Origin of the sequence: Priestia sp. GS2, from assembly GCF_036409025.1 — a bacterium.
Lineage (GTDB): Bacteria > Bacillota > Bacilli > Bacillales > Bacillaceae_H > Priestia > Priestia aryabhattai_A.
The window spans coordinates 3277501-3392843 of the sequence record NZ_JAZGJX010000001.1 but is presented as its reverse complement, the minus strand read 5'-3'; the positions used below and the strand labels follow the sequence as shown (position 1 = coordinate 3392843).

Annotated in this window: 126 protein-coding genes, 2 tRNA genes, 4 rRNA genes and 2 other annotated features (2 of these 134 only partly in view); of the genes, 127 read left to right on the top strand and 5 right to left on the bottom strand. The window is 38.2% G+C overall.

The window, feature by feature from the left end; all coding sequences use genetic code 11:
* The 9 genes in view from V2145_RS17295 to rsmI are tightly spaced (at most 50 nt apart) and all read left to right on the top strand, a layout consistent with a single transcriptional unit that may run on beyond the window.
* A protein-coding gene (locus V2145_RS17295; RefSeq protein ID WP_311859911.1) for an aminotransferase class I/II-fold pyridoxal phosphate-dependent enzyme crosses the window boundary here: on the top strand, positions 1–1091 show its 3' portion. The gene continues 340 nt to the left of window position 1, outside the view; the window shows 1091 of its 1431 coding nt (coding positions 341–1431); the start codon falls outside the window, past its left edge; its stop codon occupies positions 1089–1091.
* Between the two features lie 13 nt (positions 1092–1104).
* The gene (gene tmk, locus V2145_RS17290; protein ID WP_094913146.1) at positions 1105–1746 is read left to right on the top strand and encodes a dTMP kinase; all 642 of its coding nucleotides are present in this window, start codon (positions 1105–1107) and stop codon (positions 1744–1746) included.
* Positions 1747–1785: 39 nt separating this feature from the next.
* Positions 1786–2115 (top strand): cyclic-di-AMP receptor, encoded by a 330-nt coding sequence (locus V2145_RS17285; protein WP_311859910.1) that lies wholly within the window; start codon positions 1786–1788, stop codon positions 2113–2115.
* A 37-nt stretch (positions 2116–2152) separates the two neighbouring features.
* A complete protein-coding gene (holB, locus tag V2145_RS17280) occupies positions 2153–3145 on the top strand; it encodes a DNA polymerase III subunit delta' (protein ID WP_094913144.1) in 993 nt (330 codons plus the stop codon).
* A 4-nt stretch (positions 3146–3149) separates the two neighbouring features.
* Entirely contained in the window at positions 3150–3977 is an 828-nt protein-coding gene (locus V2145_RS17275) for a PSP1 domain-containing protein (protein WP_094913143.1), read from the top strand.
* 14 nt (positions 3978–3991) lie between these two features.
* A complete protein-coding gene (yabA, locus tag V2145_RS17270; protein WP_025909809.1) occupies positions 3992–4357 on the top strand; it encodes a DNA replication initiation control protein YabA in 366 nt (121 codons plus the stop codon).
* A 50-nt stretch (positions 4358–4407) separates the two neighbouring features.
* A complete protein-coding gene (locus V2145_RS17265) occupies positions 4408–5154 on the top strand; it encodes a tRNA1(Val) (adenine(37)-N6)-methyltransferase (protein ID WP_094913142.1) in 747 nt (248 codons plus the stop codon).
* Positions 5141–5428, top strand: a complete 288-nt coding sequence (locus tag V2145_RS17260; RefSeq protein ID WP_210611388.1) for a GIY-YIG nuclease family protein — start codon at positions 5141–5143, stop codon at positions 5426–5428. The genes V2145_RS17265 and V2145_RS17260 overlap by 14 nt, the downstream gene beginning before the upstream one ends.
* Positions 5406–6281 carry a 16S rRNA (cytidine(1402)-2'-O)-methyltransferase gene (gene rsmI / locus V2145_RS17255; RefSeq protein ID WP_094913140.1) on the top strand — a complete coding sequence of 292 codons (876 nt, stop codon included), beginning with the start codon at positions 5406–5408 and terminating at the stop codon, positions 6279–6281. Before V2145_RS17260 ends, rsmI begins: the two co-directional genes overlap by 23 nt.
* 26 nt (positions 6282–6307) lie before the next feature.
* Here rsmI and V2145_RS17250 read toward each other — a convergent pair whose 3' ends face one another.
* A complete protein-coding gene (locus V2145_RS17250; protein ID WP_025909813.1) occupies positions 6308–6592 on the bottom strand; it encodes an AbrB/MazE/SpoVT family DNA-binding domain-containing protein in 285 nt (94 codons plus the stop codon).
* Positions 6593–7128: 536 nt separating this feature from the next.
* Here V2145_RS17250 and metG point away from each other — a divergent pair.
* From metG to V2145_RS17125, 25 genes are all read left to right on the top strand, one after another.
* Positions 7129–9111, top strand: a complete 1983-nt coding sequence (gene metG, locus V2145_RS17245; RefSeq protein WP_094913139.1) for a methionine--tRNA ligase — start codon at positions 7129–7131, stop codon at positions 9109–9111.
* Positions 9112–9182: 71 nt separating this feature from the next.
* Positions 9183–9953 carry a TatD family hydrolase gene (locus tag V2145_RS17240; protein WP_094913138.1) on the top strand — a complete coding sequence of 257 codons (771 nt, stop codon included), beginning with the start codon at positions 9183–9185 and terminating at the stop codon, positions 9951–9953.
* A 166-nt stretch (positions 9954–10119) separates the two neighbouring features.
* A complete protein-coding gene (gene rnmV / locus V2145_RS17235) occupies positions 10120–10680 on the top strand; it encodes a ribonuclease M5 (RefSeq protein WP_094913137.1) in 561 nt (186 codons plus the stop codon).
* Positions 10677–11555, top strand: coding sequence for a 16S rRNA (adenine(1518)-N(6)/adenine(1519)-N(6))-dimethyltransferase RsmA (rsmA, locus tag V2145_RS17230; RefSeq protein ID WP_094913136.1), 879 nt, complete (start codon positions 10677–10679; stop codon positions 11553–11555). The genes rnmV and rsmA overlap by 4 nt, the downstream gene beginning before the upstream one ends.
* 85 nt (positions 11556–11640) lie before the next feature.
* Complete coding sequence (gene yabG, locus V2145_RS17225) at positions 11641–12507, top strand: sporulation peptidase YabG (protein ID WP_311859905.1); 867 nt, start codon at positions 11641–11643, stop codon at positions 12505–12507.
* A 285-nt stretch (positions 12508–12792) separates the two neighbouring features.
* Positions 12793–13026 carry a biofilm formation stimulator Veg gene (veg, locus tag V2145_RS17220; RefSeq protein ID WP_025909819.1) on the top strand — a complete coding sequence of 78 codons (234 nt, stop codon included), beginning with the start codon at positions 12793–12795 and terminating at the stop codon, positions 13024–13026.
* A gap of 147 nt (positions 13027–13173) precedes the next feature.
* Positions 13174–13347, top strand: coding sequence for a protein sspF (locus V2145_RS17215; RefSeq protein WP_094913134.1), 174 nt, complete (start codon positions 13174–13176; stop codon positions 13345–13347).
* 180 nt (positions 13348–13527) lie between these two features.
* Positions 13528–14397, top strand: coding sequence for a 4-(cytidine 5'-diphospho)-2-C-methyl-D-erythritol kinase (gene ispE / locus V2145_RS17210; protein ID WP_330988029.1), 870 nt, complete (start codon positions 13528–13530; stop codon positions 14395–14397).
* A 56-nt stretch (positions 14398–14453) separates the two neighbouring features.
* Positions 14454–15275: a pur operon repressor gene (gene purR / locus V2145_RS17205; protein WP_094913132.1), complete on the top strand. Its 822-nt coding sequence runs from the start codon at positions 14454–14456 to the stop codon at positions 15273–15275.
* Positions 15276–15294: 19 nt separating this feature from the next.
* Complete coding sequence (gene ridA / locus V2145_RS17200) at positions 15295–15672, top strand: 2-iminobutanoate/2-iminopropanoate deaminase (RefSeq protein ID WP_094913131.1); 378 nt, start codon at positions 15295–15297, stop codon at positions 15670–15672.
* 144 nt (positions 15673–15816) lie between these two features.
* Positions 15817–16107, top strand: coding sequence for a septation regulator SpoVG (gene spoVG, locus V2145_RS17195; RefSeq protein ID WP_094913130.1), 291 nt, complete (start codon positions 15817–15819; stop codon positions 16105–16107).
* 195 nt (positions 16108–16302) lie between these two features.
* A complete protein-coding gene (gene glmU, locus V2145_RS17190; RefSeq protein ID WP_094913129.1) occupies positions 16303–17682 on the top strand; it encodes a bifunctional UDP-N-acetylglucosamine diphosphorylase/glucosamine-1-phosphate N-acetyltransferase GlmU in 1380 nt (459 codons plus the stop codon).
* Positions 17683–17700: 18 nt separating this feature from the next.
* Positions 17701–18654: a ribose-phosphate diphosphokinase gene (locus V2145_RS17185; protein ID WP_131888596.1), complete on the top strand. Its 954-nt coding sequence runs from the start codon at positions 17701–17703 to the stop codon at positions 18652–18654.
* Positions 18655–18802: 148 nt separating this feature from the next.
* Positions 18803–19435: a 50S ribosomal protein L25/general stress protein Ctc gene (locus V2145_RS17180; protein WP_094913127.1), complete on the top strand. Its 633-nt coding sequence runs from the start codon at positions 18803–18805 to the stop codon at positions 19433–19435.
* Between the two features lie 89 nt (positions 19436–19524).
* A complete protein-coding gene (gene pth / locus V2145_RS17175) occupies positions 19525–20082 on the top strand; it encodes an aminoacyl-tRNA hydrolase (RefSeq protein WP_094913126.1) in 558 nt (185 codons plus the stop codon).
* Between the two features lie 61 nt (positions 20083–20143).
* On the top strand, positions 20144–20374 hold the full coding sequence (locus tag V2145_RS17170; RefSeq protein WP_094913125.1) for an anti-sigma-F factor Fin family protein: 231 nt from the start codon (positions 20144–20146) through the stop codon (positions 20372–20374).
* A 68-nt stretch (positions 20375–20442) separates the two neighbouring features.
* Complete coding sequence (gene mfd, locus V2145_RS17165; protein WP_094913124.1) at positions 20443–23973, top strand: transcription-repair coupling factor; 3531 nt, start codon at positions 20443–20445, stop codon at positions 23971–23973.
* A gap of 196 nt (positions 23974–24169) precedes the next feature.
* A complete protein-coding gene (spoVT, locus tag V2145_RS17160; RefSeq protein WP_094913123.1) occupies positions 24170–24706 on the top strand; it encodes a stage V sporulation protein T in 537 nt (178 codons plus the stop codon).
* 220 nt (positions 24707–24926) lie between these two features.
* Positions 24927–26519 (top strand): putative polysaccharide biosynthesis protein, encoded by a 1593-nt coding sequence (locus V2145_RS17155; protein WP_094913122.1) that lies wholly within the window; start codon positions 24927–24929, stop codon positions 26517–26519.
* 27 nt (positions 26520–26546) lie between these two features.
* Positions 26547–28001: a nucleoside triphosphate pyrophosphohydrolase gene (mazG, locus tag V2145_RS17150; protein WP_094913121.1), complete on the top strand. Its 1455-nt coding sequence runs from the start codon at positions 26547–26549 to the stop codon at positions 27999–28001.
* 20 nt (positions 28002–28021) lie between these two features.
* The gene (locus tag V2145_RS17145; RefSeq protein ID WP_094913120.1) at positions 28022–28285 is read left to right on the top strand and encodes an RNA-binding S4 domain-containing protein; all 264 of its coding nucleotides are present in this window, start codon (positions 28022–28024) and stop codon (positions 28283–28285) included.
* Positions 28286–28384: 99 nt separating this feature from the next.
* Positions 28385–28690, top strand: coding sequence for a sporulation protein YabP (gene yabP / locus V2145_RS17140; protein ID WP_025909835.1), 306 nt, complete (start codon positions 28385–28387; stop codon positions 28688–28690).
* A complete protein-coding gene (gene yabQ / locus V2145_RS17135) occupies positions 28687–29310 on the top strand; it encodes a spore cortex biosynthesis protein YabQ (protein WP_094913119.1) in 624 nt (207 codons plus the stop codon). The genes yabP and yabQ overlap by 4 nt, the downstream gene beginning before the upstream one ends.
* A 4-nt stretch (positions 29311–29314) precedes the next feature.
* Positions 29315–29686: an FtsB family cell division protein gene (locus V2145_RS17130; RefSeq protein ID WP_094913118.1), complete on the top strand. Its 372-nt coding sequence runs from the start codon at positions 29315–29317 to the stop codon at positions 29684–29686.
* Positions 29687–29775: 89 nt separating this feature from the next.
* The gene (locus tag V2145_RS17125) at positions 29776–30252 is read left to right on the top strand and encodes a S1 domain-containing RNA-binding protein (RefSeq protein WP_094913117.1); all 477 of its coding nucleotides are present in this window, start codon (positions 29776–29778) and stop codon (positions 30250–30252) included.
* Between the two features lie 105 nt (positions 30253–30357).
* Here V2145_RS17125 and V2145_RS17120 read toward each other — a convergent pair.
* Together V2145_RS17120 and V2145_RS17115 are read right to left on the bottom strand one after the other, a co-directional pair.
* Positions 30358–30429: transfer RNA gene (locus tag V2145_RS17120), tRNA-Glu, on the bottom strand.
* Between the two features lie 11 nt (positions 30430–30440).
* Positions 30441–30514, bottom strand: a tRNA-Met gene (locus tag V2145_RS17115).
* 326 nt (positions 30515–30840) lie between these two features.
* Here V2145_RS17115 and spoIIE point away from each other — a divergent pair.
* From spoIIE to V2145_RS16665, 90 genes are all read left to right on the top strand, one after another.
* A complete protein-coding gene (gene spoIIE / locus V2145_RS17110; RefSeq protein WP_131888601.1) occupies positions 30841–33318 on the top strand; it encodes a stage II sporulation protein E in 2478 nt (825 codons plus the stop codon).
* A 70-nt stretch (positions 33319–33388) separates the two neighbouring features.
* Positions 33389–34132 (top strand): vWA domain-containing protein, encoded by a 744-nt coding sequence (locus V2145_RS17105; RefSeq protein ID WP_094913115.1) that lies wholly within the window; start codon positions 33389–33391, stop codon positions 34130–34132.
* Entirely contained in the window at positions 34101–35063 is a 963-nt protein-coding gene (locus V2145_RS17100; RefSeq protein WP_094913114.1) for a serine/threonine protein kinase, read from the top strand. Before V2145_RS17105 ends, V2145_RS17100 begins: the two co-directional genes overlap by 32 nt.
* Positions 35064–35147: 84 nt before the next feature.
* Positions 35148–36527, top strand: coding sequence for a tRNA lysidine(34) synthetase TilS (gene tilS / locus V2145_RS17095; protein WP_094913113.1), 1380 nt, complete (start codon positions 35148–35150; stop codon positions 36525–36527).
* Positions 36528–36554: 27 nt separating this feature from the next.
* Positions 36555–37094 (top strand): hypoxanthine phosphoribosyltransferase, encoded by a 540-nt coding sequence (gene hpt, locus V2145_RS17090; protein WP_094913112.1) that lies wholly within the window; start codon positions 36555–36557, stop codon positions 37092–37094.
* A 93-nt stretch (positions 37095–37187) separates the two neighbouring features.
* The gene (gene ftsH, locus V2145_RS17085; protein ID WP_094913111.1) at positions 37188–39101 is read left to right on the top strand and encodes an ATP-dependent zinc metalloprotease FtsH; all 1914 of its coding nucleotides are present in this window, start codon (positions 37188–37190) and stop codon (positions 39099–39101) included.
* A 158-nt stretch (positions 39102–39259) separates the two neighbouring features.
* Positions 39260–40027: a type III pantothenate kinase gene (locus V2145_RS17080; RefSeq protein WP_094913110.1), complete on the top strand. Its 768-nt coding sequence runs from the start codon at positions 39260–39262 to the stop codon at positions 40025–40027.
* A gap of 17 nt (positions 40028–40044) precedes the next feature.
* Positions 40045–40923, top strand: a complete 879-nt coding sequence (gene hslO, locus V2145_RS17075; protein ID WP_094913109.1) for an Hsp33 family molecular chaperone HslO — start codon at positions 40045–40047, stop codon at positions 40921–40923.
* A gap of 199 nt (positions 40924–41122) precedes the next feature.
* Positions 41123–42067 carry a cysteine synthase A gene (gene cysK / locus V2145_RS17070; RefSeq protein WP_094913108.1) on the top strand — a complete coding sequence of 315 codons (945 nt, stop codon included), beginning with the start codon at positions 41123–41125 and terminating at the stop codon, positions 42065–42067.
* A gap of 147 nt (positions 42068–42214) precedes the next feature.
* A complete protein-coding gene (locus tag V2145_RS17065; protein WP_330988027.1) occupies positions 42215–43621 on the top strand; it encodes an anthranilate synthase component I family protein in 1407 nt (468 codons plus the stop codon).
* A 6-nt stretch (positions 43622–43627) separates the two neighbouring features.
* On the top strand, positions 43628–44209 hold the full coding sequence (gene pabA / locus V2145_RS17060; RefSeq protein ID WP_094913106.1) for an aminodeoxychorismate/anthranilate synthase component II: 582 nt from the start codon (positions 43628–43630) through the stop codon (positions 44207–44209).
* A 3-nt stretch (positions 44210–44212) separates the two neighbouring features.
* Positions 44213–45118, top strand: a complete 906-nt coding sequence (gene pabC, locus V2145_RS17055) for an aminodeoxychorismate lyase (protein WP_330988026.1) — start codon at positions 44213–44215, stop codon at positions 45116–45118.
* Positions 45084–45938, top strand: coding sequence for a dihydropteroate synthase (folP, locus tag V2145_RS17050; protein WP_330988025.1), 855 nt, complete (start codon positions 45084–45086; stop codon positions 45936–45938). The genes pabC and folP overlap by 35 nt, the downstream gene beginning before the upstream one ends.
* Positions 45931–46290, top strand: a complete 360-nt coding sequence (gene folB, locus V2145_RS17045; protein WP_131888605.1) for a dihydroneopterin aldolase — start codon at positions 45931–45933, stop codon at positions 46288–46290. Before folP ends, folB begins: the two co-directional genes overlap by 8 nt.
* Entirely contained in the window at positions 46290–46802 is a 513-nt protein-coding gene (gene folK, locus V2145_RS17040) for a 2-amino-4-hydroxy-6-hydroxymethyldihydropteridine diphosphokinase (RefSeq protein WP_330988024.1), read from the top strand. Before folB ends, folK begins: the two co-directional genes overlap by 1 nt.
* 329 nt (positions 46803–47131) lie before the next feature.
* Positions 47132–48616: a lysine--tRNA ligase gene (gene lysS, locus V2145_RS17035; RefSeq protein WP_210611403.1), complete on the top strand. Its 1485-nt coding sequence runs from the start codon at positions 47132–47134 to the stop codon at positions 48614–48616.
* Between the two features lie 155 nt (positions 48617–48771).
* The gene (gene pulA, locus V2145_RS17030; RefSeq protein ID WP_330988023.1) at positions 48772–51663 is read left to right on the top strand and encodes a type I pullulanase; all 2892 of its coding nucleotides are present in this window, start codon (positions 48772–48774) and stop codon (positions 51661–51663) included.
* Positions 51664–51982: 319 nt separating this feature from the next.
* Positions 51983–53535: ribosomal RNA gene (locus tag V2145_RS17025) — 16S ribosomal RNA — on the top strand.
* Positions 53536–53759: 224 nt separating this feature from the next.
* Positions 53760–56694 (top strand): 23S ribosomal RNA (locus V2145_RS17020).
* Between the two features lie 180 nt (positions 56695–56874).
* A 5S ribosomal RNA gene (rrf, locus tag V2145_RS17015) occupies positions 56875–56990 on the top strand.
* The 16S, 23S and 5S rRNA genes sit together here, the layout of an rRNA operon.
* A 201-nt stretch (positions 56991–57191) precedes the next feature.
* A complete protein-coding gene (locus tag V2145_RS17010; protein ID WP_094913098.1) occupies positions 57192–57653 on the top strand; it encodes a CtsR family transcriptional regulator in 462 nt (153 codons plus the stop codon).
* A 37-nt stretch (positions 57654–57690) separates the two neighbouring features.
* A complete protein-coding gene (locus tag V2145_RS17005) occupies positions 57691–58230 on the top strand; it encodes a UvrB/UvrC motif-containing protein (RefSeq protein WP_094913097.1) in 540 nt (179 codons plus the stop codon).
* 4 nt (positions 58231–58234) lie between these two features.
* Positions 58235–59302, top strand: a complete 1068-nt coding sequence (locus tag V2145_RS17000; protein ID WP_330988022.1) for a protein arginine kinase — start codon at positions 58235–58237, stop codon at positions 59300–59302.
* A gap of 20 nt (positions 59303–59322) precedes the next feature.
* Positions 59323–61764, top strand: coding sequence for an ATP-dependent protease ATP-binding subunit ClpC (gene clpC, locus V2145_RS16995; protein WP_330988021.1), 2442 nt, complete (start codon positions 59323–59325; stop codon positions 61762–61764).
* Between the two features lie 122 nt (positions 61765–61886).
* A complete protein-coding gene (gene radA, locus V2145_RS16990; protein ID WP_094913094.1) occupies positions 61887–63266 on the top strand; it encodes a DNA repair protein RadA in 1380 nt (459 codons plus the stop codon).
* A gap of 5 nt (positions 63267–63271) precedes the next feature.
* Complete coding sequence (gene disA, locus V2145_RS16985; protein WP_311859887.1) at positions 63272–64348, top strand: DNA integrity scanning diadenylate cyclase DisA; 1077 nt, start codon at positions 63272–63274, stop codon at positions 64346–64348.
* A 142-nt stretch (positions 64349–64490) separates the two neighbouring features.
* Positions 64491–65588, top strand: a complete 1098-nt coding sequence (locus tag V2145_RS16980) for a PIN/TRAM domain-containing protein (protein WP_330988020.1) — start codon at positions 64491–64493, stop codon at positions 65586–65588.
* A 25-nt stretch (positions 65589–65613) separates the two neighbouring features.
* Positions 65614–66303, top strand: a complete 690-nt coding sequence (ispD, locus tag V2145_RS16975; RefSeq protein WP_311859886.1) for a 2-C-methyl-D-erythritol 4-phosphate cytidylyltransferase — start codon at positions 65614–65616, stop codon at positions 66301–66303.
* 12 nt (positions 66304–66315) lie between these two features.
* Positions 66316–66795: a 2-C-methyl-D-erythritol 2,4-cyclodiphosphate synthase gene (ispF, locus tag V2145_RS16970; protein ID WP_094913090.1), complete on the top strand. Its 480-nt coding sequence runs from the start codon at positions 66316–66318 to the stop codon at positions 66793–66795.
* Between the two features lie 101 nt (positions 66796–66896).
* Positions 66897–68354, top strand: a complete 1458-nt coding sequence (gltX, locus tag V2145_RS16965; protein ID WP_330988019.1) for a glutamate--tRNA ligase — start codon at positions 66897–66899, stop codon at positions 68352–68354.
* A 34-nt stretch (positions 68355–68388) separates the two neighbouring features.
* Positions 68389–68612 (top strand) — a binding site (T-box leader).
* A gap of 47 nt (positions 68613–68659) precedes the next feature.
* On the top strand, positions 68660–69313 hold the full coding sequence (gene cysE / locus V2145_RS16960; RefSeq protein ID WP_094913088.1) for a serine O-acetyltransferase: 654 nt from the start codon (positions 68660–68662) through the stop codon (positions 69311–69313).
* Positions 69303–70700, top strand: a complete 1398-nt coding sequence (gene cysS / locus V2145_RS16955) for a cysteine--tRNA ligase (protein ID WP_311859884.1) — start codon at positions 69303–69305, stop codon at positions 70698–70700. The genes cysE and cysS overlap by 11 nt, the downstream gene beginning before the upstream one ends.
* Before the next feature lie 7 nt (positions 70701–70707).
* Positions 70708–71121, top strand: a complete 414-nt coding sequence (locus V2145_RS16950; RefSeq protein ID WP_094913086.1) for a Mini-ribonuclease 3 — start codon at positions 70708–70710, stop codon at positions 71119–71121.
* Position 71122: 1 nt separating this feature from the next.
* Complete coding sequence (gene rlmB, locus V2145_RS16945) at positions 71123–71869, top strand: 23S rRNA (guanosine(2251)-2'-O)-methyltransferase RlmB (protein ID WP_094913085.1); 747 nt, start codon at positions 71123–71125, stop codon at positions 71867–71869.
* 1 nt (position 71870) lies between these two features.
* Positions 71871–72380 carry an NYN domain-containing protein gene (locus tag V2145_RS16940; protein ID WP_094913084.1) on the top strand — a complete coding sequence of 170 codons (510 nt, stop codon included), beginning with the start codon at positions 71871–71873 and terminating at the stop codon, positions 72378–72380.
* A gap of 68 nt (positions 72381–72448) precedes the next feature.
* Positions 72449–73099, top strand: a complete 651-nt coding sequence (gene sigH, locus V2145_RS16935; protein ID WP_025909710.1) for an RNA polymerase sporulation sigma factor SigH — start codon at positions 72449–72451, stop codon at positions 73097–73099.
* A 73-nt stretch (positions 73100–73172) separates the two neighbouring features.
* Positions 73173–73322: a 50S ribosomal protein L33 gene (gene rpmG / locus V2145_RS16930; RefSeq protein WP_094913083.1), complete on the top strand. Its 150-nt coding sequence runs from the start codon at positions 73173–73175 to the stop codon at positions 73320–73322.
* A gap of 53 nt (positions 73323–73375) precedes the next feature.
* Entirely contained in the window at positions 73376–73555 is a 180-nt protein-coding gene (gene secE / locus V2145_RS16925) for a preprotein translocase subunit SecE (RefSeq protein WP_094913082.1), read from the top strand.
* A gap of 193 nt (positions 73556–73748) precedes the next feature.
* Positions 73749–74282, top strand: coding sequence for a transcription termination/antitermination protein NusG (nusG, locus tag V2145_RS16920; protein ID WP_094913081.1), 534 nt, complete (start codon positions 73749–73751; stop codon positions 74280–74282).
* Positions 74283–74446: 164 nt separating this feature from the next.
* Positions 74447–74872: a 50S ribosomal protein L11 gene (gene rplK / locus V2145_RS16915; protein WP_025909714.1), complete on the top strand. Its 426-nt coding sequence runs from the start codon at positions 74447–74449 to the stop codon at positions 74870–74872.
* Between the two features lie 109 nt (positions 74873–74981).
* A complete protein-coding gene (gene rplA, locus V2145_RS16910; protein ID WP_094913080.1) occupies positions 74982–75683 on the top strand; it encodes a 50S ribosomal protein L1 in 702 nt (233 codons plus the stop codon).
* Positions 75684–75745: 62 nt separating this feature from the next.
* Positions 75746–75889, top strand: a sequence feature (ribosomal protein L10 leader region).
* Positions 75890–75930: 41 nt separating this feature from the next.
* Positions 75931–76431 carry a 50S ribosomal protein L10 gene (gene rplJ, locus V2145_RS16905; RefSeq protein ID WP_094913079.1) on the top strand — a complete coding sequence of 167 codons (501 nt, stop codon included), beginning with the start codon at positions 75931–75933 and terminating at the stop codon, positions 76429–76431.
* Between the two features lie 44 nt (positions 76432–76475).
* On the top strand, positions 76476–76838 hold the full coding sequence (gene rplL / locus V2145_RS16900) for a 50S ribosomal protein L7/L12 (protein WP_013054917.1): 363 nt from the start codon (positions 76476–76478) through the stop codon (positions 76836–76838).
* A gap of 113 nt (positions 76839–76951) precedes the next feature.
* Entirely contained in the window at positions 76952–77554 is a 603-nt protein-coding gene (locus V2145_RS16895; protein ID WP_094913078.1) for a class I SAM-dependent methyltransferase, read from the top strand.
* 242 nt (positions 77555–77796) lie between these two features.
* Positions 77797–81363 carry a DNA-directed RNA polymerase subunit beta gene (gene rpoB, locus V2145_RS16890; protein ID WP_094913077.1) on the top strand — a complete coding sequence of 1189 codons (3567 nt, stop codon included), beginning with the start codon at positions 77797–77799 and terminating at the stop codon, positions 81361–81363.
* 73 nt (positions 81364–81436) lie between these two features.
* On the top strand, positions 81437–85030 hold the full coding sequence (gene rpoC / locus V2145_RS16885) for a DNA-directed RNA polymerase subunit beta' (protein WP_094913076.1): 3594 nt from the start codon (positions 81437–81439) through the stop codon (positions 85028–85030).
* Positions 85031–85160: 130 nt separating this feature from the next.
* A complete protein-coding gene (locus V2145_RS16880; protein ID WP_025909720.1) occupies positions 85161–85409 on the top strand; it encodes a 50S ribosomal protein L7ae-like protein in 249 nt (82 codons plus the stop codon).
* 96 nt (positions 85410–85505) lie between these two features.
* Complete coding sequence (gene rpsL, locus V2145_RS16875) at positions 85506–85928, top strand: 30S ribosomal protein S12 (RefSeq protein ID WP_094913074.1); 423 nt, start codon at positions 85506–85508, stop codon at positions 85926–85928.
* 49 nt (positions 85929–85977) lie between these two features.
* Positions 85978–86448, top strand: coding sequence for a 30S ribosomal protein S7 (rpsG, locus tag V2145_RS16870; RefSeq protein WP_013054923.1), 471 nt, complete (start codon positions 85978–85980; stop codon positions 86446–86448).
* A gap of 57 nt (positions 86449–86505) precedes the next feature.
* Positions 86506–88584, top strand: a complete 2079-nt coding sequence (gene fusA / locus V2145_RS16865) for an elongation factor G (RefSeq protein WP_094913073.1) — start codon at positions 86506–86508, stop codon at positions 88582–88584.
* Between the two features lie 114 nt (positions 88585–88698).
* The gene (gene tuf, locus V2145_RS16860; RefSeq protein WP_025909723.1) at positions 88699–89889 is read left to right on the top strand and encodes an elongation factor Tu; all 1191 of its coding nucleotides are present in this window, start codon (positions 88699–88701) and stop codon (positions 89887–89889) included.
* Positions 89890–90209: 320 nt separating this feature from the next.
* Positions 90210–90518 (top strand): 30S ribosomal protein S10, encoded by a 309-nt coding sequence (gene rpsJ, locus V2145_RS16855; protein ID WP_061784777.1) that lies wholly within the window; start codon positions 90210–90212, stop codon positions 90516–90518.
* 41 nt (positions 90519–90559) lie between these two features.
* Positions 90560–91189 carry a 50S ribosomal protein L3 gene (gene rplC, locus V2145_RS16850; RefSeq protein ID WP_025909725.1) on the top strand — a complete coding sequence of 210 codons (630 nt, stop codon included), beginning with the start codon at positions 90560–90562 and terminating at the stop codon, positions 91187–91189.
* 28 nt (positions 91190–91217) lie between these two features.
* Positions 91218–91841 (top strand): 50S ribosomal protein L4, encoded by a 624-nt coding sequence (rplD, locus tag V2145_RS16845; protein ID WP_094913072.1) that lies wholly within the window; start codon positions 91218–91220, stop codon positions 91839–91841.
* On the top strand, positions 91841–92128 hold the full coding sequence (rplW, locus tag V2145_RS16840; RefSeq protein ID WP_061784776.1) for a 50S ribosomal protein L23: 288 nt from the start codon (positions 91841–91843) through the stop codon (positions 92126–92128). The genes rplD and rplW overlap by 1 nt, the downstream gene beginning before the upstream one ends.
* Before the next feature lie 27 nt (positions 92129–92155).
* The gene (gene rplB, locus V2145_RS16835; protein WP_025909728.1) at positions 92156–92986 is read left to right on the top strand and encodes a 50S ribosomal protein L2; all 831 of its coding nucleotides are present in this window, start codon (positions 92156–92158) and stop codon (positions 92984–92986) included.
* 57 nt (positions 92987–93043) lie between these two features.
* Complete coding sequence (gene rpsS, locus V2145_RS16830) at positions 93044–93322, top strand: 30S ribosomal protein S19 (RefSeq protein WP_025909729.1); 279 nt, start codon at positions 93044–93046, stop codon at positions 93320–93322.
* Positions 93323–93341: 19 nt separating this feature from the next.
* Entirely contained in the window at positions 93342–93683 is a 342-nt protein-coding gene (gene rplV, locus V2145_RS16825; protein WP_025909730.1) for a 50S ribosomal protein L22, read from the top strand.
* Between the two features lie 3 nt (positions 93684–93686).
* The gene (gene rpsC / locus V2145_RS16820) at positions 93687–94343 is read left to right on the top strand and encodes a 30S ribosomal protein S3 (protein ID WP_094913071.1); all 657 of its coding nucleotides are present in this window, start codon (positions 93687–93689) and stop codon (positions 94341–94343) included.
* Positions 94344–94345: 2 nt separating this feature from the next.
* The gene (rplP, locus tag V2145_RS16815) at positions 94346–94780 is read left to right on the top strand and encodes a 50S ribosomal protein L16 (RefSeq protein ID WP_025909732.1); all 435 of its coding nucleotides are present in this window, start codon (positions 94346–94348) and stop codon (positions 94778–94780) included.
* The gene (gene rpmC / locus V2145_RS16810; protein WP_025909733.1) at positions 94770–94970 is read left to right on the top strand and encodes a 50S ribosomal protein L29; all 201 of its coding nucleotides are present in this window, start codon (positions 94770–94772) and stop codon (positions 94968–94970) included. The genes rplP and rpmC overlap by 11 nt, the downstream gene beginning before the upstream one ends.
* Positions 94971–94994: 24 nt before the next feature.
* Positions 94995–95258, top strand: coding sequence for a 30S ribosomal protein S17 (gene rpsQ, locus V2145_RS16805; protein WP_025909734.1), 264 nt, complete (start codon positions 94995–94997; stop codon positions 95256–95258).
* A gap of 52 nt (positions 95259–95310) precedes the next feature.
* Positions 95311–95679, top strand: coding sequence for a 50S ribosomal protein L14 (gene rplN / locus V2145_RS16800; protein WP_025909735.1), 369 nt, complete (start codon positions 95311–95313; stop codon positions 95677–95679).
* Between the two features lie 51 nt (positions 95680–95730).
* A complete protein-coding gene (gene rplX / locus V2145_RS16795; protein WP_025909736.1) occupies positions 95731–96042 on the top strand; it encodes a 50S ribosomal protein L24 in 312 nt (103 codons plus the stop codon).
* 31 nt (positions 96043–96073) lie between these two features.
* Positions 96074–96613, top strand: coding sequence for a 50S ribosomal protein L5 (rplE, locus tag V2145_RS16790; protein ID WP_061784775.1), 540 nt, complete (start codon positions 96074–96076; stop codon positions 96611–96613).
* Between the two features lie 33 nt (positions 96614–96646).
* Entirely contained in the window at positions 96647–96832 is a 186-nt protein-coding gene (locus V2145_RS16785; protein WP_025909738.1) for a type Z 30S ribosomal protein S14, read from the top strand.
* A 30-nt stretch (positions 96833–96862) separates the two neighbouring features.
* Positions 96863–97261 (top strand): 30S ribosomal protein S8, encoded by a 399-nt coding sequence (gene rpsH, locus V2145_RS16780; protein WP_025909739.1) that lies wholly within the window; start codon positions 96863–96865, stop codon positions 97259–97261.
* 31 nt (positions 97262–97292) lie between these two features.
* Positions 97293–97832: a 50S ribosomal protein L6 gene (gene rplF / locus V2145_RS16775; RefSeq protein WP_025909740.1), complete on the top strand. Its 540-nt coding sequence runs from the start codon at positions 97293–97295 to the stop codon at positions 97830–97832.
* 32 nt (positions 97833–97864) lie between these two features.
* Entirely contained in the window at positions 97865–98227 is a 363-nt protein-coding gene (rplR, locus tag V2145_RS16770) for a 50S ribosomal protein L18 (protein ID WP_094913070.1), read from the top strand.
* A 20-nt stretch (positions 98228–98247) separates the two neighbouring features.
* Complete coding sequence (rpsE, locus tag V2145_RS16765; RefSeq protein ID WP_025909742.1) at positions 98248–98748, top strand: 30S ribosomal protein S5; 501 nt, start codon at positions 98248–98250, stop codon at positions 98746–98748.
* A gap of 13 nt (positions 98749–98761) precedes the next feature.
* Positions 98762–98944: a 50S ribosomal protein L30 gene (gene rpmD / locus V2145_RS16760; protein WP_025909743.1), complete on the top strand. Its 183-nt coding sequence runs from the start codon at positions 98762–98764 to the stop codon at positions 98942–98944.
* Positions 98945–98977: 33 nt separating this feature from the next.
* On the top strand, positions 98978–99418 hold the full coding sequence (gene rplO / locus V2145_RS16755; protein ID WP_025909744.1) for a 50S ribosomal protein L15: 441 nt from the start codon (positions 98978–98980) through the stop codon (positions 99416–99418).
* Between the two features lie 2 nt (positions 99419–99420).
* Entirely contained in the window at positions 99421–100713 is a 1293-nt protein-coding gene (secY, locus tag V2145_RS16750; RefSeq protein ID WP_094913069.1) for a preprotein translocase subunit SecY, read from the top strand.
* 64 nt (positions 100714–100777) lie between these two features.
* Positions 100778–101431, top strand: coding sequence for an adenylate kinase (locus V2145_RS16745; RefSeq protein WP_094913068.1), 654 nt, complete (start codon positions 100778–100780; stop codon positions 101429–101431).
* Complete coding sequence (gene map, locus V2145_RS16740; RefSeq protein WP_094913067.1) at positions 101428–102174, top strand: type I methionyl aminopeptidase; 747 nt, start codon at positions 101428–101430, stop codon at positions 102172–102174. Before V2145_RS16745 ends, map begins: the two co-directional genes overlap by 4 nt.
* A 240-nt stretch (positions 102175–102414) precedes the next feature.
* Positions 102415–102633, top strand: coding sequence for a translation initiation factor IF-1 (gene infA / locus V2145_RS16735; RefSeq protein WP_025909748.1), 219 nt, complete (start codon positions 102415–102417; stop codon positions 102631–102633).
* Positions 102634–102670: 37 nt separating this feature from the next.
* Positions 102671–102784 carry a 50S ribosomal protein L36 gene (rpmJ, locus tag V2145_RS16730; RefSeq protein ID WP_003156543.1) on the top strand — a complete coding sequence of 38 codons (114 nt, stop codon included), beginning with the start codon at positions 102671–102673 and terminating at the stop codon, positions 102782–102784.
* 23 nt (positions 102785–102807) lie between these two features.
* Positions 102808–103173, top strand: a complete 366-nt coding sequence (rpsM, locus tag V2145_RS16725) for a 30S ribosomal protein S13 (RefSeq protein ID WP_013054950.1) — start codon at positions 102808–102810, stop codon at positions 103171–103173.
* 23 nt (positions 103174–103196) lie between these two features.
* Complete coding sequence (gene rpsK, locus V2145_RS16720; protein WP_025909750.1) at positions 103197–103586, top strand: 30S ribosomal protein S11; 390 nt, start codon at positions 103197–103199, stop codon at positions 103584–103586.
* A gap of 179 nt (positions 103587–103765) precedes the next feature.
* Complete coding sequence (locus V2145_RS16715) at positions 103766–104710, top strand: DNA-directed RNA polymerase subunit alpha (protein WP_013054952.1); 945 nt, start codon at positions 103766–103768, stop codon at positions 104708–104710.
* 46 nt (positions 104711–104756) lie between these two features.
* Positions 104757–105119, top strand: coding sequence for a 50S ribosomal protein L17 (gene rplQ, locus V2145_RS16710; RefSeq protein WP_094913066.1), 363 nt, complete (start codon positions 104757–104759; stop codon positions 105117–105119).
* Positions 105120–105235: 116 nt separating this feature from the next.
* Positions 105236–106075 (top strand): energy-coupling factor ABC transporter ATP-binding protein, encoded by an 840-nt coding sequence (locus V2145_RS16705; protein WP_330988018.1) that lies wholly within the window; start codon positions 105236–105238, stop codon positions 106073–106075.
* A complete protein-coding gene (locus V2145_RS16700) occupies positions 106051–106920 on the top strand; it encodes an energy-coupling factor ABC transporter ATP-binding protein (RefSeq protein ID WP_094913064.1) in 870 nt (289 codons plus the stop codon). The genes V2145_RS16705 and V2145_RS16700 overlap by 25 nt, the downstream gene beginning before the upstream one ends.
* Positions 106917–107714, top strand: a complete 798-nt coding sequence (locus V2145_RS16695; RefSeq protein ID WP_330988017.1) for an energy-coupling factor transporter transmembrane component T family protein — start codon at positions 106917–106919, stop codon at positions 107712–107714. Before V2145_RS16700 ends, V2145_RS16695 begins: the two co-directional genes overlap by 4 nt.
* Positions 107715–107732: 18 nt before the next feature.
* Entirely contained in the window at positions 107733–108473 is a 741-nt protein-coding gene (truA, locus tag V2145_RS16690) for a tRNA pseudouridine(38-40) synthase TruA (protein ID WP_094913062.1), read from the top strand.
* Between the two features lie 153 nt (positions 108474–108626).
* Positions 108627–109064, top strand: coding sequence for a 50S ribosomal protein L13 (rplM, locus tag V2145_RS16685; protein ID WP_025909756.1), 438 nt, complete (start codon positions 108627–108629; stop codon positions 109062–109064).
* 20 nt (positions 109065–109084) lie between these two features.
* A complete protein-coding gene (gene rpsI / locus V2145_RS16680) occupies positions 109085–109477 on the top strand; it encodes a 30S ribosomal protein S9 (protein WP_025909757.1) in 393 nt (130 codons plus the stop codon).
* 121 nt (positions 109478–109598) lie between these two features.
* Positions 109599–110030 carry a DUF2521 family protein gene (locus V2145_RS16675; RefSeq protein ID WP_094913061.1) on the top strand — a complete coding sequence of 144 codons (432 nt, stop codon included), beginning with the start codon at positions 109599–109601 and terminating at the stop codon, positions 110028–110030.
* A 70-nt stretch (positions 110031–110100) separates the two neighbouring features.
* On the top strand, positions 110101–110808 hold the full coding sequence (gene cwlD / locus V2145_RS16670) for an N-acetylmuramoyl-L-alanine amidase CwlD (protein ID WP_397428381.1): 708 nt from the start codon (positions 110101–110103) through the stop codon (positions 110806–110808).
* Positions 110809–110885: 77 nt separating this feature from the next.
* Positions 110886–111950 (top strand): Mrp/NBP35 family ATP-binding protein, encoded by a 1065-nt coding sequence (locus V2145_RS16665; protein ID WP_210611383.1) that lies wholly within the window; start codon positions 110886–110888, stop codon positions 111948–111950.
* A 43-nt stretch (positions 111951–111993) separates the two neighbouring features.
* Here V2145_RS16665 and gerD read toward each other — a convergent pair whose 3' ends face one another.
* Positions 111994–112635, bottom strand: a complete 642-nt coding sequence (gerD, locus tag V2145_RS16660; protein WP_094913059.1) for a spore germination lipoprotein GerD — start codon at positions 112633–112635, stop codon at positions 111994–111996.
* 148 nt (positions 112636–112783) lie between these two features.
* Here gerD and V2145_RS16655 point away from each other — a divergent pair, with 148 nt between their 5' ends.
* Positions 112784–113407, top strand: a complete 624-nt coding sequence (locus V2145_RS16655; protein ID WP_094913058.1) for a KinB-signaling pathway activation protein — start codon at positions 112784–112786, stop codon at positions 113405–113407.
* Positions 113408–113424: 17 nt separating this feature from the next.
* On the opposite strand, the gene pdaB is transcribed toward V2145_RS16655, so the two are convergent.
* Positions 113425–114189: a polysaccharide deacetylase family sporulation protein PdaB gene (pdaB, locus tag V2145_RS16650; protein WP_094913057.1), complete on the bottom strand. Its 765-nt coding sequence runs from the start codon at positions 114187–114189 to the stop codon at positions 113425–113427.
* A 143-nt stretch (positions 114190–114332) separates the two neighbouring features.
* Here pdaB and V2145_RS16645 point away from each other — a divergent pair, with 143 nt between their 5' ends.
* On the top strand, positions 114333–114506 hold the full coding sequence (locus tag V2145_RS16645; RefSeq protein WP_165932529.1) for a hypothetical protein: 174 nt from the start codon (positions 114333–114335) through the stop codon (positions 114504–114506).
* Positions 114507–114743: 237 nt separating this feature from the next.
* A 16S ribosomal RNA gene (locus V2145_RS16640) occupies positions 114744–115343 on the top strand; it runs 953 nt beyond the window's last position.

The window sequence follows — 115343 nt, the reverse complement described above, 5'->3', positions numbered from 1 at the left end:
ATTCACATAAATCAATTTTTAATGCAATTAACTTAGCAAAAGCTAATGCTATCTTTGTTTCTCCTGACGTTGATTTGACTTCGCAATTAACGATAGGTATAAATGTTGAAGATATCAAACAAGCCCTTAAAACCGCACCTAGTTCGGTAAAAGCAATTGTTTTAACAAACCCCACTTATTACGGTGTTTCAACTGACTTAGCTCCGATTGTTTCATTGGCACACAAACATTCTATTCCGGTTGTTGTCGATGAAGCTCACGGTGCTCATTTTATTTTAGGAGCTCCTTTTCCAAAGTCAGCTACAGAGTTTGGTGCAGATATTGTCATCCAATCCGCTCATAAGACACTACCAGCAATGACGATGGGCTCATATTTACATGTAAAGGGAAACCTTATTAATAAACCTAGATTATCTTATCTTTTAGGAGCTTTACAATCCAGTAGTCCTTCTTATCCTATTATGGTTTCTTTAGATATTGCACGCTATTATGTACAGTGCTTAAAAAATGAAGGTACGGAAAAAATTAAAGCTAATTTAAAAGGATTTTATGAGGAAGTCAATCTGCTTGATACTCTTTCTATTGTAAAGTTAAAGCAGGAGAATCTTAAAGTGGATTTATTAAAACTTACCTTATCATCTACACAATTAACTGGTTATGAGCTTCAGGAAGCTTTAGAAGCGGAAGGAGTATATACAGAGCTGGCAGATCCTTTGTATGTCTTATTAGTGCTACCTTTATCATCATCATTTGATTTTAGTGATACGTTATTTCGAATAAAAAAAGCAGTTGGATTAAAGGCACAAAGTGGGTTTGAAAAGGATAAGATTGATACTCTTTACTACCCTGAAAAAATTACACAAAAAATATATAATCATACAAATGAAACAGAGATAATTTCACTAGAAAATGCTTTAGGAAAGATATGTGCCGAAACCATTATACCTTACCCACCAGGTATTCCACTGTTGTTAGAAGGTGAAAAAATCTCAATGCATCATTTAAAGTATTTAAAGCAAATCTTATTTTTTAAAGGTAAAATACAAGGAAGTAAAAATATAAGACATGGATTCATTCGTGTGTTTACATAAAAGGGGAATTGAGATGCAAACAGGAATTTTTATTACATTTGAAGGGCCTGAAGGTGCTGGAAAAACAACGGTTATTCAAATGGTTGAAAGTATGTTAAAAGAAAAAGGAGTAGAGGTTGTTCTGACAAGAGAACCGGGTGGCATTTCAATTGCAGAGCAAATTCGTGAAGTTATTTTAAGTCCTAGAAATAAAGAAATGGACGGTAGAACAGAAGCCCTTTTATATGCGGCAGCTAGAAGACAACATTTAGTTGAAAAAGTTATCCCCATGTTAGAACAGGGTAAAGTAGTAATATGTGATCGATTTATTGATAGTTCTCTCGCATATCAAGGGTACGCAAGAGGATTAGGGATTGAAGAAGTATTGACAATTAATCAATTTGCTATTGATGATCTTATACCAGATTTAACTTTTTATTTAGACATAAGGCCTGAAATAGGATTGCAGCGAATAGAAAAAGGCCGTAGTCATGAAATTAATCGTTTAGACTTAGAGAAAATCGACTTCCATTATAAAGTAAGAGAAGGATATAAACTTTTATTAAATCAATTTCCAAATCGTATTAAGGAAATTAATGCTGAACAAAGCGTTGATGATGTATACAATGATATATGTGATGTGTTAAGAAGATTTTTGAAAGCTAATAATTCTTGATATAATAAAGTAAATAAGTTCATAATGAGGTGCATATTCATGAAATTAGTAATTGCAGTTATACAAGACTCGGATAGTACAAAGTTGTTAAATGCATTAGTTGAAAAAGGTTTTCGCTCAACGAAATTATCTAGTTCCGGTGGGTTTTTAAAATCTGGAAATACAACTATCATGATTGGAACAAAAGATGAAAAAGTTCAAACTGTTTTAGATATTATTAAAGGTGAATGTGAAAATCGTAATCAATTTATTTCCCCAGTCTCTCCAATGGGTGGTAATGCAGATTCATATATTCCTTATCCAGTTGAAGTAGAGGTTGGAGGCGCAACGGTATTTGTATTACCAATTGACCAATTTCATCAATTTTAAAAAACAGTCTTACAATTGAAGTAGAAAGTGTGATGAAATGAACAAAAAGTGGGGAGAGCTAGAAGGTGTCCAGCCAACTGCTCTTAGGATGTTAAAAAATAGTATTGTAAAAGATAGAGTAGCTCATGCTTACCTACTTGAAGGAAGTAAAGGAACTGGTAAAAAGGAGATTAGCTTTTTATTTGCAAAACGATTGTTTTGCTTAAACCCTCATGAACATGAACCATGCTATGAATGTATCAACTGTAAAAGAATTGATTCCGGCAATCATCCGGATGTACATTTTGTTGAACCAGATGGGTTATCTATTAAAAAAGAGCAAGTACAATATTTGCAAGCTGAATTCACAAAAACTGGTGTTGAATCCAATAAAAAGTTATATATTATTAATCATGTTGATAAGATGACAGTAAGTGCGTCTAATAGCTTATTAAAGTTTTTAGAAGAGCCAACGGATGGTACATATGCAATCTTATTAACGGAAACTATTCAGAAGCTGTTGGATACCATTATATCTAGATGTCAGGTTATTTCTCTGCGTTCTTTAACAGAAAAACAATTAGCTGAACAACTAATGAACCATAATCTTTCCAAAGCAGACGCAACGCTAATGCCATACTTAACGAATAGTATTACAGAAGCAATTGAATTAAGTGAAGATGAATGGTTTGGACTTGCAAGAAAGTTAGTGATACAATTATATGAAGTGTTAACAACTAGACCTCAACAAGCGCTTCTCTTTATTCATGAAAAATGGGTACCTCATTTTAAAGAAAAAGAACAAGCTCATATTGGGTTAAATTTACTAATGCTTCTGTATCGCGATGTTTTAACGTTGCAAGTAGAAGAAGAGCCAATGCTTATTTATTTTTATAAAGAAGACCAATTAAAATCTCATGCACTTCAAGCTACTCAACAAAGAATTATTGCAAAGATTGAAGTAATTTTAAGAGCTAAAAATAAATTAAATTCAAATATGAATATACAGTTATTAATGGAACAGCTGGTGTTGGATTTGCAGGAGGGATAAAAGCTTGTATGATGTAGTAGGTGTTCGCTTTAAAAAAGCGGGTAAAATATATTATTTTGATCCTGGTGATTTAACAATACCGGATGGGGAGTTTGTTATTGTTGAAACAATCCGTGGTGTTGAATTCGGTAGGGTTGTTATTAATAAAAAGCAAGTCAGTGAACATGATGTTGTTCTACCACTTAAAAAAGTCATTCGTATTGCAGAGCCTAAAGACAAGCTCATTGTTGAAGAAAACAAACAAGCTGCTAGCGAAGCATATGATGTATGCGTTCAAAAAATTCAGGCACATAATCTAGATATGAAGCTAGTAGATGTAGAATATACATTTGACCGTAATAAGGTAATCTTTTATTTTACAGCAGATGGACGTATCGACTTCAGAGAATTAGTAAAGGATTTAGCAGCCATCTTCCGTACACGTATTGAATTACGTCAGATTGGTGTTAGAGATGAAGCAAAACTCTTGGGTGGTATTGGCCCGTGTGGAAGAATGCTTTGTTGTTCAACTTTCTTAGGAGATTTTGAGCCAGTTTCAATTAAAATGGCAAAAGACCAAAACTTATCGTTAAATCCTACAAAAATTTCAGGGTTGTGTGGTCGTCTTATGTGCTGTCTTAAATACGAAAATGATGAATACGAAACAGCAAAAGAGCAGCTTCCGGATATTGGATCTACCATTAAAACTCCTGAAGGTTCGGGTCGTGTAATAGGTCTAAATATTTTAGAGCGTATTATACAGGTAGAATTATCAAATCGTGAGCAAATCTTAGAGTATACATTAGATGAAATTCTTAATGAAGGTGCTGTTTCGTTTCAAGCCACAGATTAACGAGGTGGGTAAAGGTGGATAAAAAAGAGATTTTTGATTCGGTTACAAATATGGAGGAACAAATTGGTCACTTATACAAACAATTAGGAGACTTAAAAGAGTATTTAGCTGAACTAATTGAAGAAAATCATCACTTACAGATTGAAAATGACCATTTGCGTCGCCGCCTTGACCAAACCAATTTGGAAACAAAGCCAAAAAGTCATAATCAAAAGGTAAGTAGTCAAACAAAAGTACAAAAGCAAATAGATATCGGTGAAGGTTACGATAATCTAGCTAGATTGTATCAAGAAGGCTTCCACATTTGTAACATTCATTATGGTAGCGTTCGTCAAGATGGGGATTGTTTGTTTTGCTTATCATTTTTAAATAAAAAATAACAAGGCCTCTCCACAAGGAGAGGCTGCTTTTATATAAGGAGAAATGGAACATGGTTCAATTATATGAAGATGAACGACTTGATTATCTGTTAGCGGATGAAAGTATGCGTATTATTCAAAGTCATTCTGTCTTTTCATTTTCATTAGATGCTGTTTTGCTATCAAACTTTGCTTATGTACCGATAAAGAAAGGTAATATTATTGATTTATGTACAGGGAACGGCGTTATACCTTTATTTTTATCAAAACGAACGAATGCTAAGATTACAGGTGTAGAAATTCAAGAGCGTTTATCTAGCATGGCTACTAGAAGTGTTGATTACAATAATTTAAGTAATCAAATTAACGTTGTTCTAGGCGATTTGAAAGACATGCCACAGAAATTAGGACATGGAAAATATGATGTAGTAACATGTAATCCACCCTATTTTCCTACGCCTAAAGTTGATGAACAAAATAAGAATGAGCACTATGCAATTGCTAGACATGAAATTCATTGTAATCTAGAAGATGTGATTCGTGTAAGTAGTCAATTAGTAAAGCAAGGAGGAAAGGTTTCACTTGTACATCGACCTGGTCGACTTGTTGATATTATTACGTTAATGAGGGCATACCGCTTAGAGCCAAAACGCTTACAGTTTATCTACCCAAAGAAAAACAAAGAGGCAAATACCATTTTAATTGAAGGGATTAAAGATGGTAATGCAGACTTGAAAATCCTTCCACCACTCGTTGTTTATAAGGAAGATAATGAATATACAAACGAGCTAAAGGAAATTTTGTATGGAACAAACTAAGCATTACTTTTACGTATTAGAATGTAAAGACCAAAGTTATTATGCAGGATACACAAATAATTTGAATAAGCGTTTAGCTGTTCATAACAGTGGCAAAGGCGCTAAATATACTAAAAGTCGTTTACCAGTTGTCCTTTTATGGCATGAAGAGTACAAGACAAAAACTGAAGCCATGAGAAAAGAATACTGGTTTAAACAGTTAAGTCGTAAGCAGAAAGAGCAATATATCCTAAAGGAGCAGAAGAAAAGTCATGAACTCACAAAAGAGCTATGAAGGAATTGAAGACAAAGGGGTATTATATCTAATTCCAACACCTATTGGTAATCTAGAAGATATGACATTTCGCGCAATTCGATTATTAAAGGAAGTAGATTATATTGCTGCAGAAGATACAAGACATACAAAAAAGCTGTGTAATCATTTTGAGATTGGGACACCAATTGTTAGCTATCATGACCATAATAAAGAGACGAAAACAGAAAAGCTGATTCAAGATTTAGAAAAAGGTCTTAAAATTGGTCTTGTGAGCGATGCTGGTATGCCATGTGTCTCTGATCCAGGATATGAATTAGTAAGAGAAGCGGCAAACAAAGGTTGTACTGTTATTCCTTTACCAGGTGCTAATGCTGCATTGACAGCTCTGATTGCTTCGGGACTACCTACTTATCAATTCTATTTTTACGGTTTTTTAAATCGAAATAAAAAACATAAAAAGGAAGAACTTCAGCTTTTATCTATGAAAAAAGAAACAATGATTTTTTATGAAGCACCTCACCGTTTAAAAGAGACGTTGAAGTTGATGTTTGAAGCATTTGGAAACCGAGAAATTGTATTATGTAGAGAGTTAACAAAGCGTTATGAAGAGTTTTTGAGAGGGAATATCGAAGAAGCAATAACTTGGGCTAACGAAACAGAGCTGAGAGGAGAGTTTTGTTTCATTGTGTCAGGAACAACTGAAGAAATTGTAGAAGAAACAGAGGCTTGGTGGACAGAGTTAACGATTATTGAACATGTGGACTATTATGTAAATGATCAGCAATTCAGTAATAAGGATGCTATCAAACAAGTAGCAAAAGATCGTAATCAATCAAAAAGAGAGATATATAGTGAATATCATATAAATTAAAAAAGCTGTCTAACGACAGCTTTTTTTTAGTTTGAAGATTGTAGATTATTTTCAAGCTCTTTCATAATTTGTTCTGCACCTTCACGGCTTAAAATTAGCTTACCACCAGCTAATTGAATATTTTCATCTGAAACTTCACCAGTTACTTGGCAAGTCATGTTTGGTTTATATTTCTTTAAAATGATACGCTCTTCATCAACATAAATTTCTAACGCATCTTTTTCAGCAATCCCTAATGTACGGCGTAATTCAATTGGAATTACTACACGTCCTAACTCATCAACTTTACGAACAATACCTGTAGATTTCATCTTGTTTTCCCCTCTCAACTCTTAGTTTTCTATGTCATTACTTTCGTCATTATTCGACAAATTCAACGTACTTTTATAATACCAACGTTTCCAAAAGTAGTCAATCATTTTGTATGTAAAAAAATGTAGATGGAAATAAAAAAATATAAAAACACTTATATAAAAGGGTTTATGAAAGATATAAGTAATATTTTTAGGTAGTATATTGAAAAAAATAACATAATATATTTGATGTAAAGATGATTGAATTCAAGCATTTTTAATCGAAAATTCATTCTTTCGACAAAAAAAGACAAAAAGCTACTTTCATTCAAGTTGATTCAAAAATTAATAGGGTATTTTATCTATGAAAGAGGCAAAAATGGTAGGAGTAAATAGCTTTTATTTAAATTTCTAATGTCTTTAGCTAGATGGTTTTCAAAACGTCCTAGAAAATAGTATTATAGAAGATAGAATAAATAGTTGATTTCATTTTTTCTTGAAATACATCACTCTGTATTTTGGAAGTGCTTAAACGGATTTTGGAGGTTATATAAATGGGAAATAACACGTTTTACATTACCACACCAATTTATTATCCAAGTGGTAAATTACATATAGGACATGCGTATACAACAGTTGCAGGAGATGCAATGGCTCGTTATAAACGGTTAAGAGGATTTGATGTTCGTTATTTAACGGGTACAGATGAGCATGGACAAAAAATTCAGCGCAAAGCAGAAGAAGATAATGTGACTCCTCAGCAGTATGTAGATAATATTGTAGCAGGGATTAAAGAGTTGTGGGAGAAAATGGATATATCCTATGATGATTTTATTCGTACAACAGAATCTAGACATAAAGAGGTTGTTGATAAAATCTTCAATCGTTTACTAGAACAAGGTGATATTTACCTAGATGAATATGAGGGCTGGTATTCAGTTCCTGACGAAACTTACTATACAGAACTTCAGTTAGTAGATCCGATTATTGAAGATGGAAAAGTAGTGGGCGGAAAAAGTCCAGACAGCGGTCATCCGGTAGAATTAGTAAGAGAAGAATCTTATTTCTTTAAAATGGGTAAATATGCAGATCGCTTATTAGCTTTTTATGAAGAAAATCCGACCTTTATTCAGCCAGAATCTCGTAAAAATGAGATGATTAATAACTTTATTAAGCCAGGGTTAGAAGACTTGGCTGTTTCACGTACAACTTTTGATTGGGGTATTAAAGTACCTGGAAATCCTAAGCACGTTATTTATGTATGGGTTGATGCATTATCAAACTATATTACAGCATTGGGGTACGGTACTGAAAATGACGAGTTATACAAAAAATACTGGCCGGCTAATGTTCATCTTGTAGGAAAAGAAATTGTTCGCTTCCATACAATTTATTGGCCAATTATTTTAATGGCATTAGATTTGCCTCTTCCAAAAAAAGTATTTGCACACGGATGGTTATTAATGAAAGATGGTAAAATGTCTAAGTCAAAAGGAAACGTTGTTGATCCAGTAACATTAATTGATCGCTATGGCTTGGATGCTTTACGCTATTATTTATTAAGAGAAGTCCCATTCGGTTCAGACGGAGTGTTCACCCCTGAAGCGTTTGTAGAGCGTATTAACTTTGATTTAGCCAACGACCTTGGGAATTTAGTTAACCGTACAGTAGCAATGATTAATAAATACTTTGACGGTGTCATTCCTATGTATGAAGGTAATGTAACAGAGTTTGATGGTCAGCTTGTACAAGCTCAAAAAGATATGGTGAAAAAGTACGAAGAATCCATGGAAAATATGGAGTTCTCTGTAGCTTTATCAGCGGTTTGGCAATATGTGAGTCGTACAAATAAATATATTGATGAAACTAAACCTTGGGCTCTTGCTAAGGACGAAGAGAACCGTAATGAGTTAGCTTCAGTAATGGTACACTTAGCCGAAGCTATTCGCCATACTGCTGTTCTGTTACAGCCATTCCTAACTAGAACACCAGAAAAAATCTTTGCACAAATTGGAGTAAAAGAAGATGTGTTAAAGAGTTGGGAAAGCATTGAAGCATTTAATATGCTTCGTGAAGGAACAAAAGTGGAAAAAGGTGAACCAATGTTCCCACGCCTTGATCGTGACGAAGAAATCACATTTATTAAAGAAAAAATGTTAAGTTCGTTACCAACACAGGAAGAGAAGAAAGAAGATGTTCAGCCAGAACAAAGCGAAGAAATTGGTTTAGATGACTTCTTAAAAGTAGATTTACGCGTAGCGGAAGTTATTCATGCTGAGCCTGTAAAGAAAGCGGATAAGTTATTAAAGATTCAGCTAGACTTAGGCTATGAAAAACGTCAAGTTGTATCAGGTATTGCGAAGTTCTACAAGCCTGAAGATCTCATCGGCCGTAAAGTTATCTGCATTGTAAATTTAAAGCCAGTCAAATTACGTGGTGAACTTTCACAGGGAATGATCTTAGCGGGTGAAGATGCGAATGGCTTATCACTTGCCGAGGTTGACCAATCTCTAAGTAACGGAACTAAAGTAAAATAATAAAAAAGGGGGCGTTTCACGTGGAACACGGGAAAGCCCTTTTTTATTTCGTAAATGGAAGGAGAAGTAATATGTTATTTGATACACATGTACACTTAAATGCAGAACAATTTAATAATGATTTAGAAGACGTTATTGCAAGAGCAAAAGAACGTAATGTAGAAAAAATGGTCGTGGTTGGATTTGATGAACCAACCATTAATCGAGCGATGGAACTTGTTGAAAAGTATGACTTTATGTATGCTAGTGTTGGTTGGCACCCTGTAGATGCTATTGATATGACAGATGAACATTTAGCTTGGATTGAAGAATTAGCAGGACATCCTAAAGTAGTAGCTATTGGAGAAATGGGATTAGATTATCATTGGGATAAGTCACCTAAAGATATACAGAAAGAAGTATTTCGTAGACAAATTCGTTTAGCAAGAAAAGTAAATCTTCCAATCATTATTCATAACCGTGATGCAACAGAAGACGTTGTAACTATTTTAAAAGAAGAGTCTGTTGAAGAAGTTGGTGGCATCATGCATTGCTTTACAGGGAGTATTGAAGTTGCCAAACAGTGTATGGATATGAATATGTATATCTCATTCGGCGGACCTGTCACGTTTAAAAATGCGAAGAAGCCGAAAGAAGTCGCAACTGAAATTCCTCTTGATAAATTATTAATAGAAACAGACTGTCCATATTTGACACCTCATCCTTATCGAGGAAAGAGAAATGAACCAGCATATGTCTCATATGTAGCAGAGCAGATTGCAGAATTAAAAGGTATTAGTTACGACGAACTAGCAAAGCATACTACTGAAAATGCGCTAAAATTATTCCGAATTCATGATTAAATGTTTAACATATCTATTGGCTTAAAACAATGTTAAAATAAAAAGTATTAAAATGTAGTAACACTTGCAGAGGGTCTTACAATCCTCTGCTTTTTTTCAGTTGATTTCATACTGACAGGTTAGATGCAAAATGAAGAAAAAGGCTTCATTTTTGAGGAGGTTCATAATGAAGATTAAGGAAATAATTGTGGTTGAAGGTAGGGATGATACTGTTACAATTCGTCGAGCAGTACAAGCTGATACAATCGAGACGAACGGTTCAGCCGTAAACGATGAAACCATTGAAAAGATAAAGCTAGCACAACAAACGAGAGGCGTTATTATTTTTACAGACCCTGATTATCCAGGTCAGCGTATTCGTAATATTGTTTCAGAGCAAGTTCCGGGATGTAAGCATGCATTTTTATCAAAAGAACAAGCAAAAGGTAAAAATGGAAAAGGTATAGGCGTTGAGCATGCGTCTATTGAAGATATTAGACAAGCTCTACAAGACGTAAAGCAAGAATGGCAGGGAATTGATGAGCAAATTACACAAGAGGATTTAATTGTTGCTCGCTTAGTAGGAGATAGCGAAGCAAAAATTAGACGTGAGAGAATAGGTAAATTCCTTAAAATTGGTTATGCGAACGGAAAGCAGCTACACAAAAGATTAAAAATGTTTCAAATTTCAAAAGATGAGTTTATCAAAGCTGTTCAGAAAATTAATCAGGAGGAACAAAAGTCGTGACAAAAGATATTGCAACCCCAACTCGTACGAAAGAAATTTTAAAGAAATATGGATTTACGTTTAAAAAGAGCCTAGGACAAAACTTTTTAATTGACACTAACATTTTAAATCGTATTGTTGATCATGCTGAGTTGACAGAAGAGACAGGAGCTATTGAGATTGGTCCTGGAATTGGGGCTTTAACTGAGCAATTGGCGAAGCGTGCAAAAAAAGTATTGGCTTTTGAAATTGACCAACGTTTGTTACCAATTTTGGCTGATACACTTTCACCGTACCCACACGCTAAAGTCATTCATCAGGATGTACTTAAAGCTAATTTGAAAGAAACCTTAGCACAAGAGTTTGAAGGTATTGAAGACTTAATGGTAGTAGCGAACTTGCCTTATTACGTTACAACCCCAATCTTAATGAAATTGTTAGAGGAACAGATTCCAGTTCGAGGAATTGTTGTTATGTTGCAAAAAGAAGTAGCTGACCGTATTGCAGCAAAGCCAGGAACAAAAGAATATGGTTCTCTTTCTATTGCTATTCAATATTATACAGAAGCTGAAACAGTTATGATTGTTCCAAAGACAGTGTTTAACCCTCAACCAAACGTTGATTCAGCTGTTATTCGTTTAATTCGACGTGATGAACCAGCCGTAAAGGTGAAAAATGAATCCTTTTTCTTTAAAGTTGTTAGAGCAAGCTTTGGTCAAAGACGTAAAACAATTTTAAATAATTTAGTAAATAATCTACCAAATGGAAAAGCAAATAAAGCTGCCATTGAACAAGCTCTTTCGGAAGCTTCAGTCGACCCAAAAAGAAGAGGAGAAACATTATCAATTGAAGAGTTTGGCAAGTTAAGCGATGAGCTAGGAAAATCGTTCGCATAGAATAATCACCTTTTTGCTTCGTGTTCATAGGCTATGAAGAGAGTTGAATATTTAGCTTTTAAGTAGTAAAGACGGAGTGAAGTTTATGAATATCAAAATTGGTGATATTGTAACACGTCCTTCTTATGATCGTGATTTGTTATTTCGCGTAATTGCGGTTAATGAAGGTGAGGAACAATATGCAACATTAATTGGAGAAGATATCCGCCTTATTGCTGATGCTCCTTTATCCGATTTAGAAGTTGTAGATGTTCAAGAGCAACAGCGACGAAAAGAACAAGAAGAGCAACTGTTAGAGAGGTCTCTAAAGCTGTTAAGCCAAGACTACGACCTCATTCGAGAAAAAGCCGAATATGGTATGACAAATGGGTATAATCATTCACACCGCCTTTTTCAGATGCCAGGTAAGGTGCTACATGTAGATGGAGACCCTAACTATTTACAGAAGTGTTTAGCAGTGTATGAAAAGATAGGTGTTCCGGTATATGGTGTACATTGTACAGAAGCAGAAATGCCAAATAAAATAGGTGCTTTGTTAGAAGAAGTGAGACCTGATATTTTAGTGTTAACTGGTCATGATGCCTATTCAAAATCAAAAGGTAATAAAAATGACTTATTAGCCTATCGCCACTCGAAATATTATGTGAAAACGGTGTACGAGGCAAGGCGTAAAATTGCCAATCTAGATCAGCTCGTGATTTTTGCCGGCGCTTGTCAATCTCATTTTGAACAGCTAATACAAGCAGGTGCAAATTTTGCAAGTTCTCCATCTAGGGTCAACATTCATGCTTTAGACCCTGTATATGTTGTAGCAAAGCTAAGCTTCACCCCTTTTAATGATCGCATTAATGTGTGGGATGTATTGCGTAATACACTAACAGGTGCAAAGGGATTAGGTGGAATAGAAACAAGAGGTCTTTTACGAACGGGAATGCCTTATGAAGCTGAATAATGAACGTCAATCTGTTATGCAAAAGAGGATTCATCCCTTTTGTATAGCAGTTTTTTTATCTATATTATAAATAAGTTTCAATGTTATACGTTTCTTTTAGAAGAATTATTTTAAATAAATGTAAAACTTATACATATTATGGAGTTGTTTGCACAAAATAGAAAGGAAATGTAGATTTATGTAGAAAATTATTTGTTGACATCATTAGATATACATTGTTATAATTTTATGTTTTTGACTTTTTTATTTTTTCGTGTTACACTACGTATAGTGAGGTGGACCAATATGGCGAAAACTTTATCTGATATTAAGCAAGCGCTGGATTTGCACCTAGGTCAACGATTGACTTTAAAAGCGAACGGTGGACGAAGAAAAACGGTAGAGCGTTCAGGAGTCTTAACTGAGACGTATCCTTCTGTTTTTATTGTGGAGCTAGATCAAGAAGAAAACTCTTTAGAAAGAGTTTCTTATAGCTATGCCGACGTGTTAACTGAAACAGTTGAGCTAAAGTTTTTTTAAACCAAAAGTAATATAGTACGTAGCGATGAGCAGTGGACGTTTTTGGTTTGCTGCTTTTTTTATTGGGCTTTTTTTCAAAACATACTCCCTCTTTGGTGATTTATACTATAAGTAAGGTTTGAGGAGTTTTAAAGGAGGCTTTACTAAATGAGCAGACGTAGAGGTATTATGTCAACAAAATGTAAAGAAGAATTGGCTAAAGAACTTAACTTTTATGATGTTGTAAAAAGCGATGGATGGGGTGCTATTCATTCCAAAGATGCAGGTAATATGGTAAAGCGTGCCATAGAAATAGCAAAAGAACAGTTGGCTAAGTCTTAAGTGACGAACATGCTCTACTTGTTTTTCTAGAATAAAGTAATGATAATCCGAAGTGGAAATCACTTCGGATTTTTAGTGGTTTTTATACTTTTATACACTGTTTATGTAAAGATATATAAACCTTCTCATTTTGTGATAAAATAACTTTACAATTGATTAGATGAAGTAGGTGAAAGATTTATGAAGTTAATGGTTAAGGCACCAGCCAAAATAAACTTATCCCTTGATGTGTTACATAAGCGTACGGATGGTTATCATGAAGTTAAGATGGTCATGACAACGATTGATTTAGCAGATCGTATTGAGCTTTCTGAACGTGAAGATGGTCGAATTGTTATTTATTCACATAATCGTTTTGTTCCTGATGACCAGCGAAATTTAGCATATCAAGCTGCACAGCTGCTTAAAAAACGTTATAAAGTGGATAAGGGTGTCAATATCTTAATCGATAAGCAAATTCCTGTAGCAGCGGGATTAGCAGGAGGAAGCAGTGACGCAGCAGCTACTCTTAGAGGGCTAAACCAGTTATGGGACTTAGGTTTGTCTCTAGACACGCTAGCAGAGCTTGGAGCAGAAATTGGCTCTGATGTATCGTTTTGTGTATATGGTGGCACAGCTCTTGCAACAGGAAGAGGAGAAGTAATCAAACATATTGAAGCACCTCCAAACTGCTGGGTGATATTAGCAAAGCCAGAAATAGGTGTATCCACAGCAGACGTATATCGTAATTTAAAGGTGCAAAATGTGAGTCATCCTAATGTAGAAGGTATGATTAAAGCAATTGATACAGGAGATTACGAAAAGATGTGTCAATCTGTAGGAAATGTATTAGAAGAAGTAACGTTAAAGATGCATCCGGAAGTTTCATTAATCAAAGAACAAATGAAGAGGTTTGGAGCAGATGCAGTTCTCATGAGCGGTAGCGGACCAACAGTTTTTGGCCTTGTACAGCATGATTCTCGCATGCACCGTATTTATAACGGTTTACGAGGTTTCTGTGATAAGGTATATGCTGTCCGACTTATTGGAGAACGAATAACGCTTGAATAAATCCGTATATTAATGTTATATTCATAATATAATATTCGGATTTTAGGGAGGAAGTTATGAAGTTTCGACGGAGTGGACGTTTAATTGATATGACGAATTATTTCATTCAAAACCCTCAGCGCCTTATTCCTCTGACATATTTTGCAGATAAATATAACTCTGCAAAATCATCTATAAGTGAAGATATGGCGATTATAAAGCAAACTTTTGAACAACAAGGTATTGGTACGCTTGTTACTTTACCAGGGGCAGCTGGTGGCGTTAAATTTATGCCAAAGATGTCGAATGAAGAAGCGAGTCAACTTGTTGAAGAGCTATGTGGGATGATTGAAAAACCAGAGCGATTATTACCCGGTGGATATTTGTACCTCACAGATATTTTAGGAGATCCTCGTGTTGTTAATAAGATTGGTCGTTTATATGCATCTTTATTTGCTAATCGCAAAATTGATGTAGTTATGACTGTGGCAACAAAAGGAATTCCGGTTGCTTATGCAGTAGCGCAATATCTAGATGTACCGGTTGTGGTGGTAAGAAGAGATAGTAAAGTAACTGAAGGTTCAACTGTAAGTATTAATTATGTATCGGGTTCTTCAAAGCGTATTCAAACCATGCTGCTAGCTAAGAGAAGTCTAGCTGTGGGTTCAAACGTTTTAATTATTGATGATTTTATGAAAGCAGGCGGAACAGTTAATGGGATGATTAGCTTGCTTGAAGAGTTTGATGCAACGGTTGCTGGAATCGGTGTATTAGTTGAGTCAGAGGATATTGAAGAGCGCCTAGTTGATGAATACATTTCTCTTGTACAACTGAAAGATGTTAACATAAAAGAGAAACATATCACCGTACAGGAAGGAAATTATTTAAAATATATCTAAGGTTGGGGAGGAAAGAATCATGTTACAAGTTCAAACAAAGCAAGCGCCGCAGGCTATTGGGCCTTATTCTCAGGGGATTGTTGTTAATAATTTATTTTACAGTTCAGGACAGATTCCTTTACGCCCAGACGGCACGCTAGTTGAAGGGGATATCAAAACACAAACTGAACAAGTATTTCAAAACCTTAAAGCTGTTCTAGAAGAAGCTGGTGCTTCACTAAATACAGTAGTAAAGGCAACGGTATTCATCAAGGATATGGATAATTTTGCTGACCTTAATGAAGTCTATGGACAATACTTTGGTGATCATAAGCCTGCACGTTCATGTGTGGAAGTAGCAAGATTACCAAAAGATGTTTTAGTTGAAATTGAAGTAGTTGCGTTAGTCAAAGGATAAATTAACGAACTAAAACCAAATTATTTCCAATTGTTCACTTTTTTTGCGAAAATTTTCTAAAAACTTTTCTGTAGAGGCAGGAAAAACAAAAATTCCGTGGAATTTATGTAGTAAAGCTTCGCATAGGAAAAGGTGGTGAACAAAATGGAAGTAACTGACGTAAGATTACGCCGCGTAAACACTGAAGGACGTATGAGAGCGATTGCTTCAATCACATTAGATGGTGAATTTGTTGTTCATGATATTCGAGTGATTGATGGTAATAACGGCTTGTTTGTAGCAATGCCAAGTAAACGTACACCTGATGGTGAGTTCCGCGATATTGCACATCCAATTAATTCTAATACTCGCGGAAAAATTCAAGATGCTGTTTTAGCAGAGTATCATCGATTAGGTGAACTAGAAGTTGAATTTGAAGAAGCGGGTGCTTCATAAAATATGATAGATTAAAAGCCTACTTAACAGTAGGCTTTTTATTTTGTCCTCCTCTTTTATCCATAAAATTTCTTCATTATAAAAATTTAACAAAATTTTAAAATAAAATGAATGACTTTCGAATGATTTCTTGAAATGAGGTCATTTTTGATATAATATTCTTAATGGATAAAAAGGTAAAATTGGAGGCCTGTTATGTCAAAAAGATATGCAGTCATATTGGCAGCTGGTCAGGGTACACGTATGAAGTCATCTTTATATAAAGTGTTACACCCTGTGTGTGGAAAACCAATGGTACAACATGTAATTGACCAAGTGTCAAACGTTTCGTTAAGTAAACTAATTACTGTTGTAGGCCATGGTGCCGAAAAAGTGAAATCACATGTTGGAGATAAAAGCTTATTTGCTTTGCAAGAAGAGCAATTAGGAACAGCTCATGCAGTCATGCAAGCAGAATCTTTACTTGCACATGAAAAGGGTACGACAATTGTTGTTTGTGGTGATACGCCACTTATTACAACGGAAACAATTGAAGCGTTGCTTAAGCATCACGAAGAGACAAATGCCAAAGCAACAATTTTAACAGCTCATGCTCAAGATCCAACTGGATATGGGCGAATTATTCGTAATAGCTCTGCGTCAGTTGAAAAGATAGTTGAGCACAAGGATGCAACTGAACAGGAGCGAGCAGTAAAAGAAATTAATACAGGTACGTATTGCTTTGATAATGAAAAGCTATTTGAGACGCTTTCAAAAGTATCAAATAACAATGTTCAAGGTGAGTATTATTTACCGGATGTTATTGAGATTTTAAAAAATGAAGGTGAAATCATTTCTGCTTATCAAACAAGTGACTTTGCTGAAACATTAGGTGTAAACGATCGCTTTGCGCTTTCACAGGCAGAAGAAACAATGAAAAAGCGTATCAATAAGAAACATATGTTAAACGGAGTAACAATTATCGACCCTTCTAACACATATATTTCAGCGGATACAGTTATTGGACGCGATACGGTTATTTACCCGGGAACAGTCATTCAAGGTGCTGTATCTATTGGTGAGAACTGTGAAATCGGACCTAACAGCGAAATCAAAGATTGCCAAATCGGACATAATACATCTATTCGCCATTCAGTCGCTCACAACAGTGAAATTGGTCAATCTGTAACAATTGGACCGTTTGCGCATATTCGCCCACAGTCTATGATTGATGATGAAGTGAGAATAGGAAATTTTGTCGAGATTAAGAAAGCATCATTTGGTAAAGGAAGTAAAGCTTCACATTTAAGTTATATTGGGGATGCAGAAGTAGGTCAGGATGTAAACTTGGGGTGCGGATCAATTACCGTTAATTACGATGGAAAAAACAAATTTTTAACTAAGATTCAAGATGGTGCATTTGTTGGTTGCAATTCAAATCTAATTGCACCAGTAACGATTGGAGAAGGCGCTTATGTAGCTGCTGGATCTACAATTACAGATGATGTACCAGGTAAAGCTTTATCAATTGCTCGTGCAAAACAAGTTAATAAAGAGAACTACGCTGAAAAGCTTGATATTAATAAAAAATCCTAACGGAGGTTTTACAACAAAATGCCAAATGTATATGCTGATGAAAATTTGAAATTGTTTACGTTAAATTCTAATAAGGCTTTAGCTGAAGAAATTGCTAAGGTGATTGGTGTTGAATTAGGAAAGTGTTCTGTAGACCGTTTTAGCGACGGAGAAGTTCAAATTAACATTGAAGAAAGTATTCGTGGTTGCGATGTATTCATTATTCAATCAACAAGTGCACCTGTTAACGAACATTTAATGGAGTTACTTATTATGATTGATGCTTTAAAACGTGCATCTGCTAAAACAATTAACATTGTAATTCCTTACTACGGTTATGCTCGCCAAGATCGTAAAGCACGCGCTCGTGAACCAATCACAGCTAAATTAACAGCAAACCTTATTGAAAAAGCTGGTGCGACTCGTATCATCACATTAGACTTGCATGCTCCACAAATTCAAGGTTTCTTCGATATTCCAATTGATCACTTAGTAGGTGTTCCAATTCTAGGTGAATACTTCAAGAGCAAAAACCTTGATGATGTTGTCATCGTGTCTCCAGACCATGGTGGTGTAACACGTGCACGTCGTTTAGCAGAACGTTTAAAAGCACCAATTGCTATCATTGATAAGCGTCGTCCGCGTCCAAACGTTGCAGAAGTAATGAATATTGTCGGTCAAGTAGAAGGCAAAACGGCAATTTTAATTGACGATATGATCGATACAGCTGGTACCATTACATTGGCAGCAAACGCACTTATTGAATCAGGTGCAAAAGAAGTATATGCATGTTGTACACATCCAGTCCTATCAGGACCTGCAATTGAGCGTATCCAAAATTCTAAGATTAAAGAATTAGCAGTTACAAACTCAATTTCTTTAACAGAAGAAAAGAAAATTGATAAAGTAACAGAGCTTTCAGTTGCACCTTTAATGGCTGAAGCAATCATTCGTGTTCATGAAGAAGAGTCAGTGAGCACACTATTCGATTAATGGGTTGAAAAGAAGCTTCTTTCCTTGTGAAAGAGGCTTTTTTTTATGCTAAGCATAGCATTGCTACAAATTAATTTGATTTTGAGGTTTAATCACTTTCTAAATAGGGTACATTTTAATATAGAAAACATACTGGAAGGTGAAAAATATGAGTATTTCAATTGAGGCAAAAGAAAGAACAAGCTTTCAAAACTCTGTAAATAGAAAAATTCGTGAAGAGGGTAATTTTCCAGCAGTTGTTTACGGTAATAAAGTAGAGCCTACGTCAATTTACTTAAATAGCGCTGAGTTTATTAAAACAATTCGCGAAGCAGGTCGAAATGGCGTATTAACGTTACATGTCGGCAAGAACAAACATTCAGTTATCTTGCATGATATTCAAACTGACCCATTAAAAAATGAAATCGTACACGCTGATTTTCAAGTTGTTGATATGTCGGTAGAAATTGAGTCTACAGTTACTCTATCATTAGTTGGAGAAGCTAAAGGTACAAAAGAAGGTGGCGTATTACAGCAGTCACTATACGAAGTAACAGTTCAAGGTTTACCGCAAAATATTCCATCATCAATTGATGTAGATGTAACTGAGCTGGGGATTAATGATGTATTAACTCTACAGGATGTAAAAGTAGATGGTAAAATTGAAATTACACAAGATCTTGAAGAGCCAGTGGCTTCAGTATTACCTCCACAACAAGAGGAATTACCTGATAGTGGAGAACAACAAGGTGATGAAGAAAATAAAGAAGTAGAAGCAACTGAACAAAAAGACGAAGAATAATACAAAGGCGTAACCAAAAGGTTACGCCTTTTATGATGAATTGATTATAATAAGAAGGATAGAGTGTTTAAAGAGAAAGGAGCATTTCGTTGAAATTAATTGTTGGATTAGGTAACCCTGGAAAAGAGTATGATCAAACACGTCATAACATTGGTTTTATGACAATTGATGAACTTGCAGATTACTTTGATATTAAGTTGGATCGCACAAAATTTAATGGATTGTATGGCATGGGAATGGTACGAGGAGAGAAAGTCCTTTTATTAAAACCATTAACATATATGAACCTCTCAGGAGAAAGCATTCGTCCACTGATGGAGTATTATGATATTGATGTGGAAGATTTGGTTGTTATTTACGATGACTTAGACTTGCCCTGTGGAAAAATACGCTTACGAACAAAAGGTAGTGCAGGTGGCCACAATGGAATTAAATCAATTATTCAGCACTTAAAAACACAAGAATTCAACCGTGTTCGAATCGGCATTGATCGCCCTAAAAACGGCATGAAAGTTGTGGACTATGTACTTGGACGATTTACATCTGAAGAGATGGTCGAAATGAATGGAGCTATAGAGAAATCCGTTAAAGCTACTGAAGAATGGTTGTCTAAACCATTCCTAGAAGTAATGAATCGATATAATTAACAGGAATAAAGCTCTTCCTAAATGCTAATACTAACAATAAAACATTTAGGAGGGCTTTATTCTGTCTATTCATTATTTCTGTAGACATTGTCATGCAAAAGTCGGTATGATAGAAGGGAAAGAATATAGCACAGAAAAACTAGGCTTTCATCATTTAACAGCTGATGAAAGGCAAGAACTAGTTCAATACCAAGCAAATGGCGATTTAACTGTTAAAACAATTTGTGAGGATTGCCAGGAAGCTTTAGATCGAAACCCAGACTATCATCAGTATGAAACATTTATACAATAAAAAGCTTTGGTTATATACCAAAGCATTTTTCTATTTACTTACATAGCAACATGGGAGGAGGGAATTCCTTGAAAGGGATTATACAACGTTTTGTTGAGAATAATGAAATAAATACAATTGTTAATAGCTTAAAAGAAGGTCTAAAAGAACAATTAATAACAGGAATTTCTGGTTCAGCACGTTCAGTTTTGATGGGATTGCTGAATGAAAACGAAGGCTATCCGTTATTAGTGGTTACCCATAACTTATTTCAGGCTCAAAAGGTGTATGAAGATTTAGTACATCTTTTACCGAGCAAAGATGTGTTTCTCTATCCGGTTAATGATCTTGTAGCAACAGAAGTAGGAATTGCTAGTCCAGAGTTAAAAGCACAAAGGATTGAAGCGCTAAATCATTGGAGTCATAAACAATCTGGTATTGTTGTAACAACCGTATCAGGAGTAAGAAAAATCCTTCCACCTAAAGCCAGATGGGAACAAACTCAGTTAGTATTTCAAAGTGGTCATGATATTGATGTTGACCATCATTTGCAAAAGTTAATTCAACTAGGATATGAACGAGTGTCAATGGTTTCAGCTCCAGGGGATTTTAGCGTACGTGGGGGAATTATTGATATTTACCCGTTAACAGAGGAACTTCCTGTTCGAATTGAGCTTTTTGATACTGAAATTGATTCTATTCGTACCTTTACGCTTGAAGACCAGCGTTCTCAAAAGCAACTAGATGAAATTAGCATTGGGCCTGCTACAGAGTTCATTTTTTCAGAGGATGAGTTAAAAGATGGAACAGTCGAACTTGAAAAGCGTTTAAGTGATAGCTTAGCCAAAGTAAAAGACAAAACCATAAAGGAAAGACTGGTTGAAAACATTCAAGGGGAAATTGAACAATTAAAACAAGGACAGTCATTAGATAACATGTTTAAGTACTTGTCTCTGTTCTATAAGCAGCCCGCTAGTTTGCTAGATTATCTTCCAGAAGGTGGAGTTGTTATCTTTGATGAGACAACTCGTATTCAAGAGACTTCCGAACAATTAGATAATGAAGAAGGTGAATGGGTAACAGAGCTTTTGGGACAAGGTCAGATTGTGCGAGATGTACAGCTTTCACATCCGTTGGCAGGGTTAATTCAATCGACACCGCATCAGCTCATTTACACATCTTTATTTCTAAAGCATGTTTCATATACAAACCCGCAAAATATCGTGACTATTTCATATAAGCAAATGCAACAGTTTTATGGACAGATGAATTTGTTAAAAGGAGAAATTGAGCGCTGGAAAAAAGCAAACTACACAATTGTTATGCTTGGAGCAGACCGTGAACGAGTTACTAAGTTAGAAGGTGTATTAGCTGATTATGATATTGAAGCCGCTATCCTAGACGGTGATGGCCAGCTAATGCCAGGAATCGTTCAAGTCATCGAAGGAGATCTTCAAGCTGGGTTTGAACTGCCAATGCAAAAGCTCGCAGTGTTAACAGAAGAGGAACTGTTTAAAAAGCGTGTGAAAAAGACAAAAAGACGTCAAAAACTATCTAATGCTGAGCGTATTAAGAGCTATTCTGAGTTAAATGTTGGCGACTATGTTGTGCACGTCAATCACGGAATCGGTCGATACTTAGGTATGGAGACTCTTGAAATAAATGGAAATCATAAAGATTATATTCATATTAAATATGAGGGCTCTGATAAATTATATGTTCCTGTTGAACAAATCGATCAGGTGCAAAAATACGTTGGGTCTGAAGGCAAAGAGCCAAAAGTATATAAATTAGGTGGTAACGATTGGAAGAAGGTTAAACGTAAAGTAGAATCTTCTGTCCAAGATATTGCTGATGATTTAATTAAACTGTATGCAGAGCGTGAAGCTAGCAAAGGATACGCTTTTTCTCCAGATGGAGATCTACAGCGTGAATTTGAACTTTCATTTCCATATCAAGAAACTGAAGACCAGCTTCGTTCTATTCAAGAAATCAAAAAGGATATGGAAAAAGAACGTCCAATGGATCGCTTACTATGTGGGGACGTTGGATATGGAAAGACGGAAGTCGCTATTCGTTCTGCTTTTAAATCGGTTACAGATGGGAAGCAAGTCGCAATACTGGTACCAACAACGATTCTAGCTCAACAGCACTTTGAAACGATTCGAGAAAGATTTCAAGACTATCCAATTAATATTGGGCTTTTAAGCCGCTTTAGAAGTCGAAAGCAGCAGCAAGAAACAATTAAAGGTTTAAAGGACGGTACGGTTGACGTTGTAATTGGAACCCATCGTTTATTATCAAAAGATGTAGTATATAAAGACTTAGGATTACTAATCATTGATGAAGAGCAACGTTTTGGCGTAACTCATAAAGAGAAAATCAAGCAAATGAAAGCCAATGTAGATGTACTAACGCTAACTGCTACGCCAATTCCACGTACGCTGCACATGTCAATGCTAGGTGTCAGGGATTTATCGGTCATTGAAACTCCGCCTGAAAATCGCTTTCCTGTTCAAACTTATGTGGTAGAGTATAATCCTGTATTAGTTCGTGAAGCAATAGAACGAGAGTTGGCTCGAGATGGCCAGGTATATTTTTTATACAACAGGGTTGAAGATATTGAAAGAAAAGCTGAAGAAATTTCAATGTTAGTACCTGATGCTCGCGTAACGTATGCTCATGGTAAGATGAATGAAACAGAACTAGAAGCTGTTATTTTAAGTTTTTTAGAAGGCGAATATGATGTGTTGGTTAGTACAACAATTATTGAAACAGGTGTTGATATTCCAAACGTTAACACACTTATTGTTAATTATGCAGATAAAATGGGATTATCGCAGCTGTACCAGCTGAGAGGGCGTGTGGGACGTTCTAACCGCGTTGCCTACGCATATTTTACGTATCATAAAGATAAAGTATTGACAGAAGTCGCTGAGAAAAGGTTACAAGCAATTAAAGAGTTTACAGAGCTTGGTTCAGGATTTAAGATTGCAATGCGTGACTTATCTATTCGAGGTGCCGGAAACCTTCTCGGGGCACAGCAACATGGATTTATTGATTCAGTTGGTTTTGATTTATATTCCCAAATGCTTAAGGAAGCTATTGAGGAACGACGCGGCACCGATGAGCAGAAAAAGAAAGTACAAGTTGAAATTAATCTGGACCTAGATGCATATATACCGGATCAATACATTACAGATGGACGTTTGAAAATTGAAATGTACAAGCGCTTCCGTGCTATTGAAACGTTTGACGATATTCAAGACTTACAAGATGAGATGATTGATCGTTTTGGTGAATACCCAGTTGAAGTGATGCATTTATTTACGGTAGCTGAAACAAAAGTATATGCCAATACGAACTTAGTGGAATCCATTACTCAATCAAAACAAGACGTTACAATTTTATTATCTGAAGAAGCTAGCGCCACTGTGGACGGTCAAAAACTATTTATGTTAGGTAATGAGTTTGGCAGAATGGTTAGCCTAGGTATGGAAGGAAAGAAAGTGAAGGTTGTTATTAATACAAAAGGCCTTGCACAAAAAGAATGGTTAAAAATTGTTCACCATTTAACACGTGATTTAGCAAAAGTTAAGAAAGAACAAGTTCCAAATTAAAAAACAAAGCCATTTGTCGTTGACAAATGGCTTGTTTTTTTGAAAAAAGGGAACTTTTTAACAAAAAAAGAGATGGTTGGTGAATAGAAGTTGCATAGTAACGAATACTAACCTCAACACGGGTGAATGATTAATAAATTATTCCACGCATTCATCCAATATTTTTAATCATCAGATGAAAGAGAGGCTTTAACCAATGAAAGCAACAGGTATTGTTCGTCGTATTGATGATTTAGGGCGTGTCGTAATTCCAAAGGAAATTCGAAGAACGCTCCGTATTCGTGAAGGTGATCCATTAGAGATTTTTGTTGATCGTGATGGAGAAGTCATTTTGAAAAAGTATTCACCAATCAGTGAGTTAAGTGATTTTGCTAAAGAATATGGTGAAGCTCTTTACGATAGCCTAGGTCATCCAGTATTAATTTGTGATCGCGATACATTTATTGCTATTGCAGGTATTTCAAAAAAAGAGTACTTAAATAAAAACATCAGCTCTCTAGTTGAGTCTACAATGGAAAGCAGAAGTTCAACGTTAGTGACAGAAGGCAAGAGCTTAGAGTTCGTTGATGGGCATGAAGAAGCAATTTCATCTTATACAATTGGTCCAATTATTGCGAATGGGGACCCGATTGGAGCGGTAATTCTCTTTTCAAAAGAGAAATCGCTTGGTGAAGTAGAGCATAAAGCAGCTGAAACGGCTGCAGGTTTCTTATCTCGTCAAATGGAGCAATAAGCGATAGATCTAATCAATGTTATTTTAATTTATTTACGAAAAGACAGCAGAACCGCTGTCTTTTTTCTATGTGGTTTTTTCTGTAAAACACATAAAGAGCATGTAATGAGAACGTGCTATAATATAAAAGTCTTACAATACCAGCTTAACTGCATATCCCTTTAGCGGTTGATATTGCAAGGTCATCATAAAGAATTGGTATAATACGAAAGGTGTCACGATGCAGAAGAAATCAAATGTTTTAGTGTTATTAAATGGCGCTGTTATCTTAACTTTAGCTGGTCTTTTTACAAAGATACTAAGTGCTAGTTATCGCATTCCATATCATCATATTGCAGGTGATGTTGGCTTTTATATTTATCAACAGGTATATCCTTTATATGGAATTATTCTGCAAATTAGTACGTACGGGTTTCCCGTCATTATTTCAAAGCTGGTCTCAGAATATATGGCAAACAATCAAAGGAATCAAGCCATCCAAGTTATTCAAGTTAGCTTTTTGTTTTTGAGCATTTTAAGTTTTGTGCTTTTTGGTTTGCAGTATGGGTTCGCAGAAAATATTGCGACTTTAATGGGAGATAAACAGTTAACGCTATTAATTCAAATTATTTCATTTTCTTTTCTATTTGTTCCATTTGTAGCGAGTATTCGAGGGTACTATCAGGGGTTAAATGAAATGCTCCCAACAGCTGTTTCCCAGGTATCAGAACAAACGATTCGCGTAGCCACAATTTTGCTGTTAGCTTTTGTACTCGTTAAAAACAACTACAATCCTTATATAGTAGGTGCAGGAGCAATTTTTGGTTCAGTTGTAGGTATTACTTTTTCGTTAATGGTACTCATTTTCTTTTTATTTCGAAATCGTATAGTTAATACATGGGGCTTCTCAAAACAAACGTTTGCTGGAGCATCTCCAATTTTTAAAAAAATAGCCATTCAAGGAATCATCATTTGTATTAGCGGGATGGGGCTGCTGTTAATTCAACTTATTGATTCCTTTACCTTATATCCTTCTCTCCTTACAAGCGGAATTGATGCTGAAAAAGCTAAGGGAATGAAAGGTGTCTATGATCGAGGTGTTCCTTTAATTCAGCTTGGAACGGTTGTTGGAACGGCATTTTCACTTTCACTTGTTCCGGTTATATCTTCAGCTATCACTCAAAATGATTGGGCATTCGTAAAAAGTAAGGTTAACGTTTCAATTAAGCTTTCGTTGGTTGTTGGTGTTGGTGCATCTTGTGGACTAGCAGGCTTAATGGAACCTATTAACCATATGTTATACGGAAACATGGAAGGTTCACAGGTGCTTCAAATTTTAAGTATGCTCGTCATTTTTACGACGATTTCCGCTACTATAGCTGCTGTACTGCAAGGGGTTGGTCGAATGAAAGCACCTGTATACGCCATTTGCATCGGTGTCGTTATTAAAATTTTGCTTAATATGTGGCTTGTGCCTATTATGTATACAGAAGGTGCCGCGATTTCGTCTGCTGTTAGCTTTTTAATTATTACCGTTATGAACAGCGTATTTTTGTATAGAGCACTTGGCCAAAAAAATAAGCTTATTCGTCATGCAATAAAGATTATAGCAGTCGGTCTCTTAATGCTGATGGTATTAAGAGGGTATTTATGGACAATGAATGGTATACTAGATGCACATTCGAGTAGAGCGCTAAATGTCGGTATAGCACTGTTAGGTGTTGTATTTGGCGGGATTTTTTATTTGGTTTTGATTATTAAGAGCAATACTTTTACAAAAAGTGAATTAAGAGACGTTCCGCTAGGGAAGTCAATTATAAAGTACATTTTATAGTTTAAGTAGAGTATGAAGGAGGATTCCATGGCTAATAAAATAACCATTGTTGGTTTGGGTGCAGGAGACCTTAATCAGCTTCCAGTAGGAATTTATCGCTTGTTACAACAAAAAAACAACGTATTTTTACGAACAAAAGAACACCCAGTTGTTAAAGCGTTAGAAGAGGAGGGTTTTGTATATCAATCCTTTGATAATGTTTATGAATCCTTTGATACATTCGATGATGTATACGAGAGCATTACAAAACAACTGTTAGAACAGTCTAAGAATGGAGAAATTCTTTATGCTGTTCCTGGGCATCCACTAGTTGCTGAGCGAACAGTTCAACTATTATTACAAAATAGAGAAGGGGTAGAGGTGGATGTAAAAGGCGGTCAAAGCTTTCTAGACCCTATCTTTACCTCGTTGAAAATTGACCCGATTGAAGGATTTCAACTTTTAGATGGTACTGCGCTTCAACGAGATGAAATAAGGTTACAGCAGCATATCTTAATCGGACAAGTATATGATCAGTTTGTAGCTTCTGATGTAAAACTTACGTTAATGGAACAGCTACCAGATGAATATGAAGTATATATTGTAACAGCAGCAGGTAGCTCAGATGAGCATATTCAAAAGGTTAAACTTTATGAGCTTGACCATGGGATGGAGCTCAATAATTTAACAACGATTTATGTTCCACCTGTAAAAGATTCGACCTTGTTATATCATCAATTCGAAGAGCTTCGCCGTATTATCGCAGTGCTGAGGGGACCAAATGGGTGTCCATGGGATAAAAAACAAACGCATGAATCATTAAAGCGTTATTTAATCGAAGAGGCTTATGAACTGCTAGATGCTATCGATCAACAGGATGACGATCATATTGTTGAAGAGCTAGGAGATGTTCTGCTACAAGTAATGCTACATGCTCAAATTGGTGAAGATGAAGGGATGTTTACCATTGAGGATGTAATTTCTACCGTAGCAGAAAAAATGGTTAGACGTCACCCACATGTGTTTAGCGATGTAAGAGCAGATAATGAAGAAGAGGTTCTCCAAAACTGGGATGAAATTAAAAAGCAAGAAAAAGGGGAAGAGCCAGCTTCATTATTAGATGCTGTGCCTTCTGCTATGCCTAGCTTAATGAGAGCATATAAATATCAAAAGGCAGCTGCTAAAGTTGGATTCGATTGGGAAACGATTGAGCCGATGTGGGATAAAGTAAAAGAAGAGCTTCAGGAATTTGAAGAAGAAGTGCAGGCAGAGAATCTGGAAGAAATGAGTAATGAGTTTGGGGATCTTTTATTTGCGTTAGTAAACGTAGCTCGCTACTATAAAATTGATCCGGAAACCGCAGTAGCTAAAACAAATGAAAAATTTGGTGCGCGCTTTCGCTATATTGAAGAGCAGGTAAAGAAATCTGGTCATTCATTTGCAAACTTTACTTTAGAAGAGCTAGATCAATTTTGGAATGAAGCGAAAAAAATAGGTTTGTAATAACGAAAGGTGAGGGAATTATGAGATTAGATAAGTTCTTAAAGGTATCTCGTCTAATTAAACGTCGTACGTTAGCAAAAGAGATTTCAGACAAAGGAAGAATTTCTATTAATGGGATCGTTGCAAAAGCAAGCTCAAACGTAAAAGTAGGTGATGAGTTAGCCATTCAATTTGGGACAAAGATTGTGACAGTAAAAGTAGAAACTCTTCAAGAAAACGCTAAGAAAGAAGAAGCTGCAAATTTATACTCTTTAGTAAAAGAAGAAAAAGTAACAAACTCATAAAACAATTAGGACATCTGTGAGCTTGTTCTAAACTTCATTCTCACTTCATATGTTTAAACCAAACGTAATGAAGAGCTTAATAATGAGGTGGGGATGAAGATGAGTCAATTTTACGAAATGGGCAGTGCAAATAAAGATCAAACTCCAAATCATGATTTAGTAATGAAGGGGAGACGCCTCTTAGATATTACCGGAGTCAAGCAAGTAGAGAGTTTTGACAATGAAGAATTTTTACTGGAAACTGTGATGGGATTTTTATCTGTACGAGGTCAAAACCTTCAGATGAAAAATTTGGATGTTGAAAAAGGAATTGTATCGATAAAAGGAAAAATCTTTGATATAGTTTACTTAGATGAGAACCAATCGGAGAAAGCTAAAGGATTCTTTAGTAAGTTGTTTCGATGAGCCTTAATATACAATTCTATACTATGCTTGCAATGATTTCGATGGGTGGATGTATTGGAGCATCACTGGATACATATCGCTACTTTGTAAATCGGGCTCAAACAGTAAGGTGGTTTGTCTTTATTAGCGACTTACTGTTTTGGGTAGTTCAAGCATTACTCATCTTTTACGTGTTATTTTTAGTTAATGAAGGTGAGTTAAGGTTTTATGCATTTCTTGCCTTATTATGTGGATTTGCAGCTTATCAAAGCTTAATCCAATCTATTTATTTAAAGGCTTTAAAATTTATTGTTTCAAGTGTATTAGCCGTTTATCGAGCCTTACTAACGATTCTTATTATTATATTGGTCAAGCCTGCTCGAATGCTGTTAAGGTGTATAATTGCTTTAGGCTTATTATGTTATCGCTTTGGATATAGCCTTGTTTCATTTATACTAAAGGTGATTTTTCTACCAATAAGGTGGATATTCTTGGTGTTTTGGAGAATTATGCCTAAATCTGTAAGACGATTTTTACAGAGGTGTTTTACGTATCTAGAAGGAGTTTTTCAACGTGTAAAGAATACCATAATGAGGGCTGTATCATGGTTAAACACTTTTAAAAATAAGGAGGACGACTAGGTTAATGAGTGCTGAACGTAAGAAAAATGTAACAAAGTTAAATACAGAATATAGTCAACAACAACAAAGTCTTAAAAAACAAACAGATCGAAAGCGCATTGGCTTAATTAGACGTCTAACTTTCTTTGGTGTTTTAGCTCTGCTTATTGGTGTAGGTATCGTTACAACGTTGATTACTCAAGCATCAGCTATTGAAAATAAAAAAGCTGAAAAAGAAAAGTTAGAACAACAATTAACAAAACTTGAAAGCAAAGAAAAGCAGCTTGAGTCTGAAATTGTTAAGTTAAATGATGATGAGTATATTAAAAAAATTGCGAGAAGAGATTACTTCTTATCAGAAGACGGTGAGATTATCTTTAACATCAAAAAAGACTAAATTCACGGTGCGTTGACAGCATATTTTCGCTTTTTGTATAATAGAGTAAATTGATTTCTTTTATCATTTTAAGGAGGAGCATTTTTTTTATGTCAATTGAAGTAGGCAGCAAGTTACAGGGAAAGGTAACAGGTATTACAAACTTTGGAGCTTTTGTTGAGCTTCCAGGGGGAACAACAGGCTTAGTTCATATTAGTGAAGTAGCTGATAACTATGTAAAAGACATTAACGACCATTTAAAAGTCGGCGATGAAGTTGAAGTAAAGGTTATTAACGTAGAGAAAGATGGAAAGATTGGCCTTTCAATTAAGAAGGCTGTAGATCGTCCAGAGAGACCAGAACGTCCAGAGCGACCAGAGAGACCAGCGCGTGCACCACGTTCTGACAGACCTCGTGACTCACATCGCCCACAGCGTAATAATCGCGGTGGTGGTAATGACTTCCGTTCAAAAGAAACGTTTGAACAAAAAATGAATCGTTTCTTAAAAGATAGTGAAGAACGTTTATCTTCCCTAAAACGCCATACAGAATCAAAACGTGGCGGACGCGGCGCGAAACGCGGCTAACTTGCTGCTTATCACGATATAGATAGCGAGTTCTAAAAAGCACCTTCATTGAAGGTGCTTTTTTTGCATATAAAAAACATGTACAATGATGTACATGTTTTTGGATGACCCGTACGGGATTCGAACCCGTGTTACCGCCGTGAAAGGGCGGTGTCTTAACCACTTGACCAACGGGCCTTTATAATAAGTAGCGGCGGAGGGGATCGAACCCCCGACCTCACGGGTATGAACCGTACGCTCTAGCCAGCTGAGCTACACCGCCATAAATTCTTTATAAAAGACATGTATAATAATATAAAAATCTCCATTGCTTGTCAATAACATTTTTAAAAATAATGGGAAACCAAAAAATATAAATAATAAACCTAATCAATTTAAATAAATTAGTACAAGAAAATACTAGTTTAGAGCATAACTTCTAAATTTTTTTAAGCTGCAATGTAATATTATATATTTTTTTGTATAGTTTTCGCTCTCCAACTAGAAAGTCGTCGAACGATTCTTGTACTAGAGAGAGTCGATTTGACAAAATCTTAACTTCTTTCTGGATATAATAGCTTATAAGTATAATTAGCGGGTGGTGGAAAAATGCAAAAAACTGAGCGGAATTTTGCCGGTCCAGCAACTGAAGCTGTTTTTAATCGTACTAGGTTAGAAATGTCACGCATTTTTACGAAAACGAGTTTGAAAACGGAAAAGGTATTGTTCCAGTGGGGGTTAATCTTATTAGCAGTAGGATTTTTATTAGGACGAGCTTTAATTTTAATGGAAATTATGCCGTTTGCATTACCTTTCTTTGCGGCTGTACTTGCTATTAAAAAAGATAAGGCAGCTCTTGCAGGCTTAGCCATTTTGGCTGGAGCATTTAGTCTATCCTTACAAAACGGTGGGGTTGTCTTCTGTTCCCTATTCGTATTTTTACTTCTTCATCGCTTTAGTGGTTTTATAACCATCGATCCTCTTAAAAAGTTACCATTTACCGTGTTTATTTCTATGTTTTTAACGAAGTTAGGGATTTTCTACTTGTTTTCACAAGGAGTTACAATGTATGACTTTGCATTTATAGCTGTGGAAGCGGGCTTAAGTTTTATCCTAACAATGATTTTTCTACAAAGTGTACCTCTTATTTCATATCGGAAGCGAAAACAGTCTCTTAAGACAGAAGAGGTTATTTCTCTCATTATCCTTTTAGCATCTGTCATGACAGGAACTATTGGTTGGGTTATGTACGGTTTATCAGCAGAGCACGTGTTATCACGTTATTTAGTATTGATTTTTGCTTTTGTGTCAGGTCCAACAATTGGAGCTACTGTGGGTGTAGTAACGGGATTAATTTTAAGCTTTGCTAACGTAACGAGTTTATATGAAATGAGTTTACTAGCTTTTTCAGGCTTGTTAGGAGGGTTATTAAAAGATGGCAAAAAAATTGGTGCATCTCTGGGGTTGATTGTTGGATCTCTTTTAATTGGCCTCTATTCACAAGCCGAACAGGCACTTTCAACTAATTTATATGAGTCGCTTATTGCTGTTGCTTTATTTCTATTAACGCCGACATTCCTTTTGAAAAATTTAAGTAAACTCGTTCCAGGTACATCGGAAAACATGATGGAACAACAGCAATATATTCGAAAAGTAAGAGATGTGACCGCAAATCGAGTGGAACAATTCTCAAATGTATTTCAAGCTTTATCCGATAGCTTTACTCAAAATGGCTTTTATGAGGAAAAGCGAAATGAAGAAAAAGAAATAGACTATTTCCTCAGTAGCGTAACGGAGAGGACGTGTCAATTCTGTTTCAAAAAAGAGCAATGTTGGGCACAGCAGTTTGATACAACCTATGAATATATGAAAGAAATTATGCTAGAAATTGATAACAACTCGCTAGAGAGAAATCCCAAGCTAGTCAGAGAAATGGATAAGCATTGTGTAAAGTCGAAAAAAGTAATCGACGTCATTGAACATGAGCTGACTTACTTTAAAGCCAACCAGCAGTTAAAATCTCAAATTCATGAAAGTCGTCGGATTGTAGCTGAGCAGCTACATGGAGTTTCTCAGGTTATGAATAATTTCGCGCAAGAAATTAAAAGAGAAAGAGAAAATTTAAATGTCCAAGAAGAACAGATTGTTGAAGCATTGAGAAGCTTTGGCATGGAGATTAATCAAATTGAAATTTATAGTTTAGAGCCTGGTAATGTAGATGTAGAAATGTGGGTTCCGTACTGTCATGGCAGAGGAGAATGTGAAAAGATAATTGCGCCAATGCTTACAGATATACTTGGTGAAAGTATTGTGGTGAAAAATGAAGACTGTGCAAAATATCCTCAAGGTTATTGTCACGTTTCTTTTGGTTCAACAAAAGCTTATGTTGTAGATACAGGGGTAGCTCATGCGGCAAAAGGAGGAGGATTTGTTTCAGGAGATAGCTATTCAATGATTGAATTAAATGCTGGTAAATATGCATTAGCAATTAGCGATGGTATGGGAAACGGTGAAAGAGCTCATTATGAGAGCAGTGAAACACTACAGCTCCTTAAACAAATCTTACAAACAGGCATTGAAGAGACTATAGCAATAAAATCTATTAACTCTATTCTTTCATTACGAACGAGTGATGAAATTTTTTCGACACTTGACTTGGCAATGATTGATTTACAAGATGCAAACGTAAACTTTTTGAAAATCGGCTCGACACCAAGCTTTATTAAGCGTGGTGACAAAGTAATAAAGGTACAAGCAAGTAATTTACCAATGGGAATTATCGAAGAGTTTGAAGTAGACGTTGTGAGTGAGCAAATGAAAGCACAGGACTTACTCATTATGATGAGTGATGGAGTGTTTGAAGGTCCAAGACATGTTGAAAATTATGAGATGTGGATGAAGCGTAAAATTGGAGAATTACAAACCGATGATCCACAGGAAATTGCAGACTTAATTATGGAAGAAGTCATTCGAACACGGTCTGGTTTAATTGAAGATGATATGACCGTGGTGGTTGCTAAACTGAAGCATAATACGCCAAAATGGTCTTCAATTCCAACCTATGCGTATCGCAAAAAAGCACAGTAGATTATAGAGTATAAATTATCCCTTCCTCGTCTATCATGTTAATACTGATAATGAGGAGGGGATTTTATTTATGAAAAAAGGAACGTTAAAGCAAATGTTGGTTATTACAGATGGAGGCTCTAACACGGGAGAAGATCCAATTGCAATGGCAGCATTAGCTAAGGAACAGGGTATCAGTGTAAATGTTATTGGCGTTATGGAAGAAGACGTGATTGATGAACAAAGTCAAAATGAAATTGAAGGTATAGCTATGTCAGGTGGAGGGGTTAGCCAAATCGTCTATGTAAAGCAACTCTCTCAAACCGTTCAGATGGTTACAAGACAAGCAATGACTCAAACGTTGCAAGGTGTAGTAAATAAAGAGCTTCAACAAATATTAGGCGCATCAGCTTCAAAGATGGAAGATTTACCTCCGGAAAAGCGTGGAGAAATTATGGAAGTTGTCGATGAGCTAGGTGAAACAGTTGATTTAGAGATTCTCATTTTAGTTGATATGAGTGGAAGCATGAAATCAAAACTTCCAACTGTTAAAGAAGCATTATTAGATTTATCTCTCAGTCTCAATGCTAGAATTGGATACAATCAATTTTCAGTATTTTTATTTCCAGGGAAAAAGAAAGATGTTGAAAAACTTATGGATTGGAACCCAAAGCTAGAATCATTATCTACTATATTTCCGAAGTTAACAGCTGGTGGCATTACACCTACGGGCCCAGCGATTAAAGAGGCAACAAACCACTTTGTTCAGAAGAAACGTTCCTTAAGGGGGATGTTAAGAAGTGATGAACACTACAATGAAGAATCTGGTATGTAACTTAACAGCTGGTACAAAACTAACAGGGAAGTGGCATCATAATCATTACACCATCGTAAAGCAACTAGGCATAGGTGCAACCGGAGTTGTCTATTTGGTTCACTCGCCAAATGGAGAAATGGCAGCGTTAAAGTTAAGCTTTGATAACAACTCTGTAACGGCTGAGGTAAATGTATTACGTAACTTCTCAAAGGTCCATGGCAAGTCTGTTGGACCTTTCTTATTCGATGTAGACGACTGGATTTATCGTAATCAAGCACTCTCTTTTTATGTAATGGAATATGTAAAGGGAACATCGTTAAAAGCTTTCATTGCGAAAAGAGGCAAGGAATGGGTAAATGTACTGGCAATACAGCTATTAGGCGACTTACATGAACTACACAAGGAAGGATGGGTCTTTGGAGACTTAAAGCCTGAGAACTTGGTTGTAAGTGACCAGCCTGTCAAGGTTCGTTTAATCGATGTAGGTGGAACGACAATGCAAGGGAGAGCTATCAAAGAGTTTACAGATTACTATGATCGAGCATATTGGGGGTTTGGCTCTCGAAAAGCTGAGCCAACATATGACTTGTTTGCTATGGCCATGATTATAATCGAATTATTAATCGGCGAACGTTTAAATAAAACCGATAAACCTAATGAACAACTAAAGAAATTATTAAAAACACATAACGCTCTGTTAGCACATCGTTCTACTTTGTATAAAGCGGTTCATGGCAACTATCGTACAGCTCATGAGATGAAGCAAGATCTGATTGAAGGAACCAAGGGCGGTGAATCAGTTACATCTGTAGGTAATCAAAAGGTTCGTCAGCATAGTCCAAAGCGTGTTAAAGTAAAGAAGAAGCGTACACATTTCCTAGAAACTGTTTTATTAGGAGCATCCGTCATGTTTATGTATTTGTTATATCTTTTCATTCAAGTACTATAAATGTGAAACTTTTTAATGGAATATCCGTAAAATGAGAAGGGAATAGTGGTAACTAGTCTTAATCACGTAAGGATGAACAGGATAATGGAAAGGGAAACAACAGAATTTATTGATAAACATAACCTTTTACCAACTAATGCAACGGTCTTAGTTGGTGTTTCTGGAGGTCCAGACTCCTTAGCATTGCTTCATTTTTTACATAAGGAGCAGATGCACAGAAATTTACACCTAGTGGCGCTGCACGTTGACCATATGTTTCGAGGAGAAGAGTCTAGACGTGACTTAGAATACGTGCAAGCTTATTGCAGAGATGCAGGTATTACTTTTGAAGGTGTTAGTATCGATGTAACAGCTTATCAAAAAAAGAACAAAGTATCTGCTCAAGTAGCAGCTAGAGAATGTCGATATACGTTCTTTGAAGAAATGATGAATAAGTACGGTGCAGAGGTACTAGCTTTAGCTCATCACGGAGATGATCAAGTAGAAACCATACTTATGAGGTTAGCGCGAGGTAGTACGATGAAAGGGTATGGAGGTATGGAGGTAAAGCGTCCTTATGCCACAGGGTCTCTCGTTCGCCCTTTTTTATCTGTTACAAAAGAACAAATTTTATTATATTGCAGGAAATTTAACTTAAATCCTAGAATAGACCCTACTAACGAGAAGGATACATATACTCGTAATCGCATTAGGCAATATATATTACCTTTTTTAAAGGATGAATATCACGATATACATGAAAAATTTCAGGCTTTTAGTGAAAACTTATATGAAGATCAAGTCTATTTAGAGGAATTAACAACACAAGAAATGAATAAGGTAATTAAACAGCAAAGACAAGGGTATCTTTTAATGAGTCGAGGGTCTTTCCTTAATATAAGCAAACCTTTACAAAGGCGTGGGATTCAACTAATATTAAACTATCTCTATAAAAAAATCCCTTCAGATCTTTCCTCAGTTCATATTAATAATTTATTGAGGTTTTTAGAAGCTGATAAACCTTCTGGTGTGCTTCACTTTCCAAATAAGCTGACAATTTCTCGTTCGTATGACGACTGTATGTTCACTTTTGAATTTACGCAGTCTATTCCAGCATATGAATATGATATTCCCATTCCAGGGGTTATTCAGCTGCCGAATGGTCATTCCCTTACTGCTAGCATACATAATGGAGAATATGATAAGCAAGACGCTGACATCTTTTTAGTAGATGATAGTAAGGTTAGGTTTCCGATTCGGGTTCGAACGCGAAAACCAGGAGATAAAATTCAATTAAAAGGCATGAAGGGGCATAAAAAGGTAAAGGATATCTTTATTGATGAAAAAGTGCCTTTAGAGAAAAGAAATGCGTGGCCTATTGTAGAAGATAGTAATGGTACAATTTTATGGCTGCCAAAATTAAAAAAATCTGCTTATGAATTACACACTCATAAGTTAAGATATGTTATTTTATACTATAAGTAGGGAAAACTTCTAGGAGGCAAGCAAGGAATGAAGCATGATATTAAAGAAATTCTAATTTCAGAGGAAGAAATACAGGCAAAGGTAAAGGATTTAGGACAACTACTCACTGAAGAGTATCAAGATCGCTTTCCTTTAGTAATTGGTGTATTAAAAGGTGCCATGCCTTTTATGTCTGACCTAATTAAACGCATCGATACATATTTAGAAATGGACTTTATGGATGTATCAAGCTATGGTAAAGAAATGGTTTCTTCTGGTGAAGTAAAAATCTTAAAGGATTTAGATACTTCTGTAGAAGGTCGAGACATCTTAATTTTAGAAGATATTATTGATAGTGGATTAACGCTAAGCTATTTAGTAGAGTTATTTAAGTATCGCAAAGCAAAATCAATTAGAATCGTAACACTATTAGACAAACCAACTGGGCGTAAAGCGGATATTAAAGCAGATTACGTTGGCTTTGAAGTTCCAGATGCTTTCGTAGTAGGGTATGGGTTAGATTATCAGGAAAAGTATCGTAACCTACCTTACATTGGCGTGCTAAAACCAGAAGTGTATAGTAACTAATCAGCATATTTGCAAATGCAATTTGTTGGATAGGATATAGGTTCTATGGTACTATTGAATACAGTATTTGTTTATCGTGGGAGGAGGTAAGAAATGAATCGGATCTTCCGTAATACCATCTTTTATTTACTTATATTTTTAGTCATTATTGGCGTGGTCAGTTTCTTCAGTGGTTCCAACCAAAAGACTGAAGCAATGCGATATGACACATTTGTAGGACACTTGGAAAGTGGAGATATTGAATCATTAACATTGAAGCCTGAACGTGGGGTTTATGTTGTACAAGGGAAATTAGAATCTTATAATGAGGATCAGAAATTCCAAACTTACATTGTAGATGGTGATCAAGCGTTAGAGCGTATTAATGCCGCTGCAAATAGTAAGGAAATTCAGGTAAAGGTTGACCCAGCAGATGAAACAAGTGGTTGGGTAACATTCTTTACATCAATTATACCTTTTGTCATTATCTTCATTCTCTTCTTCTTCTTACTAAACCAAGCTCAAGGTGGCGGTAGCCGTGTAATGAACTTTGGTAAAAGTAAAGCGAAGCTTTACAGTGAAGAAAAGAAGAAAGTTAAGTTCAAAGATGTTGCAGGTGCAGACGAAGAGAAGCAAGAACTTGTTGAGGTTGTAGAGTTCTTGAAAGACCCTCGTAAATTTGCCGACTTAGGGGCTCGAATTCCAAAAGGTGTGCTTCTTGTAGGCCCTCCAGGAACGGGTAAAACATTATTAGCGAGAGCTGTAGCTGGTGAAGCAGGCGTGCCTTTCTTCTCAATCAGTGGTTCAGACTTTGTTGAAATGTTTGTTGGTGTTGGTGCATCACGTGTGCGTGACTTGTTTGAAAACGCAAAGAAAAATGCACCTTGTATTATCTTCATCGATGAAATTGATGCTGTAGGTCGTCAACGTGGTGCTGGTCTAGGTGGAGGTCACGATGAACGTGAACAAACTCTAAACCAATTGCTTGTTGAAATGGATGGCTTTGGTGCTAATGAAGGAATCATTATCATTGCAGCAACAAACCGCCCTGATATTTTAGATCCAGCTTTATTACGTCCAGGACGTTTTGATCGTCAGATTACTGTAGATCGTCCAGATGTAAATGGTCGTGAAGCGGTATTAAAAGTACATGCCCGCAACAAACCTTTAGATGAAAATGTGAATCTAAATGCTATTGCGATGCGTACACCAGGTTTCTCAGGAGCCGACTTAGAAAACTTGTTAAACGAAGCTGCTTTAGTAGCTGCACGACAAGATAAGAAAAAAATTGATATGAGTGATATCGATGAAGCAACGGACCGCGTAATTGCGGGACCAGCTAAAAAGAGTCGCGTTATTTCTAAAAAAGAACGCAATATTGTCGCGTACCACGAAGCTGGTCACACAATTATTGGTGTTGTATTAGATGAAGCGGATATGGTACATAAAGTAACGATTGTTCCACGTGGGCAAGCAGGCGGTTATGCTGTAATGCTTCCGAAAGAAGATCGCTATTTCATGACAAAACCAGAGCTTTTAGATAAGATCGTTGGTTTATTAGGTGGACGTGTAGCTGAGGAATTAATCTTTGGCGAAGTAAGTACAGGTGCACATAATGACTTCCAACGTGCAACAAGTATCGCAAGACGTATGGTTACTGAATACGGTATGAGCGATAAGTTAGGTCCAATGCAGTTTGGTCAGTCACAAGGTGGCCAAGTGTTCTTAGGACGTGACATCCAAAATGAACAAAACTATAGTGACGCAATTGCTCATCAAATTGATTTAGAAATTCAACAGTTCATTAAAGATAGCTACGAGCGTGCAAGACAAATCCTAACTGAAAATCGTGATAAGTTAGAACTTGTTGCTCAAACGTTATTAAAAGTTGAAACATTAGATGCTGAGCAAATCAAGCACTTGGTTGATCATGGCACGCTTCCAGATCGTTCTCCAAAAAGCAGTGATGAAGATGTAAAAGTAAACATTCAATCAAAGCCAGATCAAGAAGAAGAGCCTAAAGAATAAAAAAGTAAGATGCTCCTATGAGCATCTTACTTTTTTTTGTTTCTATATGAATATTAGTAAGAAAAAGGAAAAGCTTCTTTTACTGTACACCCCTTTTTCTTAGTTATGGTATGATGGTTTCAGTGTAAATATTGATTAAAGGCGAAGTGGTGATTAACATGATTTTTGTATTAGATGTTGGAAATACGAATACTGTATTAGGAGTATATGATGGTGATGAACTAAAATATCATTGGCGCATTGAAACGAGTCGTAATAAGACAGAAGATGAATACGGAATGACAATTAAGGCACTCCTTGAGCACGTTGGTTTATCTTTTAGAGATATTCATGGTATTATTATCTCCTCTGTAGTACCACCAATTATGTTTGCATTGGAACGTATGTGCCAAAAATATTTTCATTTAAAGCCGCTTATAGTAGGCCCTGGTATTAAAACAGGTTTAAATATTAAATATGAAAACCCAAGAGAGGTTGGAGCAGACCGTATCGTCAATGCAGTAGCAGGTATTAAGCTTTATGGCAGCCCACTAATTATTGTCGATTTTGGAACAGCAACAACTTACTGTTATATTGACGAAGATAAGCAGTATATGGGAGGAGCTATCGCACCTGGTATTAACATCTCTACGGAAGCGCTGTATTCTAGAGCATCTAAGCTTCCAAGAATTGAAATTGCTAGGCCGAATAGCATTGTAGGCAAAAATACAGTTTCTGCGATGCAAGCAGGAATTTTATATGGATATGTTGGGCAAGTTGAAGGTATTGTTACACGAATGAAAGAGCAATCAAACGTAAACCCTAAAGTAATTGCAACAGGTGGTTTAGCAACATTAATCGCAAAAGAGTCAGATATTATTGACATTGTAGATCCGTTTTTAACATTAAAAGGTCTACAGATTATCTATACGAAAAATATGGAATAAGAGGAGTTAGTATTATTATGAGTGACTACTTAGTCAAAGCTTTAGCATATAATAATCAAGTTCGTGCCTACGCTGTGAAAACAACGGAAGCAGTAGGCGAAGCGCAGCGTCGCCATTATACGTGGCCAACAGCTTCAGCAGCATTAGGTCGTACGATGAGTGCTGGTGTAATGATGGGCGCAATGTTAAAGGGAGAACAAAAGTTAACTATAAAGGTTGAAGGTGGAGGACCAATTGGCGCAATCTTGGTAGATAGCAATGCCAAAGGGGAAGTTCGTGGTTATGTTACAAACCCACAAACGCACTTTGACCTAAACAAACATGGTAAGCTAGATGTTGCTCGTGCAGTAGGTACGGGAGGTACGCTTAGCGTAGTAAAAGACGTTGGTATGAGAGATCAATTTAATGGTCAAGTACCGATTGTATCAGGTGAATTAGGAGAAGATTTTACCTATTATTTTGTAACATCTGAACAAGTTCCTTCATCAGTGGGTGTTGGTGTTTTAGTAAACCCAGATAATTCAATTTTAGCTGCAGGTGGTTTTATTATTCAGCTGTTACCAGGAACAGATGAAGCAACAATCTCAGCAATTGAACAGCGTTTACAAACCATTGAACCAATCTCTAAACTTATCCAACGTGGATTAACACCAGAAGAGATTTTAGAAGAAGTTCTAGGAAAAGATAACCTGAAAATTCTTGAAACCATGCCTGTTCAATTCAAATGTCAATGTTCTAAAGAGCGCATTGGCAATGCAATTATCAGCTTAGGAAAAGATGAAATTCAATCAATGATTGATGAAGATGGCAAAGCTGAAGCACAGTGTCACTTCTGCAATGAAATGTATCACTTCCCTGCTGAAGAACTTAAAGAAATGAAAGAAGAAGCTATATAATCCTTTGAAAAAGACATCGCATACAGCCGGTGTCTTTTTCTTTTGAAGTTTGGTCTGAAAGTGATACAGTAAGGATATAATGGTCTAGAAAAATAGAAAAAAAAGTCATTGTCACAAAACAAAATGATTGACAATTTAGAAAATAACTGATAAATTTTATACAAATTCAATAAAATTACTCGGGATTAGGAGTGGAGATATGGCACGCGTAGCAAATTCAATTACGGAATTAATTGGTCAAACACCAATTGTTAAATTAAATCGTTTAGTTGAAGAAGATATGGCAGATGTATACTTAAAGTTAGAGTTTATGAACCCAGGAAGCAGCGTGAAAGATCGTATTGCGTTAGCAATGATTGAAGATGCGGAAGCTAAAGGTGTTTTAAAGCCTGGCGACACAATTATTGAACCTACAAGCGGTAACACAGGTATCGGTTTAGCGATGGTTGCAGCAGCAAAAGGATACCGTGCGATTTTAACAATGCCTGAAACAATGAGTATTGAACGTCGTAACCTACTTCGTGCATATGGAGCGGAGTTAGTCTTAACACCAGGACCTGAAGGAATGAAAGGAGCTGTTAATAAGGCTTCTGAATTAGCGAAAGAACATGGTTATTTTATTCCTCAACAGTTCCAAAATGAAGCAAACCCTGAAGTGCACCGTAAAACAACAGGTAAAGAAATCGTTGAACAATTTGGTGACCAACTTGATGCTTTTGTAGCTGGGATTGGAACAGGGGGAACGATTACAGGTGCTGGAGAAGTATTGAAAGAAGCTTACCCAGAGATCAAACTTTATGCTGTAGAACCAGCAGACTCACCAATTTTAAGTGGTGGTCAGCCAGGGCCTCATAAAATTCAAGGAATTGGTGCTAACTTTATACCAGGTGTGTTAAATACAGACCTATATGACCATATCATTCCTGTGAAAAATGAAGAAGCATTTGACTATGCTCGAAAAGTAGCTAAAACTGAAGGTGTATTAGTCGGAATTTCTTCAGGTGCAGCAATTTTTGCAGCATTAAAAGTAGCAAAAGAATTAGGAAAAGGTAAGAAAGTGTTAGCCATTATTCCAAGTAATGGTGAGCGCTATTTAAGCACACCATTATTCCAATTTGAGGAGCAAACACAAGGTCAGTCTTGATAAGCTACGATAAATCGTTTTTATTTAGCTACCCCTTTAAGCCACAGTAATTTTGTGGCTTAAAGGGGTAGTTTTTTTCATCTAGTGAATAACTTTCAAAAATCATGTAAAATAAAGATAGGTGATTCATTTTAGGAGAGTGAGCAAATGCAGCAACGAATGACATGGGGTGAATCGATTTCGATTCCGAAGGATAAATGGTTTAGTAAGTATCAAGAATTATCTGTAGATGAGCCGCATCACATATTGTTGGAGAGTGGGCGAGGCGGTAACTTTCATATTATGGGCCTTAACCCTATCGCTATTCTACGAGGAGAGTCTAACGAGCTTCATATTATAGAGCAAGAAAGACGAAGTGTTGAAAAGGGTAATCCACTGCACTTGATGCGTAAATGGATGAAGAAGTACCAAACATCTCAACGTAAAGAACTGCCTCCATTTCAAGGTGGGGCCATTGGTTATATCAGCTATGATTACGTGAGGTACGTAGAACATGTACCAACAATAGCAGATGATCCGTTAAAGATGCCTGATATTTATTTTTTAATTTTTGATGATGTCTTTGTATATGACCACCATAAAGAAGAGCTATGGATAATAGTGAACCACACAGATGAAGAACATGCTAAAGCTCGTTTAACTTCATATAAAAATCAATGGTTGGCTAAAACAAATTATACCCCTGCTTATGAAAAGGTGGAGAGCGTTAATACGCAAACAACTTTGTCAATGTCAGAGGAAGAGTTTGGTGTGGCTGTTGAAAAGATAAAAGAATACATTGGACAAGGTGATGTATTTCAAGTTAACTTATCTGTAAGACAGTCACAGCCTCTTAATACACATCCAATGCATATTTACGAACAGGTCCGAAAGATTAATCCTTCTCCATACATGTCGTATATGCAAACGGATGAGTTTCATTTAGTGAGCTGCTCACCAGAGTTGTTAGTTAAAAAGTCGGGAGTTGAGCTCAGCACGAGGCCAATCGCAGGAACAAGGTCTAGAGGAAAGACAAATGAAGAAGACAATGCACTGGCTAAAGAGTTAATTGAAAATGAAAAAGAGCGTGCTGAGCACGTGATGCTCGTTGATTTAGAGAGAAATGACTTAGGTAGAGTAAGTAAGTATGGGACTGTTTGTGTAGATGAATTTATGGTGATTGAAAAATACTCCCATGTTATGCACATCGTATCAAATGTCAAAGGTGAAATTGCTGAGAATAAAGATTTTGTAGATGTAGTAGACGCCGTATTTCCAGGAGGAACCATTACAGGTGCACCAAAGGTTCGTACAATGGAAATTATTGAAGAACTAGAGCCTGTTCGAAGAGGTATCTATACGGGATCAATTGGTTGGATAGGCTATAATGGTGAGATGGAAATTAACATCGCAATTCGCACAATGGTCGTCCAAGATAGTCAAGTACATGTACAAGCGGGAGCTGGTGTTGTTATTGACTCGAACCCTAAATATGAGTACAAAGAGTCTTTAAAAAAGGCTATGGCTTTGTGGAAAGCAAAAGAGCAGAGTGAAAAAGAGCTGAGTGGAGGATGAGAACAGATGATTTTAATGATTGATAACTACGATTCATTTACATTTAATTTAGTACAGTATTTAGGTGAGCTAGGTCATGAGTTAGTGGTCAAGCGTAATGATGAAATTACAATTGAGGAGATTGAAAATCTTAACCCTGACTTTTTAATGATTTCTCCAGGACCATGTAGTCCCAACGAAGCGGGTATTAGCTTGGAAGCAATTAAATATTTTGCTGGTAAAATTCCGATTTTTGGGGTTTGTCTTGGACATCAGTCCATTGGTCAAGCGTTTGGTGGAAATGTTATTAGAGCTGATAAACTTATGCATGGTAAAACGTCCGAAATGCACCATGATGGAAAAACAATCTTTGAAGGGTTGGATAATCCTTTTACAGCTACTCGCTATCACTCTTTAATTGTAGAGACCGAATCGCTACCTGACTGCTTTGAGGTGTCAGCATGGACAGATGAAAATGAGATTATGGCTATTCGTCATAAAACTATGCCAATTGAGGGTGTCCAATTTCACCCTGAATCCATTATGACTTCATATGGTCGAGAAATGCTGGGGAATTTTATTAATACGTATCAAAAAAAGGGCGTGTAACCTTTGTACATTTATGTAAATGGAGAGATCTTAGAAAGAAGCAAAGCAACTATTTCTCCTTTTGACCATGGTTATATGTATGGCCTAGGTTTATTTGAAACGATGAGAATCTATAATGGTCATCCATTTTTATTAGATGATCATCTGAGTCGATTACAAAGCGGCTTATCGCTTTTAAATATTGAATGGACATATTCAAAGGAAGATGTACTTACAATTCTTAACGAGTTGCTGCAAAAGAATAATCTTCAAAATGCGTATGTTCGTCTAAACGTATCTGCAGGTGTAGGTGAAATTGGACTACAGGTAGAAGCATACACTCACCCATCGTTCATTGTTTATGTAAAGCCTATGCCTGATAAGAAAATCCCTCTTGTAAAAGAGGGGGTTATTCTTGAAACAAAAAGAAATACACCTGAAAGTAATGAACGTCTGAAATCCCATCATTATTTAAATAATATCTTAGCCAAAAGGGAAGTTGGAAACGATATGAATAAGGAAGGGATTTTCTTAACAAAGGAAGGGTTCTTAGCTGAAGGTATTGTTTCAAACCTTTTCTTTGTGAAAGGTAAAACCGTCTTTACTCCTGCTATTGAAACGGGAATATTAAATGGTATTACTCGCCAATTTATATGTAAGCTTTTGAGCGCCAAAGGGATTTTTGTTAAAGAAGGATTCTTTACATTATCAGAGCTTTTGGAGAGCGAAGAAATCTTTATGACAAATTCAATTCAAGAAATTTTTGCTATCCATAAAGTTGGGGAAAAAGAGTTTAAAACCGGTGAACAAACGCTAACCTATACATTACAGCGACAATATGAGAAGTATACTTCTTATTTATGGAGTAAAGAAGATGTACGAAAGGAAGTCTTAGATGACAAAAACGGTAGTAAATGGTCAATTTATTGATTGTGGTTCCCATAAGTTAGATTATTCTACAAAGACGTTAATCATGGGAATTTTAAACGTAACCCCAGACTCGTTTTCAGATGGTGGTTCATTTAATCATATCGATAAAGCAGTTGAGCATGCTAAACAAATGGTCATAGATGGTGCAGACCTTATTGATATTGGTGGTGAATCAACACGTCCAGGAAGCGACAAAGTAAGTATGGAAGAAGAATTAAAGCGTACGATTCCTGTTATTAAAGAGTTATCTCGGAACCTAGACGTTCCTATCTCTATTGATACGTATAAGTCTCAGGTAGCAAAGCAAGCGATTGAAGCAGGTGCACATATTATCAATGACGTATGGGGAGCTAAGGCAGATCCACAAATGGCAGAAGTAGCTGCTCATTATAATGTACCTATTATCCTCATGCATAATAGAGACAATAAAAATTACCAAAACCTCATTCCAGATATGATTGGGGATTTGTATGAAAGCATAAAAATCGTTAAAAATGCTGGTGTAAAAGATGAGAACATTATCTTAGACCCAGGGGTTGGATTTGCTAAGACGGTAGAGCAAAATATTGAAGTTATTCAAAATATGGATAAGTTTACAGCACTAGGTTACCCTGTTTTGTTGGCTACATCTCGAAAGTCAACAATTGGACATGTTCTTAATCTACCTCCAAAAGAACGTGTGGAAGGAACTGCTGCCACTATTGGAATGGGTATTTCCAAAGGTATTCATATGACAAGAGTACATGATGTGAAAGAGATCGCTCGCTTCACAAAGATGATGGATGCTCTAGTTGGTAAAGGGGTAATCGAGCATGGATAAAATTCATGTAAACAATATGCGCTTTTATGGTTATCACGGCGTTTTTTCTGAAGAAAATAAGTTAGGTCAACGTTTTAATGTAGACTTAACTGTAGAATTAGATTTGAAAAAAGCTGGTCAAGAGGATGATTTAGAGGCAACTGTAAGCTACGCAGAGCTTTACGAAGTATGTAAAAATATTGTAGAGAAAGAAACGTTTAAGCTAGTTGAAACGATTGCTGAGACTATTGCGACAACAGTTTTATCCTCTTACCACCTGATTCAAAGTTGTACCGTAAAAGTATATAAGCCCGACCCTCCGATTCAAGGTCATTATGATTCGGTTGCCGTCGAAATTACAAGGAGCCGCTAATGAACAATAGAGCTTTTATAGCCCTAGGGTCTAATATTAAAAGCCGCAGTAACTATTTAAAGCAAGCTGTCCAATCACTAAACAGTCATGAAGGTATTTTATTAGAAAATCTTTCTTCAGTATACGAGACAGATCCGGTTGGCTACACTAACCAAAGTGCTTTCTTAAATATGGTAGCCGAAATTAAAACAGAACTTCCTCCCTTAGGGTTACTAGATGTTTTGCAGGAGATTGAGCTACAGCAAAATCGAAAAAGAGAGGTTGTATGGGGGCCACGAACGTTAGACTTGGATGTTCTTCTCTACAATGAAGAGGTTATACATAGTTCTAGGCTTATCGTTCCTCATCCTCGAATGACAGAAAGAGCATTTGTAATGGTCCCTCTATCAGAAATTGCTAGTGACTTTATTATTCCTGCTGAAGATATACCTACATTATACTTAGCGGAACGATTAGCTGCAGAACAAGGGATTAAATTAATTGGTGACTTACATGACGTGACGATTCCATAAGAACGTTTTTTGTTTTTAAGAGCGAGGAGGTTTACTTGCTTTTCTTAGTTCGTTACAATAAGAAATTGATAACCAAACATTATTTAGAATTCGTTAAGGCCGAAAGTGCGTAAGGGAAAGAAGTAATATAACTACGCGTTAAGGCAGTTGTGTTACTATATTAAGTTGTTTTAGCTTGAGACAAGAAAACACTGTAAGTCTAAAGCGATTTGACATAGAGAAACGACTGAATTTATAATAATTTTAAAGAAACGTAGGAATTGCCAGTGGAAAAGCTGGCCTTTTTTCTGTTTTAGAAAATTTATTAATACGATGGAGATGAGCACATAATGAATCATGAAGAATTAAATGATCAACTTCTCGTTCGTCGTGAAAAAATGAACAACCTTCGAGAACAAGGTATGGATCCATTTGGGAAACGCTTCGAACGTACACATACATCACAAGAGATCGTTAACGCATACGAAGAACTAACGAAAGAAGCTTTAGAGGAAAATGAAGTTTCAGTTTTATTAGCAGGACGTATTATGACAAAGCGCGGAAAAGGAAAAGCAGGCTTTGCTCATGTTCAAGATTTAACAGGTCAAATTCAGCTTTATGTTCGTAAAGATGCAGTAGGGGACGAACAATACGAAATCTTTAAAACAGTTGATATTGGTGATCATGTCGGCGTACAAGGTGTATTGTTTAAAACAAAAGTGGGTGAATTATCAATCAAGGTAAAAGAATTCACTTTATTATCAAAAGCTTTACGTCCTTTACCAGATAAATATCACGGTTTAAAAGATATTGAACAACGCTATCGTCAGCGTTACTTAGATTTAATTACAAATCCAGAAAGTAAACAAACATTTATCTTAAGAAGCCGTATTATCCAATCAATGCGTCGCTACTTAGATAATAATGGCTACTTAGAAGTTGAGACACCAATGATGCATTCGATTGCTGGTGGTGCATCAGCTCGTCCATTCGTTACTCATCACAATGCTCTAGATATGGAACTTTATATGCGTATCGCTATTGAGCTACACCTAAAACGATTAATTGTTGGTGGCTTAGAAAAAGTGTACGAAATTGGCCGTGTCTTCCGTAACGAAGGTGTATCAACTCGCCATAACCCAGAATTTACAATGATTGAACTGTATGAAGCGTATGCTGATTACAAGGATATTATGGCATTAACTGAAAACCTAATTGCACATATTGCGAACGAAGTATTAGGAACGACTAAAATCCAATATGGGGAGCATGAAGTAGACTTAACTCCAGAATGGACAAGACTTCATATGGTAGATGCCATCAAGCAATATACAGGCGTTGATTTTTGGAAAGAAACATCTGTTGAAGAAGCACGTGCTCTTGCAAAAGAACATAATGTTGAAATTACAGAGCACATGTTATATGGGCACATTGTAAATGAATTCTTTGAACAAAAAGTAGAAGAACAATTAATTCAACCAACATTCATTTACGGACACCCTGTAGAAATTTCACCATTAGCGAAAAAGAATGAGGATGATCCTCGATTTACAGATCGCTTTGAGTTGTTTATTGTAGCAAGAGAACATGCCAATGCATTTACTGAGTTAAACGATCCAATTGATCAGCGTGAACGTTTTGAAGCGCAGTTAAAAGAAAAAGAACAAGGTAACGATGAAGCACATGAGATGGATGATGACTTCATTGAAGCGTTAGAATATGGCATGCCGCCAACTGGTGGTTTAGGAATCGGTATTGACCGTTTAGTTATGCTGTTAACAAACGCTCCGTCTATTCGTGATGTACTATTATTCCCACAAATGCGCCATCGTTAACAGAAAGAGACAACCAATTGGTTGTCTCTTTTATTTGTCATTAAATAGGTCTTTTGGATTCATTTTTCGAAAATTCAATTTTTTGTATTGTGCAAACGTTTTCAGTGTTTATATAATAGATTTGTTATTGACTATAAACAAAGGGGATGGGTGTTATGAAAATTAATCGATGGTTTGCTATTCTAATTGTCTTTGCGATGGTTGCATCAGTTTTTTCGAGCTTTCCTGTGCAAACGATTGCAAATACAACGAAAGTAGTTATTCATTATCAAGAAGCACCGAATAACGCAAAAAATTGGAACCTGTGGGTTTGGCCTGAAGGTGGAGAAGGGAAAGTTTACGACTTTACAGGAGAAGATGCGTTTGGAAAAGTTGCTGAGATTGAAATTCCTACAAATACTAAAAGGGTAGGGTTCATTGTTCGCACAGATACTTGGGAGAAAGATGGGGAAGACCGCTGGGTTGATATCCAAAATGGTGAAGGTGAAGTATGGATAAAAAGTGGAGATAATACGGTGTATAACGAACCACCCGATGGAGAATATCGTGATTTACCATCTTATGAAAACGTTAAAGTTACCATTCATTATGCACGTTATGATCAAAACTATGAAGGATGGGACTTATGGGTTTGGCCAGATGGAAAGGATGGTCAAGCTGTTCAATTTAAAGGAGAAGATAAATTTGGAAAAGTCGCTACGGTCGAATTAAATGATCCAAAGGGTATTCAAAAGGTAGGGTTTGTTGCTCGACAAAGCATAGATGGAAATGAGTGGGGTAATAAAGAGTTAGATAATCGCTATATCACGAAATTTAAAGAAGATGGATCAGCTGAAATTTGGATTGCTCAAGGAATCGAGCGTGTATTTTATGATCCAAGCCAAATAGATTTAAATCCAAAGATTATTGGAGCGAGCATTGACAAAATGAATGAAATCACGCTTCAAACAAATGTTCCATTCCCTATAACAGAGGCAGATAACTCTGGTATTACAGTAGAAGGAGCAGAAATTAAAGAAGTGATACCATTTAATAAGGGTGAAAAAACAACGAACAAAGTCCGCATTGTGACAAAAAATAATTTAGATTTAACAAAGGTATATAAAATCTCAAAGTCCTTGTTTGGAAGTGCGACAGTTGAAATTGGGGCAGCAGTGCGCTCAAAAGAATTCGATGATATGTTTTATTACGATGGAAATGACCTAGGAAATACGTATAAAAAAGAAAAAACATCTTTCCGCTTATGGGCTCCTACTGCTACTGAAGCGAAACTAGTTACATATCAAAAGTGGGACTCAACTAACGGAACTGAAATTCCAATGAAAAAAGCAGAGAGAGGTACATGGACTGCACAGTTAGAAGGGAATCAAGATAAATTAATCTACACGTATAAAGTTAAAATTGGAGATAAATGGAATGAAGCTGTTGACCCTTATGCACGTGCTGTAACTGTAAATGGAGATAAAGGTGTAGTAGTAGATTTAAAAACTACAAATCCAGAGAAGTGGCCAGCGAAAAAACCTTTTCTAAAAAATCGTGAAGATGCGATTATCTATGAGCTTCACGTACGAGATTTATCAATTGATGAAAATAGTGGAATTAAAAACAAAGGTAAGTTTTTAGGTGTTACTGAGGAAGGAACAAGAGGTCCTGGTGGAGTGAAAACAGGGTTAGATCATATTAAAGACTTAGGTGTAACGCACGTGCAGTTTATTCCTATTTATGATTACCGTACAGTCGATGAAACCCAGTTAGACGTGGCTCAGTATAACTGGGGCTATGATCCAAAGAACTATAATGCGCCTGAAGGCTCTTATTCAACAAACCCATATGAACCTAAAGTGAGAATTAAAGAAATGAAGCAGATGGTACAATCACTGCACAAAAATAATTTACGTGTAATTATGGATGTTGTTTATAACCATATGTATGCTGTAAATGAGTCAAACTTTAATGAGTTAGTACCAGGTTACTACTTCCGATATAATGAAGATGGAACGTTAGCTAATGGAACAGGAGTTGGAAATGATACAGCCTCAGAGCGTAAAATGATGAGGAAGTTTATTGTAGACTCGGTAACATATTGGGCAACAGAATATAATTTAGATGGTTTTCGTTTTGATTTAATGGGAATTCATGATGTAGAAACCATGAAAGAGGTTCGAGAAGCTTTAAATAAAGTTGATCCAAGCATTATTGTTTTAGGAGAAGGTTGGGACTTAAACACGCCTTTATCTGCTGATCAAAAAGCAAACCAGAAGAATGCAAAGAAAATGCCAGGTGTAGCGCATTTTAATGATGTTATTCGCGATGGTTTAAAGGGTAGCGTATTTTATGATGAAGATAATGGTTTTGTAAATGGCAGACAAGGTATGGAAGACACAATGAAAAAGAGTATAGCAGGTGGACTTCAATATGATTCATCAACAGCTACTTATCAAGATCCGGAACAAGTAGTAACGTATGTAGAAGCTCATGATAATCATACGTTATGGGATAAGTTACTATTAACAAACCCTACTGCTACTGAATCTGAGCGTAAGCAAATGCATAAACTTGCTTCATCTATGGTATTAACTTCACAAGGCATGTCTTTCATACACGCTGGTCAAGAGTTTATGAGAACTAAAGGTGGAGATCATAATAGCTATAAATCACCAGACTCTGTAAATCAACTAGATTGGAAGAGACGTTTAGCGTTTAATCAAGAAGTTGAGTATATGAAAGGCTTGATTGAAATTCGTAAAAAGTATCCAGCATTTCGTTCAACAACTGCCTCTGAGATTAGTCAGAATCTATCATTTTTAAATGCACCTAAAAATGTAGTAGCATATACGTTGAAGGATAAAAACAAAAAGCAACTAACTATCATACACAACGCTAATTCGAAAGAGATAAAGATCAACTTGTCTACCAAAGGTAATCTATCGCTGCTTGCTGATGGGAAAAAAGCGAGTACAAAGCCTATAAAGAAAGTAAAAAGTGACAATGTAACTGTACCAGCTTTTAGTACCTTTATTTTAGAAGGGAATGCGTCTGGGAAGTAAATTTTATTATTAATTAGAAAAAGATAGCTAAAAAGCTGTCTTTTTCCTTTTTATCCAATCGATATAACGAATAGAAGATATTAGAAAATTTAAACTTATTATTTTGGTATTGCTATATGATAATATGTCTGTTATATTTATAAATGTCCTTGAGAGACACAAACGAATCTCAAAGGAAATAAAAAAACTATTGACATCGAGTTGTAAACTTGATAAGATAGAAAAGTCGCTTAAGAGCGGCGGTTGAACTTTGAAAACTGAACAAAGCGACAAACGTCAACGTTAATTTTTTTAAACTTTTATGAGCAAGTCAAACATTTCTTCGGAGAGTTTGATCCTGGCTCAGGATGAACGCTGGCGGCGTGCCTAATACATGCAAGTCGAGCGAACTGATTAGAAGCTTGCTTCTATGACGTTAGCGGCGGACGGGTGAGTAACACGTGGGCAACCTGCCTGTAAGACTGGGATAACTCCGGGAAACCGGAGCTAATACCGGATAACATTTTCTCTTGCATAAGAGAAAATTGAAAGATGGTTTCGGCTATCACTTACAGATGGGCCCGCGGTGCATTAGCTAGTTGGTGAGGTAACGGCTCACCAAGGCAACGATGCATAGCCGACCTGAGAGGGTGATCGGCCACACTGGGACTGAGACACGGCCCAGACTCCTACGGGAGGCAGCAGTAGGGAATCTTCCGCAATGGACGAAAGTCTGACGGAGCAACGCCGCGTGAGTGATGAAGGCTTTCGGGTCGTAAAACTCTGTTGTTAGGGAAGAACAAGTACAAGAGTAACTGCTTGTACCTTGACGGTACCTAACCAGAAAGCCACGGCTAACTACGTGCCAGCAGCCGCGGTAATACGTAGGTGGCAAGCGTTATCCGGAATTATTGGGCGTAAAGCGCGCGCAGGCGGTTTCTTAAGTCTGATGTGAAAGCCCACGGCTCAACCGTGGAGGGTCATTGGAAACTGGGGAACTTGAGTGCAGAAGAGAAAAGCGGAATTCCACGTGTAGCGGTGAAATGCGTAGAGATGTGGAGGAACACCAGTGGCGAAGGCGGCTTTTTGGTCTGTAACTGACGCTGAGGCGCGAAAGCGTGGGGAGCAAACAGGATTAGATACCCTGGTAGTCCACGCCGTAAACGATGAGTGCTAAGTGTTAGAGGGTTTCCGCCCTTTAGTGCTGCAGCTAACGCATTAAGCACTCCGCCTGGGGAGTACGGTCGCAAGACTGAAACTCAAAGGAATTGACGGGGGCCCGCACAAGCGGTGGAGCATGTGGTTTAATTCGAAGCAACGCGAAGAACCTTACCAGGTCTTGACATCCTCTGACAACTCTAGAGATAGAGCGTTCCCCTTCGGGGGACAGAGTGACAGGTGGTGCATGGTTGTCGTCAGCTCGTGTCGTGAGATGTTGGGTTAAGTCCCGCAACGAGCGCAACCCTTGATCTTAGTTGCCAGCATTAAGTTGGGCACTCTAAGGTGACTGCCGGTGACAAACCGGAGGAAGGTGGGGATGACGTCAAATCATCATGCCCCTTATGACCTGGGCTACACACGTGCTACAATGGATGGTACAAAGGGCTGCAAGACCGCGAGGTCAAGCCAATCCCATAAAACCATTCTCAGTTCGGATTGTAGGCTGCAACTCGCCTACATGAAGCTGGAATCGCTAGTAATCGCGGATCAGCATGCCGCGGTGAATACGTTCCCGGGCCTTGTACACACCGCCCGTCACACCACGAGAGTTTGTAACACCCGAAGTCGGTGGGGTAACCTTTATGGAGCCAGCCGCCTAAGGTGGGACAGATGATTGGGGTGAAGTCGTAACAAGGTAGCCGTATCGGAAGGTGCGGCTGGATCACCTCCTTTCTAAGGATTTTTACAAGACGTACGTTTTGAAGCTTTGTTCAGTTTTGAGAGTTCAATCTCTCATTAATAGAAAGTACATCACTTTCTTCTTATCTAATAAGAAGAATTTTGAGTGCGATTGTTCTTTGAAAACTAGATAACAGTAATAGCTGAGGAAAAGTGAAACTTTTCTTTAATCAAACCAATAAATAACGCAACGCAAGTTGCACCATTTATTCGCTAATGGTTAAGTTAGAAAGGGCGCACGGTGAATGCCTTGGCACTAGGAGCCGATGAAGGACGGGACTAACACCGATATGCTTCGGGGAGCTGTAAGTAAGCTTTGATCCGGAGATTTCCGAATGGGGAAACCCACTGTTCGTAATGGAGCAGTATCTTTATCTGAATACATAGGATATTGAAGGCAGACCCGGGGAACTGAAACATCTAAGTACCCGGAGGAAGAGAAAGCAAATGCGATTTCCTGAGTAGCGGCGAGCGAAACGGAATTAGCCCAAACCAAGAGGCTTGCCTCTTGGGGTTGTAGGACACTCTATACGGAGTTACAAAGGAACGAGGTAAATGAAGAGGTCTGGAAAGGCCCGTCAAAGAAGGTAACAACCCTGTAGTTGAAACTTCGTTCCCTCTTGAGTGGATCCTGAGTACGGCGGAACACGTGAAATTCCGTCGGAAGCTGGGAGGACCATCTCCCAAGGCTAAATACTCCCTAGTGACCGATAGTGAACCAGTACCGTGAGGGAAAGGTGAAAAGCACCCCGGAAGGGGAGTGAAAGAGATCCTGAAACCGTGTGCCTACAAGTAGTCAGAGCCCGTTAATGGGTGATGGCGTGCCTTTTGTAGAATGAACCGGCGAGTTACGATCCCATGCAAGGTTAAGTTGAAGAGACGGAGCCGTAGCGAAAGCGAGTCTGAATAGGGCGTTTAGTATGTGGTTGTAGACCCGAAACCAGGTGATCTACCCATGTCCAGGGTGAAGTTCAGGTAACACTGAATGGAGGCCCGAACCCACGCACGTTGAAAAGTGCGGGGATGAGGTGTGGGTAGCGGAGAAATTCCAATCGAACCTGGAGATAGCTGGTTCTCTCCGAAATAGCTTTAGGGCTAGCCTCACGTAGTGAGAGTCTTGGAGGTAGAGCACTGATTGGACTAGGGGCCCCCAACGGGTTACCGAATTCAGTCAAACTCCGAATGCCAAAGACTTATCCGTGGGAGTCAGACTGCGAGTGATAAGATCCGTAGTCAAAAGGGAAACAGCCCAGACCACCAGCTAAGGTCCCCAAGTATACGTTAAGTGGAAAAGGATGTGGAGTTGCTTAGACAACCAGGATGTTGGCTTAGAAGCAGCCACCATTTAAAGAGTGCGTAATAGCTCACTGGTCGAGTGACTCTGCGCCGAAAATGTACCGGGGCTAAACGTATCACCGAAGCTGTGGATTGACATCTTTGATGTCAGTGGTAGGAGAGCGTTCTAAGTGCTGCGAAGCTAGACCGTAAGGACTGGTGGAGCGCTTAGAAGTGAGAATGCCGGTATGAGTAGCGAAAGACAAGTGAGAATCTTGTCCACCGAATGCCTAAGGTTTCCTGAGGAAGGCTCGTCCGCTCAGGGTTAGTCGGGACCTAAGCCGAGGCTGAAAAGCGTAGGCGATGGCCAACAGGTTGATATTCCTGTACCACCTCCCCGCCGTTTGAGTAATGGGGGGACGCAGGAGGATAGGGTAAGCGCGCTGCTGGATATGCGCGTTCAAGCAGTTAGGCTGATGAGTAGGCAAATCCGCTCATCATAAGGCTGAGCTGTGATGACGAGGGAAATATAGTACCGAAGTTCCTGATTCCACACTGCCAAGAAAAGCCTCTAGCGAGGCGGGAGGTGCCCGTACCGCAAACCGACACAGGTAGGCGAGGAGAGAATCCTAAGGTGATCGAGAGAACTCTCGTTAAGGAACTCGGCAAAATGACCCCGTAACTTCGGGAGAAGGGGTGCTCTGGTAGGGTGTATAGCCCGAGAGAGCCGCAGTGAATAGGCCCAGGCGACTGTTTAGCAAAAACACAGGTCTCTGCGAAGCCGCAAGGCGAAGTATAGGGGCTGACGCCTGCCCGGTGCTGGAAGGTTAAGAGGAGGGGTTATCCTTTGGGAGAAGCTCTGAATCGAAGCCCCAGTAAACGGCGGCCGTAACTATAACGGTCCTAAGGTAGCGAAATTCCTTGTCGGGTAAGTTCCGACCCGCACGAAAGGCGTAACGATCTGGGCACTGTCTCAACGAGAGACTCGGTGAAATTATAGTACCTGTGAAGATGCAGGTTACCCGCGACAGGACGGAAAGACCCCGTGGAGCTTTACTGTAGCCTGATATTGAATTTTGGTACAGCTTGTACAGGATAGGTAGGAGCCTGAGAAGCCGGAGCGCTAGCTTCGGTGGAGGCGTCGGTGGGATACTACCCTGGTTGTATTGAAATTCTAACCCGCAGCCCTGATCGGGCTGGGAGACAGTGTCAGGTGGGCAGTTTGACTGGGGCGGTCGCCTCCTAAAGAGTAACGGAGGCGCCCAAAGGTTCCCTCAGAATGGTTGGAAATCATTCGTAGAGTGTAAAGGCACAAGGGAGCTTGACTGCGAGACCTACAAGTCGAGCAGGGACGAAAGTCGGGCTTAGTGATCCGGTGGTTCCGCATGGAAGGGCCATCGCTCAACGGATAAAAGCTACCCCGGGGATAACAGGCTTATCTCCCCCAAGAGTCCACATCGACGGGGAGGTTTGGCACCTCGATGTCGGCTCATCGCATCCTGGGGCTGTAGTCGGTCCCAAGGGTTGGGCTGTTCGCCCATTAAAGCGGTACGCGAGCTGGGTTCAGAACGTCGTGAGACAGTTCGGTCCCTATCCGTCGTGGGCGTAGGAAATTTGAGAGGAGCTGTCCTTAGTACGAGAGGACCGGGATGGACACACCGCTGGTGTACCAGTTGTCTTGCCAAAGGCATCGCTGGGTAGCTATGTGTGGACGGGATAAGTGCTGAAAGCATCTAAGCATGAAGCCCCCCTCAAGATGAGATTTCCCATAGCGCAAGCTAGTAAGATCCCTGAAAGATGATCAGGTTGATAGGTCAGAGGTGGAAGCACGGCGACGTGTGTAGCTGACTGATACTAATCGATCGAGGACTTAACCAAATTAGAAAAGCGAAGGCGACTGTTCAATTGTGAAAGGCGTTGGAGCTTCTGATAGGGAAACCGCTTTTTGGTTTCAATAACAGAAGTGAAACGACCGAACAATTAGGAGCCGTAGCTAGACAGTAAACTTAGTACTCAGCAAAATGTTATCTAGTTTTGAGAGAATAATCTCAATTCATGTCTGGTGGCGATAGCAGAGAGGTCACACCCGTTCCCATGCCGAACACGGAAGTTAAGTTCTCTAGCGCCGATGGTAGTTGGGACTTTGTCCCTGTGAGAGTAGGACGTTGCCAGGCACATTTAAAAGGATTAGCTTATAGCTAATCCTTTTTTTATTTCTCATTAATTTCAATAAATTACGTTTTGAACCCTATTTTAGTGGAAACCATAAAAGTAAGACAAAACTTATCAAACTACATAGTTGAAATTTCTTTCATTTCCTTTTATATTTAACTTAATAAGGTCAAATATAGTCAAAGTCAGAAGGAGGGTGCAATGTGCCAAATATCTCTGACATCATTGAACAGTATTTAAAAGAAGTGCTTGAATTAAGTGACAGAGAAATTGTGGAGATTAAACGTAGCGAAATCGCCGATAAGTTTCAATGTGTTCCGTCTCAAATCAACTACGTTATTAATACTCGCTTTACAATTGAAAGAGGTTATGTGGTTGAGAGTAAAAGAGGTGGAGGCGGCTTTATTAGAATTGCTAAAGTCCGAACTCATAATGCTTCTCATTTATTTCAACAAGTCATTGATCTTATCGAATCACAAATTTCACAGTCCTATGCTGAAAGCGTCATTTTCAGGTTAGTTGGAGAAAAGGTCATTACAGAGCGAGAAGCTAAGATAATGCTTAGCGTAATTCATCGATCCGTTATTGATCTTGAGCTACCATATCGTGATGAACTTCGAGCCAAGTTACTAAAAGCTATGTTAAATTCATTGAGGTATCGCTAATTGAATTGATTTTATGTAGACAGGGAGAGATGATTGCATGATTTGTCAGCAATGTGAGATTCGACCTGCAACACTTCACTTTACAAATGTAGTGAATGGGAATAAGACAGAAGTACACCTTTGCGAACAATGCGCTGCAGAGAGTGGAGATGTATTTTCTATATCATCTCAGCAAGGCTTTTCAATTAATAGTCTATTAGCAGGACTATTAAATTTTGAACCTTCTGCTACAGGTCCGAATACAATTAAAAAAGAACCACTACGTTGCCCTACATGCGGAATGACGTATCATCAATTTTCTAAGGTAGGTCGTTTTGGCTGTTCGAATTGTTATGAAACTTTTGAACAACCACTTGTTCCGTTTTTAAAGAGGTTACATGGGGGGAATTATTTACATCATGGTAAAATTCCAAAGAGAATTGGAAGTAATCTTCATTTAAAAAAGGAATTACAGGCTCTGAGATTGAATTTAAAGGAGTATATTGAAAAAGAGGAATTCGAAAAGGCTGCAGAGCTTCGAGATGAAATCCGCCTATTAGAGAAAAAAATTAATGAATCTACGGGAAAGGAGACATAGCCGAATGTCTGAACTATTCTTCACAAATCCCGTAAGCTCTTGGATGAAACAAGAAGCACCGGACTCTGATATTGTACTAAGCAGCAGAATTCGTCTAGCTAGAAACTTAACAAATTTTCTTTTTCCTACAATGTTAGCAAAAGAAAAAGCTGATGAAATTGTAAACGATTTTGATCAAGTATTTGAAGAAATAAGAAAAGCGGAAGATTTTGAGTTATCTTCTTTAAAAATGAGTGAATTAAAGTCACTAGAGAAACGAGTATTAGTAGAGAAGCATTTAATTAGCCCTCAATTAGCTGAATCTAATGTAGGAGCTTGTTATTTATCAAAGCAAGAAGATTTAAGTATTATGGTTAATGAAGAAGATCATTTACGCATACAATGTTTATTTCCAGGTCTTCAATTATCTGAAGCATTGGAACGAGCTAATGAAGTAGATAATTTGATTGAAAATCGTGTAGATTACGCTTTTGATGAACAAAGAGGTTACTTAACGAGCTGTCCCACGAATGTTGGTACAGGACTTCGTGCTTCGGTTATGATGCATATGCCTGCGTTGGTTATGACTCGTCAAATTCATCGAATTATTCCTGCGATTAATCAATTAGGTTTAGTTGTAAGAGGAATTTATGGAGAGGGTAGCGAAGCACTAGGTAATATCTTTCAAGTTTCTAACCAAATTACGCTAGGAAAATCTGAAGCTGATATTGTATCAGACTTGAATAGCGTTGTAACACAGTTAATTGCTCAAGAAAAATCTGCAAGAGATGCATTATTTAAAACATCTCATTTAGAATTAGAAGATCGTGTTCATCGATCATATGGAGTATTAGCTCATAGTCGCATAATTGAATCTAAAGAAGCGTCTCAATGCTTGTCAGATGTTCGGTTAGGAATCGACTTGGGGTATATAACAGACATACCTAGAAATATTCTAAATGAACTTATTATAATGACGCAGCCAGGCTTTTTACAAAAGTATTCAGGCTCAGCATTAGATGCCCATGAGCGAGATGTTAAGAGAGCTACCTTAATTAGAGATCGCCTTAGCAATATTAAAAATATAGATTAAACGTGGAGGGTGACAGCCGTATGATGTTTGGAAGATTTACAGAGCGTGCACAGAAAGTATTAGCGTTAGCACAAGAAGAAGCTTTACGACTTGGACATAACAATATTGGAACTGAGCATATTTTATTAGGTATTGTGCGTGAAGGTGAAGGTATTGCTGCAAAGGCACTATCTGCACTAGGATTAAGTACTGAAAAAATTCAAAAAGAAGTTGAAGCGCTTATCGGAAGAGGTCAAGAGTTAACTCAAACAATTCATTATACGCCTCGCGCTAAAAAGGTAATTGAACTTTCAATGGATGAAGCAAGAAAACTAGGTCATTCATATGTAGGAACTGAGCATATTTTACTTGGTTTGATTCGTGAAGGCGAAGGTGTAGCAGCTCGCGTACTTAATAATTTAGGAGTGAGCTTAAATAAAGCTCGTCAACAAGTATTACACTTATTGGGTAGTAACGAAGCTGCTTCTAGCCATCAAGGTGGTGGAACTTCAAATGCAAATACACCAACTCTTGATAGTTTAGCTCGTGATCTAACCGTGGTAGCACGTGAAGGAAGTCTAGATCCAGTTATTGGGCGTAGTAAAGAAATTCAACGTGTTATTGAAGTGTTAAGTCGTCGTACAAAGAATAACCCGGTTCTTATCGGTGAACCAGGTGTAGGTAAAACAGCCATTGCAGAAGGGTTAGCCCAGCAAATTGTTAATAACGAAGTACCGGAAATTCTTCGAGATAAGCGCGTTATGACTTTAGATATGGGAACAGTAGTTGCTGGAACAAAATATCGTGGTGAATTTGAAGATCGTTTGAAAAAAGTAATGGACGAAATTCGTCAAGCTGGTAATATCATTCTATTTATCGATGAGTTGCATACACTAATTGGTGCTGGTGGTGCAGAAGGAGCAATTGATGCTTCAAACATTTTAAAACCATCCTTAGCACGTGGTGAATTACAATGTATTGGTGCTACTACTCTCGATGAATATCGAAAATATATTGAAAAAGATGCAGCTTTAGAGCGACGCTTCCAACCAATTCAAGTTGATGAGCCAACTCTAGATGAATCTATTCAAATTTTAAAAGGTTTAAGGGATCGTTATGAAGCTCATCACCGTGTATCGATTTCTGATGATGCTATTGAACAGGCAGTAAAGTTATCCGATCGTTATATTTCAGATCGCTTTTTACCGGATAAAGCAATTGATTTAATTGATGAAGCTGGTTCAAAGGTTCGTTTACGTTCATTTACGACGCCACCTAACTTAAAAGAGTTAGAACAAAAGTTAGAATCTATTCGAAATGAAAAAGATGCTTCTGTTCAAAGTCAAGAATTTGAAAAAGCAGCATCATTACGTGATACAGAGCAACGCTTAAGAGAAGAATTAGAAGAAACAAAAAAAGCTTGGAAACAAGAGCAAGGTAAAGAAAATTCAGCTGTTACAGTAGAAGATATTGCGATGGTTGTATCTAGCTGGACTGGGGTACCAGTTTCAAAATTAGCTCAGGAAGAATCAGAGCGCTTGCTAAACATGGAAGAGATTTTACACTCTCGTGTTATTGGCCAAGAAGAAGCTGTAAAAGCAGTGGCAAAAGCTGTTCGTCGTGCAAGAGCAGGCTTGAAAGATCCAAAGCGTCCAATCGGTTCATTTATTTTCTTAGGACCAACGGGTGTAGGTAAAACAGAACTTGCTAGGGCTTTAGCTGAATCAATGTTTGGTGACGAAGATGCGATGATTCGCATTGATATGTCAGAGTACATGGAAAAGCATTCTACTTCTCGTTTAGTAGGGTCTCCTCCAGGTTACGTTGGATATGATGAAGGTGGACAGTTAACTGAGAAAGTTAGAAGAAAGCCATATTCTGTTGTACTGCTAGATGAGATTGAAAAAGCACATCCGGATGTATTTAACATCCTATTACAAGTGCTAGAAGACGGCCGCTTAACTGATTCAAAAGGTCGTACAGTAGACTTCCGAAATACAATTTTAATCATGACTTCAAATGTTGGTGCAGATACGTTAAAACGTAGCAAGCACCTTGGATTTACGGTTGAAGCAGAGGGTCAGGACTATAAAGATATGAAAGGGAAAGTAATGAGTGAGATGAAACGTGCTTTCCGCCCAGAGTTTCTTAACCGTATCGACGAGATTATTGTCTTCCATTCGTTAGAGAAACCACACCTAGCTGAAATTGTGAAGCTAATGGCTGATCAATTAACTAGACGCTTAAAAGAACAAGAAATTGAGTTGGAATTAACGACTGCAGCAATTGATAAGATTGCAGAAGAAGGCTTTGATCCAGAGTATGGGGCGCGTCCTTTACGTCGAGCAATTCAAAAGCATGTTGAAGATCGTTTATCTGAAGAGTTACTAAGAGGCGTAATTCAAAAAGGTCAAAAGGTAACGTTAGATGTAGAAGGTGAAAACTTTACTGTTAAATCTTCTTCACCGAGCAGCATTAGCTAAAGAGTTAAGAACATGTGGGGCATACGACAAAATACGTATGCCTCCATTTTTATTTACCATATAAAGATAGTGTACAATAGCATCAAGGACTTTTATAAAGAACGAGGAGAATATACTAAATAATGAGTAAAAGAAAAACAAAATTTTCATGCCAACATTGTGGATATGAATCGGCTAAATGGATGGGAAAGTGTCCTGGGTGTGGCAGTTGGAATTCGATGGTAGAAGAAATTGAAGAGACAAAGTCTTCAAGGCGAGGAGGAGCTTTTTCTGGCGCAACTTCTACAAAGGTGCAAAAGCCTCAATCTATTACAAGTATTGAATCAACGACTGAACCAAGGATATATACAAAATCGCCTGAATTAAACCGTGTTTTAGGCGGAGGAATTGTCAGAGGATCACTAGTCTTAATTGGAGGAGATCCTGGTATAGGTAAGTCAACTTTATTGCTCCAAACGTCAGCTCAGTTAGCTATGAATAAGCATAAAGTGCTTTATATATCTGGTGAGGAGTCAACAAAGCAAACAAAGCTAAGAGCCGATCGCTTAGGTATTAAAGCGGAAGATTTGTATGTGCATGCAGAAACAAACTTAGAGTCAATTACAGAAGCTATCTCAAGTATGAATCCAGAACTTGTGATTATTGATTCAATTCAAACCATTTATCACGGTGACGTTACGTCAGCGCCAGGAAGCGTTTCTCAAGTACGTGAGTGTACTGCTGAGTTAATGCGAATTGCAAAAACAAACGGCATCGCCATTTTTATTGTAGGTCATGTTACCAAAGAAGGAGCTATTGCCGGCCCAAGGTTACTTGAACATATGGTAGACAGTGTTTTGTATTTTGAAGGAGAACGTCACCATACGTATCGAATTTTAAGAGCAGTAAAAAATCGCTTTGGTTCAACAAACGAAATGGGTATTTTTGAAATGAAGGAAAGTGGTTTGGAAGAAGTGCTCAATCCATCTGAAATCTTTTTAGAAGAACGCTCTCAAGGTGCAGCCGGTTCTGTAGTTGTGGCTTCAATGGAGGGGACTCGTCCTGTATTGGTAGAGTTACAGGCACTGATTAGTCCAACAAGTTTTGGAAACCCTAGGAGGATGTCCACAGGGCTTGATCATAACCGTGTATCTCTTATTATGGCGGTATTAGAAAAGCGAGTAGGATTGCTTTTGCAAAATCAAGATGCATACTTAAAAGTAGCAGGTGGAGTAAAGTTAGATGAGCCAGCTATTGATTTGGCGGTTGCAGTTAGCATTGCATCTAGTTTTAAAGATGCACCTTCAAATCCTACAGATGTAGTAGTAGGAGAGGTTGGATTAACAGGTGAAGTTCGAAGAGTGTCTCGAATTGAACAACGAGTACAAGAAGCTGTAAAGTTAGGGTTTAAGCGAATCATTGTTCCTGAAAAAAACTTAGGTGGTTGGAAAATACCAGAAGGCATTGACGTAGTAGGGGTGTCCACTGTGTCAGAAGCGTTACAGTACACGTTAGGAGGTTAAAACGGATGAATGATGAAAAGACAACAGAGCAAAAGCAAATCTCTGATATTTTAGAATTTGTGGCTCCTGGAACCCCTTTTCGCGATGGTATTGAAAATGTGTTAAGAGCTAAGACTGGAGGATTAATCGTAATTGGATACAATGATCAAGTGAAAAAGATGGTAGACGGAGGGTTTTCAATTAACTGTGCATTTACACCAGCTCATTTGTATGAGTTGGCTAAAATGGACGGAGCACTTATTTTAAATGATAGTGGTAGTAAGATCTTGTTCGCAAATGCTCAATTAATGCCTGATCCTTCTACTCCTTCTTCACAAACCGGTATGCGACATCGTACAGCAGAGCGGGTTGCGAAGCAGTCAGGAGTATTGGTTATTGCTATTTCACAGCGTCGAAATGTTATTACGCTGTATAAAGGGTCGTCTCAATATGTACTTAAAGATATTAGTGTTATTTTAGCAAAAGCAAACCAAGCACTTGGTACCTTGGAGAAATATAAAGCAGTTTTAGATGAGTCCATTAATAGCCTAAGTGCTTTAGAGTTTGAAGAACAAGTAACTCATACAGACGTTTTGCAATCTTTGCATCGCATTGAAATGGTATTGCGAATTAAAAACGAAATCTTAAGTTATATTAGTGAGTTAGGAACCGAAGGAAGGTTAATTCGTCTTCAGATGAATGAATTGCTGTCTCACCTAGAAGAAGAAGCAATTCTATTAATGAAAGATTATATGTATGATACAAGCGTAGAGCCAACAAAAGTAATTGAAAAGATGCAGCAACCATCTAATAACGTGTTATTAGATGATCAAACTCTCTTAAGACTAATGGGGTACCCAATCTATACGAGCTTTGAAGAGGGAGTTGTGCCGAGAGGGTATCGAATGCTTCATAAAATCCCGCGACTACCGTCTATTATTATTGAGAACTTAATTGAAGAACTAGGTGACCTCAAAGCTATTACGGATGCAACTGTTCAGGAGCTTGATGAGGTAGAGGGTATAGGTGAAATACGTGCTCGTAAAATTCAACAAGGATTAAAGCGTCTCAAGGAACAACATTTGCTAAACCGTCAGCTCTAGGATATTAATTGACTTTTTAATCTTGATTAGGATATTGTGAAAATACTAAAAGAGTGACATTTTGTTTACAAATTATGTTTTCAATTAAATAAAAGGTTTCAATCATTGTAAACTGTTTATAATGATAAAGGGAGGTGAAGGCGTGTTAAAGCGTTTTGTTCAATTGTTTTTTATCATAACAGGTGGTACATTAGGAATCTTTCTTATTCCAGAACTTATTGAATTATTAAGTCTAAAAGATATTGCATTACTAGACAAGTCATACATTCACGCCCCTTTAGGTGCAATTCTCTTTTATGTGATAACATTCTGGCTAGTAGATTATGTTGTAGGCTTCATTCGCCGCATTGAAGAGTCTCTTGTAAAGGCACCAGTAACAGATGTTTTATTTGGGAGTTTAGGCTTAATATTAGGCTTAATTGTGGCCTATTTAGTTGGTACGTTCCTAGGGAAAATTCAGCTACAAGTAGTTAGTACAGTTTTACCAATCTTCTTAAGTATTTTGTTAGGTTACTTAGGCTTTCAAGTAGGGTTTAAAAAGAGAGATGAGTTGGTTAATGTTTTTTCAATGCCTACTCGTATTGGTAAGAAAAAAGGCTCGGAAGAAGAGCAAGAGAATAATCAATCCTTGCAATCTTTAAAGATTTTAGATACAAGCGTTATTATCGATGGACGCATTGCAGATATATGTCAAACTGGCTTTTTAGATGGAACGATTGTCATTCCTCGCTTTGTATTAGAAGAGCTTCAGCATATCGCAGATTCATCAGATGTTTTAAAGCGCAATAGAGGTCGTCGAGGTCTCGATATCTTAAATCGAATTCAAAAAGAATTGTCTATGAAGGTAGAGATTTACGAGGGTGACTTTGAAGACATTCAAGAGGTGGATAGTAAACTTGTAAAGTTAGCAAAATTTACTTCAGGCCTCGTTGTAACAAATGATTTTAACTTAAACAAAGTATGCGAACTGCAAAATGTAGGGGTTTTAAATATTAATGACTTAGCAAACGCCGTCAAACCAATTGTTTTACCAGGAGAAGAAATGAATGTACTTGTCATTAAGGATGGTAAGGAACATAATCAAGGTATTGCCTACTTAGACGATGGTACAATGATTGTTGTAGAGGAAGGCCGCAACTATATAGGCAAGCAAATTGATGTGCTTGTGACAAGCGTGCTCCAAACATCAGCTGGTCGAATGATTTTTGCTAAGCCTAAGCTCTTAGAAAAAGCCCTCTAATTTTCAGCTATAAGGGAGAAGGAACATGCAATACGATGTAATTGTTTTAGCAGCAGGACAAGGTAAGCGGATGAAAGCAGGGCGCAATAAGCAGTTCTTATTAATTCGAGACGTACCTCTTCTTGTTCATACACTAAATATATTTGAAACTGATCATACATGTAACAGCATTATTTTAGTTATCAATGACCAAGAACTAGAGGATATTACATCACTTTTAGAGCAATATCCGATGCGTAAGGTTAAGTCAGTGGTATCGGGTGGTCAAGAACGTCAGCATAGCGTGTATAATGGATTGAAAGCCCTTAAGCTTTCCAAAGTGGTTCTTATCCATGACGGTGCTAGGCCATTTGTGAAACATCACCACATCCACAAACTTGTACAAGAAGCAGAACTTAAAGAAGCGGCAACCTTAGGCGTTCCTGTTAAAGAGACGATTAAGAAAGTAGAAAACAACATCGTAGTGGAAACGATTGAACGCTCTAGCTTGTGGTCTATTCAAACCCCACAAGCTTTTCTTTCGTCTACGATTCAAAAAGCTCATCATTTAGCGAAAGAAACTGGCTATCTAGGAACAGATGATGCAAGCTTAGTGGAACAGTTAGGTCAGAAAGTCGCGATTGTACAAGGAGACTACGATAATATAAAATTAACAACACCAGAAGATTTGATTTATGCAGAAGCTATTTTAACAAAGTTGGAACAAAACAACTAAGAGGTGAAGGAAATGAATATACGTGTTGGACAAGGATTTGACGTTCATCAATTTGCAACAGGACGTCCACTAATTATTGGAGGAATTGAAATCCCATATGAGAGAGGGTTACTAGGCCATTCTGATGCGGACGTACTTCTACATACGATTGCAGATGCACTGTTAGGAGCAGTAGCTCAAGGAGATATCGGTAAGCATTTTCCAGACACTGATCCTGAGTTTAAAGATGCAGATTCAGCTAAGCTTTTACAACATGTTTGGAAACTAGTGAAAGAAGAAGGCTATGCACTCAGCAATGTAGATTGTACAATTATTGCACAGAAGCCTAAGATGGCACCGTACATCCAGCCAATTCGAGAGCGTATTGCCGAATTATTAGAAGCTGAAGTGTCACAGATTAATGTTAAAGCAACGACGACAGAAAAACTAGGCTTTACTGGTCGTGAAGAAGGGATTGCTTCACAAGCCGCGGTGTTAGTATATCAAAAATAATCCAGAGTCTTTAACAGAATTACATTTGGTGATAAAATTAACAATGTCGAAAAATAATAAATTACATACCTACGTAAAATAAACTGGAGGTTATCCTACTTATGTCAAAAGAAGTACGCGTTCGCTATGCACCGAGTCCAACTGGGCACCTTCATATCGGAAACGCACGAACAGCTTTATTTAATTATTTATTTGCTCGCAATCAAAACGGTAAATTCATTATTCGTATTGAAGATACAGATCAAAAGCGTAACATTGAAGGTGGAGAAGAAAGCCAGCTTCGCTATTTAAAGTGGTTAGGTATTGATTGGGATGAAAGTATTGATATCGGTGGAGAATACGGTCCTTATCGTCAATCCGAACGCACAGAAATTTACCAAAAATATACGGACGAACTATTAGAAAAAGGTGCAGCTTACTATTGCTACTGTACAGAAGAAGAATTAGAAAAAGAACGTGAAGAACAGACTGAAAATGGTCAAATGCCACGCTACTCAGGCAAATGCCGTAACTTAACAGAAGAGCAACAAAAAGAGTTAGCGGCAGAAGGTCGTAAGCCAAGCATCCGCTTCCGAGTTCCAACGGGTACAATAGTTAAGTTCAACGATATTGTTAAAGATGAAGTAGCATTCGAGTCTGATGGTATCGGTGACTATGTTATCGTGAAAAAAGATGGTACGCCAACTTATAACTACGCTGTAGCTGTTGATGATCATTTAATGGAAATGACGCACGTTTTACGTGGAGACGATCATATCTCAAATACACCAAAACAAATTATGATTTATAATGCGTTAGGCTGGGAACCACCTGTATTTGGTCATATGACATTGATTGTAAATGAAAGTCGTCGCAAACTAAGTAAGCGTGATGAGTCTATTATCCAATTTATCGAGCAGTATAAAGAATTAGGCTACTTGCCTGAAGCTCTGTTCAATTTTATTACAATGCTTGGATGGTCACCTGTAGGGGAAGAAGAAATCTTCTCAAAAGAGCAGTTTATTGAAATTTTTGATCCTGCTCGTTTATCTAAATCACCAGCATTGTTTGATACGAATAAACTTCGTTGGATGAACAATCAATATATGAAACAGCTTGATTTAGATGAAGTTGTAGACCTGTCTCTTCCTCACCTTGTAAAAGCTGGTCGTGTAGAAGAGCAAATGACGGAAGAACAAACGAAGTGGGTAAAAGAACTCATTGCCCTTTATCAAGAACAAATGAGCTACGGTGCAGAAATCGTGGAGCTAACAGAAATGTTCTTTAAAACAGAAATTGAGTACAATGAAGAAGCGAAAGCTGTACTTGTAGAAGAGCAGGTACCCGAAGTCCTACAAGCTTTTGCAGCGGAAATTGAAGCAATGGAAACATTTAGTCCTGAAGAAATTAAAGCAGCAACAAAAGCTGTTCAAAAATCAACAGGCCACAAAGGTAAGAAACTATTTATGCCAATCCGTGTAGCTACAACGGGTGAAACACATGGGCCAGAATTACCAAAAGCTATTTCACTACTTGGTAAAGACACAGTTTTAGCTCGTCTAGCAAAAGTTTCTGGTTAACAAATTGATTTAAAACCCATATAGTTAATATATATTGAAATCGTTGATAAGGAGAAGTAAATAGGTTATGGCTTTTTTAGAGAGGATTACCATCGGCTGAAAGTAATCCATGCTCATACCTATTGAAATGCACCTTAGAGACTTTTGCTGAAAACAGAGGTTAGTAAGCAGGAGCGGGTATCGCCGTTACACGAGATGAGTTGGAGTGCATATTTGCATTCAAGCAGAGTGGAACCGCGTATAAGAAACGTCTCTGTGTCAGTTGACACAGAGACGTTTTTTTATAAAAAATGGGGGGTGAGAAAGTGATAAAGATGTTAAAAGAGGATATTGAGGTGATATTTGAACAAGACCCTGCTGCTAGGAGCTACATTGAAGTGATTTTAACGTATTCTGGGCTCCATGCTATCTGGTCACATCGTTTAGCTCATGCGTTGTTTAAACGCAAATGGTTCTTTTTAGCACGTGTAATTTCACAAATCAGTCGCTTCTTTACAGGAATCGAAATTCATCCGGGGGCAAAAATAGGACGACGCTTTTTTATTGACCACGGAATGGGAATTGTAATTGGAGAGACTTGTGAAATAGGAGACAATGTCACGGTTTATCAAGGAGTAACTTTAGGTGGTACGGGAAAAGAGAAAGGAAAACGTCATCCAACTATTAAAGACCACGTTCTGATTGCAACGGGTGCTAAAGTTTTAGGATCGATTACCATTAACGAGAACTCAAAGATTGGTGCTGGTTCGGTTGTTTTAAATGACGTTCCTGAGAATTCAACGGTTGTAGGAATTCCAGGTCGAGTCGTCATTCAAAATGGGGTTCGTATTAAAGATTTAAATCATCAAGATTTACCAGATCCAGATGCAGAACGATTTAAGCAGCTTGAATACCAATTAAGTGAACTACAACAAGAAATTAAGCAGCTCAAAGAAGGGAAGATTTATCATGACAATTAAGCTATATAATACATTAACTCGTCAAAAAGAAGTATTTACACCTTTAGAAGAAAACAAGGTTAAAATGTATGTCTGTGGTCCAACTGTTTATAACTATATTCATATTGGAAACGCAAGACCTGCTATTGTATTCGATACAGTACGTCGTTATCTAGAGTTTAGAGGGTATGAAGTACAATATGTTTCAAACTTCACGGACGTTGATGACAAGCTAATTCGAGCAGCTAAAGAGCTAGGTGAAGATGTACCAACGATTGCAGAACGATTTATTAACGCTTATTTTGAGGATACGACAGCACTTGGTTGCAAACATGCGACTATACATCCTCGCGTAACGGAAAATATGGATATTATTATTGATTTTATTGATGAGTTAGTTAAAAAAGGCTATGCATATGAGTCAGATGGAGACGTTTATTATCGCACAAGAAAGTTTGAAGGTTACGGCAAACTTTCACACCAGTCAATTGATGAGCTGCAATCAGGTGCTCGTATTGAAGTTGGGGAAAAGAAAGAAGATCCGTTAGACTTTACATTATGGAAAACAGCAAAAAATGATGAAATTGCATGGGATAGCCCATGGGGACAAGGAAGACCAGGGTGGCATATCGAGTGTTCAGCAATGGCTCGCAAATACTTAGGGGATACAATCGATATTCATGCCGGTGGTCAGGATTTATCGTTTCCACATCATGAAAATGAAATTGCGCAGTCTGAAGCATTGACGGGTAAGACATTTGCGAAATACTGGTTGCATAATGGTTATATTAATATTGATAACGAAAAAATGTCGAAGTCATTAGGTAACTTTGTACTTGTACATGACATTATTCAAAAGCATGACCCATCACTACTAAGGTTCTTTATTTTATCAGTACATTACCGTCATCCAATCAATTATAACGAAGAAATTCTAGAGAATACTCGCAAAGGATATGAACGATTACAAACGGCTTATATGAATTTAAAGCACCGTTTGGATGCAGCCACAGACTTAAGTGATGATAATTCTGAATGGGCAGCTAAAATTGATGAGCTTCACAACAGCTTTATCAAAGAAATGGATGACGACTTCAATACAGCAAATGCTATCTCTGTATTGTTTGAACTAGCTAAGCAAGCAAATGTGTATCTGCTTGAGAGTACGACATCAAAAGAAGTGATTGAAGCATTCATTAATGAATTTAACCAGTTAGGTGGAGCTTTGGGCTTAACATTTGGTGCTCAAGAATTAGTAGATGAGGAAATTGAAAATCTCATTCAACAGCGAATTGATGCCCGTAAAAACCGTGATTTTAAATTAGCTGACCAAATTCGCGACGAATTAAAAGCTAAAAATATTATTTTAGAGGATACGGCTCAAGGAACGCGTTGGAAAAGAGGATGATTGTTTGATGATTGAAAAAAAGTTAGATGTAAAGCAGTTGAATAGTCTAGCATTAGCTTATATGGGTGATGCAGTATTCGATTTACATGTTCGTAAACATTTGCTTGGGTTAGGGACAGTGCGCCCTAACCAACTTCATAATAAAGCTAAAAAATATGTGTCTGCTAAAGCGCAGGCTCAAATTGTCTATCATTTCAAAGAAAATGATTTTTTAGATGATGAAGAACTAGCTGTGCTAAGAAGAGGGCGTAATGCAAAATCAGGAACAGTTCCTAAAAACACGGATGTACAAACATATCGCTATAGCACAGCATTTGAAGCGTTAGTTGGCTACCATTATTTATTGGGTAACGATGAACGTGCTCATGAAATTATTACAAAAGCAATCTCTTTCATCTTTGAAGGAGAGGGAGGAAATTAATATGCAGCAACAAGATTATATTATCGGACGAAATGCCGTATTAGAAGCATTAAAATCAGAAAGAGAAATTAACAAGCTATGGATTGCAGAAGGATCTCAGGGTGGCTCTATGGGAGAGATTGTAAAATTTGCTAAACGAAATGGCGTATTGGTGCAGTATGTGCCTAAAAAGAAAATTGAACAAATGGTTCAGGGGACACATCAAGGTGTATTGGCTTTAGTTGCGGCGTATTCATATGCTGAAGTTGATGAACTGTTTGAAAAAGCAGCACAAAAAAATGAAGATCCTTTTTTCTTAATACTAGATGAGTTGGAAGATCCACACAACCTAGGTTCAATTATGAGAACAGCGGATGCAGTTGGTGCTCACGGCATTATTATTCCAAAGCGTAGATCTGTTGGGCTAACATCAACTGTGGCTAAATCATCAACAGGAGCTATTGAACATATTCCAGTTGCTCGCGTAACGAACTTAGCTCGCACCATTGATGAATTAAAAGAAAGAGGAGTATGGGTAGCTGGTACGGATGCAAAAGAAAGTGATGACTACCGAAATTTAGATGGTACAATGCCACTGGCTTTAGTTATTGGAAGCGAAGGTAAAGGAATGAGTCGCCTTGTTCGAGAAAAGTGTGACTTTTTAGTAAAGCTTCCAATGGTTGGTCACGTAACATCTTTAAATGCATCAGTAGCAGCAAGTTTATTGATGTATGAAGTGTATCGTAAACGTCACCCATTAGGAAGATAAAATGGACATTTTATTAGTAGATGGTTATAACATGATTGGTGCATGGCCTAACTTACGGAATCTACGTGATCATGATTTAGCGGGAGCCCGAGATTTACTTATTGAAAAGCTCGCCGAGTACCAAGCTTATACAGGCTACCGTGTCATTGTGGTATTTGATGCGCATATGGTTCAAGGGATTGAAAAGAAAGCTCATAATTATAAAATTGAAGTCGTGTTTACACGTGAAAATGAAACAGCTGATGAATACATTGAAAAGCTGGCTCAAGATTTAAATAATGTAGCCACGCAGGTTCATGTTGCGACATCAGACTTTACTGAACAGTGGGCGATATTTGGTCAAGGAGCATTACGTAAATCAGCCCGGGAATTATATAATGAAATTCAAGAGATTGAAAGATTTATTAAAATTGAAGTAAAGTCCATTCAAACGCAAAAACCAGCGGCGAGGATTAAATTGTCTGACGGAGTTGCTGAAATTTTCGAAAAATGGAGACGTGGTGAGAAGTGACGCTGTTGACGGTGAAGAATTAGCTACTGTATAATATTTCTATCTACTGTGCGGTCAGGGGGATCGATATGGGCGATAACTATGGGAGAAAACTTCATGCTCATTTCGAACAACAAGAAGATGAAGAAGTTGTCGAGCTTGTGCATAAAGGTGACATTGATGCATTAGAGTATTTGATTCACAAGTACAAGAATTTTGTTCGAGCTAAGGCACGGTCGTACTTTTTAATAGGGGCAGATAGAGAAGATATTATTCAAGAAGGCATGATAGGGCTGTATAAAGCTATTCGTGACTTTAGAGAAGATAAGCTTACTTCATTTAAAGCATTTGCTGAACTATGTATTACGAGGCAAATCATTACAGCCATAAAAACGGCTACAAGACAAAAGCATATTCCGCTAAATTCTTATGTGTCGTTGGACAAGCCTATTTACGATGAGGAATCTGATCGAACATTGCTAGATGTTATTTCAGGAACCAAGGTCATGAACCCGGAAGAACTCTTGATTAACAGAGAAAAGTTCGATGATATCGAGTTAAAGATGGCAGAACTTTTGAGTGATTTAGAAAGAAAAGTATTAGTATTGTATTTAGACGGTCGTTCTTATCAAGAAATCTCAGAAGATTTAAACCGCCACGTAAAATCGATTGATAATGCTTTACAAAGAGTTAAACGTAAGTTAGAGCGCTACTTAGAAATCCGTGAAATTACCACATAGCCTGTATTGACACAGGAAGAAAGTGTGTGATACTTTCTTATAGACATTATCACTTATATAGGTGGCTAATAAAATGCGTAAAAAAGTTGTAATGGCATGTGTAGAATGTGGTAGTCGTAACTATACAACGATGAAAAGTACAGAGCAAAACAACATTCGTTTAGAGATGAAGAAGTTTTGCAAATCTTGCAACTCACATGTCCAGCATCGTGAAACAAAATAGATCAAAAAGCTGCACAGATTAATACCCCTTTTATTTTAATGGAGGTTACAAACATGAACCGTGTAGGGAAATTTTTGCGTGACGTTGGTCGTGAAATGAAGAAGGTCAGCTGGCCTAAACGAAATGAACTAGTTCGCTATACAATTACAGTTGTTTCTACAGTTATTTTCATGACCGTCTTTTTCGCAATTGTCGATTATGGAATCTCATCATTGATTCGTTTAATCCCTTGAATAATTTAATGATAATCATGGTATAATGAAACTATATGATGAGTTCTTCTTAAAAAGCCCGTTTACGGGTTTTTTAATTTGTTTTGAGAATGATATGAACTAGAGTGTATTTATATTCTAGTTTATCTTCTGTGCAATAGATACTTGAACACTTTACAGGAAGCTGGGAGGGAAGGACATTACGTCCTCAAAAATGGAGAAAAATTGGTATGTTGTTCATACTTATTCAGGGTATGAAAATAAAGTAAAGACAAATTTAGAAAAACGTGTAGAAACAATGGGCATGCAGGATAAAATCTTTCGTGTAGTTGTACCTGAAGAAGAAGAAAGAGAAATTAAAAACAATAAAGAAAAGATAACGAAGAAAAAAGTATTTCCAGGTTATGTGTTAGTAGAGATTATTATGACAGATGATTCATGGTACGTGGTACGTAATACCCCTGGTGTAACAGGTTTCGTTGGATCAGCTGGTTCAGGTTCTAAACCGACACCTCTATTACCAGAAGAAGTGGAAATGATTTTAAAACAAATGGGTATGGATGAAAGCCATGCTGGATTTGACTTTGAACTAAAAGAAACTGTTTTAGTTAAAGAAGGCCCGTTTGCAAACTTTGAAGGTACAATTGAAGAAATCGACACAGACAAGCGCAAAATTAAGGTTCATGTTGATATGTTTGGACGTCAAACACCTGTTGAGTTAGAGTTTACACAAATTGAAAAAATATAACCTTTAAAACCTTGCAATTCATTTGTTTTAATGTTAATATTTCATAAGTCAGTATGTCTCAATCCTGAGACTAAAACAACTATTTCTTTATTTTATATATAAAGAACTTGGAGTGGGAGGGCATCGCCCTATTACCACATCACGGACTTAAGGAGGTGTGTCTCGTGGCTAAAAAAGTAATTAAACTTGTAAAATTACAAATTCCTGCTGGTAAAGCAAACCCAGCACCACCAGTTGGTCCTGCATTAGGTCAAGCCGGTGTTAACATCATGGGATTCTGTAAAGAATTTAACGCTCGCACAGCTGATCAAGCTGGTTTAATCATTCCTGTTGAAATCACGGTATTTGAAGACCGTTCATTTACATTTATTACGAAAACTCCACCTGCTGCTGTATTACTTAAGAAAGCGGCTGGTATTGAGTCAGGTTCTGGTGAACCAAACCGTAATAAAGTTGCAACAGTCAAGCGTGACAAAGTACGTGAGATTGCTGAAACAAAAATGCCTGACCTAAACGCTGCTAACGTTGAGTCTGCAATGCGTATGGTAGAAGGTACAGCACGTAGCATGGGAATCGTAGTTGAAGACTAATCCCAAATGATTAGGTGTTAGAAGGTTGCGAGATAGGGGATAGCTTCCATTTCGCAACCTTTATTAGTGGGAGGTTATTCCGTTAATACCACATAAGGAGGAAAAGAACATGGCTAAAAAAGGTAAAAAGTACATTGAAGCTGCGAAGCTTGTAGATCGTACACAAGCTTACTCAGTTCAAGAAGCAATTGAATTAGTAAAGAAAACAAACACAACTAAATTTGATGCAACTGTTGAAGTAGCATTCCGTTTAGGCGTTGACCCTAAAAAAGCTGACCAACAAATTCGTGGTGCAGTAGTACTTCCAAATGGTACTGGTAAAACTCAACGTGTATTAGTATTCGCTAAAGGTGAGAAAGCGAAAGAAGCAGAAGCTGCTGGAGCTGACTACGTTGGCGATTCTGATTACATCAACAAAATCCAACAAGGTTGGTTCGAGTTTGACGTAATCGTTGCTACACCAGACATGATGGGTGAAGTTGGTAAACTTGGTCGCGTATTAGGGCCAAAAGGTTTAATGCCAAACCCTAAGACTGGTACTGTAACATTTGATGTTGAGAAAGCAGTTAATGAAATCAAAGCTGGTAAAGTAGAATACCGCGTTGATAAAGCTGGTAACATCCACGTACCAATCGGTAAAGTATCATTCGAAGATAGCAAGTTAGTTGAAAACTTCACTACAATCTTCGAAACTATGCAAAAAGCTAAGCCTGCAGCTGCAAAAGGAACATACATGAAGAACTTAGCTGTATCTTCAACTATGGGCCCTGGTATCAAAGTTGATATCGCAACTTTCAGCGCAGCTAACTAATTATTGGAAATAAATTGGTGTTGACTTTATAAGTCGAACTGATTACAATAGATAATGTTGTTAAAAAAATAACATTTGTACCGTAGACAGTAGGTGCCTTTAAGGCTTAATTTCCTACCGAGGTGTGTGTGATAAATTAGTGAACGTTCTGATTCGCTTATAACACCTCCATGTCTTAGTTGTCATGGAGGTGTTTTATTTGCACCTTGTATGAGTGTACGGAAGGAAATCTACAGGAGGTGTAAAAATGAGCAACGTAATTGAACAAAAGAAACTAGTTGTTGATGAAATTGCTGATAAACTTAAAGCAAGTGGATCAGCGATCGTAGTTGACTACCGTGGCTTAAATGTTGCTGAAGTAACTGAACTTCGTAAGCAATTACGTGACGCGGGTATTGAGTTTAAAGTATACAAAAATACTTTAACTCGCCGTGCTGTAGAAAAGGTTGAACTAAACGACCTTAACGAAGCGCTAGTTGGTCCAAACGCAATTGCATTTGGTGGAGAAGACGTTGTTGCTCCAGCTAAAATTCTTAACAGCTTCGCTAAAGAGCATGAAGCATTAGAAATTAAAGCTGGTGTTATCGAAGGTAACGTAGCAACTGTTGAACAAATCAAAGCTATTGCTGAGCTTCCATCTCGCGAAGGCTTACTTTCTATGTTACTTAGCGTTCTTCAAGCTCCAATCCGCAACCTTGCTCTTGCTACAAAAGCTGTGGCAGATCAAAAAGAAGAACAAGGTGCATAATTTAGTCTGTTATATATAACACAATCACAAGGAGGAAATTAACAATGACTCAAGAACAAATCATTGAAGCAGTTAAAAATATGACTGTTTTAGAACTTAACGATTTAGTAAAAGCAATTGAAGAAGAATTTGGCGTAACTGCTGCTGCTCCTGTAGCTGTAGCTGGCGGTGCTGCTGGTGAAGCTGCTGCTGAGAAAACTGAATTTGACCTAGTACTTGAAAGTGCTGGCGGCCAAAAAATCAAAGTTATCAAAGTAGTACGTGAAATCACTGGTCTTGGCTTAAAAGAAGCTAAAGAAATCGTTGATAACGCTCCAAAAGCTCTTAAAGAAGGTATTTCTAAAGAAGAAGCTGAAGAAGCAAAAGCTAAACTTGAAGAAGTTGGCGCTTCTGTAGAAGTTAAGTAATTACTACTTAACATTTGATATGAAAAAGCTCGCTTACTCAAGCGAGCTTTTTTGCTTCTGTTTCTCTATTCGTTTATAGTAATAGAGGATGCCTTTTAGAAGGAGGAGTTCAGTTGACAGAACACTATTTTTCAAACACACCATCGGCTAGTAGTAATGAAGAGACATTTTCGTTTGAACTTCGAGGACAAACTTTCCGTTTCACTAGTGATCGAGGTGTTTTCTCTAAAAAGGAAGTTGATTTCGGTTCGCGGGTACTAATTGATAGCTTTGAAGTTAATAATGTAAAAGGTCCTATTCTAGATGTCGGTTGTGGATATGGCCCTATCGGTTTAACAATAGCTAAACTTCGTCCGGATGAGCAAGTGCATATGGTTGATGTTAATGAGCGTGCATTAGCTTTGTCAGAAAAAAATGCAAAAGCTAACGGTATTAACAATGTTCAAATTTATCAAAGCTCTTGCTATAGTAATGTGAAAATTAATGATTTCTCTACTATTCTTACCAACCCACCAATTCGTGCTGGTAAGAAAATTGTACATGAAATCCTTGAAGGGGCATATAATCACCTCGTTGAACAAGGTGAATTATGGGTCGTTATTCAAAAAAAGCAGGGAGCTCCTTCCGCTTTAGCGAAACTAGAGTCTCTATTTGAGGAAGTAGAGGTAGTAGAGAAGAAAAAAGGCTATTATATCATACGTGCTAAAAAATGTTGACTAATATTTTTTAGTATGTTAGCATTATAAAATGCCAATATATAAATATTCCATATAGGCCTCTGTTATACATAAAATTACACGTATAATTTGAGAATGTATGGGAAAACTAATAAAATCAATAGTACGTTTTATGAAATTGTGGTTTTCTATTTAAAGAAACCATTTTTCTTTTGTTCAATAATAAACAATAGTTTATTATATGTCTTGAATAATAACGCTTGATTTGAGGGGTGAATCAGTTGACAGGTCAACTAGTTCAGTATGGACGCCACCGCCAGCGCAGAAGTTATGCTCGTATCAGTGAGGTTCTAGAATTACCAAACTTAATCGAGATTCAAACGGCTTCATACCAATGGTTTTTAGATGAAGGATTAAGAGAAATGTTCCAGGATATTTCTCCAATCGATGATTTTACTGGTAATTTATCACTAGAATTTATTGACTACAGCTTAGGTGAGCCAAAGTATTCAGTAGAAGAATCTAAAGAACGTGATGTAACTTATGCAGCACCTCTTCGTGTTAAGGTGCGTTTAATTAATAAAGAAACAGGTGAAGTAAAAGACCAAGATGTGTTTATGGGTGATTTCCCATTGATGACGGAAACTGGTACGTTTGTTATTAACGGTGCTGAGCGCGTTATCGTATCACAATTGGTACGTTCACCAAGCGTCTACTACAGTGGAAAAGTAGATAAAAACGGTAAAAAAGGATATACAGCTACTGTTATCCCTAACCGTGGAGCATGGTTAGAATATGAAACTGATGCAAAAGACGTTGTTTACGTGCGTATTGATCGTACTCGTAAACTTCCAGTATCAGTATTGTTACGTGCATTAGGTTTTGGTTCAGACCAAGAGATTATTGATCTAATTGGAGATAATGAGTACATCCGTAATACGCTTGAAAAAGATAACACGGAAAGTACTGAAAAAGCGTTGCTAGAAATCTATGAGCGCTTACGTCCAGGTGAGCCACCAACTGTAGAAAATGCAAAATCACTGCTTGTATCTCGATTCTTTGATCCAAAGCGCTATGATTTAGCAAATGTTGGTCGTTACAAGATTAATAAAAAGCTTCATATTAAACATCGTTTGTTTAATCAAAAATTAGCAGAAACATTAGTTGATCATGAGACGGGCGAAATTATTGCTGAAAAAGGTGCAATGATTGACCGCCGTACGTTAGATCGCTTAATTCCAATGCTTGAAAGTGGAGTAAACTTCAAAACTTATAGCCCGGTTGGCGGAGTTTTAGAAGACGATGTTACGTTACAATCTATTAAGATTTATGCTCCAAACGATCCGGATGGAGAAAAAGTAATTACAGTTTCAGGTAATGCTTACGTAACAGAAGAAGTGAAGAATATTACACCTGCTGATATTCTAGCATCAATTAGCTACTTCTTTAACTTGCTTCATCAAGTAGGAGATACAGATGATATCGACCATCTAGGAAATCGTCGCCTTCGTTCTGTAGGGGAATTGTTACAAAACCAATTCCGTATTGGGTTATCTCGTATGGAGCGTGTTGTTCGTGAGAGAATGTCTATTCAAGACACGAATACAATTACTCCTCAACAGTTAATCAATATTCGCCCTGTAATTGCTGCTATTAAAGAATTCTTTGGTAGTTCTCAGCTTTCTCAGTTTATGGACCAAACAAACCCGTTAGCTGAATTGACACATAAGCGTCGTCTGTCTGCATTAGGACCAGGTGGTTTAACTCGTGAGCGTGCTGGATTCGAAGTTCGTGACGTTCACTACTCTCACTATGGCCGTATGTGTCCGATTGAAACGCCTGAGGGACCAAACATTGGGTTAATCAACTCATTATCTTCTTATGCAAAAGTGAATAAATTTGGCTTTATTGAAACGCCATATCGTCGTATCGATCCTGAAACAGGTAAAGTTACGTCAAGAATTGATTACTTAACTGCTGATGAAGAAGATAACTATGTAGTTGCCCAAGCAAATGCACGCCTAGGCGAAGACGGCTCTTTCTTAGATGAAAATATTGTGGCTCGTTTCCGTGGTGAAAATACAGTTATCCGTCGCGATCGTTTAGATTACATGGATGTATCGCCAAAGCAAGTAGTATCTGCGGCAACAGCTTGTATTCCATTCTTAGAGAATGATGATTCAAACCGTGCATTAATGGGTGCCAACATGCAACGTCAAGCAGTGCCGTTGTTAAATCCAGAAGCACCACTTGTCGGAACAGGTATGGAATATGTATCTGGTAAAGACTCAGGGGCTGCAGTTATCTGTAAGCATCCTGGTGTTGTTGAGCGCGTAGAAGCAAAACAAGTTTTTGTTCGTCGTTATGAAGAAGTAGATGGACAAAAGGTTAAAGGAAACTTAGATAAATACAAGCTTCTTAAGTTCATTCGTTCTAACCAAGGTACTTGCTACAACCAACGTCCAATTGTTTCAGTTGGCGATGAAGTTGTAAAAGGTGAAATCCTAGCTGATGGCCCTTCTATGGAAAAAGGAGAGCTTGCATTAGGACGTAACGTTTTAGTAGGTTTCATGACTTGGGACGGATATAACTATGAGGATGCTATTATCATGAGTGAACGTCTTGTAAAAGACGATGTATATACTTCTGTTCATATTGAAGAATATGAATCTGAGTCTCGTGATACAAAACTAGGACCAGAAGAAATCACACGCGATATTCCAAACGTGGGTGAAGACGCTCTTCGTAACCTAGATGAGCGTGGTATCATTCGCATTGGTGCCGAAGTTAAAGATGGTGATCTTTTAGTTGGTAAAGTAACGCCTAAAGGTGTTACGGAACTAACTGCTGAAGAGCGCTTATTACATGCGATCTTTGGTGAAAAAGCACGTGAGGTTCGTGATACTTCATTACGTGTACCACATGGTGGAGGCGGAATTATCCTTGACGTTAAAGTCTTCAATCGTGAAGATGGCGATGAATTACCACCAGGTGTTAACCAACTTGTTCGCGTATATATCGTTCAGAAGCGTAAAATTTCTGAAGGTGACAAAATGGCCGGTCGTCACGGTAACAAAGGTGTAATTTCGCGTATTTTACCAGAGGAAGATATGCCTTACTTACCAGATGGAACGCCAATCGATATCATGTTAAACCCATTAGGGGTACCTTCTCGTATGAACATCGGGCAAGTATTAGAGCTTCATTTAGGTATGGCGGCTCGTAAACTTGGAATTCATGTTGCATCTCCAGTATTTGATGGTGCTCGTGAAGAAGATGTTTGGGCTACGATTGAAGAGGCAGGTATGTCACGTGATGCGAAAACTGTATTATACGATGGTCGTACAGGTGAGCCTTTCGATAATCGTGTGTCAGTAGGTATTATGTACATGATTAAACTTGCTCACATGGTAGATGATAAGCTTCATGCACGTTCTACTGGACCATATTCACTTGTTACGCAACAGCCATTAGGTGGTAAAGCGCAATTTGGTGGACAACGTTTTGGAGAGATGGAAGTATGGGCACTGGAAGCATATGGTGCTGCTTATACACTACAAGAGATCCTAACTGTGAAGTCGGATGATGTTGTAGGTCGTGTGAAAACATATGAAGCCATCGTAAAAGGTGAAAACATTCCAGAGCCAGGTATACCTGAATCATTTAAAGTATTAATTAAAGAGTTACAAAGTTTAGGTATGGATGTAAAAATGCTTTCAGCTGACGAGCAAGAGATTGACATTGTAGATTCAGAGGATGATCAAGAACAGCAGTCGGAATCTATTATGTCTGATGTAGAACCAGAAGGAATTTCTGAAGGTCAAAAAGACCCTGTTATTAAAGAGTAAGGAATTACTTTCATATAAAAGCTATACGCACGTTAAGGGAAAAAACCTGTAGATTAAAAGGGAGGTAGGCTCCTTGCTAGATGTAAATAACTTTGAGTATATGAAAATTGGTCTAGCTTCGCCAGATAAAATTCGCTCTTGGTCATACGGTGAGGTAAAAAAACCGGAAACGATCAACTATCGTACATTAAAGCCTGAAAAAGATGGTTTGTTTTGTGAGCGTATCTTTGGTCCACAAAAGGACTGGGAGTGCCACTGTGGTAAATACAAACGTGTTCGTTACAAAGGCGTAGTATGTGACCGCTGTGGAGTAGAAGTAACAAGAGCAAAAGTACGTCGTGAACGTATGGGACATATTGAACTAGCTGCACCTGTTTCGCACATTTGGTACTTCAAAGGTATCCCTAGCCGCATGGGACTTGTCTTAGACATGTCCCCTCGTGCGCTAGAGGAGATTATCTATTTTGCTTCATATGTTGTGACAGATGCTGGTGATACACCGCTTGAAAAGAAACAGCTGTTATCTGAAAAAGAATATCGTGCATATCGTGAAAAGTACGGAAAAACTTTCCATGCTGCGATGGGTGCGGAAGCTGTTAAGAAATTATTACAAGACATCGATCTTGACAAAGAAGTAGATGCTCTAAAAGAAGAGCTTAAAACTGCTCAAGGTCAACGTCGTACGCGCGCAATTAAGCGTTTAGAAGTGTTGGAAGCTTTCCGTCATTCTGGTAATGAACCTTCTTGGATGATTTTAGATGTTTTACCGGTTATCCCACCGGAACTTCGTCCAATGGTTCAATTAGATGGTGGACGTTTTGCAACATCTGACTTAAACGATTTATATCGCCGTGTAATTAACCGTAACAACCGCTTAAAACGTTTACTTGATCTTGGAGCTCCTAGCATTATCGTTCAAAACGAAAAGCGTATGCTTCAAGAAGCTGTAGATGCTTTAATCGATAACGGTCGTCGTGGTCGCCCTGTAACAGGTCCTGGTAACCGTCCGTTAAAATCTCTTTCACACATGTTAAAAGGTAAGCAAGGACGCTTCCGTCAAAACTTACTGGGTAAACGTGTTGACTACTCTGGACGTTCTGTAATCGTTGTAGGACCGAACTTAAAGATGTATCAATGTGGCTTACCAAAAGAAATGGCGTTAGAGTTATTTAAGCCATTTGTTATGAAAGAGTTAGTTGAGCGTGGTTTAGCTCATAATATTAAGAGTGCGAAACGTAAGATTGAGCGTGTCCAACCTGAGGTATGGGACGTATTAGAATCGGTTATTAAAGAGCATCCAGTTCTTTTAAACCGTGCACCTACGCTTCACAGACTAGGTATCCAAGCATTTGAACCTACATTAGTAGAAGGGCGTGCAATCCGTCTACATCCACTTGTATGTACAGCATACAATGCGGACTTTGATGGTGACCAAATGGCCGTTCACGTACCGCTATCTGCGGAAGCACAAGCAGAAGCTCGTATCCTAATGTTAGCTGCACAAAACATCCTGAATCCAAAAGATGGTAAACCAGTTGTTACACCATCTCAAGATATGGTATTAGGTAACTATTACTTAACACTTGAGCGTGAAGACGCAGTGGGTGAAGGTATGGTATTTAAAGATACAAACGAAGCATTGCTTGCATACCAAAACGGATATGTACACTTACATACTCGTGTTGGTGTCTACGCTGGTTCTTTAAATAACCAAACATTTACCGAAGCACAAAACCAACAATTATTAGTGACGACTGTAGGTAAGCTTGTATTTAACGAAATCTTACCAAAATCGTTCCCGTACATTAACGAACCAACAAGAGAAAATCTTGAAGTTAAGACACCGGATAAATACTTTGTTGAAAAAGGTGCTAACGTAAAAGAATTTATTAAAAATCAACCTGCAATTGCACCATTTAAGAAGAAAATCTTAGGTAATATCATTGCTGAAGTATTCAAACGCTTCAAGATTACTGAAACGTCTAAAATGCTTGATCGCATGAAAGACCTAGGGTTCAAATATTCTACTAAAGCTGGTATTACAGTTGGTGTAGCAGATATCGTTGTATTAGGTGAAAAAGAGGTTATCTTACAAGAAGCGCAAGCTAAAGTAGATAATGTTCTAAAACAGTTCCGTCGTGGTTTAATTACTGAAGATGAGCGTTATGATCGCGTAATCTCAATTTGGAGTAGTGCGAAAGACGTTATCCAAGGTAAGCTGATGGAATCCTTAGATAAACGAAATCCAATCTTTATGATGAGTGACTCTGGTGCCCGTGGTAACGCATCTAACTTCACGCAGCTTGCTGGTATGCGTGGTCTGATGGCTAACCCGTCTGGACGTATCATTGAGTTACCGATCAAATCAAGTTTCCGTGAAGGTTTAACAGTATTAGAATACTTTATCTCTACTCACGGTGCGCGTAAAGGTCTTGCCGATACAGCCCTTAAAACAGCTGACTCAGGTTACCTTACTCGTCGTCTTGTTGATGTGGCTCAAGATGTTATCGTTCGTGATGATGATTGTGGTACAGACCGAGGAATCTTGGCTGTTGCAATCAAAGAAGGTACGGAGGAAATCGAAAAGCTGGATGAGCGTCTAATTGGACGTTATGCACGTAAAACTGTTGTTCATCCAGAAACAAACGAAGTACTTGTAGCAGAAAATGAATTAATTACAGAAGATCTAGCTGAAGAAATCGTAAATGCTGGTGTTGAAGAAGTATGGATTCGTTCTGCATTTACTTGTAACACTCGTCATGGAGTATGTAAAAAATGTTACGGACGTAACTTGGCGACTGGTTCAGAAGTTGAAGTTGGTGAAGCAGTTGGTATCATCGCTGCTCAATCAATCGGTGAGCCAGGTACACAGTTAACAATGCGTACATTCCATACTGGTGGGGTTGCCGGAGATGACATCACTCAAGGTTTACCTCGTATCCAAGAGATTTTCGAAGCTCGTAATCCTAAAGGGCAAGCTGTTATTTCAGAAATCGAAGGTACCGTTACTTCAATTACTGAAGGTCGTGACCGTCAACATGAAATTACAGTTCAAGGTGACATTGAAACACGCTCTTACACAGCTCCTTATAGCGCACGCTTGAAGGTAACTGAAGGCCAAGAGATTGCTCGTGGTCAAGAGTTGACAGAAGGTTCAATTGATCCGAAAGAATTATTAAAAGTAAAAGATATCACTGCTGTTCAAGAATACCTACTGCGTGAAGTACAAAAAGTATACCGTATGCAAGGGGTAGAAATTGGTGATAAGCACGTTGAAGTAATGGTACGCCAAATGCTTCGTAAAGTGAGAGTAATGGATTCTGGAGATACAGATGTATTACCAGGTTCACTACTGGACATCCACCAATTTACAGATGCTAACGAAAAAGTATTACTAGAGGGTAATCGTCCAGCTACTGGTCGCCCTGTACTACTTGGTATCACAAAAGCATCTCTTGAAACAGATTCCTTCTTATCAGCAGCATCATTCCAAGAAACAACTCGTGTTCTTACAGATGCAGCTATTAAAGGAAAACGTGATGAGTTATTAGGTCTTAAAGAGAACGTTATTATTGGTAAACTTGTTCCTGCTGGTACCGGTATGACGAGATATCGTAATGCTGAACCAGTTAAGAATCAAGTTGAAGAGCCAGTAACAATCGATTAATAAGTAATCATTTTTCTAGAATGGATGTTTTTTTAAAAAAACTGCATCGTGTAGTTGACATCCATTCTAGGGAATGATACTATATCAAAGGTGCTCCTATAAACTACCTGTTGCTTTGGAGGATATGATAATGTCTTATGAAAAAGTATCACAGGCTGATCATATTATTGTAGGAACTAAGCAGACAGTGAAAGCTTTAAAAAAAGGAATTGTAAAGGAAGTTATACTTGCGGATAATGCAGACACCTACATTACCGACTTGGTAGTGAAAGTTGCTGTGCAAGAAAACACCCCCTACAGTTTTGTTAATTCTATGAAAGAGCTTGGAAAAGCTTGTGGAATAGAAGTAGATGCGGCAGCTGTTGCAATTATTAGTTAACACGTTTTTGGACTAGTGTTCAAAGACTTTGTTTTTTGCTAAAAAATGAACCACCTGGATGTGTGGTCTTACAAAAGCTGAAAGGAGGAAATTCAAATGCCTACTATTAATCAATTAATCCGTAAAGGTCGTGTGAGCAAGGTTCAAAAATCTGACTCACCTGCTTTAAACAAAGGTTACAACAGCTTCAAAAAAGCTCAAACTAACCTATCTTCTCCACAAAAACGTGGTGTATGTACACGTGTGGGTACTATGACACCGAAGAAACCGAACTCGGCTCTTCGTAAATATGCTCGTGTACGTTTAACTAACGGTATCGAGGTTACTGCTTATATCCCAGGTATCGGTCACAACTTACAAGAACACAGCGTGGTACTTATCCGCGGTGGACGTGTAAAAGACTTACCAGGGGTACGTTACCATATCGTACGTGGTGCGTTAGATACTGCTGGTGTAGATGGCCGTATGCAAGGTCGTTCTAAATATGGTACTAAGCGACCAAAAGCAGCTAAAAAATAATATAAACAACAAATAGAACTATTCTCATAAGTGAAAGGAGGAAATTAGAATGCCACGTAAGGGTCCAGTCGCAAAGAGAGACGTATTACCAGATCCAATTTACAATTCAAAGCTTGTATCACGCTTAATCAACAAAATGATGCTTGATGGAAAGCGCGGTAAGTCACAAGCTATTCTTTATAGAGCATTCGATCTAGTACAAGAGCGCAGTGGTAAAGAAGCTATGGAAGTATTCGACCAAGCTCTTAAAAACATCATGCCTGTATTAGAAGTTAGAGCACGCCGTGTAGGGGGTTCTAACTACCAAGTTCCTGTAGAAGTACGTCCAGAGCGTCGTACAACTCTAGGTCTTCGTTGGTTAGTAAACTATGCTCGTCTTCGTGGAGAAAAAACGATGGAAGAGCGTTTAGCTAACGAAATCCTTGACGCAGCTAACAACACTGGTGCTGCAGTTAAGAAACGTGAAGATACTCACAAAATGGCAGAAGCGAACAAAGCGTTTGCTCACTACCGTTGGTAATCTTTTAACGAATCAACTAAAAAAACTAATTATAATATGGAAGGAGAAATACCTAACATGGCAAGAGAGTTCTCCTTAGAAAACACTCGTAATATTGGTATCATGGCTCATATTGATGCTGGTAAAACAACAACAACTGAGCGTGTTCTTTATTATACTGGTCGTATCCATAAAATTGGTGAAACTCACGAAGGAGCTTCACAAATGGACTGGATGGAGCAGGAGCAAGAGCGTGGTATTACAATCACGTCTGCTGCAACAACTGCTTCTTGGAAAGGTCACCGTGTTAACATCATCGATACTCCTGGACACGTAGATTTCACTGTAGAAGTTGAACGTTCACTTCGTGTACTTGATGGTGCGGTGGCAGTTCTTGATGCTCAATCTGGTGTTGAGCCTCAAACAGAAACTGTATGGCGTCAGGCTACTACATACGGTGTACCGCGTGTAGTATTCGTAAACAAAATGGACAAAATTGGTGCTGACTTCTTGTACTCTGTTAAAACGATCCATGATCGTTTAGGTGCAAATGCTCACCCAATCCAATTGCCAATCGGTGCTGAAGATCAATTCACAGGAATTATTGACTTAGTGGAAATGAAAGCTTACCACTACGGTAATGACCTAGGAACTGATATTCAAGAAATCGAGATTCCAGAAGAATACAAGGAATTAGCTGAAGAATATAATGCTAAACTTGTAGAAGCTGCTGCAGAACTTGATGAAGAATTAATGATGAAGTATCTTGAAGAAGGCGAGCTTAGCGTTGAAGAACTAAAAGCTGCTATCCGTAAAGGTACTTGTGACGTTGAATTCTACCCAGTTCTTTGTGGATCAGCGTTCAAAAACAAAGGTGTACAATTAATGTTGAACTCGGTAATTGATTACTTACCAGCTCCAACAGATGTACCACCAATTAAAGGTATCACTCCTGATACTGATGAAGAAGTTGTACGTCCATCTAGCGACGATGCTCCATTCTCAGCTTTAGCGTTTAAAGTAATGACAGATCCATACGTAGGGAAATTAACATTCTTCCGCGTATACTCTGGAATTCTTAACTCTGGTTCATACGTACAAAACTCTACAAAAGGTAAGCGTGAGCGTGTAGGACGTATCCTACAAATGCATGCTAACTCTCGTGAAGAGATTTCATCTGTACATGCTGGAGATATCGCTGCTGCTGTAGGTTTGAAAGATACTACTACTGGTGATACTTTATGTGATGAAAAGAATCTTGTTATTCTTGAGTCTATGGAGTTCCCAGAGCCAGTTATTTCATTATCTGTTGAGCCTAAATCAAAAGCTGACCAAGATAAGATGACAACTGCTCTTCAAAAGCTACAAGAAGAAGATCCAACTTTCCGTGCGGAAACTAACACAGAGACTGGTCAAATTATCATCTCTGGTATGGGTGAACTTCACTTAGATATCATCGTTGACCGTATGCGTCGCGAGTTCAAAGTAGAAGCTAACGTTGGTGCTCCTCAAGTAGCATACCGTGAGACTTTCCGTGGTTCTGCGAAAGTTGAAGGTAAATTTGCACGTCAATCTGGTGGTCGTGGACAATTCGGTCACGTTTGGATTGAATTTGAACCGAACGAAGAAGGTAAAGGCTTCGAATTCGAAAACAAAATTGTTGGTGGTGTAGTTCCACGTGAATACATCCCTGCAGTTCAGGCTGGTCTTGAAGATGCACTTCAAAATGGTGTATTAGCAGGCTACCCAGTAATCGACGTTAAAGCTGCTTTAGTAGACGGTTCTTACCATGACGTTGACTCAAGTGAGATGGCGTTTAAAATTGCCGCTTCTATGGCACTTAAAAACGCAGTTTCAAAATGTAACCCAGTTATTCTTGAGCCAATGATGAAAGTTGAAGTTGTAATTCCTGATGAGTACTTAGGTGACATCATGGGTGACATCACTTCTCGTCGTGGACGTGTAGAAGGTATGGAAGCTCGCGGAAACGCTCAAGTAGTACGCGCATTCGTACCACTTTCTGAAATGTTTGGTTATGCAACTGCATTACGTTCTAATACTCAAGGTCGTGGAAACTACTCTATGCACTTTGATCACTATGAAGAAGTACCAAAATCAATTTCAGAAGAAATTATTAAAAAAAATAAAGGTGAATAATTGATTTTCACCCTTTATTAAAGTATAACTACTTATGTACGCTGTGAAAGTGGAGTTGATTCCCTTTCACGGCCTCATAAATTTACATTATAAGAAATTAAGGAGGCGTTACGAATGGGTAAAGAAAAATTCGACCGTTCAAAAACACATGCCAATATTGGTACAATTGGTCACGTTGACCATGGTAAAACAACTTTAACAGCTGCTATCACTACTGTACTTGCTAAGAAAAGTGGTAAAGGTGCAGCTATGGCTTACGACATGATCGATGCTGCTCCAGAAGAGCGCGAGCGTGGAATCACAATCTCAACTGCACACGTTGAGTACGAAACTGACACTCGTCACTACGCACACGTTGACTGCCCAGGACATGCTGACTACGTTAAAAACATGATCACTGGTGCTGCACAAATGGACGGCGGTATCTTAGTAGTATCTGCTGCTGACGGCCCAATGCCACAAACTCGTGAGCACATCCTTCTTTCTCGTCAAGTAGGTGTTCCATACCTAGTTGTATTCTTAAACAAATGTGACATGGTAGACGACGAAGAGTTACTTGAATTAGTAGAAATGGAAGTACGTGACCTTCTTTCTGAATACGACTTCCCAGGTGACGATGTACCTGTAATCAAAGGTTCTGCTCTTAAAGCTCTTGAAGGAGATGCTGATTGGGAAGCTAAAATCATCGAGCTTATGGACGCTGTTGATGAGTACATCCCAACTCCAGAGCGTGACACTGAAAAGCCATTCATGATGCCAGTTGAGGACGTATTCTCAATCACTGGTCGTGGTACAGTTGCTACTGGTCGTGTTGAGCGTGGACAAGTTAAAGTTGGTGACGTTGTAGACATCATCGGTTTAGCTGAAGAATCAAAATCTACTACTGTAACTGGTGTAGAAATGTTCCGTAAGCTTCTTGATTATGCTGAAGCTGGTGACAACATCGGTGCTTTACTTCGCGGTGTTTCTCGTGAAGATATCCAACGTGGACAAGTACTTGCTAAGCCAGGTACAATCACTCCACACACTAAATTCAAAGCTGAAGTATACGTTCTTTCTAAAGAAGAAGGTGGACGTCACACTCCATTCTTCAGCAACTACCGTCCTCAGTTCTACTTCCGTACAACTGATGTAACTGGTATTTGTAACCTACCTGAAGGCGTAGAAATGGTAATGCCTGGCGACAACATCGAAATGACTGTTGAACTTATCGCTCCAATCGCGATTGAAGAAGGAACTAAATTCTCAATCCGTGAAGGTGGACGTACAGTAGGCGCTGGCGTTGTAGCTACAATCACTGAGTAATCTCTTACTCTTAAAAAAGAAGCAGGATCTCCTGCTTCTTTTTTTTGGTCATAAAAGGTAAATAGAGATTTTATTATTACACTTGCATTGTGTATTTGTTTTATATATAATGAGAAAAGTGCGCAACAGAAAAAAGTTTTATATTTTTTATAAAGACTGTTGCAATACCGGCCCATTTTTAGTACAATAAGAATGTTGGTCTTTGACTGCGATGATGCGGAAGGTTGCCGACACACCCGGCCGCTTTGCCATGGCGAGTGTGGGGAAATTTCCGCGGAGAATGTCTATTTAGAAAGATAGGCGAAAAAGGAGGGAAAATAATGGCAAAAGAAAAAATTCGCATTCGTTTAAAAGCATACGATCACAGAATTCTTGATCAATCAGCTGAGAAAATCGTAGAAACTGCTAAACGCTCTGGCGCTACAGTATCTGGTCCGATTCCGTTACCAACTGAGAAATCAGTTTATACAATTCTACGTGCTGTGCACAAATATAAAGATTCTCGTGAGCAATTCGAAATGCGCACGCATAAACGCTTAATTGATATCGTGAATCCAACACCACAAACTGTTGATTCATTAATGCGTTTAGATTTACCATCTGGTGTAGATATCGAAATTAAACTTTAATTTAAAATAAAGAATGAAGACATACTTAGGAGGTGTGACTAATGGCCAAAGGAATCTTAGGAAGAAAGATCGGTATGACTCAAGTATTCGCTGAAAACGGTGATTTAATCCCTGTAACAGTAATTGAAGCTACTCCAAACGTAGTTCTTCAAGTTAAAAACGCTGAGACAGACAGTTACGAAGCAATCCAATTAGGTTTTGAAGATATTCGTGAGAAATTATCTAACAAACCTGCTAAAGGACACGCTTCTAAAGCTAATACTGCTCCTAAGCGCTTCATCCGTGAGTTACGCGGAGTGAACGCTTCAGAATATGAAGTTGGTCAAGAAGTCAAGGTTGATATTTTCGCAGAAGGCGATGTAATCGATGTAACAGGAGTTTCAAAAGGTAAAGGTTTCCAAGGTGCTATTAAACGCCACGGACAATCTCGTGGACCAATGTCTCACGGTTCTCGTTACCACCGTCGCCCAGGTTCAATGGGTCCTGTTGCTCCAAACCGCGTATTCAAAGGTAAATTATTACCAGGACGCATGGGTGGAGAGCGCATTACAGTTCAAAACTTATCAATCGTAAAAGTTGACGTAGAACGCAACCTTTTATTAGTAAAAGGTAACGTGCCAGGAGCTAGAAAATCTCTAGTAACTGTAAAATCTGCGGTTAAATCTAAATAATAATTCTTCGAGAAAGGAGGAATAACCAATGCCAAAAGTAGCATTGTTTAACCAAGACGGTAAAAACGTTGGTGAAATCGAATTACAAGATGCCGTTTTCGGTATCGAACCTAATAACAAAGTACTTTTTGATGCAATCATCATGCAACGTGCAGCGATGCGTCAAGGTACTTCTAAAGTAAAAAATCGTTCTGAAGTACGTGGTGGTGGTCGTAAGCCATGGCGTCAAAAAGGTACTGGTCGTGCGCGTCAAGGATCTATCCGTTCTCCACAATGGCGTGGTGGTGGCGTAGTATTTGGTCCAGTTCCAAGAAGCTATAGCTACAAGTTACCTAAAAAAGTTCGTCGTTTAGCTATTAAGTCTGCTTTATCTACAAAAGTTCAAGATAACAGCATTGTTGTACTTGAAGCTTTATCTTTTGATGCTCCAAAAACAAAAGATATGGTAGCAGTTCTTAAAAACCTAACAGTAGAGCGCAAAGCATTAGTAGTAACTGCTGATCTTAATGAAAATGTTGCACTTTCAGCACGTAACATTCCTGGTGTAACAGTTGTTACAGCTAACGGATTAAGCGTATTAGACGTTATTAATCACGATAAGCTTGTAATTACTAAAGACGCAGTTGAAAAAGTAGAGGAGGTGCTTGCATAATGAAAGATCCTCGTGATATTATTAAGCGCCCCGTAATTACAGAACGTTCAACAGACTTAATGACTGAGAAGAAATACACTTTTGAAGTTGATGTTAAAGCTAATAAAACTGAAGTTAAAGATGCGATCGAAAGAATCTTTGACGTAAAAGTTGAAAAAGTAAACATCATGAACTACAAAGGTAAATTCAAACGTGTAGGTCGTTATAGCGGTCTTACAAACCGTCGTCGTAAAGCGGTAGTAACGCTAACTCAAGAAAGCAACGAAATCGAATTCTTCGAAGCTTAAGATTAATAGAGAAGGAGGGAAATTGAGATGGCGATTAAAAAGTACAAACCAACCTCAAATGGTCGTCGTGGTATGTCTGTTTCAGATTTCGCTGAAATCACTACTGACAAACCAGAAAAATCGTTACTTGCACCTGTTACACGCAAAGGTGGTCGTAACAACCAAGGTAAAATCACTGTTCGTCACCAAGGTGGTGGGCACAAACGTCAATACCGTATCATCGACTTTAAACGCGATAAAGATGGAATACCTGGACGCGTTGCTACAGTCGAGTATGATCCAAACCGTTCAGCAAACATCGCATTAATCAATTATGCTGATGGTGAAAAACGTTACATCCTTGCTCCTAAAAACCTTAAAGTAGGTATGGAAGTTATGTCAGGTACTGAAGCTGACATTAAAGTAGGTAACGCTCTTCCACTAGCAAACATTCCTGTTGGTACAGTAGTACACAACATCGAATTAAAACCAGGTAAAGGTGGACAATTAGTACGTTCAGCTGGTGCTTCTGCACAAGTACTTGGTAAAGAAGGTAAATACGTATTAGTACGTTTAACTTCTGGTGAAGTTCGCATGATTCTTGCTACTTGCCGCGCTACTGTAGGTCAAGTAGGTAACGAGCAACACGAACTAATCAACATTGGTAAAGCTGGTCGTTCTCGTTGGTTAGGTATTCGTCCAACTGTTCGTGGTTCTGTAATGAACCCTAATGATCACCCACACGGTGGTGGTGAAGGACGCTCACCTATCGGACGTAAGTCTCCAATGAGTCCATGGGGCAAACCAACACTTGGATTTAAAACTCGTAAGAAGAAAAATAAATCCGATAAATTTATCGTTCGTCGTCGTAAAAAATAACGGGATTGAGCTACGGTTCAAGCGAACCGTAGAACAATCACGAAGGGAGGTTCACTTATGGGTCGCAGCTTAAAAAAAGGACCTTTTGTTGATGGACACTTAATTAATAAAATTGAGAAGTTAAACGAAACAGACAGCAAACAAGTTGTTAAAACTTGGTCTCGTCGTTCAACTATTTTCCCTCAATTCATCGGTCACACTATTGCTGTATATGACGGTCGTAAACATGTACCTGTTTATGTAACTGAAGATATGGTAGGTCATAAACTTGGTGAATTCGCACCAACTCGTACTTATAAAGGTCACGCAAGTGACGATAAGAAAACAAGACGCTAATATGAGAGGAGGCTTTTAAATGCAAGCTAAAGCTGTTGCGAGAACAGTACGTATTGCTCCTCGTAAAGTTCGTTTAGTTGTAGATTTAATTCGAGGTAAGCAAGTGGGTGAAGCATTAGCAGTGCTACTTCACACGCCTAAGGCTGCTTCTCCGGTTGTTGAGAAACTATTAAAATCTGCTATTGCCAATGCAGAACACAATTATGAAATGGACGCTAACAACTTAGTTGTTTCTGAAGTTTTTGTTGACGAAGGTCCAACTTTAAAACGTTTCCGTCCACGTGCTCAAGGTCGTGCAAGCCAAATTAACAAACGCACAAGCCACATTACAATCGTGGTATCAGAAAAGAAGGAGGGATAATTCATGGGTCAAAAGGTAAATCCAGTTGGTCTACGCGTCGGCGTCATCCGTGATTGGGAATCAAGATGGTTCGCTGGTAAAGACTATGCTGACTTATTACATGAAGACTTAAAAGTACGTGAATATATCGCTAAACGTCTTAACGATGCAGCTGTTTCTAAAGTAGAAATCGAGCGTGCTGCTAACCGTTTAAACGTAACGATCCACACTGCAAAACCTGGTATGGTAATTGGTAAAGGTGGTACTGAAGTTGAAGCACTTCGTAAAGCTCTTAACCAATTAACAGGCAAGCGTGTACACATCAACATTTTAGAAATCAAAAGAGCTGACTTAGATGCTAAGCTTGTAGCTGAAAACATCGCTCGTCAACTTGAAAATCGTGTATCATTCCGTCGTGCGCAAAAGCAATCAATTCAACGCACAATGCGTGCTGGTGCACAAGGTATCAAAACAATGGTATCTGGTCGTCTAGGCGGAGCTGACATTGCTCGCTCTGAATACTATAGTGAAGGTACAGTTCCACTTCATACACTTCGCGCTGATATCGATTATGCTCATGCTGAAGCAGATACAACTTACGGTAAGCTTGGCGTGAAAGTATGGATCTATCGTGGAGAAGTCCTTCCTACTAAAAAGAAATCTGAGGAAGGAGGAAAATAATAATGTTATTGCCAAAACGCGTTAAATATCGTCGCGAACACCGCGGAAAAATGCGAGGACGTGCAAAAGGTGGTACTGAAGTACACTTCGGTGAGTTCGGTTTACAAGCTTTAGAAGCTTCTTGGATTACAAACCGTCAAATCGAATCTGCTCGTATCGCTATGACTCGTTACATGAAACGTGGCGGTAAAGTATGGATTAAAATTTTCCCTTCTAAACCTTATACTGCTAAACCACTAGAAGTGCGCATGGGTTCTGGTAAAGGTGCACCTGAAGGTTGGGTAGCTGTTGTTAAGCCTGGTAAAGTAATGTTTGAAATCTCAGGTGTATCTGAAGAAGTTGCTCGTGAAGCATTACGTTTAGCAGCTCACAAGCTACCAGTAAAGTGTAAGTTTGTAAAACGTGAAGAAATTGGTGGTGAATCTAATGAAAGCTAATGAAATTCGTGACCTTACCACTGCCGAAATTGAACAAAAAGTTAAAGCTTTAAAAGAAGAGTTATTTAACCTTCGTTTCCAATTAGCGACTGGACAATTAGAGAATACTACTCGTATTCGCGAAGTACGCAAAGCGATTGCTCGCATGAAGACTGTAGTTCGTGAAAGAGAGATCGCTGCTAATAAATAATAAGTCTGAGAGGAGGCTTTCAGAATGAGTGAACGCAATCAACGTAAAGTTTACACTGGCCGCGTAGTTTCTGACAAAATGGATAAGACTGTTACTGTTCTTGTAGAAACTTACAAAAAGCATTCGCTTTACGGTAAACGTGTAAAGTACTCAAAAAAGTTCAAAGCTCACGATGAGAATAACACAGCTAAAGTGGGCGATATCGTGAAAATCATGGAAACTCGTCCGTTATCAGCTACTAAACGTTTCCGTCTAGTAGAAGTTGTAGAAGAAGCTGTTATTATCTAATAGTGAAAGACAGATCGGATAAGAATGATTCATCCGAAGGGAGGTTTCGTACATGATTCAACAAGAATCTCGTTTAAAAGTTGCAGACAACTCTGGTGCGCGTGAAGTACTTACTATCAAAGTATTAGGTGGTTCTGGTCGTAAGACAGCTAATATTGGTGATGTTATCGTTTGTACGGTGAAACAAGCAACACCAGGAGGCGTTGTTAAAAAAGGTGACGTTGTTCGAGCAGTAGTAGTACGTACAAAACGTGGTGTTCGTCGTAACGACGGTTCATACATCCGTTTCGACGAAAATGCTTGCGTAATCATCCGTGACGATAAGAGTCCACGTGGTACTCGTATCTTTGGACCAGTTGCTCGTGAATTACGTGACAACAACTTCATGAAGATCGTATCTTTAGCTCCAGAAGTTATCTAATTATATATTAATGAATAAAAACAAAATGCCTTTTAAGGAGGTGCGAATAGGATGCATGTAAAAAAGGGCGACAAAGTAGTGGTTATCTCTGGTAAAGATAAAGGCAAACAAGGCGAAGTACTTGCTGCTTTTCCAAAGAAAAACCGTGTACTTGTAGAAGGCGTAAACGTAGTGAAAAAACACTCTAAACCTTCTCAAGTAAATCCACAAGGTGGAATCGTTAGCCAAGAGGCACCTATCCACGTATCTAACGTAATGCCATTAGATCCGAAATCTGGTGAGCCAACACGTGTTGGTTACAAAGTAATCGACGGCAAAAAGGTACGTGTAGCAAAAAAATCTGGTGAAACTTTAGATAAATAATTATTGAAATGTGAAGGGAGGTATAGTTCACATGAACCGTCTTAAAGAGAAGTTTACAAAAGAAATTACACCTGCTCTAGTGAGCAAGTTTAATTATGAATCTGTAATGCAAGTGCCAAAGATCGAAAAGATCGTTATTAACATGGGTATCGGTGAAGCTGTTTCTAACTCAAAAGCTCTAGATAACGCTGTTGAAGAATTAGCAGAAATCACTGGTCAAAAACCTATCGTAACTCGTGCTAAGAAATCTATTGCAGGTTTCCGTCTACGTGAAGGTATGCCAATCGGTGCTAAAGTAACTTTACGCGGCGAGCGCATGTATGAGTTCTTCGATAAATTAGTTTCAGTTTCACTTCCACGTGTACGTGATTTCCGTGGAGTATCTAAAAAAGCATTTGATGGTCGTGGAAACTACACATTAGGTGTTAAAGAGCAATTGATCTTCCCAGAGATCGATTATGATAAAGTGAGTAAAGTTCGTGGTATGGATATCGTTATTGTTACAACAGCAAACACTGATGAAGAAGCTCGTGAGCTTTTAACTCAGTTCGGTATGCCATTCCAGAAGTAATAACTGCCAACGTTAAGCAGAGGAGGCGAAAATGTGGCTAAAAAATCAATGATTGCGAAGCAAAAACGCCAGCAGAAGTTCAAAGTACAAGAGTACACACGTTGCGAACGTTGTGGACGTCCACACTCAGTACTACGTAAATTCAAGCTTTGCCGTATTTGTTTCCGTGAGCTTGCTTATAAAGGTCAAATTCCTGGTGTTAAAAAAGCTAGTTGGTAAAACCCAAGTTTGGGAAGGAGGTAAATTAATATGGTAATGACTGATCCTATTGCAGATTTACTAACTCGTATCCGCAATGCGAACATGGTTCGTCATGAAAAAATCGAAGTTCCTGCTTCAAACATTAAGAAGCAAATTGCAGAAATCCTTAAGCGTGAGGGTTTTGTGCGTGATGTAGAATACATCGAAGATAACAAACAAGGTATCATCCGTATCTTCTTAAAATACGGTGCAAACAATGAGCGTGTAATTACAGGCTTAAAACGTATCAGTAAACCTGGTCTACGTGTATATGCAAAAACAAACGAAGTACCTCGTGTACTTAACGGTTTAGGAATTGCAATCGTTTCTACTTCTCAAGGTGTTTTAACTGACAAAGAAGCTCGTCAAAAACAAACAGGTGGAGAAGTATTAGCATACGTTTGGTAATAAGTTTTTAAAGTGAATGGAGGTGTAAGTTATGTCACGTGTTGGTAAAAAGCCTTTAGAACTTCCTGCAAGTGTTACAGTTACAAACGAAAACAACACTGTAACTGTAAAAGGGCCAAAGGGTGAATTGACTCGTACATTCCACCCTGAGATTGAAATCAAAGTTGAAGATAACGTATTAGTTGTAACTCGTCCTAGCGACAACAAGGAGCACCGTGCTCTTCACGGAACTACTCGTAGCCTATTAGGTAACATGGTTGAAGGTGTTACAAATGGTTTCGAACGTGGTTTAGAATTAGTCGGTGTTGGTTACCGTGCGCAAAAATCTGGTAGCAAATTAGTATTGAGCGTTGGATACTCTCATCCAGTTGAGATTACTCCAGAGCAAGGTATCGAGGTTGAGGTTCCTTCTCAAACTAAAATTGTTATTAAAGGTATCGATAAAGAGCGTGTAGGTGCATTAGCTGCAAATATCCGTGACGTTCGCCCACCAGAGCCTTACAAAGGTAAAGGTATTCGTTATGAAGGTGAATATGTTCGTCGTAAAGAAGGTAAAACTGCTAAGAAGTAATGCCAGTTAGGTAAAAGAAAGGAGTGACCGAAATGATCACGAAGCAAGATAAGAACAAGGTTCGTAAGAAAAGACATGCTCGTGTTCGTGCTAAATTGTCTGGTACTGCAACTCGTCCACGTTTAAACGTGTACCGTTCTAACCAACATATTTATGCACAAGTCATTGACGATTTAAATTCAGTAACAATCGCTAGTGCGTCTACTCTAGATAAAGATCTTTCTTTAGAAGGTACTAGTAACGTTGAAGCTGCTACAAAAGTTGGCGAATTAGTTGCTAAGCGCGCAGTAGAAAATGGCGTGAAAGAAGTAGTATTCGATCGTGGCGGTTATTTATATCATGGTCGCGTAAAAGCTTTAGCTGACGCTGCTCGTGAAGCTGGATTACAATTCTAATTGTAAAAGGAGGGAAAATCATGCGTCGTATTGATCCAAATAAATTAGAGCTTGAAGAACGTGTTGTTACCGTTAACCGCGTAGCTAAAGTTGTTAAAGGTGGACGTCGTTTCCGCTTTGCTGCTTTAGTAGTAGTTGGTGACAAAAACGGTCATGTTGGATTTGGTACTGGTAAAGCACAAGAGGTACCAGATGCAATCCGTAAAGCAATTGAAGATGCGAAGAAAAACTTAATCACTGTACCTATGGTTGGTACTACAATTCCACACGAAATCCTTGGACAATTTGGTGCAGGTCAAATTTTCTTGAAACCTGCTTCTGAAGGTACGGGAGTTATCGCTGGTGGTCCAGTTCGTGCGGTATTAGAATTAGCTGGCGTAAGTGATATTCTATCTAAATCTTTAGGTTCAAATACTCCAATTAACATGGTACGTGCAACTCTTAACGGTTTAGCTAACCTAAAGCGTGCAGAAGAAGTTGCAAAACTACGTGGTAAGTCTGTAGAAGAACTGTTAGGATAAGGAGGGACACAGAATGGCAAACAAATTAGCAATTACCCTCACTCGTAGCGTAATTGGTCGTCCAGAAGATCAACGTGTAACTGTTCGTACACTTGGCTTACGTAAAGTAAACCAAACTGTCGTTCAAGACGATAATCCTGCAATTCGCGGTATGATTAACAAAGTAGCTCACCTTGTTACAGTAAAAGAGCAATAATTATAAATTGTCACTCTAAGGAGGTGCTCCGGAATGAAACTTCATGAATTACAACCAGCTGCAGGTTCACGTAAAGTGCGTAACCGTGTAGGTCGTGGTACTGGTTCAGGTAACGGAAAGACTTCAGGTAAAGGTCACAAAGGGCAAAACGCTCGTTCTGGCGGTGGCGTAAGACCTGGATTCGAAGGTGGTCAAACTCCTTTATTCCGTCGTCTTCCAAAACGTGGCTTCACTAACATCAATCGCAAAGAATATGCGATCGTTAACCTTGAAGCTTTAAATCGTTTTGAAGATGGAACTGAAGTAACACCAGAACTATTAATCGAAACTGGTTTAGTAAGCAAAGAGAAGGCTGGTATTAAAGTACTTGGTAACGGTACATTATCTACTAAGCTAACTGTTAAAGCTGCTAAGTTCTCCTCATCTGCTAAAGAAGCTATTGAAGCTGCTGGCGGAACTGCAGAGGTGATCTAATAATGTTTCAAACAATCTCCAATTTAATGCGCGTACGTGAAATTAGACAAAAAATCTTTTTCACATTGTTAATGTTAGTTATTTTCCGAATCGGTACTTTTATTCCTGTACCTAGTGTTAATACGGATGTACTGAAGTTGCAAGACGAGTTAAATGTATTTGGAGTTCTAAATACATTTGGCGGTGGGGCTCTTCAAAACTTCTCTATTCTTGCAATGGGCATTATGCCTTATATTACAGCATCCATCATCGTTCAATTATTGCAGATGGATGTTGTACCTAAGTTTACGGAATGGTCAAAGCAAGGAGAAGTTGGACGTCGTAAACTTGCTCAAGTAACTCGTTACGGAACAATTGTGCTTGGATTTATCCAGGCATTAGGTATGTCTATAGGATTTAACAATATGTCGGGTGGGCAATTAATTGCTAATCCCGGAGTCGCTACTTATCTTTTAATTGCTGTCGTATTAACGGCAGGAACAGCGTTCTTAATGTGGTTAGGCGAACAGATTACAGCAAAAGGCGTTGGTAATGGTATTTCTATCATTATCTTTGCTGGTATCGCTGCTGGGATTCCTACAACACTCAACCAGATCTACGCTCAGCAATTTGAAGATGTTGGGGATCAGTTATTTATTCGTATTGTGACAGTTGTTTTAATTGCACTTGCTGTATTAGCTATTGTCGTTGGTGTTATTTACTTCCAACAAGCATTACGAAAAATACCTATTCAATATGCAAAGGGTTCAGCCGGTCGTAATCCTGTTGGTGGTCAGTCCACACATTTACCGTTAAAAGTAAATGCTGCTGGGGTTATCCCTGTTATCTTTGCAGTTTCATTCATTATTACTCCACCAACGATTGCATCATTCTTCGGTCCGAATGATGTGACAGATTGGATACAAAAGACGTTTGACTATACTCAGCCAATTGGTATGATAGTATATGTTGCGTTGATCATTGCTTTCTCATATTTCTATACATTTGTTCAGGTTAATCCAGAGCAAGTAGCAGAAAACTTGAAGAAGCAAGGTGGATACATTCCAGGTATTCGCCCTGGTAAAAGTACACAAGAATATTTAACAAAAGTGTTGTACCGCTTAACATTAATCGGTTCAATTTTCCTTGCGTTAATTGCTGTATTGCCAGTGATTTTTATCCAGGTCGCAAATTTACCTCAGTCTGCACAGATTGGTGGTACTAGTTTGTTAATCGTTGTCGGTGTAGCTCTTGAGACAATGAAACAGCTTGAGAGTCAATTAGTGAAACGACATTATAAAGGGTTTATTAAATAAAAGGTTTAGTGGGAAGCAGCTTGCTTTCCCATTAAACAGATAGATACTGAGGGGGAAGCAAGAAATGAATTTAGTGTTAATGGGCCTTCCTGGTGCTGGGAAAGGTACTCAAGCAGAACAGATCGTTGAGCATTACGATATCCCTCATATCTCAACAGGAGATATGTTCCGAGCTGCAATTAAAGAAGGAACTCCTCTAGGCTTAAAAGCTAAATCATTTATGGATCAAGGTAATCTTGTGCCAGATGAAGTAACAATCGGTATTGTTCGTGAACGTTTAAACAAGCAAGATTGTGAAAATGGCTTTTTACTTGATGGATTCCCAAGAACAGTAGCACAGGCAGACGCTCTTGAAACAATCTTAGAAGAATTAAACAAAAAGATTGATTATGTTATTAATATTGATGTAGATGAAAGTATCCTTATGGAACGCCTAACAGGGCGTCGCATCTGTAAAGACTGTGGAGCTACTTACCACCTTGTGTTCAACCCTCCTGCTAAAGAAGGCGTTTGTGACAAATGTGGAGGAGAGCTATACCAGCGTGCAGATGATAATGAGGAAACTGTTTCAACTAGACTTTCAGTCAACGTTGAACAATCAAAGCCGTTACTTCATTTCTATGAAGAAAAAGGTTATTTACGCAATATTAATGGTAATCAAGATATTAACGTTGTATTTGACGACATCCGTAATTTACTCGGGGGAGTCAAGCAATGATCATTTGCAAGACGCAGCGTGAAATTGCAATCATGCGTGAAGCAGGGAAAATTGTTGCTTTAACTCATCAAGAGTTAAAAAAACATATTCAACCTGGTATTACGACGGAAGAATTGGATGCAATTGCTGAAAAATTTATTCGTCAACATGATGCAATTCCGTCTTTTAAAGGGTATAATGGTTTTCGCGGTAGTATTTGTGCTTCTGTAAACGAAGAATTAGTTCATGGTATTCCAGGAAACAGAAAGCTGCAAGAGGGAGATATCATCAGTATTGACATTGGTGCTAAATACAATGGCTATCACGGTGACTCTGCTTGGACGTACGGGGTCGGAAAGATTTCAGAAGAAAATCAACGACTTCTAGATGTTACAGAGCAATCTCTTTATAAAGGCTTAGAGCAAGCTAAGCCCGGCGATCGATTATCGAATATTTCACATGCTATTCAAACGTATGCAGAATCTCAAAACTTTTCAATTGTAAGAGAATATGTTGGTCATGGTGTTGGCCAAGATTTACATGAGGATCCGCAGATTCCACATTATGGTCCACCAAACAAAGGACCGCGTCTACGTCCAGGCATGGTGTTGGCAGTAGAGCCAATGGTGAACGCTGGAACTCGATATGTAAAAACATTATCTGATAACTGGACTGTTGTAACAGTCGACGGAAAGATGTGTGCGCATTTCGAACATACAATTGCAATCACTGAGACGGGATATGAAATTCTAACAACGCTGTAGTTGGTAGTTAAGGTTATCTCTATCCATTCCTCGCTAGATGCACTGGACAGTTAAACAGTAATTATCTAAATTCACGGTGCTCGTTTTTCGTCTGAATTGCTGTTAAAATGGTAAAGATGTATATTACAAACGTGATCCATCATGAATTTAATGATTACGATCTCCGGATGTTCAGAACAGGTTCTTTTTAAGTCAATTAATGATAGCTTGTTACTGTTGCAAAGAAAGGAGAGCACTTTAATGGCAAAAGACGATGTAATTGAAGTAGAAGGTACAGTCCTAGAGACTTTACCTAATGCAATGTTCAAGGTAGAATTAGAAAATGGTCATACAGTACTTGCTCATGTATCTGGTAAGATTCGTATGCACTTCATTCGCATTTTACCTGGAGACAAAGTAACTGTAGAATTATCACCATACGATTTAACTCGCGGTAGAATTACGTACCGTTTCAAATAAAACCTATGCACTCCGTACTATCAAGGAGGTATGAAACATGAAAGTCAGACCATCGGTAAAGCCGATCTGCGAAAAGTGTAAAGTAATCCGCAGAAAAGGTAAAGTAATGGTAATTTGTGAAAACCCTAAGCATAAACAAAAACAAGGTTAATCATAAGGAGGTGCACTGTTCACATGGCACGTATTGCTGGTGTTGATATTCCTCGTGACAAACGCGTAGTCATTTCTTTAACATACATTTTCGGTATTGGTCGTCCAACTGCTGAAAAAGTTCTAGCTGAAGCTGGAGTTTCTGAAGATACTCGCGTTCGTGACTTAACAGAAGAAGAATTAGGTAAAATTCGTGATATTTTAGATAGCTATAAAGTAGAAGGCGATCTTCGTCGTGAAGTTTCTTTAAACATCAAACGTTTAATTGAGATTGGTTCATACCGTGGTATCCGCCACCGTCGTAGTTTACCAGTTCGTGGTCAAAACAGTAAAAACAATGCTCGTACACGTAAAGGCCCACGCCGTACTGTAGCGAACAAGAAGAAATAATTAGTAAGGGAGGTCATTAACAGATGGCACGTAAAACTAATACACGTAAACGTCGCGTGAAAAAGAATATTGAATCTGGTGTTGCTCACATTCGTTCTACGTTTAACAACACTATCGTAACTATTACAGATGTTCACGGTAATGCGATCGCTTGGTCTAGTGCAGGTGCACTTGGCTTCAGAGGTTCTCGTAAATCTACTCCATTTGCTGCTCAAATGGCTGCTGAAACAGCTGCTAAAGTATCAATGGACAATGGTATGAAAACTTTAGAAGTAACAGTAAAAGGCCCTGGTGCAGGTCGTGAAGCTGCAATCCGTGCTCTTCAAGCTGCAGGTTTAGAAGTAACAGCTATTAAAGATGTTACTCCTGTTCCTCATAACGGATGCCGTCCGCCAAAACGTCGTCGTGTATAATTAATATGTATAGATTCTGTACAATTGTCGATAATGATGATGGTATAGAATTTATTCATGCAACGAAATGTTTTTTCATTTGTTGTGCACATTCGGGAACTGTCTAATAGGGAATTTCGGTTAGGCCTTGAGAACACTCAGTCTAGCCGAGGTTTCGACGTTTTGAAGGAGGGTTTATTGTGATAGAGATTGAAAAGCCAAAAATCGAAACGGTAGAAATCAGCGATGATAGAAAGTACGGTAAATTCGTCGTCGAACCACTTGAGCGTGGATATGGTACTACTTTGGGTAACTCCTTACGTCGTATCCTATTATCCTCACTCCCTGGTGCAGCTGTAACATCTATTCAAATTGAAGGTGTATTACATGAATTCTCAACAGTCCCTGGGGTTGTTGAAGATGTAACAAACATCATTTTAAACGTTAAGAAATTAGCGTTAAAGATTTACTCTGATGAAGAGAAAACTCTTGAGATTGATGTTAAAGGTCCTGGTACTGTCACGGCTGCTGATATTCAAGCAGATAGTGATATTGAAGTTCTAAATCCAGATCTTCATATTGCTACACTTGAATCAGATGCTCATTTCCGTATGAGACTAACTGCTCGCACTGGTCGAGGTTATAATCCTGCCGATGCAAACAAGCGTGAAGACCAACCAATTGGAGTTCTTCCGATTGATTCTATTTATACTCCTGTTACGCGTGTTTCGTATTATGTAGAAAATACTCGTGTGGGTCAAATGACGAATTATGATAAGTTAACACTTGATGTATGGACTGATGGAAGCATCGAGCCAGAAAAAGCAGTAGCTTTAGGTGCAAAGATTTTAACTGAGCACTTAAACATCTTTGTTAACTTAACTGATGAAGCCCAAAAAGCAGAGATTATGGTAGAAAAAGAAGAAGATCAGAAAGAAAAAGTTCTTGAGATGACTATCGAGGAACTAGATTTATCTGTTCGTTCTTATAACTGCTTAAAACGTGCAGGCATTAATACTGTACAAGAGCTTGCTAACAAAACAGAAGAAGATATGATGAAAGTTCGTAACTTAGGCCGTAAATCTTTAGAAGAAGTGAAAGCTAAACTTGAAGAGCTAGGCTTGGGCTTACGAAAAGACGATTGATATCTTACTAATCTGTTTAACTACTTAACAAAGGAGGGGACCTCACATGTCTTACCGTAAATTAGGTCGTACAAGCGCACAACGTAAGGCGCTTCTTCGTGATTTAACAACTGATTTAATCATCAACGAGCGTATCGAAACTACTGAAGCTCGCGCTAAGGAGTTACGTTCAACTGTTGAAAAAATGATTACTTTAGGTAAACGTGGAGATTTACATGCTCGTCGTCAAGCTGCAGCTTACATCCGTAACGAAGTAGCTAACGAAGAAGCTAACCAAAGCGCATTACAAAAACTATTCAGCGATATCGCTACTCGATATGAAGATCGCCAAGGCGGTTACACTCGTATCTTAAAAGTTGGACCACGCCGTGGTGACGGTGCTCCAGTCGTTATCATTGAATTAGTTTAATAATTTATACATGTGGAAAAGGGCGAGACAGTTTGAAACTAGTCGTTGCCCTTTTTTTATACCATTAACTCTTCAACCTTTTTATATGAAGAGTAAAGATTAGAGGGATCGTTACGTTGAAAGAGACATCACTTGAAGTAAAGGATTTATGTTTTCGCTATGAGTCAAATGATGATCTAACACTCGATCAAATTAGTTTCTCTGCTTATAAAGGTGAATGGTTGGCAATTGCGGGGCATAATGGCTCTGGTAAATCAACGCTGGCAAAAATTTTAAATGGTTTGCTTCTTCCTGAATCTGGACATGTTAAAGTAATGAATACGTTTCTTGATGCTGATACTATCTGGGAAATTCGTAAACAAATTGGTATGGTGTTTCAAAATCCTGATAATCAATTTGTAGGTTCTACTGTACAAGACGATATTGCATTTGGATTAGAGAATAACGGTATTCCGTACGAGGTAATGGCTCAGCGTATTCCTGAAGCTCTTAAGCTCGTCAATATGAGCGATTATGTTAATCAAGAGCCTCATTCCTTATCTGGAGGTCAAAAGCAGCGTGTGGCAATTGCAGGCATCATAGCAGTGCAGCCAGATATTATTGTTTTAGATGAAGCTACTTCAATGTTAGATCCAATAGGAAGAACAGAAGTGCTTGAAACTGTTCGAAAATTAAAAGAAGAAAAAAAACTCACAGTTATTTCAATTACTCATGATTTAGATGAGGTAGCTATGGCTGATCGTGTAATTGTTTTAAACAAAGGAAAAGTTTTTGCGAGTGGAGAACCTAGTGAGATTTTTGCTTTAGGCTCTGAATTAACAAGAATTGGCTTAGACTTACCATTTTCAGTGAAGCTAAGTGAAAAGATTGCATCTTTAGGAATTCCGCTATCAAAAATTCATTTAACGGACGAGGATTTGGTGAACGAACTATGGACATTATATTCAAAGACGTAGAGCATCGTTATCAACTAAATACTCCTTTTGAACGTTTGGCACTCCATGATTTAAACCTCACTGTTAAATCAGGGACGTTTCTAGCAGTAATAGGACATACAGGTTCTGGTAAATCAACGATTATTCAACATCTAAATGCTCTCTTAAAGCCTACGTCTGGCTCCATTAAAATCGGCGATCGTACCATAGAGTCTAACCGTAAAGAAAAGCAATTGAAGCCAATTCGTCAAAAGGTAGGAGTAGTTTTTCAGTTTCCAGAGCATCAACTGTTTGAAGAAACAATTGAGAAGGATATATGCTTTGGGCCAATGAATTACGGGGCAAGCTTGGAAGATTCACAGAAAAAAGCAAGAGAGTTAATTGAATTGGTAGGTTTATCACAAGATATGCTTCAGCGCTCTCCATTTGATTTGAGTGGAGGACAAATGAGAAGGGTAGCTATTGCAGGAATTCTAGCAATGGAGCCTGAAGTTCTGGTGCTAGATGAGCCAACAGCAGGTTTAGATCCAAGAGGTCGAAAAGAGATTATGGATATGCTTTATACGCTTCATAAGGAAAAAGGCCTTACAACAATTCTCGTTACTCATAGTATGGAAGATGCTGCAATGTATGCAGATGAAGTCTTGGTTATGAATAAAGGGACTATTGCTATCAAGGGTACTCCTAAAGAAGTATTCAGTCAGTATGAGAAATTGAATGAATACGGCCTACAGGTTCCGGAGACGCTTCGTTTTTCTTTAAAGCTACAAGAGAAATTCATGCATAAGGATAATCAGGTTCCCCTCACTTTTCAAGAGGTTATTCACCAGGTACAAGGATTAATGTTAAAGGGTGAGAAGCCATGATGAATTCCATGATTATAGGGAAGTATGTCCCGGGGGAGTCAGTTGTTCATAGAATGGACCCTCGAGCTAAGCTTTTACTCGTATTTGCTTATATTCTAATCGTATTCCTAGCTAATAATGCAGGTGGTTACCTGTTACTAGGGGTTTATACGGCTGTCTTGGTCTTTATGAGCAAGGTTCCATTTTCATTTATCTTACGAGGTTTAAAGCCGGTTATATGGATTATTATTATCACGTTTATCTTGCATATCATTATGACCAAAGAAGGGCCTGTCCTGTTTGAATTAGGTTTCTTATCTATCCATCAAGGAGGAGTTATTCAGGGGTTATTAATATCCCTGCGCTTTTTATTTTTAATCTTAATTACTACTTTGCTAACGTTGACAACAACGCCAATTCAAGTAACAGATGGTATTGAGAGTTTACTAGCTCCTTTAAAGAAGCTAAAATTTCCTGTTCATGAACTAGCATTAATGATGTCTATATCATTACGCTTTATCCCAACTTTAATGGATGAAACAGATAAGATTATTAAAGCTCAAACAGCCCGTGGTGTAGACTTTAGTAGCGGTCCTATCATGGAGCGACTAAAAGCAGTAGTTCCGCTGTTGGTCCCTCTTTTTATTGGCTCATTTAAGCGAGCTGAAGAGCTAGCCATCGCGATGGAAGCTAGAGGATACAGAGGGGGCGAAGGGCGTACAAAATATCGACAGCTAACCTGGGGAGCAGTTGATACCATTATGCTAATTACCCTCATTTGTTTAGCTGTTGGTCTATTATTTATTCGAAATTAAACTGGTTTGGTGAATAAAATGAAACGCTTAAAATGTATCGTAGCGTATGACGGTTCTCTTTTTGCTGGCTATCAGGTACAGCCAGCAAAAAGAACAGTCCAAAGTGAAATAGAGAAGGTTTTAACCCAGATGCATAAGAGGAAAATAACCATTTATGCATCTGGTCGAACGGATGCACAGGTTCATGCTCAAGGTCAAGTTATTCACTTTGACACAGACCTAAATATTCCACTCAATAAGTGGAAAAAAGCATTGAATTCAATGCTCCCAGATGATATTGTAATTAAGTATGTAAGTGAAGTCGATTCTGAGTTTCACGCTCGTTTCAATGTGAAGGCGAAAGAGTATCGTTATTATATTGATAGGCAGGAAAATCGCAATCCTTTCACTCGTTATTATGCATACCACTATCCTTATAAACTTGATTACATGAAGATGAAAGAAGCAAGTCACTATCTCACCGGCACTCATGATTTTACGAGTTTTTGCTCTGCAAAAACAGAAGTAGAGGATAAAGTGCGGACAATCTATGATATAGGTTTGGTCGAAGAGAATAACCAGCTTGTACTTACGTTTAAGGGAAATGGCTTTTTATACAATATGGTACGTATCCTTGTTGGTACATTGTTAGATGTAGGACAAGGTAAAATAGATCCTGTTGATATAAAAGCAGTATTAGAGAGCAAGTCACGGCCTTTAGCGGGGAAAACAGCTCCAGCGGAAGGGCTCTATTTGTGGCAAGTTTTCTATGACAACTAAACCTGGTGTAACATTTTCTTGACATTAGTAGTGTAAACATATAATATATCATATGGTATGTATTTTAACCCCACGGTTAGCCCCGGAAATTAATCGTGTTGAAATATAAGGTTGAAATAATTTTATTATTGATGAAAATTAGGAGGGAAACTCATGCGTACAACTTTCATGGCGAAAGCAAACGAAGTAGAGCGTAAATGGTATGTTGTTGATGCTGAAGGTAAAACTTTAGGTCGTCTTGCTAGTGAAGTAGCATCTATCTTACGCGGTAAACATAAACCAACTTTTACACCACACGTTGATACAGGTGATAACGTTATCCTTATCAATGCTGAGAAAATCGAATTAACAGGTAAGAAATTAACTGACAAGATTTACTACCGTCACAGCATGCACCCAGGTGGTTTAAAGCAACGTACAGCATTAGAAATGCGTACTAACTACTCTGAAAAAATGCTTGAATTAGCAATCAAAGGCATGCTTCCAAAAGGTAGCTTAGGTCGTCAAATGTTCAAAAAACTTCATGTATATGCTGGTAACACACATCCACATGAAGCTCAAAAACCAGAAGTTTACGAACTTCGCGGATAATTAATAAGGAGGTTATTATCTTGGCACAGGTACAATATTATGGAACTGGTCGTCGTAAAAGCTCTGTTGCTCGTGTACGTTTAGTACCAGGTAACGGTCGCGTTGTAATTAACGGTCGTGAAATCGAAGAGTACATCCCATTCGCTGCACTACGTGAAGTAGTAAAGCAACCACTTGCTTTAACTGAAACTGTAGGTAACTATGACGTATTTGTAAACGTTGATGGTGGAGGTTATGCAGGTCAAGCTGGCGCTATCCGTCACGGTATTTCTCGTGCTTTATTAGAAGCTGATCCAGAATACCGCGTAACATTAAAACGCGCTGGTCTATTAACTCGTGACGCTCGTATGAAAGAACGTAAAAAATACGGTCTTAAAGGCGCTCGTCGTGCACCTCAATTCTCAAAACGTTAATTTTATTATCGTTTCAACCCTTGGTCTCAAAGACCGAGGGTTTTTTTATGTTGTCTATGTTTTTAATGAATGAGATTAAAGGTTGTGTAGACAATATGAGAAAAAGGAGTCTTGTATATTTATGTATGAAGCGAACACGTTTAAAGAGAAGCGATACGAAAGAGAAATGAAGTATGAGCGCAAAGTTTTACGAGATTTGTCCATTGAGGAACTACACAGAAAAGCTGATAAAACATTCCGACCTATTTTTCAGTGGCATGTGATGAGTGAATACCATGTTGAAGAGTACTGTATGGATATTGCTATTGAATCATTTTTGCTAGGAGCACGAACAAGTAAGTTCTTCACTTGGGGAGAAACATTAGAACAATCAAAACTTCGCAGTGTAAATGAAGAGAAGCTGTTAGCCGATACACTATTTGAAGTGCTATGTTCCGCTTCAAATCAAGTATCTAAAGATAGCCTTTATTATCTGTGCCAGTCTTATGTAGAAGAGTGGTGGAACGAAGGGTACGAAACAGGTATTCGTAGACATCGTCTTCGCCTCAGTTAAAAAACAATCATAAATTCACTCCTTGTCCCATATAGAAGTAAATAGATATGTGGGAATGGGAGGGGATTTTTTGTCTAAAGCAAAAATTATAAGCGGGCTATTAGCGTTTGTTGTTATTGCATTTATCATTCAATATCAGTTTGGTACCAAGATATCGTCGGGCTCTTTCTCTTTACCTCTAAGCGGGAAAATCATTGTAATTGACCCTGGTCATGGAGGGCCTGATGGTGGAGCTGTTGGTGGGAAAGAAACCTTAGAGAAAGATATTACGTTAAAAATGTCACTTGAACTTAGAGACTACCTTCAAGAACAAGGTGCTTTGGTTATTTTGACGCGAGAAACAGACAAAGACTTAGCTAAAAAAGAAACAAAAGGATATAGCAGGCGTAAGGTTGAAGATTTAAAAAAGCGACTTGATATCATTAATGAATCTAATGCAGATTTGTATTTAACTATACACCTTAATGCTATCCCATCTCCGGCTTGGAGAGGTGCTCAAACCTTTTATCATGGTTCTTTAAAAGAGAATGAACAAGTAGCGAAATTGATTCAAAATGAACTAAAAGCAAACCTAGCGAACACCACTAGAGAAGCTAAAGTCATGCAAACTCTCTACTTATTAAAGCACGCAGATCCACCAGGTGCCTTAGTTGAAGTTGGCTTTTTATCCAATCCTTCTGAGCGTGAACTGTTAGAAACTGAAAAGTATCAACAAAAGGTATCCGAATCTATCTACGAAGGAATAAGCCGCTATTTTGCAGGTGAAAGACCAAAATAGAGTAACATATAACCTTGTATGTATTAGAGTATGGTATACTAAAAGTGGAAAATGACTTTTAACATGGTGGTGGGAATATGCTTACGGAACAACAGGTAAAAGGTGCAATAGGGGAAATTGTAGATCCATTTTTAAACAGATCATTAAACGAAACAGATGCAATTAAAGAAATTTCAATCAAAGAAGAGAAAAAGCATATTAGTGTAAAAGTTGCCGTAGCTAAAACTGGTACGAGCGAACAGCTTTCATTACAATCAACTCTCGTTGAAAAACTAAAAGAACTCGGTGCTGCGACAGTAGGAATTCGCTTTATTGAATTTACTCCTGAAGAATTAGCCCCGTTTCGCGCTGAGCAAAAGAGCGATGGTAATTTACTTACGAGTCTTAATCCTCCGCAATTTATTGCTGTTGCGAGTGGTAAGGGTGGCGTAGGAAAATCAACGGTTTCTGTAAACTTAGCAATATCTCTAGCACGTTTAGGGAAAAAAGTAGGCTTAATTGACGCTGATATCTACGGGTTTAGCGTTCCAGATATGATGGGGATTACTCAGCGTCCTACGGTACAAGGGGAACGTATTATCCCTGTAGAAAGATTAGGGGTTAAAGTAATCTCAATGGGATTCTTTGTTGAAGACAATTCACCAGTTATCTGGCGTGGCCCCATGCTTGGTAAAATGCTGACAAGCTTCTTCACAGAAGTTGAATGGGGAGAATTAGATTACTTATTATTAGATTTACCTCCGGGCACAGGCGACATTGCGCTAGATGTGCATTCAATGCTTCCATCTTGTAAAGAAGTTATTATTACTACACCGCATCCAACTGCAGCATTTGTTGCAGCGAGAGCTGGTGCAATGGCATTGAAGACAGATCATGAAGTAATTGGAGTCGTTGAAAACATGTCCTTTTTTGAGAGTAAATTAACTGGTGAGAAGGAATATGTGTTTGGAAAAGGTGGCGGTCAAAAATTAGCTGAAGAACTTCAAACCAAGCTATTAGGCCAGCTTCCTTTAAGTCAACCAGACTGGAATGAAGAAGACTTTGCTCCGTCTGTGTATGACGAGTCCCATCGTTTAGGGAAAGTGTATAAAGAAATTGCTCAAAAAGTAGCGGATATTTGCGAACAAAACGTCTATAATTAAAAAAACCCCAAAGATACAAAAGTATCTTTGGGGTTTTTTATCCTTATCCTTGTTCTTGTTGTTGTTCTTCACCGTCAGCGGATGCTTCTTCTGAAGATCCTTCGCCACTATTTTCACCTTTTTGACCTTGCTGTTCAGAATTTTCTGCAGCAGCTTTTAATAAAATATCCTGAATCTTTGATTGATAGAGAGGACTTTCAAACGTTTCGTTCATTACTTTTTGTAAATGAGTGCGATATTCTTTACTCTTAAGTACAGTTAACAGTTCTTTTTCCATTGCTGGATCTTTTAAAACGTCCTGTAGCATAGCTTGGTAGTCAGGGTCTTTCATAAGTTGCTTTAATACTCGTTCATGCTCTGCTTCCATACTTTTAGCGAAGCTCTCAGCGAATTTTGGATCTTTCATGGCCTTTTTCCAAAATTCAACGCCAGTATCTGAAGTTAACGTTTCAGAAATTGTTTCTTTAACCATTGCTTGATCCATTACGAGGTCTTCTCGAAGTGCAGGATCATCCATAATAGCTTCAATGGCTTTCTTTCCCTCATCAGTCTTTAAAATATCAACAACCATTTTCTTTGTTTGATCATAATCCATCCCGTTACTTTCCTCGTCTTGAGGGGCACAGGCAGTTAATGAAAACATGCATATCCCTACATAAGAGAGGAGCAAGAGTAGCTTTTTCATGGATGATGGGCTCCTTTCAACATACGCTTACGCTTAATATGAGATAATGAGCATTTTTTATTCATTGCTCACCTCTAGATTTTTTAAAAAACGATTGGTACAATTTATGAAAGGGATTACTTAACGGTTTTATGGGGGGAGGATGAACGTGAATAGTCGAAATTGGGTTCGACTCTTTTTATCAACCTTAATAGTAGGTGGGCTTAGCACATCTATCGTTGGCTTTGCGGTTAGATGGAATGAGTATAAAGAGTTATTTGCTGGTGGAGAAGTAACAGAAATCTTATCAATTTTAACATGGCTAATAGGTGTAGGTTTTATTTTTAGCCTTATTAGTCAGATGGGGTTCTTTGCATATTTAACAATCCATCGATTTGGGATTGGAATTTTTCGTTCATTATCCTTATGGTCAAGTGTACAATCGGTATTAATTGTTTTTGTACTATTTGATTTAGTTTATTTTCGCTATCGATTTTTTGCTGAAGAAGGAGAATCTATGCTGGGCTATCTTTTAGTTAGTATTTTTGTTTTAGCTTATGGCTTAGTGGTAGCGTACTTAAAGGCTAGAAGTACGAAGAAAGAAGCTTTTATACCGGCTCTGTTTTTTATCATTGTGATTACAACAGTGGAATGGTTTCCTGCACTTCGTACCAATGAAGAAAGCTGGCTATATTTAATGCTATTTCCCTTATTAATTTGTAATACATATCAGTTGTTGATTTTACCGAAATTGACAACAAATAAAAAAGTAGTGAAAACAACCAGCGGCTAATAGCCCCCGGTTGTTTTTTATTTTACATCCTGAATTTCGCTTTTTGTATTAGAAATAAGAGTGGATACGGTCACATTAGATATCTTTTTAGACTGTAAAGCATGTTGAATATAAGGAAGTGCTTTTGCAGTTTGTTGAGCCGAATCTGATGCGTGCAGTAATACAATGTCTCCACCATGTAATGGTTTAGTTGTATTTGATACAATTTCTTTAACACCTGGATTTGTCCAATCTTTTGAATCAATGCTCCAGTGAATAATTGTATAACCCATCTTGTTCGCAAGCTTTAGAATGTCTTTATTGAAATGTCCATTAGGTGGGCGTAAAAGCTTTACGTCTTTAATACCTAAAGAGGTAAAAACTTTCTGTGATTTGGCTAAGTCTTGTCTAATTTCATTTGGCTCCATAGAAGTATATGAGTTATAATCATATCCCATGGTTCCGATTTCATGGCCTTCCTTTTTAATTCTTTCAACAACATCTGGATGACGTTCTGCCCAGGAAGCGGATAAAAAGAACGTGGCGTGGTTAATTTTTTGTTTTTTTAGCTCATCCAAAATAGGAACAGCGCGTTCATCTCCCCAGCTGATATTAAAAGTTAAGGCTACTTCTAAATCTTTTTCTTCAGCCTTATAAACAGCGCGCGGGCCATCGTCAGTTGAGAACACTGGATAGTCAAACATATGTTGAGCATAGAGAAAGAAGCTTGTAAACAAAGCGGATAAAACGATAATCATGGTTTGTTTTAAGCGCTTCGCTTTTATTGTATAAAATCCATTCACATTTTCACCTCATTTAATTAAGTAGTACTTGTCTAATTTCTATGCAATGTGTGAAAGATAAATAACAAATAATCATCAGTTCTTATAAAAGGTGATATAAAGTTGCTAGCAATGGTTAGAATAAAAAAGAAAAGGTGCTGTACGTGAGAAGATTATCGTTGAATGAACAAGAAATAGTAGAGATGCACACTATTTTATTAAAAGAATTAAAGGATTTATCGATACAGGCTGATACATATCAATCTAACCCGTTTATTGCCCGTGTTATTAAGGAGAGAAAGGCACTGTTAACTCGTTTATTAATGCGTACCAGTTAAATAACCAGAGGGTTTATAAAAAAGTTTTGAAAAAGTATTGACCTTTTTATTTATATCTGTTAAATTATTAAATGTCGCAAGTGAGCGATAACAAAATATAAAAAAGTGTTGACAAGTTGATTGTAACTTGTTAATATAAAAAAGTCGCTTCTGGGCGACGGTTGAACTTTGAAAACTGAACAAAGCGACAAACGTCAACGTTAATTTTTTTAAACTTTTATGAGCAAGTCAAACATTTCTTCGGAGAGTTTGATCCTGGCTCAGGATGAACGCTGGCGGCGTGCCTAATACATGCAAGTCGAGCGAACTGATTAGAAGCTTGCTTCTATGACGTTAGCGGCGGACGGGTGAGTAACACGTGGGCAACCTGCCTGTAAGACTGGGATAACTCCGGGAAACCGGAGCTAATACCGGATAACATTTTCTCTTGCATAAGAGAAAATTGAAAGATGGTTTCGGCTATCACTTACAGATGGGCCCGCGGTGCATTAGCTAGTTGGTGAGGTAACGGCTCACCAAGGCAACGATGCATAGCCGACCTGAGAGGGTGATCGGCCACACTGGGACTGAGACACGGCCCAGACTCCTACGGGAGGCAGCAGTAGGGAATCTTCCGCAATGGACGAAAGTCTGACGGAGCAACGCCGCGTGAGTGATGAAGGCTTTCGGGTCGTAAAACTCTGTTGTTAGGGAAGAACAAGTACAAGAGTAACTGCTTGTACCTTGACGGTACCTAACCAGAAAGCCACGGCTAACTACGTGCCAGCAGCCGCGGTAATACGTAGGTGGCAAGCGTTATCCGGAATTATTGGGCGTAAAGCGCGCGCAGGCGGTTTC

Excerpts from the sequence above, each read along its gene's own strand:
- tmk (WP_094913146.1), top strand. The coding sequence starts at position 1,105 with ATGCAAACAGGAATTTTTATTACATTTGAAGGGCCTGAAGGTGCTGGA.
- V2145_RS17285 (WP_311859910.1), top strand. The coding sequence starts at position 1,786 with ATGAAATTAGTAATTGCAGTTATACAAGACTCGGATAGTACAAAGTTG.
- holB (WP_094913144.1), top strand. The coding sequence starts at position 2,153 with ATGAACAAAAAGTGGGGAGAGCTAGAAGGTGTCCAGCCAACTGCTCTT.
- V2145_RS17265 (WP_094913142.1), top strand. The coding sequence starts at position 4,408 with ATGGTTCAATTATATGAAGATGAACGACTTGATTATCTGTTAGCGGAT.
- V2145_RS17260 (WP_210611388.1), top strand. The coding sequence starts at position 5,141 with ATGGAACAAACTAAGCATTACTTTTACGTATTAGAATGTAAAGACCAA.
- rsmI (WP_094913140.1), top strand. The coding sequence starts at position 5,406 with ATGAACTCACAAAAGAGCTATGAAGGAATTGAAGACAAAGGGGTATTA.
- V2145_RS17250 (WP_025909813.1), bottom strand. The coding sequence starts at position 6,592 with ATGAAATCTACAGGTATTGTTCGTAAAGTTGATGAGTTAGGACGTGTA.
- metG (WP_094913139.1), top strand. The coding sequence starts at position 7,129 with ATGGGAAATAACACGTTTTACATTACCACACCAATTTATTATCCAAGT.
- V2145_RS17240 (WP_094913138.1), top strand. The coding sequence starts at position 9,183 with ATGTTATTTGATACACATGTACACTTAAATGCAGAACAATTTAATAAT.
- rnmV (WP_094913137.1), top strand. The coding sequence starts at position 10,120 with ATGAAGATTAAGGAAATAATTGTGGTTGAAGGTAGGGATGATACTGTT.
- yabG (WP_311859905.1), top strand. The coding sequence starts at position 11,641 with ATGAATATCAAAATTGGTGATATTGTAACACGTCCTTCTTATGATCGT.
- veg (WP_025909819.1), top strand. The coding sequence starts at position 12,793 with ATGGCGAAAACTTTATCTGATATTAAGCAAGCGCTGGATTTGCACCTA.
- V2145_RS17215 (WP_094913134.1), top strand. The coding sequence starts at position 13,174 with ATGAGCAGACGTAGAGGTATTATGTCAACAAAATGTAAAGAAGAATTG.
- ispE (WP_330988029.1), top strand. The coding sequence starts at position 13,528 with ATGAAGTTAATGGTTAAGGCACCAGCCAAAATAAACTTATCCCTTGAT.
- purR (WP_094913132.1), top strand. The coding sequence starts at position 14,454 with ATGAAGTTTCGACGGAGTGGACGTTTAATTGATATGACGAATTATTTC.
- ridA (WP_094913131.1), top strand. The coding sequence starts at position 15,295 with ATGTTACAAGTTCAAACAAAGCAAGCGCCGCAGGCTATTGGGCCTTAT.
- spoVG (WP_094913130.1), top strand. The coding sequence starts at position 15,817 with ATGGAAGTAACTGACGTAAGATTACGCCGCGTAAACACTGAAGGACGT.
- glmU (WP_094913129.1), top strand. The coding sequence starts at position 16,303 with ATGTCAAAAAGATATGCAGTCATATTGGCAGCTGGTCAGGGTACACGT.
- V2145_RS17185 (WP_131888596.1), top strand. The coding sequence starts at position 17,701 with ATGCCAAATGTATATGCTGATGAAAATTTGAAATTGTTTACGTTAAAT.
- V2145_RS17180 (WP_094913127.1), top strand. The coding sequence starts at position 18,803 with ATGAGTATTTCAATTGAGGCAAAAGAAAGAACAAGCTTTCAAAACTCT.
- spoVT (WP_094913123.1), top strand. The coding sequence starts at position 24,170 with ATGAAAGCAACAGGTATTGTTCGTCGTATTGATGATTTAGGGCGTGTC.
- V2145_RS17155 (WP_094913122.1), top strand. The coding sequence starts at position 24,927 with ATGCAGAAGAAATCAAATGTTTTAGTGTTATTAAATGGCGCTGTTATC.
- mazG (WP_094913121.1), top strand. The coding sequence starts at position 26,547 with ATGGCTAATAAAATAACCATTGTTGGTTTGGGTGCAGGAGACCTTAAT.
- V2145_RS17145 (WP_094913120.1), top strand. The coding sequence starts at position 28,022 with ATGAGATTAGATAAGTTCTTAAAGGTATCTCGTCTAATTAAACGTCGT.
- yabP (WP_025909835.1), top strand. The coding sequence starts at position 28,385 with ATGAGTCAATTTTACGAAATGGGCAGTGCAAATAAAGATCAAACTCCA.
- yabQ (WP_094913119.1), top strand. The coding sequence starts at position 28,687 with ATGAGCCTTAATATACAATTCTATACTATGCTTGCAATGATTTCGATG.
- V2145_RS17130 (WP_094913118.1), top strand. The coding sequence starts at position 29,315 with ATGAGTGCTGAACGTAAGAAAAATGTAACAAAGTTAAATACAGAATAT.
- V2145_RS17125 (WP_094913117.1), top strand. The coding sequence starts at position 29,776 with ATGTCAATTGAAGTAGGCAGCAAGTTACAGGGAAAGGTAACAGGTATT.
- spoIIE (WP_131888601.1), top strand. The coding sequence starts at position 30,841 with ATGCAAAAAACTGAGCGGAATTTTGCCGGTCCAGCAACTGAAGCTGTT.
- V2145_RS17105 (WP_094913115.1), top strand. The coding sequence starts at position 33,389 with ATGAAAAAAGGAACGTTAAAGCAAATGTTGGTTATTACAGATGGAGGC.
- V2145_RS17100 (WP_094913114.1), top strand. The coding sequence starts at position 34,101 with ATGAACACTACAATGAAGAATCTGGTATGTAACTTAACAGCTGGTACA.
- tilS (WP_094913113.1), top strand. The coding sequence starts at position 35,148 with ATGGAAAGGGAAACAACAGAATTTATTGATAAACATAACCTTTTACCA.
- hpt (WP_094913112.1), top strand. The coding sequence starts at position 36,555 with ATGAAGCATGATATTAAAGAAATTCTAATTTCAGAGGAAGAAATACAG.
- ftsH (WP_094913111.1), top strand. The coding sequence starts at position 37,188 with ATGAATCGGATCTTCCGTAATACCATCTTTTATTTACTTATATTTTTA.
- V2145_RS17080 (WP_094913110.1), top strand. The coding sequence starts at position 39,260 with ATGATTTTTGTATTAGATGTTGGAAATACGAATACTGTATTAGGAGTA.
- hslO (WP_094913109.1), top strand. The coding sequence starts at position 40,045 with ATGAGTGACTACTTAGTCAAAGCTTTAGCATATAATAATCAAGTTCGT.
- cysK (WP_094913108.1), top strand. The coding sequence starts at position 41,123 with ATGGCACGCGTAGCAAATTCAATTACGGAATTAATTGGTCAAACACCA.
- V2145_RS17065 (WP_330988027.1), top strand. The coding sequence starts at position 42,215 with ATGCAGCAACGAATGACATGGGGTGAATCGATTTCGATTCCGAAGGAT.
- pabA (WP_094913106.1), top strand. The coding sequence starts at position 43,628 with ATGATTTTAATGATTGATAACTACGATTCATTTACATTTAATTTAGTA.
- folP (WP_330988025.1), top strand. The coding sequence starts at position 45,084 with ATGACAAAAACGGTAGTAAATGGTCAATTTATTGATTGTGGTTCCCAT.
- folB (WP_131888605.1), top strand. The coding sequence starts at position 45,931 with ATGGATAAAATTCATGTAAACAATATGCGCTTTTATGGTTATCACGGC.
- folK (WP_330988024.1), top strand. The coding sequence starts at position 46,290 with ATGAACAATAGAGCTTTTATAGCCCTAGGGTCTAATATTAAAAGCCGC.
- lysS (WP_210611403.1), top strand. The coding sequence starts at position 47,132 with ATGAATCATGAAGAATTAAATGATCAACTTCTCGTTCGTCGTGAAAAA.
- pulA (WP_330988023.1), top strand. The coding sequence starts at position 48,772 with ATGAAAATTAATCGATGGTTTGCTATTCTAATTGTCTTTGCGATGGTT.
- V2145_RS17005 (WP_094913097.1), top strand. The coding sequence starts at position 57,691 with ATGATTTGTCAGCAATGTGAGATTCGACCTGCAACACTTCACTTTACA.
- V2145_RS17000 (WP_330988022.1), top strand. The coding sequence starts at position 58,235 with ATGTCTGAACTATTCTTCACAAATCCCGTAAGCTCTTGGATGAAACAA.
- clpC (WP_330988021.1), top strand. The coding sequence starts at position 59,323 with ATGATGTTTGGAAGATTTACAGAGCGTGCACAGAAAGTATTAGCGTTA.
- radA (WP_094913094.1), top strand. The coding sequence starts at position 61,887 with ATGAGTAAAAGAAAAACAAAATTTTCATGCCAACATTGTGGATATGAA.
- disA (WP_311859887.1), top strand. The coding sequence starts at position 63,272 with ATGAATGATGAAAAGACAACAGAGCAAAAGCAAATCTCTGATATTTTA.
- ispD (WP_311859886.1), top strand. The coding sequence starts at position 65,614 with ATGCAATACGATGTAATTGTTTTAGCAGCAGGACAAGGTAAGCGGATG.
- ispF (WP_094913090.1), top strand. The coding sequence starts at position 66,316 with ATGAATATACGTGTTGGACAAGGATTTGACGTTCATCAATTTGCAACA.
- gltX (WP_330988019.1), top strand. The coding sequence starts at position 66,897 with ATGTCAAAAGAAGTACGCGTTCGCTATGCACCGAGTCCAACTGGGCAC.
- cysS (WP_311859884.1), top strand. The coding sequence starts at position 69,303 with ATGACAATTAAGCTATATAATACATTAACTCGTCAAAAAGAAGTATTT.
- V2145_RS16950 (WP_094913086.1), top strand. The coding sequence starts at position 70,708 with ATGATTGAAAAAAAGTTAGATGTAAAGCAGTTGAATAGTCTAGCATTA.
- rlmB (WP_094913085.1), top strand. The coding sequence starts at position 71,123 with ATGCAGCAACAAGATTATATTATCGGACGAAATGCCGTATTAGAAGCA.
- V2145_RS16940 (WP_094913084.1), top strand. The coding sequence starts at position 71,871 with ATGGACATTTTATTAGTAGATGGTTATAACATGATTGGTGCATGGCCT.
- sigH (WP_025909710.1), top strand. The coding sequence starts at position 72,449 with ATGGGCGATAACTATGGGAGAAAACTTCATGCTCATTTCGAACAACAA.
- rpmG (WP_094913083.1), top strand. The coding sequence starts at position 73,173 with ATGCGTAAAAAAGTTGTAATGGCATGTGTAGAATGTGGTAGTCGTAAC.
- secE (WP_094913082.1), top strand. The coding sequence starts at position 73,376 with ATGAACCGTGTAGGGAAATTTTTGCGTGACGTTGGTCGTGAAATGAAG.
- nusG (WP_094913081.1), top strand. The coding sequence starts at position 73,749 with ATGGAGAAAAATTGGTATGTTGTTCATACTTATTCAGGGTATGAAAAT.
- rplA (WP_094913080.1), top strand. The coding sequence starts at position 74,982 with ATGGCTAAAAAAGGTAAAAAGTACATTGAAGCTGCGAAGCTTGTAGAT.
- rplJ (WP_094913079.1), top strand. The coding sequence starts at position 75,931 with ATGAGCAACGTAATTGAACAAAAGAAACTAGTTGTTGATGAAATTGCT.
- rplL (WP_013054917.1), top strand. The coding sequence starts at position 76,476 with ATGACTCAAGAACAAATCATTGAAGCAGTTAAAAATATGACTGTTTTA.
- V2145_RS16880 (WP_025909720.1), top strand. The coding sequence starts at position 85,161 with ATGTCTTATGAAAAAGTATCACAGGCTGATCATATTATTGTAGGAACT.
- rpsL (WP_094913074.1), top strand. The coding sequence starts at position 85,506 with ATGCCTACTATTAATCAATTAATCCGTAAAGGTCGTGTGAGCAAGGTT.
- rpsG (WP_013054923.1), top strand. The coding sequence starts at position 85,978 with ATGCCACGTAAGGGTCCAGTCGCAAAGAGAGACGTATTACCAGATCCA.
- fusA (WP_094913073.1), top strand. The coding sequence starts at position 86,506 with ATGGCAAGAGAGTTCTCCTTAGAAAACACTCGTAATATTGGTATCATG.
- tuf (WP_025909723.1), top strand. The coding sequence starts at position 88,699 with ATGGGTAAAGAAAAATTCGACCGTTCAAAAACACATGCCAATATTGGT.
- rpsJ (WP_061784777.1), top strand. The coding sequence starts at position 90,210 with ATGGCAAAAGAAAAAATTCGCATTCGTTTAAAAGCATACGATCACAGA.
- rplC (WP_025909725.1), top strand. The coding sequence starts at position 90,560 with ATGGCCAAAGGAATCTTAGGAAGAAAGATCGGTATGACTCAAGTATTC.
- rplD (WP_094913072.1), top strand. The coding sequence starts at position 91,218 with ATGCCAAAAGTAGCATTGTTTAACCAAGACGGTAAAAACGTTGGTGAA.
- rplW (WP_061784776.1), top strand. The coding sequence starts at position 91,841 with ATGAAAGATCCTCGTGATATTATTAAGCGCCCCGTAATTACAGAACGT.
- rplB (WP_025909728.1), top strand. The coding sequence starts at position 92,156 with ATGGCGATTAAAAAGTACAAACCAACCTCAAATGGTCGTCGTGGTATG.
- rpsS (WP_025909729.1), top strand. The coding sequence starts at position 93,044 with ATGGGTCGCAGCTTAAAAAAAGGACCTTTTGTTGATGGACACTTAATT.
- rplV (WP_025909730.1), top strand. The coding sequence starts at position 93,342 with ATGCAAGCTAAAGCTGTTGCGAGAACAGTACGTATTGCTCCTCGTAAA.
- rpsC (WP_094913071.1), top strand. The coding sequence starts at position 93,687 with ATGGGTCAAAAGGTAAATCCAGTTGGTCTACGCGTCGGCGTCATCCGT.
- rplP (WP_025909732.1), top strand. The coding sequence starts at position 94,346 with ATGTTATTGCCAAAACGCGTTAAATATCGTCGCGAACACCGCGGAAAA.
- rpmC (WP_025909733.1), top strand. The coding sequence starts at position 94,770 with ATGAAAGCTAATGAAATTCGTGACCTTACCACTGCCGAAATTGAACAA.
- rpsQ (WP_025909734.1), top strand. The coding sequence starts at position 94,995 with ATGAGTGAACGCAATCAACGTAAAGTTTACACTGGCCGCGTAGTTTCT.
- rplN (WP_025909735.1), top strand. The coding sequence starts at position 95,311 with ATGATTCAACAAGAATCTCGTTTAAAAGTTGCAGACAACTCTGGTGCG.
- rplX (WP_025909736.1), top strand. The coding sequence starts at position 95,731 with ATGCATGTAAAAAAGGGCGACAAAGTAGTGGTTATCTCTGGTAAAGAT.
- rplE (WP_061784775.1), top strand. The coding sequence starts at position 96,074 with ATGAACCGTCTTAAAGAGAAGTTTACAAAAGAAATTACACCTGCTCTA.
- rpsH (WP_025909739.1), top strand. The coding sequence starts at position 96,863 with ATGGTAATGACTGATCCTATTGCAGATTTACTAACTCGTATCCGCAAT.
- rplF (WP_025909740.1), top strand. The coding sequence starts at position 97,293 with ATGTCACGTGTTGGTAAAAAGCCTTTAGAACTTCCTGCAAGTGTTACA.
- rplR (WP_094913070.1), top strand. The coding sequence starts at position 97,865 with ATGATCACGAAGCAAGATAAGAACAAGGTTCGTAAGAAAAGACATGCT.
- rpsE (WP_025909742.1), top strand. The coding sequence starts at position 98,248 with ATGCGTCGTATTGATCCAAATAAATTAGAGCTTGAAGAACGTGTTGTT.
- rpmD (WP_025909743.1), top strand. The coding sequence starts at position 98,762 with ATGGCAAACAAATTAGCAATTACCCTCACTCGTAGCGTAATTGGTCGT.
- rplO (WP_025909744.1), top strand. The coding sequence starts at position 98,978 with ATGAAACTTCATGAATTACAACCAGCTGCAGGTTCACGTAAAGTGCGT.
- secY (WP_094913069.1), top strand. The coding sequence starts at position 99,421 with ATGTTTCAAACAATCTCCAATTTAATGCGCGTACGTGAAATTAGACAA.
- V2145_RS16745 (WP_094913068.1), top strand. The coding sequence starts at position 100,778 with ATGAATTTAGTGTTAATGGGCCTTCCTGGTGCTGGGAAAGGTACTCAA.
- map (WP_094913067.1), top strand. The coding sequence starts at position 101,428 with ATGATCATTTGCAAGACGCAGCGTGAAATTGCAATCATGCGTGAAGCA.
- infA (WP_025909748.1), top strand. The coding sequence starts at position 102,415 with ATGGCAAAAGACGATGTAATTGAAGTAGAAGGTACAGTCCTAGAGACT.
- rpmJ (WP_003156543.1), top strand. The coding sequence starts at position 102,671 with ATGAAAGTCAGACCATCGGTAAAGCCGATCTGCGAAAAGTGTAAAGTA.
- rpsM (WP_013054950.1), top strand. The coding sequence starts at position 102,808 with ATGGCACGTATTGCTGGTGTTGATATTCCTCGTGACAAACGCGTAGTC.
- rpsK (WP_025909750.1), top strand. The coding sequence starts at position 103,197 with ATGGCACGTAAAACTAATACACGTAAACGTCGCGTGAAAAAGAATATT.
- rplQ (WP_094913066.1), top strand. The coding sequence starts at position 104,757 with ATGTCTTACCGTAAATTAGGTCGTACAAGCGCACAACGTAAGGCGCTT.
- V2145_RS16700 (WP_094913064.1), top strand. The coding sequence starts at position 106,051 with ATGGACATTATATTCAAAGACGTAGAGCATCGTTATCAACTAAATACT.
- V2145_RS16695 (WP_330988017.1), top strand. The coding sequence starts at position 106,917 with ATGATGAATTCCATGATTATAGGGAAGTATGTCCCGGGGGAGTCAGTT.
- truA (WP_094913062.1), top strand. The coding sequence starts at position 107,733 with ATGAAACGCTTAAAATGTATCGTAGCGTATGACGGTTCTCTTTTTGCT.
- rplM (WP_025909756.1), top strand. The coding sequence starts at position 108,627 with ATGCGTACAACTTTCATGGCGAAAGCAAACGAAGTAGAGCGTAAATGG.
- V2145_RS16675 (WP_094913061.1), top strand. The coding sequence starts at position 109,599 with ATGTATGAAGCGAACACGTTTAAAGAGAAGCGATACGAAAGAGAAATG.
- V2145_RS16665 (WP_210611383.1), top strand. The coding sequence starts at position 110,886 with ATGCTTACGGAACAACAGGTAAAAGGTGCAATAGGGGAAATTGTAGAT.
- gerD (WP_094913059.1), bottom strand. The coding sequence starts at position 112,635 with ATGAAAAAGCTACTCTTGCTCCTCTCTTATGTAGGGATATGCATGTTT.